The sequence below is a fragment of the Streptomyces sp. NPDC005533 genome, from assembly GCF_042871845.1.
Taxonomy (GTDB): Bacteria; Actinomycetota; Actinomycetes; order Streptomycetales; family Streptomycetaceae; genus Streptomyces.
Window position 1 is genome coordinate 55,784 of record NZ_JBIAJH010000005.1, and the last position, 111,692, is coordinate 167,475.

A 111,692-nucleotide genomic window follows, 5' to 3' on the forward strand; every position below is an offset into this window, starting at 1 on the left:
AGTCCGACGGCAGGAACGAGGCCCACAGCCCGCACCTGGAGGACCCGGCACGCCCCGCCGACCACGCCGCCTACGCGGAGGCCCGGCAGAACGGCATCCGGGCCGCCTACGCCCAGATGGCCACCGGCGACCGCACCAGCGCCTGGCAGCGCACCTCGATACCCACCACCGGCGGCGGGAGCGCCGAGGTGGACGTGCTCGTCGCCCGGCCCGAGGTCAACCTCATATGGATGCAGCTCCGTGAGGCCCGCAGCATCTCCGGCGACAACCCGGACAGCCTGCGCGGCCTGTGGGACGGCAAGGTGCCCGCCCTGGGCTCCCAGCTGACCTCCGGGACGCCGGTCAAGAGCGGGTTCTCGTACACGAAGGACCAGGCCGTCGAGGCCATAGCGGACGTCTTCGCGCGGTTCCGGCCGACGACGATACGGACGCAGGACCCCACGCCCGGCCGGGCGCAGGGCGGCGGGGCCTTCCTCGACCACCAGGACCACATGTACGGCGCCCGCTTCGTGCAGGCCGCGGCCGAACGCTACGCGCGCTCCACGGACCGGCCGCACTTCTCGGTGCAGAACTACGTGAGCTATCCCAACAGCTCCCTGCCCCCGACGCTCGATCCGCAGGCGGCCGAGGAGAAGCTCGGCTACCTCAAGACCTACGCCTGGACCGACCACCAGGACTGGTGCGGCAGCGCCGCCGGCTGCGGCGACCGCAAGACCGCGACCCGGCCCACCGGCGCCGGCTGGAACCAGACCATCCGCTACAGCCGGGGCGACGGGACCTCCTGGATGACCGAAGGCGCGTCCGGACGGCTGTGGGCCTTCGCCGTCCTCGACGGCCGGATGGCGTACTGGTCGCGCAGCGGCCCCGAGGCCGCCTGGCGCGGCCCCGAGTTCCTCCCCGGCGCCGGGATTGACGCCGGCGCGGCCTCCGTCCGCCTCCCCGACGGCAGGATCGCGGTCTTCGGCACCCGCACCACCCTGGGCACCGCACCCCAGGAGTACGCACGCGACGTCGTGTACGCCGTCCAGAGCGCGCCGGGCGGCGCCTTCGGCCCGTGGCAGTCGCTCGGTACCCCCGACACGGACGACATATCCGGCACCTCGGCGATCAGCGCGCCGGCCGTGGCCGTGGACCGCGCGGGCCGGATGACCCTCTACGTACGCGACTCCGGGCGCACCCTGCGCGCCCGCGCGCAGGACGCCCCGGACGGCGCCTTCGGCGCGTGGCGGTCCCTCGGCGGCGCCGCGCTGCAGGGCGACCCGGTCACCGCGACCGACGCGGCGGGACGGCGCCACGTCTACGCCGCCACGGCCCAGTCCGTACTGGCCTGGGTCCAGCCGACGCCGGACGCCCCGTCCGGCGGCCCCCTCCCGACCGGTCTGCCGGCGACCACCGGTCCGCTCTCGGCGAGCCCGCAGGGCGACGTGGTCCGCCTCTGGTTCCGCCACCCCGGCACCGGCACGGTCGGTACGAGCCTGGCCCGCGCGGGCGGGCCCGCGCCGACGTTCTCCCCGGTCACCGAGGCGGGCGGCGAGGGCGGCTACGGCGCCGTCGGCGTGACGGGCGGGCTGCTGGCCGGCCGCGCCGGCACGGGCACGATCGGCGTGTCGGGCCCGGGCGACGCGCCGTCCTGGTACGAGTCCCAGATGCTCTACACGGGCGCACCGGCGGCCGTGGCGGAGCCGGACGGCACGGTCCTCGCCGCGGCCCTCGGCCTGGACGCCGCTCTCCACGTCACGACGGCTCCCCCGGCCGGATCCGAGGCCCCCGGCAGCCGCCCGCCCTCCACCCCGTGGCACCACGCCGTCCAGCCCTCGACGGTGGTACAGGCCGGGCGCTGAACCTCTCGCTCCCGCGGCTCCGGGTGGCAGCGCCGACCGGGGCGGGCGACGATGGCGGGCACCACGTCGGGACGCGGCCGCGGCCGGCTCCCGACGGGCTGACCGGCTGACCGGCCCAGCGCCGGTGATCGGAGCTCCCATGACCGCTTGCTCCACCGCGCGCGGGAGCGCGGGACCGGGAAGGGTCCGCGCCGTGGCCTGCGCCGCCGTGTTGCTGGCCCTCGCCACCGGGTGCCGGAACGACGCGGCGCCGACGTGGGGGTATCCGGAGCTCGGCGCGACCGTCGGATCGCTGTCCCGGGCCCTCGACGAAAGCTGCGCCGGGCAGACCCCCGCGAGCTGCTCCGACGGCCTCGACCGGCTCGACGCCCTGGCGGAGCGCGCCTTCGCCGAGGTCCTCGACCACCGGCTCCTCGACGACGCGTACCTCGCGGCCCGGAACGAGGTGGACCGGGCGAGGCGGCTCCGGCTCGCGGCCGCGGCGCGGGCCCGCTCGCTGCGTGATCCGCACCACCCGCCGCTCGGCCGGGCGGTGGCGGCCGAACGGCACGCCTACCGGCACCTGCTGGCCGCACTGGAGCGGCTGCGCACCACACCGCCGCCGGGCGACGGCACGGACCCGGTCTGAGCCTGCCTCAAGACGGCGGGGGCGGGGCGGGGAGCGCCGTGCCGTCGAGGGCCACGAGGGCCAGGACGGCGATCGAGCCCGTCCACGCGAGCGGAGCCACCGAGGCGGGCCTGCCCTCCTTGTCCACCTTCTCCGGCAGTTCACCGAGCGCGTTCCGCTTGGCCAGCAACCAGTCGAGCACCGGTGCGGCCTTCGCGGGCCGCCCCGTGGCGGCCCAGGCGAGCGCGAAGAGCGCCGTACTGGGCGTCCAGGCGTTCCCGCCCCAGGGCGCCGTGGCGTCGTTGCCGGGGGTCAGGCCCCCGTTGGGCAGGAGCAGCGCCCGGTACGTGGCGTCCAGCGCCCCGGGCAGACCGGCGGGCGCCGTGTTGAAGGGGGGCGCCATGAACGTCACCGCGCTGTCGCGGCCGTGCCGTCCGTCGACGGTGCGCTGGTACCCCAGCGGAGCGAACCGCGCGGAGATCCCGGCCGACAACCGCCGCGCGGCCCGGGCCCAGCGCGCCGCGTCGTCCGGCCGGTTCACCTCCCGGGCGAGGTCGGCGGAGGCGTTGAGGCCGGCGAGCAGCGGTGCGGCCGTACCGATGTTCGTGGTGGCCGTCGTCAGCTCCCAGTAGTCGGGGGAGGCCGGCGGCAGGCCGTCCGCCCGCAGGGAGGCCGCCGCGCGGTCGGCCGCTTTGCGGATCATCGGATAAAGGGCGGCCAGCCGAAGGCGGCGGGTGTCCGAGGGGGCCGTCCGGTACCACTGCCAGGTGGCCCACGGAACCCAGCCGTTGGCGTCGAGCTGCCACCACCTGCCGTCGGGCGGCCCGGAGGCGTCGAGCCTCGTCCGCGCCTCCCACGTGCCGTCCGCGCGCTGGGTCGCGGCGCTGTAGCGCAGGATCCGGTAGGCCTCCGCGTCATGGCCGGTGTGCGCGAACGCGGCGGAGGCGAAGCTGGAGTCGCGCGGCCAGGAGTACTGCCAGCCCGGGCTCCACCCCGCGGCCACGGCGCCGTTGGGCCGCAGCAGGGCGCGCATCGCGAGGAGGGCCCGCTCGGCCGCCGCGCGCTGGGCCGCGGACCTGCCGGGCACCCGGCCGGAGGCCAGCCAGGCGCGGCTCTGTGCGATCTGCCCCACGGCCGGCGGATGGCCGTCGGGGACCACGAGCGACGTCTTCCGGCCGGCGGGCAGGTACTTCCACCGGCCCGACGCCAGCAGCAGGACGTTGCTCCCGTCGACGTACCGCGCACCCTCGGCGACGGCCGGCGGAACCCCTTCGGCGGCGGTCGTGTTGGAGAGCAGGCCGACGGTGGGCGCGACGAGGGCCGACAGGGGCGCGTGACTGCCCACGGGACACAGGGGGACGGCGAAGCTCGCGAAGGCCGCCGTGGCGACCGCCCAGCAGCCGAGGACACCGGGCATCGCCACTCCCTCCGCCGGCCCCGGGTCCGTGCGGACCCGGCTTCCCCATCCTGGGAGAACCGGGCGGCGGCTGCCACGGAACGCCCGCCGCCCGGGTGACCGAGGGCGGCGCGTCCTCCCGTCCCGTCGGGTGCCGGGCCGCTCCGTACTCGCCCGTCCAGGCCCACCCGGGATGCAGGGGGCGGCGGGCCGTGCACACGATGGGGGTTCCCGGGTCCCCGCCGCGGGGTCCCCACCGCGAAGAGGTGGTGAATGAGCACGGCTGCGATGGAGGACGAGGACGTCCGGGCCCCCGGTCCCGCGGAGGGCGGGGGAACGGGTCCCCGCCCCGCCCTGCGCAGGGTCTTCCGGGCGGCCGGGGCGACGCTCGTCGCGGCGGCCGGGACCCTGGTCGCCGTCGGTTGCTTCCTCGGTCTCTACGTGCGGCCCACGTCCGACGACTGGTGCGCCGCGTGGAAGACCCGCGACCTGGGGGTCCTCGGCATCACGTCCGACTTCTACCGGACCCAGAACGGCAGGATCGCCAACGCCTTCCTGAGCGGCGTCGTCTACGGCGACGGACCGGCCGGCACCAAGGTCCTGCCGACGGTCATCGTCGTCTTCTTCACCGTCGGTCTGGTCCTGTTGGGGCGTGAGCTCGTCCGGTTGCTCGGCGGCAGACCCCGGCTGCTGGTCCTGACCGCCTGCGCCCTGGTCGTCCAGGCGCTCATCTACTTCGCGGGCACCCACAGCTACCAGGTGCTGCTGTGGGCCCCGGCGACGATCTCGCACACCCTGCCGAGCGTCATCGGCGTGTGGGCGGTCCTGCTGGCCCTGTGGACCGTGCGCCGCCCCCGCGGCGCCGCCCGCGTGACCGGCTTCGTCTCGGCGTTCCTCATCGCCTTCGCGCTCGGCACCCTGAGCGAGCCGTTCACCCTCGTCAGCGCCCTGCTCGCCGGCCTGGTCGGGCTGGTCTGCGTGCCCCGGTTCGGTCTGGCGCGGAACTGGCTCCCGGCCGGCTGGTGCCTGGTGTGGTGCTGCGGCCTCGTCCTCGGCATGGCCGTGCTGTACACCTCCCCGGGCGCCCGCTGGCGGCGGGCCCAGCGGCTGGACCAGGAGTCCATGCTCTCCGCGGGGGAACTCCGGGGTGCCTTCGCGGACTGGCTGCGCGTGTGGGACGTCGTCACCGGACAGTGGGCGTACCTCGGAGCCGCGGCCGTCGGCGTCCTGTTGGGCCTGGCGTGCTGCGTGCGCGGGCAGGCGGCCGGAAAGCGGGAGCCGCGCCGGCCCGTCCCGCGCCGGGCGTTGACCGCCGTGCTGCTGCTGCCCGTCCCGGTGGTGGTGCTGGGGTCGTTCGCGGTGGTCGTGGGGCTGCACAGCGGCTACGGCCCGAACGGGTGGACCTTCGGCCGCGCCTGGACGAACTTCATCGTGCCGATGGAGCTCGCGCTCTGCGGCTACGGCGCACTGCTCGGCGCCCGGGGCGGGCGGTGGCTCGCCGACCGCCGCTCCGCCGACGCGTCCCTCGCGACCGCCGGCGTGGCGGCGGCCTGCCTGGCGCTGGCCTCGGTGACCGCGCTCGTCCCGAGCGTCCGGGGCCTCACCACCACGACGGTCGCCCGCTCGGTGGCCTGGGACGCCCAGAACTCGCGCATCCTCGCCGAGACCGCGCAGGGCGCCACGGACGTGGGCTACCGGCCCCTGTACATCGGGGTCCTGTCCGAGCCCTTCTTCACCGAGGACTACGAGCGGGACTGGGTCGCCGCCTGCGTCTCGAACTGGTACGGCGTCGAACGCATCCACCGCGTCTGAGGCGGCCGGCGGGAAGCGGGCGAGCGGCCTAGCGGGCGAGCGTGCGCAGGTGGGTGCGGATGACGCGGACGGCGTCCTCCGCGTCGTCGACGGTCACCGTGAAGAGCTTGCCGTCGCCCAGGCGCAGTTCCAGGCCCTCGCCCCGGCGGACGATCACCGCGGTCCCCTTCTCGGGGCGCCAGCGGTAGCCCCAGCCGCCCCACTGCTGCGGGGTGATCCGCGGAAGGAACTCGGCGGAGGTCACCTCGGTGAGCCGGATGGTGCGGCGCGGCAGCCCCACGTGGCCGCAGCGCACGATCAGGGCTTCGGAGTCGATGGTGACGGCGACGTGCACGAAGGCGAGCGTGCCGAAGAGGATGAGCAGCCCGGCGGCGAGGCAGCCGGCCACCGCCATGAGGAGCGGGACGAAGCCGGAGGACCAGGCGTTGTCGACGGCGAGCTCGATGCCGAGCGCCAGACAGGCCGCGCCGGCCGCTGCGAGCAGCCACTGCACGCGGTTGGAGGCCCGGCCCGTCCAGAACGGACCCGGTGGGTGCGCCGTCATGTGTAGCAGCGTACTCACGTTGCGCTGGTGCGCCACTGCCCCTCGCCCGGTCGGATCAGCGCGCCCGCCACCGGCCCTCAGCCGGGGAGCAGTCCGACGAGCGCGTCGGTGAGCGCGTGCCCGTACGCGATCCGTACGCCGCCGAGCCGTCGAGTTCGGCGAGCAGTGCGTCGAACAAGTAGGGGCGGGAAAAGAGCAGTTCCGGCTGCCCGCCTTGCGTTCGATCCGTTCGAGCGGGCTGCCGTCGGGGCGCCGGATTCGCCCGCGCCCGCGGCCCGCGCGCCGACTACCACACCCGTAGTACTACATCTGTGGTACCGCGTGTAGCTAGGCTGGCAAGGTGAATCAGGACCGGAGGGACCGGCTGCGGGACGCGGCCATCGCCGTACTGGCGGAGGCGGGCGGGCGCGGGCTGACGCACCGGGCCGTCGACGCGGCCGCCGACGTGCCCACGGGCACGGCCAAGAACTACTTCCCGACCCGGGACGCCCTGCTGCGGGCCGTCGCCGAGCGCTGCGTCGAGCAGTACCGGGCAGTGCCCGCGTCCCTGGTCGGTGCGGGGCCGGGGCCCGCCGACGCGCGGCAGCTCGCGGCACTGCTGGCCGGGCTGCTGCGGGACGTCGCCGGGCCCGGCCGGCCGCGCGTCCTCGCGTACCTGGAGCTCCTGACCGAGGGGACGCGGCGGCCGTGGCTGGCCGCGCTGTTGGATCCGATCGCCGCGGGGGACTTCGCCGCGCACGAGCAGCTGCTGCACGCCGCCGGGCTGCCGGCCGGGCCGGAGCGGGCCCGCGCCCTCACCCTCGCGTTGCACGGCGCCGTCCCCCACCTGCTGTCCGGCGCCCCCGCCACCCTGACGGCGGCCGGCCTGGACGACCTCGACCGCTTCGCCCGCGCCCTGCTCGCCTCTGTCTGCCCCGAGGAGACTCCGTGACCACCCGCCTCGACCGTGCCGTGGGCGCCGTCCTGGGCTCGGCGGCGGGCGACGCGCTCGGCGCGCCGTACGAGTTCGGCCCGGCCGGACAACTGACCGCGCGCGGCGAGGAGATGCGCGGGGGCGGCGGTTGGGATCCGGGCGAGGCGACCGACGACACGCAGATGGCCGTGCTGGTCGGCGAGTCGCTGCTGGAGCGGGGTGGCCTCGAACTCCCGGACATCTTCGCCCGGTTCCGACGGTGGGCGGCGGGGCAGCCCAAGGACATCGGCCTCCAGACCGAGGACGTGCTGACGAACGGCGAGCCGTGGGTCCTCGCGGCGGCCCTGCACTTCCAGGTCAACACCCGGGCGGCGGGGTTCGCGGACGCCGTACGGGCCGCCGTGGACCTCGGCGGGGACACCGACACGGTGGCCGCCGTGACGGGCGCCCTGGCCGGGGCCCGGTACGGCGAGGGGGCGGTGCCGGAGTCCTGGACGGCCGTGCTCCACGTGCCGCTGCCCGGGTTCGGGGAGCGGGTCCTGGCGGCGGACGACCTGCGGGCGCCGGCTCAGCGGCTCGCGGCGGCCGGCCGGATGGCGGCCGCCGGGTCCCGCTGAAGCTCCAGGCGGCGGCCGCGGAAGGCCGCGCGCAGCCGCCTGTCGTGCGTGACCAGGACCAGGGTGCCGCCGAAGTGGGCCAGGGCCGCCTCCAGTTCCTCCACCACGGCCGGGGCCAGGTGGTTCGTCGGCTCGTCGAGGAGCAGCAGGTCGAGCGGGCGGGCCACCAGCCGGGCCAGCTCCAGCTTGCGGCGCTGACCGGCCGAGAGGGTGCGTACCGGCCGGACGAGGTCGTCCGGGGCGAGCAGACCGTGCCGGGCCGTCTGCTCGGCGCATTCCTCGCCGAACATCTCCACGGCCGAACGGGGTTCACGGGCCCACCGGTCGTCCTGCCGGAGCAGCCCCGCGCGTGGGAGTGTCCGTACGAGGCCGCGTACGGGCTCCAGTTCACCGGCCAGCAGGTGCAACAGGGTCGACTTTCCCGTGCCGTTGGGTCCGGTCACGAGGAGCCGCTCCCCCGGCGCGAGCGTGAGGGAGAGGGGTTCGAGCCGTCCCGGCACGGCCGCCCCGGTCAACTCCACCACGCCTGCGGCGCCTTCGGTGAAGCGGCCGGTGAAGACGAGCGGCCGCGGGGGCGGCGGAACGGGGTTCTCGGTCAGCCGGTGCAGCCGTTCGCGGGCCGTACGGATCCGGGCGGCGGCGCCGTGCGTCCGGGAGCGGGCCCGGAAGGCGCCGGCTCCGCTGAACCCGCGGGGCAGCTTGCGCGGGATGGCGGCGAACCGTCCGATGTTGGTGTCGGCCAGCCGCTCGGCACTGCGCACCTGCTCGCGCCACTCCTCGTACTCCCTTTCCCGGCGGGCCCGTTCGGCGGCGCGGGCGGTCAGGAACCCGGCGTAGCCGTTGCCGTAGCGGCGGACCGTCCGGTGACCCCCGTCCACTTCCAGGACGGCGGTCGTGACGCGGTCGAGGAAGAGCCGGTCGTGGGTGACGGCGACGACGGTTCCCCGGTGGGCGCGCAGGCGCTCCTCCAGCCAGCCGACCGCCTCGTCGTCGAGGTCGTTGGTCGGCTCGTCGAGCAGGAGCAGCTCCGGCTCGGCGGCGAGGGTCGCCGCGAGCGCGAGCCGGGAGCGCCGGCCGCCGGAGAGGGTGGCGAGCCGCCGGTCCGGGTCGAGCGCGCGGCGTTCGCCGAGGTGGCGCAGGGTGGTCGCGACGCGGCGTTCGGCATCGCGGCCGCCGCGGGCCTCGTAGGCGGTGAGGAGGTCCCCGTACGCGGTCAGCTCCTCGGGACCGGCCCGGTGCAGCCGGGATTCGGCGGCGCGGATCCGGCGTTCGAGAGCGCGCAGGTCGGCGAGGGCGAGGTCGACCGCGTCGCCGACGCGGGCGGTCGGCGGGAGGTCCAGGGTCTGCGCGAGGTGCCCGACGCCGCCGGGGGCGGTGACGGTGACCTCGCCGTGGTCGGGGCGCTCGCGCCCCGCGAGGAGCCGGAGCAGGGTGGACTTGCCGGAGCCGTTGTCGCCGACGACGCCGACCCGCTCGCCGGGCCGGACCGTACAGCTCACGCGGTCCAGGACGACACGGGTGTCGTAGCTCTTGGTGACCTCGGACAGGACGATCTGGGTGGAGGCGAGCGGAGCACGCAAGGGCGATCCCTTCTACATGAGACGAGTCGTTTCGTCTCCTTGCAGGCACAACCCTGAACGCCGTTCGAGCGATGAGCAAGACGGTCCGTCTCGTTTCTTCTGATCAGTCGGCGCCGGTCAGCCGACGGGCGCGCCCTGACCCGCGAGCAGTCGGCCCTCGGCGTAGGTGAGCGCGGCGGCGGGCAGCGAACCCTCGCGCCCGCTGCGCAGCACGGTCAGTCCGCCCGTGCGGGGCAGGGCGGGCTCCGGCCGGGCGCCGACGCGGCGCAGCGCCTGGACTGCGACAGGCTCGGCGGACCCGTGGAAGACGAGCTCGGCTCCCCCCGTCCGCGCGGCGAGGGCGGCCCGGATGACGGTCTCGACCAGCTCGTAGTGCGTACAGCCGAGCACCACGTCGGTCACGTCGGCCGGGGTCAGTGCGGCGGCCGCGGCCACGCTGGCCGCCACGGCGGCGTCGTCGGCGGCCTCCACGGCGTCGGCCAGCCCGGGGCAGGGCACCTCGGTGACGCGGGCCCCGTCGGTGAAGTCGCGGATCAGCCCGCGCTGGTAGGCGCTGCCCGTGGTGGCGGGGGTGGCCCAGATGGCGACACGTCCGCCGGCGGCTGCGGCCGGCTTGATCGCCGGTACCGTCCCGATGACCGGGATGGCGGGCTCCAGCGCGGCTCGCAGGGCGTCCAGGGCGTGCACGGTGGCGGTGTTGCAGGCCACGATCAGCGCGTCCGGGCGCCGCTCGGCGGCGGCCCGCGCGACCGCGAGCGCCCGCTCGGTGATGCCGGCGGGGGTCCGCGGCCCCCAGGGCATCCCGTCGGGGTCCGAGGACAGGACCAGGTCCGCGTCCGGCCGCAGCCGGCGCACCGCCGCGGCCGCCGCAAGGAGGCCGATTCCGGAGTCCATGAGCGCGATCTTCACCGGGCCACCTTAGTCGACCCCCACTCCACCCGAGCCCTCCATCGCCAACCACGCGACTCCGGGAACCACCGGGACGGCGCCCCAGCCACCCCTGCGAAGGGCCGAAGCCGCCGACCGCTCCGCCCTCGAAAACCCGAACGGACCCGAACATTCGCCCCCGGGACCCACCGGGGACGGCAGTCCAGCGGCCGGGGCTGCCCAAGCAACCCGGCCGTTCCGTCCTCGAAACCACAGCGGACTCGGCCATGAGCTCCCGGGACCCACCCGGGACGACAGCCGAACCACCCCCGGGATGGCCAGGCCGCCGGCCGCGGCTGCCCCGAGCAACCCGGCCGCTCCGGCCTCGAAAACCATAGCCGACCCGGACATTCGCCCCCCGGGACCCAGCCGACCAGGGTCGCCAGCCAAGGCCGCCCCAAGCAACTCAGCGGCTCCGGCCTCGACAACCACAGCGGACCCGGACATTCGCCCCCCGGGACCCAGCCGACCAGGGTCGCCAGCCAAGGCCGCCCCAAGCCACCCAGCGGCTCCGGCCTCGACAACCACAGCGGACCCGGACATTCGCCCCGGGACCTACCCGAGTGGGCAGCCGAACCACCCCCGGGGACGGCCAGCGTCGCCAGCCAGGGCCGCCCCAAGCAGCCCGGCCGCTCCGGCCTCGAAAATCAGAACGGGCCCGGACTTTCGGCCCCGGGACCCACCCGAGTGGGCAGCCGAACCACCCCCGGGACGGCCAGCGTCGCCAGCCGCGGGCCGCAAGCAGCGCGGCTGCCTGCACCGCCCCTCCGGGCTCGGCGATCAGGCCAGCGGCCGGGGCGTGCGACTCCAGGGACCGGCCGGGGCGACCACGCCGATCACCCACCCCCGGCCCGGGACCGTCGGCCGCCGCGCGCGCCCCGCTGGGGACCGGCGGCCCGGCCGCAGGCGCACCCCGTTCGCCCGCCCGGCGAGGTCGTTCCTTTTTTCGGATCTCGCCGGCGGCAGCCCGCATCGTTCCGCCGGCCACCGCCGGGAGGCACCCGCAGACCCGCCCCGCCCGGCACCGCACGGCACCGCACGGCGCCCGGCGCACCTCCCGGCGGCGGCCCAGGGAGCCGGATCCGTCCGAGACGGTCAGGGCCGCCGCTCCCGGTGCCGCCGATGCGCGACACGTCCGCCCGGGCCCGGCACACTGCCGACATGGGCCTCTTCACCGCCGCCTGCGCGGCCTACGCCTCCCTCGCCGCCTGGCTCTGGCTCACCCTCGCCCAGGGCATGTTCTGGCGGACCGACGTCCGCCTCCCCCCGCGCACCGCCCCCACCCACTGGCCGTCCGTCGCGATCGTCGTCCCCGCCCGGGACGAGGCCGAGGTGCTGCCCCGCAGCCTGCCCTCGCTCCTCGCCCAGGACTATCCCGGCGAGGCCGAGGTCATCCTCGTCGACGACGGCAGTACCGACGGCACCGGCGCCCTCGCGCTCCGGCTCGCCGCCGGGCAGCCCGGGCTGCCGCTCACGGTCTCCTCCCCCGGCGACCCCGCCCCCGGCTGGACCGGCAAGCTGTGGGCGCTGCGCCACGGCATCTCGCTCGCCCGCACCGCGCACCCCACCGAGCCCGACTTCCTGCTCCTCACCGACGCCGACATCGCGCACGAGCCGGACAGCCTGCGCGAACTCGTCGCCGCCGCGACCTCCGCCGACCTCGACCTCGTCTCCCAGATGGCCCGCCTGCGCGTCGTCGGCCTCTGGGAACGGCTCGTCGTCCCGGCGTTCGTGTACTTCTTCGCCCAGCTCTACCCCTTCCGCCGGATCAACCGGCCCTCCGCCCGGACCGCGGCGGCCGCCGGCGGCTGCGTCCTGCTGCGCACCGGGACGGCCGTGCGCGCCGGGATTCCCGACGGCATCCGCCAGGCCGTCATCGACGACGTCTCCCTCGCCCGCGCGGTCCAGCGCTCCGGCGGCCGGATCTGGCTCGGACTGGCGGAGCGGGTGGACAGCGTGCGCCCGTACCCGGCGCTCGCCGACCTGTGGCGGATGGTCTCGCGCAGCGCCTACGCCCAACTGCGCCACCAGCCCCTCCTGCTGGCCGGGACGGTCGCCGGGCTGGTGCTGGTCTACCTCGTGCCCCCGGCGGCCCTCCTGACGGGGCTCGCGGCCGGACGGCCGGCGACCGCCTGGGCCGGGGGCCTCGCCTGGCTCCTGATGGCGGGCACGTACCTGCCGATGCTGCGCTACTACCGGCAGCCCGCCGCGCTCGCGCCGCTGCTTCCGTTCACGGCCCTGCTGTACCTCCTGATGACCGTCGACTCGGCCGTTCAGCACTACCGGGGCCGCGGGGCGTCCTGGAAGGGCCGTACCTATGCCCGTCCCAGCGACGCGTGAAACGACGAACTGCTGCCCGACACAGCGTCATACGAGGTCACCGCGTTGTGACGCTGCGTCAGCACGAAGTCGGTGCAACACCCAACCGGTGAGTACGAGTAGGAACAAGGTGGGGTGGAAGTGGCGAATCGTGCACGTGAACGTCAAGTGAAAGGTGAGGCCCTGACCTGCGAAGATGCAGGTCAGGGCGGTGTTGACGGAACCTCGCTATGGACCCCGTGAAGTCGTGGGCTTAACTTAGGTCCCATGACCTCCCCCCGCTCCACTTATGGCGGCGGTTACTACTCCGCGCCCTCCTTCCCGGACACCCCCATCTACGACTCCCTCGTCGCCGAACGCGGCACTCCGCAGATCGCCCCGATCCGCGTTCCGGCTGCCTACGAGTCCCCCAGTGCCGGCTATTCGAGCGGCGGGTACCTGCCGGCCCTGGCGTCGGCGCTGCCCGCGCTGCCGCCGGCTCCCCAGCAACAGAACGCCCCCGGGTACGGGTACCCGTACCAGCAGCAGGCCGCTCCGCAGCCGATGCCGCTCCAGCACGCGCCCGCCCCGTACATCCCTCAGCAGCAGCCGGTTCCCGCGCGGACCGGATACGTGCCGCAGCCCCAGCCGCAGCAGCCCCGCCCGGCCGCCATGGCCACCGGCTACGAGGCCATGCGTCCGGCCGCGCCGCGGCCGATGCAGGTGCCCGCGCCGGTGCCGGCGGCCTCGTACGAGGACCCGTACGGCCGTCAGTACCAGGGGCGTGGTTACTGACCGGGCCACCGGGAGGCGCCGGGTAGTGGTGGGGGCTGGCAGTATTCCCCCATGTCGAACTTGCACGTCCGGGCGCTCCACATCCATCCCGTCAAATCGGTAGCGGGGATCGCTCCCGACGAGGTGGCCGTGGAGCCCTGGGGTCTGTCCGGGGACCGGCGCTGGGCGCTGGTCGACACCGAGGGCACCGTCATCACCCAACGCCGACATCCGCGGCTGGCCTTGGCGGCGGCCCGCCCGGTGCCCGGCGGCCGGATCGCGGTGACCGCTCCGGGCATGACGGAGCTGGTCGTGGAGGAGCCCGAGCCGGGCCCGCTGGAGCCGGTCGTCCTGTTCGGGAAGAAGGTCGAGACCGTGGTCGCGGCGAGCGCCGCGGCCGACTGGTTCAGCGCGTACCTCGAAGAGCCGGTGCGTCTGGTGCATCTGGACGACCCGGCCCTACGCCGTCCCGTGGATCCGGACTACGCACTGCCCGGCGAGACGGTGAGCCTCGCCGACGGCTATCCGCTGCTGATCACCACCCTCGCCTCGCTGGACGCGCTCAACTCGCTGATCGCACAGGGGGACCACCCCGAGGAGGGCCCCCTGCCGATGAACCGTTTCCGCCCCAATGTGGTGGTATCGGGGACCGAGGCGTGGGCGGAGGACGGCTGGCGGCGCATCGCGATCGGCGACGCCGTCTTCCGCGGCGCGCGGGAATGCGGCCGGTGCGTCGTCACCACCACCGACCAGGAGACGGCGCAGCGGGGCAAGGAACCCCTGAAGACCCTGGGGAAGCACCGGCGGATCGGCCGGTCGTTGGCGTTCGGGCGGCTCCTGGTGCCGGTGCGGCTGGGCACGGTGCGCGTCGGCGACGAGGTCCGCGTCCTGGAATGAGACACATGGTGCGAAGAGGGTGAACGACGCGCCGGCACTGACCAGCCGGCTCGGAATGACACCTTCGGGGGGCTCCGTATCCGAGCTGGAACCAACAGGCACGACCAGGCCGTTGGATCAGTCGGGAACACATGGGCAGAGGGAGACTGGCACAAGTTGGGGGAGCCGGACCGTGCGGACAGCAATGGGTGTGTGGCGTTGGCGGCGCAATCCGCTGCGCCGGCCGACCGATCTCTTCGAGGCGTGGGTGGCGTTCGCCGCGCTGGTGTGTGTGCTGGTGGTGGCTCCGGCCATCGGATGCGTCGCGGGCGTGAGGGTGGACGGCACCCTCCGGCAGGCCGCGCAGGAGCAGCGGCAGGAGCGGCATCTCGTGCCGGCGGTGGTGGTCCGGCCCGCGCCGGGGCCGGTGTCGGCGGCGGAGGCGCAGGCGCAGGTGTCCGCCGACCCGTCGGCGCAGCGGACCGCCCCGCGGCGTACGCAGATCGTGGCCTCGTGGACGGGGCCGGACGGCAGCAGCCACGAGGGGACCGTGCCGGCCGCGGAGGAACCGCCGCGTGCCGGCGACCGGTTCCGGATATGGACCGATGCGCACGGCCGGCTGGTCGGGCGGCCGCTCGACCCGTCCACGGCCGCCTTCCACGCGGGGACGGTCGGCCTGGCCGCCGCGATCGGGGTGGCCGCGCTGGGCGAGACGGTCCGCCGCCTGGTCGTACGACGGCTCGTGCATCGGCGGTACATACGTCTGGACCGGGCCTGGGCGGCCGCCGGACCGGACTTCGGTCGAGCGGGCGCGGGCAGTTGACCTGGCACCTCTTCGGCTCCGCGCGCGCTACGGTGGAGCCGCCGGATCGGTCGCACCGGCGGTTTCGGTGGCCCCGGCCGTTTCGACGGATCTGAACCACACGGAACGGCCGCGGCGGATCCGGTGACTCCAGTGGTTCCGGGTGGCTTCAGACTTCAGTGGCTTCGGTCGCATCGGCAGCGCGAGTACGAGGGTGGGGGCACGACAGCACCATGGTTCAGGGCACGGTCCAGGTGACGCACGGCGGGACTTCGCGGTGGCGGCGCCGCTCCGGTGAGTATCCGACGCTGGCCGCCGCGCTCGCCGCCGCGGGCGACGGGGACGTGCTGACCGTCGCCCCCGGCACCTACCGCGAGAACCTGGTGCTGCACCACGCCGTCACCCTGCGCGGGCCCGAGGGCGGGCTGGGGTCGGTGCGGATCGCCCCGCTCGACGGGGTCGCGCTGACCGTGCGCGCCTCGGCCGTGGTCCAGGACCTGTACCTGGAGGGCCAGGACCGGGCGGCGCCCGCGCTGCTGGTGGAGGACGGCTGCCCCGAGCTCACCGACCTGCGGGTCAGCACCCACTCGGCGGCCGGCATCGAGGTGCGCGGAGCAGGGGCCCGGCCCCTGGTCCGGCGGTGCACGGTGGAGAACCCGGCCGGCGTCGGGATCGCCGTACTGGACGGTGGCGGCGGGGTGTTCGAGGAGTGCGAGGTCGTCGCCGCCGGGCAGACCGGCGTCTCGGTGCGCGGCGGGGGCCGGCCCCGGCTGGAGCGCTGCCGCATCCACCACGCGACGGGCGCCGGCATCGGGGTCACGGGCGAGGGTTCGGGCCTGGAGGCGCTGGGCTGCGAGGTGTACGAGGTGAAGGGCGCGGGCGTGCAGATCGCCGCGCGCGCCACGGCCCGGCTCACCGACTGCGCGGTGCACCGCACCTCGGCCGACGGGGTCACCCTGGACACCGACGCGGTCCTCACCCTGGCCGGCTGCGACATCCACGACATTCCGGAGAACGCCGTCGACCTGCGGTCCCGTTCGGTGCTCACCCTCAGCCGCACCACGGTCCGCCGATTCGGCCGCAACGGTCTGTCCGTGTGGGACCCGGGCACCCGGGTGGACGCCGAGTCCTGCGAGATCCACGACAGCACGGGCGACTATCCGGCGGTGTGGATCAGCGACGGCGCCACCGTCGCCCTCGATTCCTGCCGGGTGCACGACGTACCCGACGCGCTGTTCGTGCTGGACCGTGGCTCGCGCGTCGACGTGGTCGACAGCGACCTGTCCCAGGTCCGCAACACCGCCGTCTCGGTGAGCGACGGCGCCACCGCGCAGCTCGACGACTGCCGGATCCGCGAGGCGGCCACCGGCGCCTGGTTCCGCGACCACGGCAGCGGCGGCACCCTCGCCAACTGCACCATCGACGCCGTGCAGACCGGTGTGATCGTCACCAAGGGCGCCGACCCGACGCTGGAGCGGTGCACGGTCACCTCCCCGGCCGAGGCCGGGTACTACGTGTCGGCGGGCGGCCGCGGCACCTTCACCGCCTGCCGGGTGACGGGCAGTTCCGGCTTCGGCTTCCACGTCATCGACGGCTGCCGCACCACGCTGACCCGCTGCCACACCGAGCGCTGCGCCCGCGGGGGATACGAGTTCGCGGAGGACGGGCCGCTCGCCGAGGAGTGCACGAGCGACGAGTCCGGCCCGCGCCTGGCGGCCCAGTCGGCCTCGGGCGGCGGGTTCGCGGGGGCGCAGGCGGGGATCCGTACGGTCACGGCGGCGCAGAGCTCCGTACCGCGGCCCGCCCAGGCGTCCGCGCCCGTACCGCGGCCCGCGGACCGGCCCGAGGACGGCGCGGCGGCGGCCGCACGGGGTTCCGGCGAGGTGCTGGGCCAGCTCGACGCGCTGGTGGGCCTGGACAGCGTCAAACGCGAGGTGCGCGCGCTCACCGACATGATCGAGGTGGGCCGGCGTCGGCAGCAGGCGGGCCTGAAGGCCGCCTCGGTGCGCCGGCACCTGGTCTTCACCGGCTCCCCCGGTACGGGAAAGACCACGGTCGCCCGGCTGTACGGCGAGATCCTCGCCTCCCTGGGGGTGCTGGAGCGCGGTCACCTGGTCGAGGTGTCCCGCGTGGACCTGGTCGGCGAGCACATCGGCTCCACGGCCATCCGCACGCAGGAGGCCTTCGAGCGGGCCCGCGGCGGGGTGCTGTTCATCGACGAGGCCTACGCGCTGGCCCCGGAGGACTCGGGCCGGGACTTCGGGCGCGAGGCGATCGACACCCTGGTGAAGCTGATGGAGGACCACCGGGACGCGGTGGTGGTGATCGTCGCCGGGTACACGGCGGAGATGGACCGCTTCCTGACCGTCAACCCCGGTGTGGCCTCGCGGTTCTCCCGGACCATCACCTTCGGCGACTACGGGCCCGGGGAACTGCTGCGGATCGTCGAGCAGCAGGCGGAGGAGCACGAGTACCGGCTCGGTGAGGGCACCTCCGAGGCCCTGCTGGCGTACTTCACCGAGCTGCCGAAGGGTCCGGCCTTCGGCAACGGCCGCACCGCGCGCCAGACCTTCGAGTCGATGGTGGAGCGGCACGCGGGCCGGGTGGCCCAACTGTCCGAGCCCAGTACGGACGAGCTCACCCTGCTGTACCCGGCGGATCTCCCTCCCCTGCCGGCGCTGCCCGCTCCCTGCTGACAGGGGCCTGCTGAGCGGGTACGCCCCCGGCTGCCGCCGGGCGGGACCCCCGGTCCCGCGCGCCGGCGTCCAGTCGGGCCAGCAGGGACGCGCGTTCAGCGGCGAAGGCCGGATCGGCCTGGTAGTCGGAGTGGCCCAGGATCGGCGCGGGCAGCGGGTGGCGGACGCTGCGTCCGTAGGCGATCGGGTCGGCGAGCGGGCCGCGGTCCACGTCCTGCCCCGCGCCGGGGAGCGCCGGGCCGCCGATGGGGTCGGTGGCGCGCCACAGGTTGCGCCAGCAGTCGACCTCGTCGTGCAGGGCGGCGAGCGGGCCGGGGCCGAAGTAGGCGGGGAACCAGCGGCCGTAGAGCCGGCCGAGCGGGGAGCCGTACGTGAGCAGCGCGACCCGGCGGCGGGCGGGCGGCGGGAGTTGCCAGACGGCCGCCGCGGCGAGGACGCTGCCCTGGGAGTGGCCGGAGATCACCAGGCGGCCGCCGGTGCGGCCGGTCCAGCCGGCCATCCGCCACGTCAGGTCGGGGACGGCGCGCTCGGCGTAGCAGGGCGGCGCGAAGGGGTGTGCGGCGCGCGGCCAGAACGTGCCGACGTCCCACAGGGTGCCGATGGTCCGGCGGGCGGAGGGGTCCCGGTAGGCGCGGCGGCCCCAGGTGACGAAGACGGCGATGCCGAGGCCGATGAGCCAGGACCCGGAGTCCTGGGCGACGCGTGCGGCGCCTTCCCACAGCGGCCCGGTGCCACGGGCCGCCTCCCCCGGGACCTGTCCGGTGAGCCATGCCCCGGCGAGGGCGCCCGCGCCGAGCACCAGGGTGATGCCCGAGACGGCCGCGACGAACCAGGGCGCGGAGTCGGTGAGCGCGGCCGCGGTCCGTGCCCCGGCGATCCGGCGGCTGCGGGCCCCGTCCGGCGCCTCCCCCGGATATTCGGCGGCCACGGCCGCGGCGAGCCGGTTCCGGGCACGGGCTCCGCGCACCGCCCACCAGACGCCGAGCAGGGCCAGTACGAGGAGCATCGGCGGTAACACGGCGGCCTGCCACGACAGCAGCACGGGCGGCCCGGGCAGCGGGGCGCCGCGCATCCCGGGGGTGGCCCCGCCGTCCAGCCAGTCGGCGACGCGCTGGGCGACCCCGCCGGACATCACCCCGCCGAGCGCGCAGCCGAGCATGGCGACGGCGGGTCCGCCGAGGCCGTGCAGGGCGGCCGCCGGATCGGGGGCCCGCCGGTGCAGGGACCGGGCGACGGCGGCGAGGGCGAGCACGCAGCAGCCCTGCCCCAGCATGAGCACCCCGAAGGCGAGGTCCCCGGGGAGCCGCCCGGTGGAGACCCAGCCGGGGCGCGACCAGCAGGCGTGGAGGACGACGGCGGCGAGCAGGGCGAGGGCCGCGCCGGGCAGCAGCGTGACGGCGGCCCGGTCGAGCCGGTGGTCGGCACGGGCCTCGGAGCGGCCGCGCCGGCAGACGACCCAGACCACGGTCACGACGCCGGCGGCGAGCAGCGCCAGGATGACCCGGCCGAACGCTTCGAGTACGGGGGCGGTCGCCCCTCTGTCGTAGCGGGCGGTGGGGACCGCGACGGCCACCGCCACGGTGAGCAGCCCGGCGGCGGTGTGTGCGGCGCGCAGCCGGGCCACGATCCGGCGGCCGTACCAGAATCCCGGGCGGCCCAGCGCGGGCGCCGTCCCGGAGGCGGCGTCCGGGTCGGCGGAGCCGGCGGGCGGCGGCTGGGACTCGTAGGCGCTCCAGGTGCGGTTCGACAAGTACCACAGCAGCCCGGTCAGCGCGGCGGGGGCCAGTGCGCCCAGGGCGAGGCGGCGCCCCGGCTGCGCCCACCAGCTGCCTCCAGGGGCGAGGAAGCCGAGCCGGGTTCGGGAGCGGGTGCAGGTGTCGGTGCCCTCGCACTGCCAGGCGAAGAGGTCGAGCGCCACCTCGCAGGCGGCCGCGATCAGCAGCACGGTCAGGCTGAGGGCGAGGATCCGTACGAGCACCCCGTACAAGCGCACGGCGCGCGGCGCGGGGTCGGCGGCGGGCGTGGCCGGCCGGGCCCAGTGGGCGAGGTTGGCCACCATGAACGGCAGGAGCAGCAGCCACAGGGCGCGGGCGCCGTTGCCGGAGGTGAGCCGGGACCAGCAGTAGGCCTCGGGGACCGGCCGTCCGGCGTACCGCTCGGGGTGCGCTTCGGCGTCGGCGTCCTCGGTGCGGCGGAAGACGGCGGCGGTGGAGTCGCCGGACACGCGGACGGTGCGCGGGTCGCCGAGCAGCTCGCCGGGGGCGGCGCCGGCGACTCCGTGGACGAGGAGTTCGAGGGCGAGGGGAGGGTCTGGGGTGGGACGGTCGGGCACGGAGGCCTCCGCTCGCGGGGCGGGATCGGCGCGGATCCAGCATCCCGCGGGCCGCCTCCCGTGCCCAGGCCCCGCGCGGGGGAATCACCCGCGCGGGGTGCGCGCGCCGGGACCGGAACGGGTCCGCGGACCGGGCCGGGAATCCGTGCGCGATCGCAGCGGACATATCGGGGGCGCCCGGCTATGGTGACGCCCACGCAGATCCCGAACCTCGTCCCAGGGGGTACCGCCATGGCTCGCCGACTCCGTCCGGTGGGGCTGGACTTCATCGACGACGCGCCGATCCGGCTGGTCTTCGCCACCGGGACGGGGGCGCCGCCCGAGGCCGTGTACGAGGCGCTCGCCGAGGAAGTGGCGGGCTGGCCGGGCTGGTTCAAGGCGGTGACGCTGGCCCGGCCCACGCACGGCGGCGCGGGCCGCGAGGTCAGGCTGATGGGCGGGGTGCGGTTCCAGGAGACGATCATGGCCGCGGATCCCGGGCAGCGCTACGCGTACCGGGTCGACACGACCAACGCCCCCGGGGTCCAGGCCTTGGTGGAGGAGTGGCGGCTGACACCGGCCGGCTCGGGCACGCACGTCCGCTGGACCTTCGCCGCGGACGGCTCGGGCCCGTTCCGTCTCGGCCTGACCGCCGCCCGCCCGGGGCTGGGCCATTCCTTCCGCACGGCGGTCCGCACGCTGGACGCGCGGCTCACCGCCCGGCGCGCGGCGGATCAGTAGCCGCCGGGCCCGCCAACGGCGGCGCCGGCGCGGTGCACTTCGGCCAGGTCCCCGTAGCCCCCCGCGCCCCAGACGGCGGTGCGGAACTCCGGGAGGGTCATCGCCGGACCCGTACCGAGACGGACCACCGCACACCGCGCGCAGCACCAGCCGCGGGACCAGACCTCCTCGGCGGCGTCCCGGCCGGCCTCGATCCGGGCCCGGAACGCCCGTCGGGTCCGCACGGCCGAGGCGATCAGCAGGGCCGCCCCGAGCAGTGCGCACGCCGAGATCCAGGCCAGGAAGAGGAGTTCGGCCTCGGGTTCGGGCGCGGTGGCCCAGGTGGCGCCGCCCCACAGCGTCGTCGATCCGTGGTCCGCTTCGGCCGCGGGCGCGTCGGCGAACCAGTGACCGCCCAGCGCGCCGCCGATGAACGTACCGATCGACACCAGGACCAGCGCCACGCCGAGCGCCGTCCGCCCCGCGGTCACGGGCGGCGGCGGGACGGCGGCCAGCGCCTCGGCCAGCCGTGGGACGACCGCGAGGGTGCTGACGCCCCGGTGGCCGCCGGCTTCCTCCCGGTACCTGCTGTGGCCGCTCACGCAGATGGCGGGGACGGCCCGCACCTCGTCCGAGCGGCCACAGCTCGGGCAGTCGAGCCGCGTCGCCCGCGCCTCGACCGCGCCGGTCCGGTTCGCCCCCGCCTCGACCGCGCCGTTCCGGTTCGTCCGCGCCTCGACCGCGCCGGCCCGGGCCCGGTCACGCGCGTCCCGTTCCGGTCTGTGGTACTCGATGCCCGTCATGACTCCCCCGCCGCTGCGCCCCACCCGAAAGTCCGCACAGCGTAACCAGCCGACTCGGCTGCGACCAGGGCGTTTTCGTCCCCGGACGGTCACGGGCGCGCCACAGGCGGGACCGGCGGTTCAGGCCGCCGCCGGCTCGCGCCAGACCCCGGTCGTCAGCAGGGTGTCGATGGTCTTCGCGTACGGGGCGATGTCGAGCCCCTGGGCGGCCAGCCACTCGTCGGAGTAGTACTTGTCCAGGTAGCGGTCGCCCGGGTCGCACAGCAGGGTGACGACGCTGCCGGTACGGCCCTCCGCCACCATCTCCGAGATGATCTTCAGGGCGCTCCACACGCCGGTGCCGGTCGAGCCGCCCGCCTTGCGCCCTATGGCCGTCTCCAGCGCCCGGCAGGCGGCGACGCTCGCCGCGTCCGGGACCTTCATCATGCGGTCGATGGCGCCGGGCACGAAGCTCGGTTCCATCCGCGGCCGGCCGATCCCCTCGATGCGGGACCCGCAATCGCTGCTCGCGTGCGGGTCGTTGTCGGTCCAGCCGTCGAAGAAGCAGGAGTTCTCCGGGTCCGGGACGCAGACGCGGGTGTCGTGCTGCATGTAGTGCACGTAGCGCGCGATGGTGGCCGAGGTGCCGCCGGTGCCGGCGGTCGCCACGATCCAGGCGGGTTCGGGGAAGCGTTCCAGCTTGAGCTGCTGGTACATCGACTCCGCGATGTTGTTGTTGCCGCGCCAGTCGGTGGCCCGCTCGGCGTACGTGAACTGGTCCATGTAGTGCCCGCCCGTGCGGGCGGCGAGCCGCGCCGACTCCTCGTACATCTTCATCGAGTCGTCCACGAAGTGGCATTCGCCGCCGTGGAATTCGATGAGCCGGCACTTCTCCGGGCTGGTCGTGCGCGGCATGACGGCGATGAACGGGACACCGATCAGCTTGGCGAAGTACGCCTCGGAGACGGCGGTGGAGCCGGAGGAGGCCTCGATCACCGGGCGTCCGGGGCGGATCCAGCCGTTGCAGAGCGCGTAGAGGAACAGCGAGCGCGCGAGGCGGTGCTTGAGGGAGCCCGTCGGGTGCGTGGACTCGTCCTTGAGATAGAGGTCGATGCCCCACTCCTCGGGGAGCGGGAAGCGCAGGAGGTGGGTGTCCGCGGAGCGGTTCGCGTCGGCCTGGACCTTGCGGACGGCTTCCTTCAGCCAGGCGCGGTAGTCCGCGTCGCTGCGGTCGACGTCGATGGTGGTGGCCGTCGTACCGGTGCTGTTGGTGGTGCCGGTGGTGCTCATGCGCCGCGCTCCTTCATGGGTGTAATTCGCCCCTCCTTTTGCAATGTACCTCCCCCACCTGCACAAACGTTCGCTTTGGGGTTCCATGCACATGGCTTTCGATCGCGTTCGGTTGCACTGTGCGGCACCGTGGGTGACCCTGGTGGAGCATTACCGAGGGTGCAGCACCCGTAACACTCATGTCGGGGAGTCGCAGCCGTGATCAGTCATTCCCGCAGGCACTGCGTCGTCGAACTGCAGGCCTTGCCGTCGCGGATCGGCCAAATCCGCAGAATCGTTTCTGCACAGCTGCGCCACTGGCAGCTCGATCCGCTCATAGACCGGGCTGCGCTCGGCGTGACGGAACTGCTCTCGAACGTCCACCGCCACGCGCAGCCGGACAAGACCTGCGTCGTCGAGATCGAACTGCGCCTCGGGCGTCTGACCGTCTCCGTGATCGACAGCGATCCGCGGCTCCCGGTGCTCCACGAGACGCAGGCGGGCGCGCTGGAGACCTGCGGACGCGGCCTCGCCCTGGTGGCGGCGCTCAGCGAGTCCTGGGGCGCGCGGCATCGACCCGACGGTCCGGGCAAGGTGGTGTGGTTCTCGCTCGCGGCGGCCCCCGCCCCGGCGGCGCCCCCGCAGCCGGTACGGATCGAGACCAGGCCCGTACGGGAACCCGCGCGGACGGTGGTCGTCTCCGTCGACCCGGGAGTCCTCGACCCGAGCCCCGTCGGCACGGGCGTGCCGGTGGCATCGCCGGTGGGCGCCGGGCCGGCCTAGCCCGGCCCCCGACGCCCCGCCCCACGCCCGGCAGCGCTCGCCGCTCGCCGCTCGGCGGCCTAGGCGAGGGCCCCCAGCGGGTCGTCGAGCACCGGCTGCCAGGCCAGCTCCGCCGCGCCGACCAGGCTGTTGTGGTCCAGGGTGCACGGCAGGATCGGTACGCCGCCGCTGCGCCCCCACAGGCTGCGGTCGGCGACCACGGCGCGCAGCCGCTCCGGATCGGCGTGCAGCAGCTCTCGGTGCAGGCCGCCCAGGATGATCCGGTCCGGGTTCAGGATGTTCACCAGGCCGGCGAGGCCGAGCCCGAGCCGGTCGATCAGTTCCTCCGTGGCGGCCCGTACCGCCGGCTCGGCGGGTTCGTCGCGCAGCAGGTCGCGGGCCTGCTGGAGCAGCGACACCTCGGGGCCGGGGCTGCGGCCCGCCGCGGTGAGGAAGGCCAGGGGGTCCGCTTCGACGTCGAGGCAGCCGCGGCCGCCGCAGTGGCAGGCCCGTCCCTCGGGGTTCACGGTGAGGTGGCCGACCTCCAGGGCCAGGCCCGAACTGCCGCTGTGCAGGCGGCCGTCCAGCACCAGCGCCCCGCCGACGCCGCGGTGCCCGGTGGCCACGCACAGCAGGTGCTGCGCGCTGCGCCCCGCGCCGTGCCGGTGCTCGGCCAGGGCCGCGAGGTTGACGTCGTTCCCGGTCAGGGCGGGGCCGTCGATGCCGGCCGCCTTCACGCACTCCGCGAAGATGGCCCGTACGGGAGAACCGGCCGGCCAGGCCAGGTGCAGCGGGTTCAGCGCGGTGCCCTCGGGCTCCGCTACGGCCGAGGGGACCGCGAGCCCCGCGCCGACGCAGCGGCGGCCGCTGTCCGCCAGCAGTTCGGCGCCGGCCTCCACGACCGCGCCGAGCACCTGGGCCGGGTCGGCGGAGACGGTGACCTTGCCGGGCGCGGTGGCCACGATCCGGCCGCCGAGGCCGACCAGGGCCGCCCGGAAGCCGTCCGAGTGCACCTGGGCCGCGAGCGCCACCGGGCCGTCCTCGGCCACGGAGAGGCGATGCGAGGGGCGGCCCTGGGCGCCGCCGGCCCCGCCGGGGCGGGAGTCCACGCGGATCAGCCCGAGGGCCTCCAGCTCGGCGGCGACGGCTCCGGCGGTGGCGCGGGTGACCCCGAGCTCGGCGGTCAGGACCGCGCGGGTCGGGGCGCGGCCGGTGTGCACGAGCTCCAGCGCCGGCCCGAGCGCGCCGCGACCGCGTTCCAGTCTGCTCCGCGTGGCGGTCGTGGACGCGGATGGCGTGGTCACATCCCCCACCCGCGGCGGGGCCCCGTTGCCGTTCATGGCATCGATCCTCGCATGATCGGAGGGTGCCGGACGCCGCCGCTCAGCCCAGCCCGCCGACGCGCAGTGTGATGTTCAGCCGCCCGGTCAGCCCGAGGTCCCGGGGGCCGGTGCCCGGCAGGACCTTCGGCACTCCGTGGTAGGCCAGCCGGCTCGCGCCGCCGAAGACGAAGAGGTCCCCGCTGCGCAGCTCCACGTCCTGGTAGGGGCGGCCGCGCGAGGCGGTGTTCCCGAAGCGGAAGACGCAGGTGTCGCCGAGGCTGAGCGAGACCACCGGAGCCGCGGACTTCTCCTCGGCGTCGCGGTGCATGCCCATGCGGGAGTCGCCGTCATAGAAGTTGATCAGCGCGATGTCGTAGGTCTCGGCGGGGCCGGGCGGCTCCTGGGCGTCCCCGTAGGCGGCGGCCACCGCCTCCCGCCCCAGGTCGGCGAGCCACGTCGGCATCGGCTTGACCGGCGCCCCGTCCCCGTCGACGACGGTGCGGGCGTACCCGTACGGGTACCAGTGCAGCCCGAGGCACACCTGCCTGGCGGTCATCACTCCGCCGCCCGGGGTCCGTACGGTGCGCAGACCGGCCGGCGGACGGGCCCACGCGCGGCAGGCCGCCAGCAACTCGCCCTGCCGCTCGGCCCCGAGCCAGTCGGGCACGTGCACGGCCCCGGGAGCGATCAGGGTCCGCTCGCGCGGGAAGAGTTCCCCATTCATGTACCCCATTGTCGCGGGCGGGCTGATAAGACACCCGGTATGGAGATCACCGAACTTGTGAAGACCCTCGCACGAGAGGGCGAGCTGCTCGCCGACGTGGCCGAACAGGCCGGTACGGACGCCCCGGTCCCCACCTGTCCGGGCTGGCGCGTCACCGATCTGCTGCGCCACACCGGGTCGGTGCACCGCTGGGCGGCCGGGTACGTGGCGGAGCGGCGGCTGGAGCCGGTGGGCTTCCCGGACGCGCCGGAACTGGCCGACGGCGAGCTGCTGGCGTGGTTCCGGCAGGGCCACGCGGACCTGGTGCGCACCCTGACCGAGGCCCCGGCCGACGTGCAGTGCTGGACCTTCCTCCCGACGGCGCCGCCGTCGCCGCTGGCGTTCTGGGCGCGGCGCCAGGCCCACGAGACGACCGTGCACCGGATGGACGCGGAAGCCGCGCGGGGCGTGGCGTTCTCCGCGGTGGAGCCGGAGTTCGCGGAGAACGGGGTGGACGAGCTGCTGACCGGCTTCCACGCCCGGCCGCGCAGCCGGGTGCGCACCCCGGAGCCCCGGGTGGTACGGGTCCGGGCCGCCGACACGGGCGCGGTGTGGACCGTGCACCTGTCGCCGGAGCCGGCCCGGACGGTGCCGGGCCACACCGGCGAGGCGGCCGACTGCGAACTGACCGGGGAGGCGGCCTGGCTCTACGCGGCCCTGTGGAACCGGCTGCCGCTGGCGGGGCCTGGGGTGACGGGCGACGTGGCGCTGGCCCGGCTGTGGAGCGAGACGGCCGGAATCTGAGCCGGGCGGCGGAGCTGGGCCGCGCGGGCCTCGCCGTTGCGCGGGCCTCGCCGTGGGGGGGCTTCCTTGTGGCGCACCGTGCGCGCTGTGACACTGCACGCATGGGGCGACGTACACAGGCGGACCGGGACGCGATCACGATCGAGATCGGCTACGCCTTCGTCAGCGCCGGCTTCGCGGCCGCTGTCGTCTTCGGCGCGGTGTACGGGCCCGCGCCGGCCTTCTCCCTCTCCGCCGCGACCGGTCACGCCCTGGCGGTGGCCGGAGGAATCGCGGCGGGCGCGGTCTTCCTCCTCCGGATCACCCACGTCCTGGGGCGCTTCGCCCGCCGCTCGGAGAACGACGGCCGCTGAACCGTCAGGCCCCGGCCGGGCCCACCGCGGCCCACCAGGCGACCAGCCGGTCCGCCATCGCGTCGGTCCCGTGGATGACCGGGTCCAGACCGAAGTGGTCCTCCAGCTCGTACCAGAGGAACTCACCGAGCTCCGCCCGGGTGGTGCCGCGGTGGAGACGCCGGAACAAGGGGACGAGCATGCAGTCGTACTCGTCCCGCGACAGATCGGCGACGCCGATCGGATCCCACTCGTTGAGCAGGTACCGCAGGTTGTCGAACAGCGTCGGCGACGGGGTCCAGGCAGGCATCGGGCCAGCCTGCCACCCGACGACGAACGCCGCCCCCCGATATCCCGGGCCCGCGGACTAACCGAGAGTGGCGGCGTAGGTGGTCTGCGCGCGGTACTTCCATGTCGGGCCGGTGTTCCAGGGGTTGGGCATGACCGTGTTCGTGGCGTAGGCGTAGCCCGCGCCGCGGTCGAAGGCGGTGCGCAGGGTGGCACGCATCGCCTCGGCGTCGGGGACGTCGTGGACCAGGTGCCAGAACGCCGTTCCGCTCGGGTCGAGTTCGGCCCCGGACCGGTAGCCGGCGAGCGGGTCGAAGACGTTGCCGCCGAGCCAGCCGGCGCCGGTGTACGCGGCGTACGTGTCCTCGAACGTGACGAAGACGTCCGCGGTGCGGCGGCCCGGCTCCAGGTAGCAGTCGGCTATGGCGGTGCCGGGGTTGTTGACGACGAGGTCGGGGGCGGCCGGGTCGACGGCGCTCATGGTGTCCTGGACGTACCGGCGCAGTTCCGCGTAGTGGTCGCGGGTGGCGTTGGCGGGGCCGCAGTCGCGGCTGACCACGTCGAAGAAGATGCCGTCGACGTGGAGGCGGCCGTCGGAGGTCCTGAGGTAGTTGTCGACGGAGGCCTTGACGGCGGCGACGTCGCGCTTGCCGTGGTCGGTGTGGACGTAGCCGAGCACCTTGGTCCTGTCGCCGGTGGAGGTGGTGCGGTTGCGCAGGGCGTCGGCGCGGGCTCGCCAGGGCGCGTCGAACGGGGCGTCGCCGTTGCCCGGGTTCAGCACGACCACCGAGGCGGCCGGACCGGTGGCGGTGAGGTCGGTCAGCATGCGGTCGTTCGCCGGGACGTAAGCGGGAACGCCGATCTCCAGGCCCCGCACGCCGGGCATCCGGGGCATGGGAGGCGGGGTGGGCGCCGGGGCCTCGGCCGCGATCACGGGCGCGTTGCGCGCCGACGCGGTGACGGCCGGCGCCGGCGCGGCCAGTAAGAGGGTGGCCAGGACGGCATACAAGGCCTTCACGGCGCGAGGCATGAACGTTCCTCCGGCGGCAGGGGGCGACCTCAGGAACACTAGACGGGCGGCCCATCGGTCAAGGCTGATCCGCCCGCATTGGTGTGAGGAACAGAAGAGCGACTCATCGCCTCATCATGTGAATCTCCGGAAGCGGCCGTGACCTGATCCCCACGCTCCCCGCGCCCCCCGTGCCCCCACCTTCCTCGACCTCCCCTCCGCCCCCTCCCGTCACACGGCGGGCAGGCCGACCCCGTGCGCCAGTTGATCGGCGGCATGCGCGAAGAAGGCGGCGCGGTCCTCGACGACGCGGTTGAACTGGCCGAACAGCTCGAAGGAGACGAGGCCGACCAGCTGCGCCCACGCGGCGACCAGGGCGGCCGTGACCTGCGGGGGCAGGCCCTCGGCGAAGTCGGCGGTCATCCGGTCCGCCTCGGGGCGCAGGGCGGACGGCAGTGGCGGGAGGGCGAGGCCGCGCCCCTCGTGGGCGGCTCGGAGGATGCCGATGAAGGCGTTGCCGACTCGGGAGGCGGGGCCGACGGTGTCCATGGGGGCGGTGTAGCCGGGCACGGGGGAGCCGTAGATCAGGGCGTACTCGTGCGGGTGCTCCAGCGCCCAGGCGCGGACCGCCCCGCAGACGGCGGTCCAGCGGGCGCGGGGCGGTGCGCCGGCGGCGAGGGCGCGGGCATCGGCCTCCTCGGCGGCGGCACCGATGCTGTCGTACGCGTCGATGATCAGCGCGGTGAGCAGCTCGTCGCGGCTGGGGAAGTAGCGGTAGAGGGCGGAGGAGACCATGCCCAGCTCGCGGGCCACGGCGCGCAGGGAGAGCTTGGCGGCGCCCTCGGCCGCGAGCATGCGGCGCGCCTCGTCCTTGATGGCGGCGGTGACCTCGATGCGGGCCCGTTCCCTGGCCCCTCGCACGGTGTTCATGCGGGCCAGTGTGCCACGCATGCGGAGCACTGCACAGAAAACGGGCCACCGCTCTATTTGGAGAGCAGTGCTCTTGATTTGGTGCACCGATCCGTGCAGACTGGATTCAGGGAGAGCGGTGCTCTCTCAATGGCGGAAACGACCCCGGAGGTCACCATGAACGCGCCCACCCCGTACTACGTCCAGGCCGGCCCGCTCGCCACCCGCTTCAACTCCGTCTTCGGGAAGCTGGCCCGCATCGGCATCAGCCTGGCCGGCAGCGCCGAGATGTCGGTGCGCGGGCGCACGTCGGGCAAGATGCAGCGGATCCCGGTCAACCCGCACACGTACGAGGGCGCCCAGTACCTGGTCTCGGCGCGCGGCCACTCCCAGTGGGTCCGCAACATGCGGGTCGCGGGCGGGGGCGAGCTGCGCGTGGGGCGCAAGGCGCGTACGTTCACCGCCACCGAGCTGACCGACCCGGTCCAGCAGGCCGCCGTCCTGCGTACCTACCTGGAGAAGTGGGGCTGGGAGGTCGACCGGTTCTTCCAGGGCATCTCCGCGAAGTCCTCCGACGCGGAACTCCAGGCGGCCGCCGCCGACCACCCGGTCTTCCGGATCACGGTGGCGAACTGACCCCGCGGAGTCCGCAGCTGCGGATGCGCGACGCACACGACCGCCACGCCCCCGCCCCCGCCCCTGCCCCCGGCGCCCGGCTGTGGCCACCCCTACGCGGCGACGGCCCGCGCCCGCTCAGCCGAGCGGCCGTTCGCAGCCGCTCGACCAGCCGTTCCCGCGGGTGGTGCCGCCACCCACACCAACCCGCCGCTCACCGCGTCCGAAGGCCGCGCGGACCTGTGCCGACCGCTCGGCCTCGTCCAGGTCCACGCCGCCCCACCAGTCGGGCCCGGGCGGCCCCGGCCCCGGCGCTAGTCCTTGTCCCGGCTCCGGCCGCCGTCGCCGGCCGCCGCGACCGCCGCCGCCTGCCTGGCGTCCAGCATGTGCAGCGCCTTGCGGGCCAGCGGGTACGTACGCACCAGGTCGGCCAGGGTCGTCGACCCCCGGGTGATGCGGGCGAAGGCCCGCCACGCCGGACGGAAGCCGGTGATCGCCGCGTGCAGCATCCGTGGCCGGGATTCGAAGACGGTCAGCATCCGCTTGCCGACGCCCATCTCCACGCCCAGCCCGGCCTTCACCGCGAAGGCGTAGTTGAGGGCCTGCCGACGCGCGTCCACCGCGTCCTGCGCCTCGGAGATCTTCACCGCCCACTCCCCCGCCAGCCGCCCCGAGCGCAGCGCGAAGGAGATGCCCTCCCGGGTCCACGGCTCCAGCAGCCCCGCCGCGTCGCCCGCCACCAGGACCCGGCCGCGCGAGAGCGGCGAGTCGGGCTTGCGGCAGCGGGTCAGGTGCCCGGAGGAGACGGCCGGTTCGAAGCCGGCGAGCCCGAGCCGGGCGATGAAGTCGTCCAGGTAGCGCTTGGTGGCGGCGCCCTCGCCCTTGGCCGAGATGACGCCGACGGTGAGGGTGTCGCCCTTGGGGAAGACCCAGCCGTAACTGCCGGGCAGCGGGCCCCAGTCGATCAGCACCCGTCCCTTCCAGTCCTCCGCGACCGTCTCGGGGACGGGGATCTCCGCCTCCAGACCGAGGTCCACCTGGTCCATCTCGACGCCGACGTGCGCTCCGATCCGGCTCGCGCTGCCGTCCGCACCGACCACCGCGCGGGCCAGGACGGTCTCCCCGTCGGCGAGGACGACGGCGACCGTGCGCCGGTCGGGCACCGCGGTGCCGTGCTGCTCGACACGGGCCACGGCGGTGCCCGTACGGACGGTGGCGCCGGCCTTCTCGGCGGCGGCGACCAGCCCGGCGTCGAACTCGGGCCGGTTGATCAGCCCGAACAGCATCTGCTTCGAGCGCCGTGTGCGGGTCAGCTTCCCGTCCATCGAAAAGGTGACGGCGTGGATGCGGTCCTTGAGGGGCAGGACGAAGCCCGGGGGCAGGGCGTCGCGCGAGGGGCCGATGATGCCGCCGCCACAGGTCTTGTAGCGGGGCAGTTCGGCCTTCTCCAGCAGCAGGACGCGCCGCCCGGCCGTCGCCGCCGCGTACGCCGCCGAGGAACCGGCCGGTCCGGCCCCGACCACGACCACGTCCCACACCTCGCCGGTCCCGCCGCTCTCCCCCGCCGCCTCGCCGACCGCCTCGCCGACGGCGCCGTCGGCCGCCTCGTCGCCCGCCTTGTCGACCGCCTCGTCGCCCGCCTCGTCGACCGCCTTCTGGTCGGCCTGTCCCGCGTCCACGCCTGCGTCTGCGCCCTCGCCCCGGCCCGCGCCCTCGCCTGCGCCGGACCCTGCGTCGCGTACGTCGTCGTCGCTGCTCACGATGTGTTGCCGCTCCTGATCACCCGGTTGCTCCGATGCCGGGGAAATCCTACGGCGAGACGACGCGCCGCCCCGCTGTGCGAGGATCGGAACTGTCTTTTTCGCCGTACCCGGCATACGCACACCCCGCGGATGCGGGCGGCGTACACGGAGAACAACGTCGCACCCAAAAGGAGCGTGCCCATGTCCCAGAATCCGATCGCCGAGACCATCGCCTCGCTGATGCCCCGCGCCAAGCAGGAGCTGACCGAGCTGGTGGCCTTCCAGTCGGTCGCGGACTGGGCACAGTTCCCCAAGAGCGAGAGCGAGGCCGCCGCGAACTGGGTGGCCGACGCCCTGCGCGTCGAGGGCTTCCAGGACGTGGCGCTGCTCGACACCCCGGACGGCACCCAGTCCGTCTACGGCTACCTGCCCGGCCCCGAGGGCGCGCCGACCGTGCTGCTGTACGCGCACTACGACGTCCAGCCCCCGCTGGACGACGCGGCCTGGATCTCCCCCGCGTTCGAGCTGACCGAGCGCGACGGCCGCTGGTACGGGCGCGGTGCGGCCGACTGCAAGGGCGGCTTCATCATGCACCTGCTGGCGCTGCGCGCGCTGAAGGCCAACGGCGGTGTCCCGGTGGCCGTGAAGGTGATCGTCGAGGGTTCCGAGGAGCAGGGCACCGGCGGCCTCCAGCAGTACGCCGAGGCGCACCCGGAGCTGCTGACCGCCGACACCATCGTCATCGGCGACGCGGGCAACTTCCGGCTCGGCCTGCCGACGGTGACGGCCACGCTGCGCGGCATGTGCCTGCTCAAGGTGAAGATCGACACGCTGGGCGGCAACCTGCACTCCGGCATGTTCGGCGGCGCCGCCCCGGACGCGCTGGCCGCGCTGATCCGCGTACTGGACTCGCTGCGCGCCGCGGACGGTTCGACGACCGTGGACGGGCTCGCCTCGGACGCGGTGTGGGACGGTCTGCAGTACCCGGAGGCGGACTTCCGTGCCGACGCCAAGGTCCTCGACGGGGTCGAACTGATCGGCGAGGGCTCGGTCGCGGACCGGCTGTGGGCCCGCCCGGCCGTGACGGTGCTCGGCATCGACTGCCCGCCCGTGGTCGGGGCGACGCCTTCGGTGCACGCGAGCGCCGGCGCGCTGATCAGCCTGCGCGTGCCGCCGGGCGTGGACACCGCGGAGGCCATCAAGCTGCTGCAGGCCCACCTGGAGGCGCACACGCCGTGGAAGGCGCGCCTCGAACTCGAGGTGGTCGGCCAGGGCCAGCCGTTCCAGGCGGACACCGACAGCCCGGCGTACGCGTCGATGCGGTCGGCGCTGGAGGCCGCGTACCCCGGGCAGGAGATGCAGATCAGCGGCATGGGCGGGTCGATCCCGCTGTGCAACACGCTGACGTCCCTGTACCCGCGGGCGGAGATGCTGCTGATCGGGCTGAGCGAGCCGGAGGCGCAGATCCACGCGGTCAACGAGAGCGTGTCGCCGGGGGAGCTGGAGCGCCTGTCGGTGGCGGAGGCCCTCTTCCTCGTCAACTACGCGGAGTCCAAGCGCGTCTGACCCCTCGTACGCGTGCGTGTACGCCCAGGGCCGACTGAGCCCTGGGCGTACTTCGCTCCCGATGAAGTCGCGTGTCGCAGCGGGGCGGCCGTGCGTACGTCGGGGGGCGGTACGTTCCCTCGGACGGCGAGGCGCTGGGCTTCGGGGACGGGGCGTACGTCGTCCACGCCCCGGGGCACACGGACGGCAGCGTCGGGATCCACCTCCCGCGCCACGGCGTGCTGTTCACCGGCGACTGCGTCGCCGCCGTCGGCCCGCTGATGCCGGGCGTGTTCAACGTGGACCGGGCCCGGGCGATCGACTCCTTCCACCGTCTGGCGGGGCTCTCCCCGTCGATCGCCTGTTTCGGCCACGGGGATCCGCTGACGGTGGACACGGCGGCCGCACTGGTCAAGGCGGCTGCCGCAACTCCCTCCTGACGGCGCCACTCGGGCGCCCCGGCTACCTCTCCCGCCCGCCCGGCGCCGGGGTTTTTCAGCCGACCGGGGTGCCCGCCTCCAGGTAGAGGGGGCGTCCCCGTTCCCGGGCGCGCAGGGCCCAGCTCAGGCGGGCGTGGCGGTGCTCCGGGAGGAGGTCGGCGGCCTCGGCCTCCGTGACGAAGCGCCAGGCCCGCAGTTCGGGGCCCGGCAGCCGGAGCCGGGCCGTCGCCTCGGGCGAGAGGCGGCCGCCGTCGAACAGCAGGCGCAGCCCCCCGTACCCGGGCGGTTGCGGGGCCTCCCAGTCGACCACGAGCAGGCCGGGCGCCGGGTCCAGTACGAGGCCCAGTTCCTCCGCGACCTCCCGTACGCCGGCGCGGGCGGGGGCCTCGCCCGCTTCGACGACGCCGCCCGGGAACTCCCAGCCGGCCTTGTACGTCGGATCCACCAGCAGGACCCGGTCCTGCTCGTCGAAGAGCAGCACCCCGGCCGCCACGGTCTCCCGCGTGGGCTCCGGGGTCTGCACGATGTCGCAGACCGGGGCCGTCTCCGAGCGGACGGCCTCGGCGATCCGCTGCGCCGTCTCGCGCGGGGTCAGGCTGCTGTTGTCGATGACGTGCGCGTCACCGGTGAGCCAGCCGAGGGCCTGCTGGTAGACGGGGATGTGGTCGTAGGCCCACTGGCGGACGCGGAGGTCGACCTGGTCGGGATCCCCCGGCTCCTCCCGGGTCGCGATCCGCTCGCGCAGGATCGTTTCCGCAGGGGCGAGCAGCACGTGCCGCACCGGTATCCGGCGCGCCGCCAGCCCGCCGAAGATCTCGTCCCGGTACTCCTGGCGCAGCAGCGTCATCGGTACGACGAGCACCCCGCCCAGCTCGGCGAGCATCGCCGCCGCCGTGTCCACCACCAGCCGCCGCCAGCTCGGCAGGTCCTGGTAGTCGGTGACCTCCGCCAGCCGCTTGGCCGGCAGCAGCACGCGCAGCGCGTCACCGATGAACTCCGGGTCGAACAGGGTGCTGTCCGGCAGGATTGCGGCCAGTTCGCGGGCCGTGCTGGTCTTTCCCGCGCTGAAGGTGCCGTTGATCCAGACAATCACGTCTACCCCTCTCCCCATGGCTCGTCCGGAGCCCCCAGTGGCTTGCCCGCACCACCCTGCCACGGAAACCTCACTCTCGGCCGAGTGCTTATCCTCAAGGTCACAGCGCCGCCTGAGACTCCGGAGGATTCACGACCGTGCCCCACAACCGTCGCCCGTTCGATCCCCGCTACGGCAACCGGCCGACCATGAAGGACGTGGCGGCCCAGGCGGGCGTCGGCCTGAAGACGGTGTCGCGGGTGGTCAACGGCGAGCCGGGGGTCACCCCCGAGACCGAGAAGCGGGTCCAAGAGGCCATCGACGCCCTGGGGTTCCGCCGCAACGACAGCGCGCGCGTCCTGCGCAAGGGGCGTACGGCCACCGTGGGGCTGATCCTGGAGGACCTCGCCGATCCCTTCTACGGGCCGCTGAACCGTGCCGTCGAGGAGGTGGCCCGCGCGCACGGCGCACTGCTCATCAACGGCTCCAGCGCCGAGGACCCGGACCGGGAGCGGGAGTTGGCGCTCGCCCTGTGCGCCCGCCGGGTGGACGGCCTGATCGTGATCCCGGCCGGCGACGACCACCGCTACCTGGAGCCGGAGATGCGGGCCGGTGTGGCCACTGTGTTCGTGGACCGCCCGGCCGGGCGGATCGACGCGGACGTCGTCCTCTCGGACAGCTTCGGCGGCGCCCGTGACGGCGTCGCCCACCTGATCGCGGGCGGCCACCGCAGGATCGGCTTCATCGGCGACCACCCCCGCATCCACACGGCGACGGAACGCCTGCGCGGCTATCGCGCCGCCATGGCCGACGCCGGCCTGCCGGTGGCCGATTCCTGGGTCTCCCTCGGCTCCACGGAGCCGGACCGGGTGGCGACGGCGACGAGGTCGATGCTCGCGGGCCGGGATCCGGTGACCGCCGTGTTCGCGGGCAACAACCGCGTGACGGTCACGGTGGTGCGCGTCCTCGCGGCCCGGGAACACCCGGTGGCCCTGGTCGGCTTCGACGACTTCGAACTGGCCGACCTGCTCCGCCCCGGCATCACGGTGGTGGCCCAGGACCCGGCCACCCTCGGCCGCGTGGCCACGGACCGCCTCTTCCAGCGCCTGTCCGGAGCCACCCTCCCCACGACCCGCACCGAACTCCCGACCCACCTGATCCCCCGCGGCTCGGGCGAACTCCCGCCGTACGGCGGATGAGGGTCCGCAGGACGGGAACGGCCCCACCGGCGGCCCGGAACCCCCGGAGCACGGTCGGCGCGGTCGGTCCCCCGCCGAGGTGACGCAACCCCGAACGCAGCGCGGGGCCCGACCGGGGATGTTCCGGCCGGGCCCCGCACCTGCGTCAGGGTCAGGGTCAGGGTCAGGCGGTGGCCTTCAGGGTGGCGGAGCGGCGGGGGATCGCGAAGGCGTCCAGTTCCGCGCGGGTGAGGCCGGTGAGGGCGGTGACCTCCTCGGCGCCGACCGCGCCGCAGTCGAGGCCGCGGACCAGGTAGCCGGCGAGGGCCTTCGCCGTGGCGGGCTCGTCCATCACGTCGCCCTCGATCTTGGCGACGTACGCCTTCAGGCGCGCGGCGGCGGCCTCCAGACCCTCGCGGTAGAAGGTGAAGACGGCCGCGTAGCGGGTCGGCAGGTGCGCCGGGTGCATGTCCCAGCCCTGGTAGTAGGCGCGGGCCAGGGCGCGCCGGGTCAGGCCGTAGTGCAGCTTCCAGCCCTCGTGGACCTTCTCCGTGGTGCCGATGGGCAGCACGTTCGTCGAGCCGTCGGAGACGCGCACGCCGGTGCCGGCCGCGGCGACCTGCATGATCGCCTTCGCGTGGTCCGCGGCGGGGTGGTCGCTGGCCTGGTACGCGGCGGAGACTCCGACGCAGGCGCTGTAGTCGAAGGTGCCGTAGTGCAGGCCGGTGGCGCGGCCCTTGGAGGCCTCGATCATGCGGGCGACGGTGGCGGTGCCGTCGGAGGCCAGGATGGACTGGCTGGTCTCGATCTGGATCTCGAAGCCGATCCGGCCCGGGCGCAGGCCGCGGGCGGTCTCGAAGGCCTCCAGCAGCTTGACGAAGGCGGTGACCTGCTCGGCGTACGTGACCTTGGGCAGGGTCAGGACCAGGTTGTCCGGGAGGCCGCCGTGGGCGAGCAGGCCGGACAGGAAGACGTCGGTGGTGCGGATGCCGCGGTCGCGGACGTTGGACTCCATGCACTTCATGCGGATGCCCATGTAGGGGGCGTTGGTGCCGTTGGAGTACGCCTCGGAGATCAGGCGGGCGGCGCGGGCGGCGGCCTGGTCCTCCTCCTCGTCGGAGCGGACGCCGAAGCCGTCCTCGAAGTCGACGCGGAGGTCCTCGATGGGCTCACTGGCCAGCTTGGCGCGGACGCGGTCGTAGACCGGTACGGCCAGTTCGTCGGAGATGCCGAGTACCTTGGCGAAGGTGGCGGCGTCCGGGGCGTGCTCGTCGAGCGCGGCGAGGGCCTGGTCGCCCCAGGAGCGGATGGTGTCCGCGGCGAAGACGTCACCGGGGACGTAGACCGTGTGGATGGGCTGACGGGTGCCGGGGTCGCCCGGGTAGTGGCGCGCGAGTTCCGCGTCCACCGGCGCGAGGGAGGCGCTGATGCCCTCGCTGACCGCGCCTGCGAGGCTCGTCGCCACCTTCTCCTGCTGACCCATCGTGCACTCTCCTCTTTTCCGCTTCACGGAAGCTTAGATCCGCATAGCAGAATTTAGTCACGTGGTTCCGCTCCGTCAATGGTCCCTCCGACGCGTGGGACGAACGACTCGGGGCCGTGCGGTGAGAAACACCACACGGCCCCGAAGAAGCGAAGCTACGAAGAGAAGCCCAGGTCAGCCCTTGCGCGCCTGGATCTCGCCGGTCAGCTGCGGGACGACCGCGAAGAGGTCGCCGACCACGCCGTAGTCGACGAGGTCGAAGATCGGGGCCTCGGCGTCCTTGTTGATGGCGACGATGGTCTTCGAGGTCTGCATGCCGGCCCGGTGCTGGATCGCGCCCGAGATGCCGGAGGCGATGTACAGCTGCGGGGAGACCGACTTGCCGGTCTGGCCGACCTGGTTGGAGTGCGGGTACCAACCGGCGTCGACGGCGGCGCGCGAGGCGCCGACGGCCGCGCCGAGGGAGTCCGCGAGCTCCTCGATGATGTGGAAGTTCTCGGCGCCGTTGACACCGCGGCCGCCGGAGACGACGATCGCGGCCTCGGTCAGCTCGGGGCGGCCGGTCGACTCGCGCGGCGTGCGGGAGGTGACCTTGGTGCCGGTGGCCAGGGCGCCGAAGGTGACGGCGAGCGCCTCGACGGCGCCGGCGGCCGGGGCGGCCTCGACCGGGGCCGAGTTCGGCTTCACGGTGATGACCGGGGTGCCCTTGGAGACGCGGGACTTGGTGGTGAACGACGCGGCGAAGGCGGACTGCGTCGCGACCGGGCCCTCGTCACCCGCCTCCAGGTCGATGGCGTCGGTGATGATGCCGGAGCCGATGCGGACGGCGAGGCGCGCGGCGATCTCCTTGCCCTCGGCGGAGGACGGGACGAGCACGGCGGCCGGGGAGACGGCCTCGTAGGCGGCCTGGAGCGCGTCCACCTTCGGTACGACGAGGTACTCGGTGAACTCGGGGGCGTCGGCGGTGAGGACCTTGACCGCGCCGTGCTCGGCGAGCACCGCGGCGGTGGCCTCGGCACCGGCGCCGAGGGCGACGGCGACGGGCTCGCCGATGCGGCGGGCCAGCGTCAGCAGCTCGAGGGTGGGCTTGCGGACGGCGCCGTCCACGTGGTCGACGTAGACGAGAACTTCAGCCATGGGACTGCTCTCCTGCGATTGCGAAGTGTCTGGGGGCTATGGAGGGGTTGGCCGAAGCTCTTAGATGAACTTCTGGCCGGCCAGGAACTCGGCCAGCTGCTTGCCGCCCTCGCCCTCGTCCTTGACGATCGTGCCGGCGGTGCGGGCCGGGCGCTGCGCCGCGGCGTCGACCACGGTCCAGGAGCCTTCCAGACCGACCTCGTCGGCCTCGATCTCCAGCTCCTCCAGGTCCCAGGACTCCACCGGCTTCTTCTTGGCGGCCATGATGCCCTTGAAGGACGGGTAGCGGGCCTCGCCCGACTGGTCGGTCACCGAGACGAGCGCGGGGAGGGAGGCCTCCAGCTGCTCGCTCGCGGTGTCGCCGTCACGGCGGCCGGTGACGGTGCCGTCCTCGACCTTGACCTCGGAGAGCAGGGTGACCTGCGGGACGCCCAGGCGCTCGGCCAGGATCGCCGGGAGCACGCCCATGGTGCCGTCGGTCGACGCCATGCCCGTGATGACCAGGTCGTAGCCGGCCTTCTCGATGGCCTTGGCGAGCACCAGCGAGGTGCCCATGACATCGGAGCCGTGCAGGTCGTCGTCCTCGACGTGGATGGCCTTGTCGGCGCCCATCGACAGCGCCTTGCGCAGCGCGTCCTTGGCGTCCTCGGGGCCCACCGTCAGGACGGTGATCTCGGCGTCGTCGGCCTCTTCGGCGATCTGCAGCGCCTGCTCGACGGCGTACTCGTCGAGCTCCGACAGCAGACCGTCGACGTCGTCGCGGTCGACCGTCAGGTCATCGGCGAAGTGCCGGTCGCCGGTGGCGTCGGGCACGTACTTCACACAGACAACGATCCTCAGGCTCACGCCGGCTCTCCTACCGCATCGTCTTTTTTCTGATACCGCCTTGTGCAGGCAGCATAGGCGCCTTGTCAGGCGGATCCCGGTCGGGGCGGCCCGCGCTCCGAAGGGAATGTTACTCGTCAGTACACAGGGGGCGCTGCCAAGTCGCAAGGCTGCTGAACTGTGATCTGGCCAACGCCACCCAACCCCTGCCAAGCAGGGACGATTCAGTCCCGCAACGCGTTGAAGCGCCCCTGGTGGTACAGCAGCGGGCGGCCTTCACCCGCGGGATCCCCCGCGACCGCCTCAGCGATGATCACACGATGTTCGCCGGCGGGCACCCGTGCCACCACCCGGCAGGCCAGCCAGGCCAGTACGCCGTCGAGCACCGGGACCCCGTGCGGCCCCGGCCGCCAGCCGGTGGCCCCGCCGAAACGGTCGGCTCCGCTCCGGGCGAACAGCCCGGCCAGCTCCCTTTGGTGCTCGCCGAGTATGTGGACGCCGAGGTACTCGCTGTCGCGCACCCCGGGCCAGCTGGAGGCCCCCGTGCCGATGGTGAAGGACAGCAGCGGCGGGTCGGCGGAGACCGAGTTGAGCGAGGTCGCGGTGAAGCCCACCGGCCGCGCACCGTCCCGGGCGGTGATCACGGCGACTCCGGCGGCGTGCTGCCGGAAGACGGAGCGCAGGAGGTCGGGCGAGCCGGGACGGGTGTCGCCGGAGCCAGGGGAACCGGCGGCACGGGGAGAGCGGAGGGACGGAGCGGTCTGGACCGTCGGGACCGTCGGAGCAGTCATCAGGGTTCTGCCTTCTGCCGCGGGACGCGCGGGCGCTGTCGGAGATCGGGGGCCGGGGACGTTCAGCTGTTCCGACAGCGCGCGCTCGCGTGGCGGACGAGGTCCACATGGACCCGCCCGTAGAGCAGGAGTTCATACCGCATGCCGCCAGCCTGGCGATCTCCCGTGGACACAGTCAAGCGGGATCGGGCAGATGTCAGGCGCGTCACGCTGCGTGCGGGCGCGCGCACCGGCGCGCCCGCTGCCGCGGCGCCGGATCCGGCCGCGGGGCCGGTGCGCGCGCCGCCCGTCATACGGCGGCCCCCAGTGCGGCGATCACGTCCACCTTGCGCGGCATCCCGGCCGCCCGCCGGACGATCCGGCCCGCCGCGTCCAGGACGAGCACCGTGGGGGTCTTCTCGATCCCGAGGGCCCGCACGAGGTCCAGCCGTTCCTCGGCGTCGATCTCGACGTGCGCCACCCCGTCGACCATCGCCGCGACTTCGGCGAGGATCCGCCGCGTGGCCCGGCAGGGCTGGCAGAACGCGCTGGAGAACTGCACCAGGGTGGCCCGCTCCCCCGGCTCCGCGCCCAGCTCCGCGGCCCCCAGCCGGGCCCGCGCGCCGCCCGGCCCGAGGTCCGGTCCGTCTTCCCGCCCGCACACCCGCGCTCCCCTCGCCGTCTTCGTCCGCGTACGCCATGCTCGTACGCTCGTCCGTGGATCGGAGCATCCTGGAGACGTACGGCATTCCCGGCGTGATGAGAATCTCTCCGGGCACGGGCCTCTGGGCTGGCCAGCAGCCCTCGTATGGGGCACGATCCCCATGGTCGCGTACCTACGCTTCCGTAACTTCCGGCCGGGAGCACCTCCCCAGGCAGAAAGCGGGGTCTCCCCAGCATGGCTGAGCTCGTCTACCCGCCCGTGATCGGCGCCGCGCACGGACTCTTCCGTGCCCTCGACATCCGGATCGACATGGAGGGCACCGAGAACATCCCCCGCAAGGGCGGCGCGGTCCTGGTGTCGAACCACATCGGATACCTCGACTTCATCTTCGCCGGCCTGACGGCGCGGCCGCAGAAGCGCCTGGTGCGCTTCATGGCGAAGGAGTCGGTGTTCCGGCACAAGGTGTCCGGCCCGCTGATGAGGGCGATGAAGCACATCCCCGTCGACCGCAAGCAGGGTGAGACCGCCTACGAGCACGCCCTGGACTCGCTGCGGTCCGGCGAGATCATCGGGGTGTTCCCGGAGGCCACGATCTCCCAGTCGTTCACGCTCAAGAGCTTCAAGTCGGGCGCGGCCCGGATGGCGCAGGAAGCCGGCGTCCCGCTGATCCCGGTGGCGCTCTGGGGCACCCAGCGCCTGTGGACCAAGGGCCGCCCGAAGAACCTCAAGCGCAGCCACATCCCGGTGACGATGCGCGTGGGCGAGCCGATGGACGCCCCCGCCGACCAGTACGCCGGAGCCATCACGCGCCGGCTGCGCGAGCGCGTGCAGGAGCTGCTGGACGCCGCCCAGCGGGCCTACCCGGCCAAGCCCGCCGGCCCCGAGGACTCCTGGTGGCTGCCGGCCCACCTGGGCGGCACCGCCCCGACGCCGGCCCAGGTCCGCGAAGCGGGCTGACCCCCGGGGGCACTTCCCGTACGGTGACGGCCTCCGGGACCCCGGCCGGGTCCCGGAGGCCGTCACCGCGCCCGCTCAGTGGGGGTTTTCGGCGTGGGTCAGGGTCTCCCAGGCCTCGAAGTGGTTCTCGGTGCCCGCGGGGCGCCGCCCCTCGGTGAGCCTGCGGGTGTTCTCCATGGTGACGCCGAGCCGGGTGTGCAGGGCGTTGTAGCCGACTTCGGTGGCCGGGCCGATGCCCTTGGCCAGGCTGCCGCCGCAGAGCCAGGAGGGCACCGCCGCACCGAGTTCGTACGTGGCGTGGAAGCCCAGGGCGTGCCGGAAGCGGTCCTTGAACTGCGGGTAGAGGTCGCGGCCCTGGATCCGTGAGGTCTCGGCGACGTGCATGGCCGCGGCGATCCCCATGCCGGTGTGGCCGAAGTCCCGGCAGGTCTCCTGCGCGAGGCCGTCCACGAAGGTGCTCTGGCCGTGCCAGTAGTCGATCAGCTCGGCGCGGGTGTCGATGGACGAGCGCGGCGGGTACGCGGGCTGCGCGCCGTCGGAGGCCAGGTAGAAGTAGGCGGGGACGCGGCCGAGGTAGGTGCCCATCGCCCTGTCGTAGCTCGCGCGGTCGTCGAGGTGGACGGCGATCCCGACGGCCGCGTCCATCATGATCAGTTCCCAGTTGCCGTTGCTGTTCGGCCGCCCGTTGATCACCTCGGGCAGGTAGACGTCCCGCAGCATGGTCGCGAAGCGTCCCTGGTTCGGCCAGCCGCCCGTGTACGTGTGCTTGATGATCTCGGCGGCGCGCGGCCAGGTCGAGCCGGCCCAACCGCTCTGCAACGGGGCGTTGCTGTTGGTGTGGTCCTTGATCTTCGCCGACCACGCGTCCATCAACTCGATAGACTTGCGGGCGTACTTGGCGTCCCGTGTCACGTACCAGGCGAGGGCGTGACTGTAGGCGGCGATGGCGTCCTCGCGCTCGTCGGAGCAGCCGATGTCCGGGTTCGAGTACGAGCCGCACTCGACGACCTCGCGCGGCTTCGGCGTGCGCGAGAGGGAGCCGTACTTGCTCGCCAGCATCTGGTCGTAGGCGGCCTTCCACGGCTGTCGGCCGGCCTGCACCTGCGTGCGGACGAAGTCCAGTTGGGCGTGGCTGTTGAGGACGCCGGGGTGGGCGAACTGCGCGGGTGCGGCCGCGGTTCGGGGCGTTCCGGCGACTGCGGCGGGGGCGGGGGCGAGGGTTGCGGCCAGGCCGAGGGCAAGGGCGGCCAGCCCGGCGGGAACTCCGTAACGCATGAAGCGCCTTCCGGTCGGAGGTGGGGGATTCCGGGATTCCGGGGGTCTCCGTGGGGGATTCCGCAGCCGAATCTACTCATGCCCATGCCAATCTGACAACGATGTCAGACAGGAAACCTTCCTATCGACCGAACGTCAGAGGGCCGTCGGCAGCTTCGTCCACAACTCCGGCCGGTCGGCGGCCCCCTGAAGGGCGCCCAGCGCGGCCGGATGCGGGGCGGCGTACAGCTCGGGGTGGTCGATCTCGCCGAGCTCCGGCCGGACGGGGAAGGCCAGCCGCTCGGTCTCCAGGCTGAACTGCGCGTCCACGCCGGGTTTGTTGCCGCGCGGATCCAGCCGGGACCACCGGGTGCCGCCCGGCAGGCGGACGGCCACCAGGCCGTGGACGAGCGGGTTCGATCCGTCGTCGTCGGTCAGCCGCTGGTAGCACAGGGCCGCCGGGATGCCTTGCGCGCGCAGCAGGGCGGCGAGGGCATGGGACTTGGCGTAGCAGATGCCGTTGCGCGTGGCGAGGACGTCGGAGGCGCGCCAGGAGACCCGCACGTCCCCGGAGTCGGCCGAGTGGGGAATCTCGTCACGGACGAACTCGAAGGCGGCCTTGGCGTATGAATATGCGTCACCGGTGGTGGACCAGAGGGCCTCGGCGGTTTCCTGCACGAGGGGATGCCAATGGTCGACGGCTTCGTCGGACGCCAAGTAGGCGTGAATGTCAGGGTTCTGCTGGATCAGCTGCATGCCCCGGAGCATAGGCAGACCCCCGACCGCAGATCAATAGACTTACGGTCGAAGGAATATTCATGCAGTCGGCTGGAGGTGTTCCTCCTACCAGGGGCTACGCACCTTCACACCCAGCGCCCGTACGTGGACCTGGTTCCGGTCCGTCAGCTTCAGCAGCAGGTCCTCGCCGACGACGCCGTCGTGCTGCCATATGGCACAGAGGCTCGCCAGTGCCGCTTCGGCGACTTCCGGTTCCTCGTCCTCCGCAGCGGCCACCAGGGCTTCGACGACCGGCCTGGTCCGGAGTTCGGCGACCGCGCGTGCGATCCTGGCCCGCTGGTGCGCCGGCACGGCCGGGTCGGCGAGCGAGCGCAGGACGTCCGCGGTGTCGAGGGCGTCATCGCACGGCAGGATCCAGATCACGTAGGCGAACTGGGCGCCCAGCACGATCAGGTAGTGCAGCGGCATGAGGAGCGCCGCCGGGAGGAGTACCAGCAGCGGCAGGACGACCATCCAGCCGCCCCGGATCCGCAGGGGGCCACCCGTCGGCGGTTCGAAGCGCCGACCCGAAAGCAGTACGAGAACGAACGTGGTCGCGATCGTCAGGAGGGGGACGCCGACGAGTCCGACGCTCATCTCGAGCGCGAACTCCCCCAGGAAGGGGTCGCCACCCAGGGCGGGCGTCACCGAAGCAGCGATGGTCCAGGCGATGATGGCGGTCAGGACGTAGCGCCGAACCGAGATCCACAGCCATCTGCCGGTCGTCATGACGGCGTCCTCACTTCAGCGGCTCTCCCCGCCGCGGGCCCACGGCATGACGGCCTCGACCTGAGCCGGCGGATCACGCCGGGGCCCGTCCGTACGGTACCGCCCGGCGACGGCCTCAGGGGAGCGACGGTGGTCACCCACCGTCGCCCACGGACCGGATGGGCGCCATCAGCGGCTCGATCCGGTCCCGCCCGGAGACACGTGCTAGACGGCCTGGCGCGCCATCTCTTCCTTGAGGGCCTGCAGGAAGCCGTCCACGTCCTCTTCCTGGGTGTCGAAACCGCACATCCAGCGGACGTCGCCCGCGGCCTCGTCCCAGAAGTAGAAGCGGTAACGCTTCTGCAGTCGCCGCGACACCTCGTGCGGCAGCCGTGCGAACACCGCGTTCGCCTGCACCGGGTAGAGGATCTCCACCCCGTCCGTCTCGCGCACGCCGGCGGCCAGCCGCTGCGCCATCGCATTGGCGTGCCGGGCGTTGCGCAGCCACAGGTCCTTGGCGAGCAGCGCCTCCAGCTGCACCGACACGAACCGCATCTTGGACGCGAGCTGCATCGACATCTTGCGGATGTGCTTCATCTGCCGGACCGCGTCCGGGTTGAGCACGACCACGGCCTCGCCGAACATCATGCCGTTCTTGGTGCCGCCGTACGACAGCACGTCCACGCCGACGGTGTTCGTGAACGTGCGCATCGGCACGTCCAGCGAGGCCGCGGCGTTGGCTATCCGGGCACCGTCGAGGTGCACCTTCATGCCCAGGCCGTGCGCGTGCTCGCAGATGGCACGGATCTCGTCCGGCGTGTAGACCGTGCCGAGCTCGGTGTTCTGCGTGATGGAGACGACCTGCGGCATCGCCCGGTGCTCGTCCTCGAAGCCCCAGGCCTCCTGGTCGATCAGCTCGGGGGTGAGCTTGCCGTCCGGAGTGGGGACGGCGAGCAGCTTGATGCCCGCCATCCGCTCCGGCGCGCCGCCCTCGTCCACGTTGATGTGGGCGCTCTTGGCGCAGATCACGGCGCCCCACCGGTCCGTCATGGCCTGCAGGGCGACGACGTTGGCGCCCGTGCCGTTGAAGACCGGGAAGGTCTCCGCGTACGGACCGAAGTGGCTGCGGAAGATCTTCTGCAGGTGTTCGGTGTACTCGTCCTCGCCGTACGAGACCTGGTGGCCGCCGTTCGCCAGGGCGACGGCGGCGAGCACCTCGGGGTGCACGCCCGCGTAGTTGTCGCTCGCGAAACCGCGCACCGCCGGATCGTGGTGGCGCCGGGCATCGGTCTTGCCGGCATCGGTTCTCACGGTTGCGGAGTGAGCCACAGACGCTGTCCGTTCACATCGGTGGCGGGCCGCTCCCAGACGCCGGCGATGGCCTCGGCCAGCTCCTTCACGTCGGTGAAGCCCGCGAACTTCGCATTGGGACGCTCGGCGCGCATCGCGTCGTGCACCAGTGCCTTGATGACCAGGATCGCAGCTGCCGCACCGGGGCCCTCGTCACCCCCCACCTTGCGGAAGGAGTCCGCCATGGCCAGGGTCCAGGCCTCGGCCGCCGCCTTGCCCGCGTTGTACGCGGCGTTGTTGGCGACCGGCTTGTGCGCGCCGGACTGGCTGACCAGGACGTAGCGGCCGCGGTCGCTGCGCAGCAGTCCGTCGTGGAAGGCCAGCGAGGTGTGCTGGACGGTGCGGATGAGGAGCTTCTCCAGGAAGTCCCAGTCCGCGAGGTCCACGTCGGTGAAGGTCTTGCTGCCGCGCCAGCCGCCGACGAGGTGGACGAGCCCGTCGATCCGGCCGAACTCCTTCTCGGTCTGCTCGGCCCAGGCCTGGGTGGCGGCCAGGTCGAGCAGGTCCACGGTGTCACCGGTGATGGTGGAGCCGCCGTGGGCGTAGCGTGCCGCGTCCACGGCCTCCGCGAGCCGCGCCGGGTTGGCGTCGGACGCGACGACCACGGCACCCGCCTCGGCGAGGCGGAGCAGGGTGGCGCGGCCGGCGGGCCCGCCGGCCCCGGCCACCGCCACCACCGCTCCGTGCAGCTTTCCGTTGCCGTTCCCGGAGCCGTTCATCTGTGCAGCCTCCTGTGGACGAGTGCTCACGCGTTGACCCGCTCGGCGTTCTCCGAGTTCAGAGCGGTGATGCCCTTGGTCGAGGCGATGGTGCTCTTGAGCTTCTTGGCGAGCGCCTCAAAGAACATGCTGAGCGGAAACTCGTCCGGAAGCACGTCGTCGACGAGCTTGCGCGGCGGCTGCGTCATGTCGAGGGCGTCGGGGCCCTTGGCCCACTTGGAGCCCGGGTGCGGGGCGAGGTACGTCGAGACCAGCTCGTAGGCCTTGAACCAGTGCACCAGCTTCGGGCGGTCGATGCCGGCCCGGTAGAGGTCCTCGATCTCGGCGCACAGCTGGTTGGTGACCTGCGGGGCGCGCATCCAGTCGATCTTCAGCTTGTTGTCCGTCCAGCGCACGACGTCGTGCTTGTGGAGGTACGCGAAGAGCAGCTGGCCGCCGAGACCGTCGTAGTTGCGGTTGCGGTCGCCGGAGACCGGGAAGCGGAACATCCGGTCGAAGAGGACGGCGTACTGCACGTCACGGCCGTGTTCGTTGCCCTCGGACTCCAGCTTCACGGCCTCCTTGAAGGCGGTGAGGTCGCAGCGCAGCTCCTCCAGGCCGTACATCCAGAACGGCTGGCGCTGCTTGATCATGAAGGGGTCGAACGGCAGGTCGCCGTGGCTGTGGGTGCGGTCGTGGACCATGTCCCACAGGACGAAGGCCTTCTCGCAGCGCTCCTGGTCGGTGACCATGGCGGCGATGTCGGCGGGCAGCTCGACGCCGAGGATGTCGACGGCGGCCGAGGTGACCTTGCGGAAGCGCGCGGCCTCGCGGTCACAGAAGATGCCGCCCCAGGTGAAGCGCTCGGGGGCCTCGCGCACGGCGATGGTCTCCGGGAAGAGCACGGCGGAGTGCGTGTCGTAGCCCGCGGTGAAGTCCTCGAAGGTGATGCCGAGGAAGAGCGGGTTGTCGTACCGGGTGCGCTCCAGCTCGGCGAGCCACTCGGGCCACACCATCTTCAGCGCGACGGCCTCCAGATTGCGGTCCGGGTTGCCGTTCTGCGTGTACATCGGGAAGACGACGAGGTGCTGGAGCCCGTCGGCGCGCTCGGCGGCCGGGTGGAAGGCCAGCAGCGAGTCGAGGAAGTCCGGCACCCGGAAGTCGTCGGCGGCCCACTTGCGCAGGTCGGCGACGAGGGCCTCGTGGTACGCGGTGGCGTGCGGGAGGAGCGGGGAGAGCGTCTCGACGGCGCGGATCACGCGACCGACCGCGGCCTCGGCGGTGTGCCGGGCGGGGGCGCCCTCGGCCTCGAAGTCGATGGACCCGTCCTTGGCCTGCCACGGGCGGATCTCCTCCACGGCGGCCTTGAGCTCGGGCCACGCCGGGTGGTCGACCACCCGCGTCCCGGCGGTTATCACGGCCCCGCCGGTACCCGGCACAAGAGTTTCCGTCATGTCACTTCCTCCACAGGAGAACCTCACGTCAAGGCAGCGTATGCGTGCGAGGCTCTTCCGTTCAAGAGGCGGTTCGGGAAATTATCCTGCGACACCCCCTACTTCACCGAAAGTCTTCCCGTTCGTCAGGGTGGAATGGACCACTCCGCCCAGGCGCGCCAAGGCCTCGCGGCCCGTTTTCGCCCTCCGCCCGGCCGGCGGCCGGCGGAGCCGGAGCGCCCTACAGAGGGGGACGTCACACGCCCCGGAAGTGCGGAATGACCCTTTCCCCCCATTGCCGCAGGGTCTCCAGGCAGGCCTGCTGCCCCACCGTGCCCATCTGGATCAGGCACATGATCTCGTCGGCGCCGGCCTCCCTGAGCCGTTCCACGTACGCGATGGCGTCATCGGCACTGCCGTAGGCGTGGTCGGCGTTGAAGGTCGCCGTCGAGGTCGGCCGGACGGGGATCTCCAGCTCGTGCAGCCGGGCCACGACCTGCTCGGCGGCCCTGCGCATCTCCGCCGTCTCGTCGGCGCCCGCGACCACGGCCTCGTCCGGGACGCCCGCCCCGCCGTACCAGTGGCCGATGGCCTGGGCGAAGAACCGCTGGCCGCGGACGCCGATCCGGCGCGCCTCCTCCCGGTCGTCGAGCACGATGGTCGGGCAGAGCACGGAGAAGTGGTCGTTGACCACGGTGGACACGAACCGGCTGCCGTCCCGGCCGGCGATCGCGGCGTCGTAGACGGAGCGCATCCCGGCGATGGACTCCGGTCCGGCGAAGCCCATCACCAGCGCCCCGATCCCCAGCTCGGCGGCCTGGACCAGCGTCTCGGCCCGGCTGCACGCCAGGAACAGCGGCGGGTGCGGGGTCTGCGCCGGCCGCGGCAGGATCGGGTGCGGGTCGATGTCGATCAGCTCCCCGTGGTACTCCAGCTCCTCCTCCTGCCAGGCCCTGCCGATGATCCGCAGGGCCTCCTCCACCTCCGCCGCGGTGCGGTCCCGGTCCACCCCGCACAGCGAGGTTTCCTGCTCGGTGCCGCCGCGCCCGGCTCCGAGGTCGAGCCGTCCTCCGGAGAGCAGGTCGAGCATGGCGGCCCGCTCGGCGACCCGCACCGGGTGGTTGAAGTTGAAGGGCATGCACACGACGCCGTGGCCGATGCGTATGGTGTTCGTCCTGGCCGCGACCCAGGTCAAGAAGATCTCGGGAGCGCTCATATGTGCGTACCACTTCAGGGAGTGGTGCTCCACGGCCCAGATCCGGTCGAATCCCATGCGTTCGGCGAGCACGGCCTGCTCGACGCAGTCACGGATGACCTGGTGCTCCCGTTCCACCGTCGGGTCGGCAAGCTGTGCTTCGAAGATCACGGAGAATTCCACTGTGCCCCCAGGGTTGCGTCGCGTGCCCGGCCTCACTTCAATTAGTAATATGACTAGTAGTCAGGAAGCAAAGAAGCAAGGGCTTCCGCCGACCGCGTGGGCCGTGCTCGGTCTGCTCTCCTTCCCCGGGGAGCGGACCGGCTACGAGCTGAAGAAGTGGGCGGACTCCTCCCTGCGCTTCTTCTACTGGTCGCCGGCCATCAGCCAGATCTACGCGGAGCTGCGCCGTCTGGAGGAACTCGGGTACGCCGCCTCCGCCCGCTCCGGGCCCGAGGAGGCGCGGGCCAAGCGGCGCTACGCCATCACCGACGCGGGCCGCGCGGCGCTGGCGGACTGGGCCGCCGACACCGCCGAGGCCGGGCCGCCGGTGCTCAAGCACGGGCTGCTGCTGCGGGTGTGGCTCGGCCACCTGGCCGAGCCGGAGCGGCTGCGCGCGATGGTCGGCGAGCACGTGGAGCGCACCCGGGAGGAGCTCGCCGCCGTACGGGAGGCCATGGAGCAGGCGGGCGGCGTACCGGAATGGGCCTTCCCCGCCCTCGCGCTGCGCTGGAGCGAGCGGCAGCACCTCGCCGAACTGGAGCTGGCCGAGGCCCTGCTCGGCGACCTGGCGGGGCTCGCGCAGGCCCCTGCCGAAGGTCGTCGAGGTGACGCCGATGGCGCAGGTCGTCAAGGTGACGGGGACGCGCCCACGCCCGGGTGACGCGGTGGGCCCGGCGGCGGCCGCCGCGGGGCCCACAACCCTGGCGGGAAGCGGCCTGAACGCCCTTTCGGGCCCGTGCACGCCCGGTCCCTTCGCACCCTCGGCGCACTAGCATGCGACCTCATCACGCGCGGCCGGTAGGGACACCGCGACCGCGCGGGGGAGCCGCCGTCGACGGAAGCGAGAGAACCTTGACTTTCCTCACCATCGGTCACCGCGGGGTCATGGGTGTCGAACCGGAGAACACCGTACGGTCGTTCGTTCGAGCGGAACGTTCCGGCATGGACGTCATCGCCCTGGACCTCCGGCTGAGCAAGGACGGCGCCCTCGTCGCCGTGCACGACCCCGACGTCGACCGCACCACGGACGGCTCCGGGGCCGTCGCCGATCTGACCCTGGCCGAGCTGCGCGAGCTGGACGCCGGTCAGGGCGAGCGCGTACCGGTGCTCGAAGAGGTCCTGGACGCGGTCCGGGTGCCGCTCCAGGTGTCCGTACGGGACCGGGCCACGGCCGACGTGCTGGCGGAACTGATCCTGCGCCGCGACCTGACCGGCCGGGTGGAGGTGGCCGCCACCGACGAGGCGGTGCTGACCGAGGTGACCCGGCTGGTGCCCGGCGTTCGGACCACCCTGTACGCGGCCCCCGGCGGCGGCACCGGGGGTCTCGTGGACCGGGCGCTGGCCGCGGGTGCCTCGGCGATCGCCGCGGACATCCACGTCCTGTCCCTGGAGACGGTGGAGTCGGCGCACGCGGCCGGCCTGCGGGTGACCGCCCGGGCGGTCAACACCCTGGACCAGCTGCGGCTGGCGCGGGCGCTCGGGCTGGACGGCGCGGCCACGGACCTCCCGGAGATCCGCAGCACCGGCCGGTTCACCGCCTGACGTCCGGCCTCCCCGAGGAGGCGTCAGAGCGCCTTGACGAGCAGCTCGAAGGCGAGGTCGTCGCGGAGCGGGACGCCGAAGCGCTCGTCACCGTAGGGGAAGGGGCTCAGCTCGCCGGTGCGCAGGTAGCCGCGGCGCACGTAGTAGGCGATGAGCTCCTCCCGTACGTTCACCACCGTCATGCGCATCTCCTTGGCCCCCCACGTCTCGCGGGCGCGGCGCTCGGCCTCGGCGAGGATCTCCTTGCCGAGACCGGCGCCCTGGAGCCCGGGGCGGACGGCGAACATGCCGAAGTAGGCGTGGTCTCCGCGGTGTTCGAGCTGGCAGCAGGCGACGAGTTCGCCCGCGCGCTCGACGACGAGCAGGACGCTGTCGGGGCTTTCGATGACGGCGCGGACCCCGTCGGGGTCGGTGCGCTGGCCGTCGAGGTAGTCGGCCTCGGTGGTCCAGCCGGCCCGGCTGGCGTCCCCTCGGTACGCGGACTCGACGAGCACCACCAGTTCCGGTACGTCCGCCTCCACGGCGCTGCGAAAACTGAGGGCGGCGGACTGGGCGGTCGACATCGGGCGCTCCGTTCGATGCGGTGGCATATGACATGCCTGGTGCGGCAGGGAGAGCGTAACCCGGGGCGGCGTGAGCGCCGTGTGAGAGGGGCATCTCTCCCCGTGACGCCGACGAACCGGGAGGTTCCGCCGTGCACGGTTCCGCCACCTCCGTCCCCGACTCCGTGTCCGTTTCCGTGTCCGTGTCCGCCTGGCTGCTCGTCCTGTTGTGCGCGGTGAGCGGTGCGTACTGCCTCCGGCGGGCGCGCGCCGCGGGTGGCGCGGCCGCCGCGGAGGCGGTGAAGGGGTTCGGCATGGCGCTGATGGCGGTGCCCCTCGCGCACGGCGCCGGGTGGCGGGCTCCCCTCCTGGCGGTGGTGTTCTGCGGCGCGGCCCTGCACGCCCTGTGGCTGCTGCGGGGCGGGGCGCACCACACGCACCACCTGGTGGGCTCCCTGACGATGGTGTACATGGCCTTGACGGCGGGCTCCGGGGGCGGCCACGGGCACGGGCAGGGCGCCGGGCTGCCGCTGCTGACCGGGGCGCTCCTCCTCTACTACTCCGGGTACGTGCTGTTCGGTGGCACCCGGCTGCTCGCCGCGGGCGGAGCGGCCGGGCAGCAGGTCGCCGGGGGCCTGAGCGGACCGGCCGAGCTGATCCGCGCCTGTCGACTGGCCATGGGCATCGGCATGTTGGCGATGCTGCCGATGATGTGACGCGGCTCGCGGACGTGTCCTGCGTCACCAATGGCCCGAGGCCGTACCCGCGGATAGTGCCGCGCTCATAGGCTGGCGGACATGATGGTCCCCGCCGTTCTCCTGATGCTCGGCGCCCTGACCGCGGTGCTCGCCCCCCGTCTGCTGGCCCGGGCCCGCTGGCCCGAGCGAGAACCCGTCGTCGCGCTCTGGGCCTGGCAGTGCGTGGTCGGCGCGGTGCTGCTGTGCTTCGGACTGTCGATGCTGCTGAGCGCGGCGGCCGCCTGGCAGGCGGTCCGGGGCCGGCTGTTCGCCTCCGCCCCGCACGGGGTGGTCGACGCGTACGCCTTGGGCGCCTCCGGCGGGCCCTGGGCCGCGGTCACCGCGCTCGGGCTGGCCGGCGGTGCCCTGTGGACCGGGGCGATGCTGACGGGTGAGGTGCTGCGGGCGCGGGCCCGGCGGCGCGCGCAGGGCAGTGAACTGCTCGTGCGGGCTCCGCTGCTGCCCGGGGAGGACCCCTCGGGTGCGCGGCTCGTCGTCCTGGAGGGCACGCGGCCGGACGCCTGGTGGCTGCCGGGAGCGGCCCCGCAGCTGGTGGTGACCACGGCGGCGCTGGGCCGGCTGAAGGGGAGCCAGCTGGACGCCGTCATGGCGCACGAGCAGGGGCACGCGGCGGCCCGGCACGACTGGCTGCTGCACTGTTCGCGGGCGCTGGCCCGGGGCTTCCCGCAGGTGCCGGTCTTCGCGGCCTTCGAGGCGGAGATGCACCGGCTGGTGGAGATGGCCGCCGACGACGTGGCCTCGCGGCGGTTCGGCCGGCTGACGATCGCGCTGGCACTGGTCGGACTCAACGAGGACCGGGGGGTGTTCGGGGCCTCCACCCCGCAGGCGCACGTCCCGGAGCGGGTGCGGCGGCTGCTCGCGGCCACGCCCCGGCTGTCGGCGGGCCGCCGGCTGCGCCTGACGGCGCTGGCCACGCTGGTCCCGGTGATCCCGGTGCTGGTGGCCTTCGTGCCGGGGCTGAGCGCGCTGGCGTAGCGCGCCCGCGTGGCGCGCCCGCGCCGCGGCCCGGCGATCCGGGCGTCGGTGCGAGGATCCACTCATGCGGAACAACCCCCTTCGGTGGGCGGGCGTCCTCGCCGCGCTGCTCGCGTCGGTCCTGACGGCGCTGGTGGTGGCACGGTGGCGGCCGCTGCTCGCCTTCGACGGCCGGGTCGCCGCGGACCTGCACGCCCACGCCGTCGCCCATCCCGGGGTCACGCAGGTCATGCGGGTGCTCACCGACTGGGTGTGGGATCCCTGGACCATGCGGGCGCTGGCCGCCGTCGCGTGCGTCCTGCTGTGGTGGCGCGGCGACCGCGAGCGGGCCCTTCGGGTGGCGCTGGCCGCCGTGCTGGCCGCGGCGGTGCAGCAGGGGCTGAAGGCGCTGGTGGGCCGGGAGCGGCCGGTGTGGCCGGATCCGGTGGACTCGGCGCACTACGCCGCCTACCCGTCGGGGCACGCCATGACGGCGACGGTGGTGTGCGGCATGCTCCTGTGGCTGCTCCCCCGGCCGGGCTCCCGCCCGTTCCCCCCGCTCCTCCCCCGTCCGCTCCCGGCGTGGGCGCCGGCCACCGCCTGGGCGGTGGCCGCGGTCTCGGTGCTGGGCGTCGGCTTCACCCGCGTCTACCTCGGCGTCCACTGGCCGTCCGACGTCCTGGCGGGGTGGCTGCTGGGCGTGGTCGTGGTGGCCCTCGCGACGACCGGATCCGGCCGCCGGCGCGGCTCCGACGCGGTGGACCGGTGAGGGGTGCGGGTGCGGGGTACCTGCCCTGGGCGATCCCCCGTTTCACCCAGAGCAGGCGACCCCGTGCGCTGAGTATATTGGCTCTGAGCCAGTCAACGCAGGAGTAAGCATGGTCCCGCGCAGCGCATCGGTCAATGAAGAATTGCGCAGACGTTCCCGGGAGCGGCTGCTCCAGTCCACGGTCGAACTCGTCGCCGAGCGCGGCTACGAGGCGACGACCCTCGGCGCCATCGCCGACCGGGCGGGCGCCGCCCGCGGCCTGGTCTCGTACTACTTCCCGGGCAAACGGCAGTTGCTGCAGTCCGCGGTGCACCGGCTGATGCACCGCACCCTGCACGCGGCGCTGGAGCGGGAGCCGCGGAGCGACGACGGGCGGGAGCGGCTCGCGCGCGCCATCGACGCGATCCTCGGGCTGGCCCGTGACGAGCCGCTGCTGATGCGGACCCACATGGCGGGCATCCTCGCCGCCGAGGGGTTCGTGCGGTGTCCGGAGCAGCAGCGGCTGGCGGAACTGCTGCGGGACACCGTCGCCCGTTACGGCTCGACGGACGTGGACGCGGACTATCCGCTGCTGCGGGCCCTGCTGATGGGGGCGGTCGTGGCGGTCCTGCTGCCGGGCGCGCCGATGCCGCAGGCCCGGCTGCGGGCCGAGCTGTTCCAGCGCTACGGGCTGGACTGGGAGCTCGGTGTTCCGCCGGACGGCGGGCCGCCCGGCGGAACGTTTCCTTCACACCCCTAGCGACACGGGCGTCAGTGGTACGCGGGCTGGCTCTGCACGTTGAGCCGGTCCATCCACACCCACTTGGCGCTGTCGGTGCGCCAGTCGTCGATCCGCAGCACGTCGAGGCCCTTGGCGATGTCGTTCGAGTAGACGTGCCCGTTGTAGTAGTACGCCGACCAGGACCCGCCCACTCCGAGCCGATCCGTCGTCAGCGGGCCGCGCTCGAAGTACGCGATCTCCCGGGGCCGGGTGGAGTCGGTGAACTCCCATACGGACACGCCGCCCTGGTACCAGGCCTGCACCATGATGTCGCGGCCGTCGCCGACCGGGACCAGCGAGCCGTTGTGGGCCACGCAGTTCTCGGTGTCGGCCTGGTGCCGCGGGATCTTGAAGTAGCTGCGGAAGACGAGCTTGCGCTGGTCGCCGCGGCCGGTGATGTCGTAGACGCCGTCGGCCCCGCGGTTCGGTCCGGTGGCCTCGTTGCAGGTGGCCCCGCCGCCTCCGCCCAGCTCGTCGGTGAACACCACCTTGTCGGCCTTCTCGTTGAAGGTCGCCGAGTGCCAGAACGCGAAGTTCACGTTGTCCTGCACCCGGTCGATGACCCGCGGCTGCTCGGGACGGCTGATGTCGAAGAGGATGCCGTCGCCCATGCAGGCACCGGCGGCGAGCTTCTTCGAGGGCAGCACGGTGATGTCGTGGCAGCCGGTGGTCTTGGAGACGCCGGGGTTGGTGGGCCCGCCCGGGTTGCCGCCGTCGGGGAAGAGGACCGGGAAGGCAACGACCGCGGCCTTCGTCGGCTCCTTCTTCGGGACCTTCACCACGGAGATGCCGTCGTGCGGCGGCTGGCAGTCGGGGAAGGCCTCGTTCGGGGAGTACGAGGCGACGTAGAGGTAGATGTCCTTGTCACCCGGCACCAGGGTGTGGGTGTGGGAACCGCAGGCGGTCTCGACGGACTTGATGTACTTGGGGTTCTTCTTGTCCTTGATGTCGAAGATCTTGATGCCCTCCCACGAGGACTTCTCCGTCGCGGGCTGCGAGACGCTGGTGCAGGAGTCGTCGCTGCGCGAGGAGTCGGTGGAGAGGAAGAGCAGGTCCCCGAGGACGGAGACGTCGTTCTGGCCGCCCGGGCAGAGCACCTGGGAGACGGTCTTCGGTGCGTTCGGACGGGCGATGTCGTAGATCGTGAAGCCGCTGTAGCTGCCCGCGTAGGCGTACCTGCCCTGGAAGGCCAGGTCGGAGTTGATGTTCGTGGGATCGGTGCTGGGGATGTTGGCCAGGTGCTTGATGTTGCGGCTGTGCACGATCTCGTCCTGGCCCGGGATGTCGCCCGGAGCCGGTTCGCCGCCTAAGACGGAGTTCGCGCTCTGTTGGCCGCCGCTGCCGGGTGTCAGGTCACCCGGGTCGGGGGTGGCCGACGCCGGGCCGGCCGCCAGGAGAGTGGTGAGGAGCCCTGCCGCCGCGACGGCCACCCCCACCCTCCTGTTCCGCACTCTCCTGGTGTGCAGTGAGGTCACTGTGCCCTCCCATGGGAGTCCGATCGGTTCCGCCCACGGGGGACGGAACCAGGACCCCGGCAGTATCTTCCCTTCATGGACATGGCAAAAGCCCTCCGGGGCCGCGAAGCGCCTACCGCGCTGATCCGCCGCTGCGCCGCGGCGGTGGCGACCGCCGGCCTCCTGCTGACGCTCGCCGGCTGCCAGGGCGAGGACGACGGAGCGGACCGGGCCGCGGACGCAGGGGCCGTGGTCCTGGCCCCCGGCCGCCCGGGCGAGAAGGCGCGCACGCTCACGCCCGAGCAGGCCGCGAAGGCCAAGCCCGACGACAGCCCCAACGCCGCCGACCGCGCCTACGTGCAGCGGATGATCGAACACCACCGGCAGGCGCTGACGATGAGCGCGCTGGCCCCGGAGCGGGCCGCGGCGGACGGGGTCAAGGGGCTGGCAGAACGGATCTCGGCCGCCCAGCGGCCCGAAATCGGGGCGATGGAGAAGTGGCTGGCCGTCCACCCTGCCCCGTCCGGGGGCTCCGGCGGGCACGACCACACCGCCATGCCGGGCATGGCGACGGAGCAGCAACTGAAGGAGCTGACCGGGGCGAGGGGCGCCGATTTCGACCGGCTCTTCCTGACCCTGATGACCGCCCATCACGAGGGCGCCCTGAAGATGGCCGGCGAGGTGCTGGCCGCCGGCAACAACGTGGCGGTCGAGGAGATGGCCACCGAGGTGGTGGCCACGCAGAGCGCCGAAATCCACCGGATGCGCGCGATGGGCTGACGGCGCAGGGGGCCGGTGTCATGCTGGGACCACCTGCGGGAGGAGCTCCGCCGTGCTTCGTGTCGCCGTCGTCGGATCGGGTCCCAGCGGGGTCTACGCGGCCCAGACGCTGGTCCAGCAGCGCGAGGTGCCCGGCGTGCGGGTCGACGTACTGGACCGGCTGCCCGCCCCGTACGGGCTCGTACGGTACGGGGTCGCCCCTGATCACGAGAAGATCAAGTCGCTGCAGGGCAGCCTGCGCACCGTCCTGGAGGACGAGCGGATCCGCTTCCTCGGGAACGTCGAGGTCGGCGGGGCGGAGCTGTCCACGGAGCGGCTCCTGGAGCTGTACCACGCGGTCGTGTACTGCGTGGGCGCGGCGCGGGACCGGCTGCTGGGGATCCCCGGCGAGGAACTGGCCGGGGTGCACTCCGCGACGGACTTCGTGTCCTGGTACAGCGGCCACCCCGATGCCGTCGACGAGGTCTTCGACCTGCCCGGCGTGGACGCGGCGGTGGTCGTCGGGGCGGGCAACGTCGCGGTGGACGTGACCCGGATCCTGGCCCGCGGCACGGCGGAACTGGCGCCGACCGACATGCCGCAACCGGCGCTCGGCGCGCTCGCGGACAGCGGGGTGCGCAGGGTGACGATGGTGGCCCGGCGCGGCCCCTCGCAGGGCAGGTTCACCACCAAGGAGCTGCGCGAGCTGGGCACCCTGCCGGGGGTGGAGGCCCGGGCGGACCCCGCAGAGCTGGCACTCGACCCCACGTACACCGATCCGGGCGCGGCCGCGGCGCTGCCCGCGGTGGCGCGGCGGAACCTGGAGGTGCTGCGCGGCTGGGCGCAGGCGGCTCCGGGCGGGGAGCCGCGCCGCATCGCGCTGCGGTTCTACCTGCGTCCGGTGGAGATCCTCGGCGGGCCCGACGGGCGGGTCACCGGGATGCGCTTCGAGCGGACCGCCCCCGACGGGCTCGGCGGGGTCGTCGGGACGGGCGTCCACGAGGACGTCGAGGCGCAGTTGGTGCTGCGTTCGGTGGGGTACAAGGGCGTCCCGTTGGCCGGGCTGCCGTTCGACCCCGCCAAGGGAACGGTGCCGCACGCGGCGGGCCGGGTGCTCCGCGCGGGTCGGGCCTCGGTCGGCGAGTACGTGGCGGGCTGGATCAAGCGCGGCCCGACCGGGGTGATCGGCACGAACCGGCCGTGCGCGAAGGAGACCGTGTCCTCGCTGCTCCAGGACGCGGCGGTACTGGCCCGGCGCGAGCTGCCCGGGGACCCGCTGGACGCCCTGCGGGCAGCCGGCCTGCACCCGGTGGAGTGGCCCGGCTGGCAGGCCATCGAGACGGCCGAATCCGATCTCGGCCGCGCCCTGGGCCGCCGCTCCGTCAAGATCCCCGACTGGCCTGGGCTGTTGGGCGCCGCGGGGCTCGCGTAGGGGGCGTCGCGCATAGAGTGCTGCCGTGATGCGCGGAAGAGCTCTCGTGGTTGCGGTGGTCCTGGCGGCCTGCGCCGTCCTGTCGGGGTGCACGGACGGGGCCCATCGGGCGGGCCCGCCCGCACCGGGCCCCACCGTGACGAGTACGGCCGCTCCCGCGGACGCCGCGGCCCTCGCCGAGCGCTACCGGCGGGCGGGCGGCGACGGCGACGTGTACGGCATCGAGCGGGTGCCCGGGCCGGACGGGTCGTCGCCCCTGCTCGTCGTCCACACCCGCAACCCGGACACGAACCACGCCCGGTTCGAGCGGCAGGCGGCGTCCATCACCGCGTACCTGACGCTCAGCGAGGGCGTCACGCTGCCGCACGGTTACCGCATGGACGTCTTCGGCCCGGACGGCGGCCTGCTCCACCGCTGGGACGCCTCGTTCTAGGCCGTGTGCGGGGAGAGCCGCGCCGACTCGGCCTCGGCCGCCGTCAGGACGCTGTCCAGGAGGCCGGGGAAGAGGGCCTCCAGGTCGTCGCGGCGCAGGGCGTTGAGCTTGGTGGTGCCGCGGTAGGTCTGGCGCACGACTCCGCTCTCCCGTAGGACGCGGAAGTGGTGGGTGGTCGTGGACTTGGTGACCGGCAGGTCGAAGTACGAGCAGGCCAGGTCGGTGGCCGAGGCGGCCAGGTCCAGGACGATGGAGAGCCGGACCGGGTCGGAGAGCGCGTGCAGCACGCCCTCCAGCCGGATCTGAGCCGCCTCGGGGTGGGCGAGGATGCGGCCGGCGTCCCGTTCCGTCATGTCCCTGCTCCACTCACTCGGCTTGCTGCGGGCCCCCATCGTACGAGAGCCGTCGAAGGAGTCGGGGCACTCGCGGAAATCTTCGGGAACGGGGGGTGCGGCTCCGCCGTGGGCCGGCCGCCGGAGCCGCACCGCCGTCACCAGGACCGGTGGTACGGCTCGGGCGTACGGGTCTCCGCGCCCAGCTCGGCGGCCGCGCGGCGGGCCCAGTACGGGTCGCGCAGCAGCTCCCGGCCCAGCAGGACCGCGTCGGCCTCGCCGTTGGCCAGGATCTTCTCCGCCTGCTCCGGTTCGGTGATCAGGCCGACGGCGGCGACCGGGAGGGTCGTCTCCTCCTTGACCCGGGTGGCGAAGGGCACCTGGTAGCCCGGGCCTACGGGGATCGACACCCCGGGGGCGAGTCCGCCGGTGGAGACGTCGAGGAGGTCCACGCCGTGCTCCTGGAGCAGCCGGGCCAGCCGTACCGTCTCGTCGGCGGTCCAGCCGTCCGCCTCCAGCCAGTCGGTGGCGGAGATCCGGAAGAGCAGCGGGAGCTCCTCGGGCCACACGGCCCGTACGGCGTCCACGACTTCGAGGGCGAAGCGGGTCCGGTTCTCGAAGGAGCCGCCGTAGGCGTCGGTGCGCTTGTTGCTGTGCGGGGAGAGGAACTCGCCGATGAGGTAGCCGTGGGCGCCGTGGATCTCGACGACCTGGTAGCCCGCCGCGAGCGCGCGCTCGGTGGCGGCCGCGAAGTGGGCGGTGATCCCGGCGATCTCGTCGACCGTCAGCTCGTGCGGCACGTGGCCGCCCTCGGCGAAGGGAACGGCGCTCGGGGCGACGGGCTGCCAGCCGTGGGCCTCGGGTCCGACCGCGCCGCCGCCCTTCCAGGTGCGGTCGGTGGACCCCTTTCGGCCGGCATGTGCGATCTGGACGCCGGGGACGGCGCCCTGGGCCTTGAGGAAGGAGGTGATCCGGCACAGCGCCTCGACCTGGGTGTCGTTCCAGATGCCGAGGTCGTAGGGGGTGATCCGGCCTTCCGGGGAGACCGCTGTGGCCTCCTGGATGATCAGGCCGGTGCCGCCGACGGCGCGGGCGGCGTAGTGCGCGAAGTGCCAGTCGTTCGCCACGCCCGCGTTCGGGCCGAACGGCTCGGCGCTGTACTGGCACATGGCCGCCATCCACACGCGGTTCGGGACGGTGACCGAGCGAAGGTCGTACGGGGTGAACAGGGCGGCGAAGGCGGCAGGGGCGGCGGGGGCAGCACTCATCAGGGCTCCAGAGGTCACCGGGCGCGCCGTGGATCGGCGGCTGAGTTCGAGACTCACCGTACTACGAATTCTTTCGTACTACGAGACTTCTCGTACAAGCGCGTCGAGTTCCGCGCGCAGCGCCCCCGCCAGGGCGTGCAGGTCGGGGACGGCCGCCGCGTCGGCGACCAGCCCGTAGTGGACGGTCCCCTTGTACGTCGACACCGCGACGGCCAGCGACTGCCCGCGGGCCAGCGGGGCGAGCGGGTAGACCTCGCGGACCCGGCTGCCGCCGAGGCTGAAGGTGAAGCCCGGCAGCGGGACGCTGGTGACCAGGATGTCGAAGAGCAGCCGGGCGGCCTGCGCCACCAGCGGGCCGCCGAGCCGGTGGCCCAGCGGGTGGACGTGGTCGGCGAGCAGGGCGACGGCCCCGGCGCCGCGCGCGGGCCCGGCGTCCTTGTTGCGGTCCATCGCCGCACGGACCCGGTCCAGGCGCAGCAGCGGATCGCGCTCGGCCAGCGGCAGCCGCAGCAGGTAGCCGGAGAGCCGGTTCCCGCCGCCGGCACCGGGCCGGCCCCGGCGGGACACGGGAATCAGGGCGCGCGGGCCGGGTCCGGTCGGCGCGGGATCGCCGCGCTCCTCCAGCCAGCGCCGCAGCGCCCCGGCGACCACGGAGATCAGCACGTCGTTGACGGTGCCGCCGGCGGCCTTGCGGACCAGATTGACCTCGTCCAGGTCGAGGGCGAGGCCCGCGACGGCCCGGGTCCCCGGCCCGGCCGGATCCGCGGTGAGGGCCGGGGGGACGCCGAGCGGCAGCCCGGCGCGGGCCACGGCGGCCCCGATCTCCAGGGCCTGGCCGACGTCCTGAACGCGGGCGGCCAGGGTCCCGGGGAGCCGGCGCAGGGCCGAGCCGGCCCGCTGCTCGGGGACCGGGCGTGCGGGGGGCCGGGGGGCCGGCCCCTCGTCGAAGAGCGCGGCCGCCAGGGCCAGCGCGCCCAGGCCGTCGGCGAGTGCGTGGTGGAACTTGAAGAGCACCGCGAAGGAGTCCGGGTCCGGCCCGGCCAGCACGTGGGCCTCCCAGGGCGGCAGTTCCCGGTCCAGCGGACGGGCCATCAGCGGGCCGGCCGCGGCGTGCGGGTCCGCCTCGTCGGTGCGGACGAGGAAGACGTGCCGCGCCGGGTCGAAGGCCGCGTCCGGCGACCAGGCGGCCGCGCCGACCGGCAGCAGCACGTCGCGGATCCGGCGGCGCAGGCCCGGCACGGTGGCGCAGCGGGCGGCGAGCAGTGCGGCGGCGCGCTCGGCGGCTCCCGCGCCGCCGTCTTCTCCGCCTGCGCCGCCGGGCCCGGCGGCGCAGGCGGAGAAGACGGCGAGGGCGCCGAGGTGCATGGGGTGGACGGCGGATTCGATCCGCCAGAAGGCGAGGTCGAGCGGTGACAGGTGCTCGGTGGCCACGTGGGTCCTCTCGCGTACGGCGACAGCAACAGTGCACTGGCCTGAAGTCAACCCATTCAGAACGCCCACGTTCAAGTAGCAACGATTTCCGGAGAGTAAATGATCGGTATCGATCAGCTATGGAGAGGGTCGGTGCCGTCCGCCGGGCCGCTGTCAGAGGGTGGGTGCAGACTGGCCGGAAAGACGCTTCATGACGGAACGCCCCGCAGGGACGACGAGGTCCGGAGGTACCGGCCATGCCTGATGTGCTGCTGCTCGTGGGAACCCGGAAGGGACTCTTCGTCGGTCGCCGACGAGGGGAGGGGCCGTGGGAGTTCGACGGGCCGCATTTCAACGCCCAGGCCGTCTACGCGGTCGCCGTCGACCGGCGGGGGCCGGCGCCCCGGCTGCTGGTCGGCGGGGACAGCACGCACTGGGGGCCGTCCGTCTTCAGCTCCGACGACCTCGGGGCCACCTGGCACGAACCGGCTACGGCCGCCGTGAAGTTCCCCCAGGACACGGGCGCCTCGCTGGAGCGGGTCTGGCAGCTCCAGCCGGCCGGGCCCGAGGCCCCGGACGTCGTGTACGCGGGGACGGAGCCGGCCGCGCTGTTCCGCTCGACGGACCGGGGCGATTCCTTCGAGCTCGTCCGCCCGCTGTGGGAGCACCCGAGCCGTGGCGACTGGGTACCGGGCGGCGGCGGTGAGGGCCTGCACACCGTGATCACCCATCCCCGCGACCCGGACGCGGTGACGGTGGCCGTCTCCACGGCCGGCGTGTTCCGCACGACGGACGGCGGGGCCAGCTGGACCCCCTCCAACGACGGGGTCTCCGCGGTGTTCCTGCCGGATCCGCACCCCGAGTACGGCCAGTGCGTGCACAAGATCGCCCGGGACGCCGGGGACACGGACCGGCTCTACCTGCAGAACCACTGGGGGGTCTACCGCAGCGACGACGCCGGTGGCCGGTGGACGGACATCGGCGGCGGCCTCCCCTCCGACTTCGGCTTCGCGGTGGCCGCCCATCCGCACCGGCCGAACACCGCCTACGTCTTCCCGCTCAACGCCGACTCCGACCGCGTCCCCGCCGAGCACCGGTGCCGGGTCTTCCGTACCCGGGACGCGGGCGAGAGCTGGGAGCCGCTCTCGAAGGGGCTGCCCTCCGGGGACCACTACGGCACGGTCCTGCGGGACGCCCTGTGCACGGACGACGCGGACCCCGCGGGCATCTACTTCGGCAACCGCAACGGCGAGCTGTACGCCAGTCACGACGACGGCGAGAGCTGGCAGCTGCTGGCCGAGCACCTGCCGGACGTGCTGTGCGTGCGGGCGGCGACCATCGGCGGGTGACGGCGCACGCGCATCGTTCGTGCGTCGTACGGTGGGGTCATGTCCGAGACGACGCTTGGCCTCACCACGGGCGCGGTGGCACGCCACCTGGGCGTGTCCCCGACCACGCTGCGGTCCTGGGACCAGCGCTACGGCATCGGCCCCGCGGCGCGCGAGGACGGGCGGCACCGGCGCTGGACCCCCGGGGACATCGCGATGCTGGAGGAGATGTGCCGGCTGACCGCCTCCGGCGTGCCCCCCGCCGAGGCGGCGCGGGCCGTCGGGGCGGCCCGGGGCGGGCGCTCCGGCGGGGTCGCGGACCGCAGGCCCGGGGCGCGTCCGGTCAGCCGGCCCGAGCCTCCCCGCCGGGGACCGGCCGACGGCCTCGTGCCCTCCGGCGCCGTACCGGACGGGCCGGCGGAGCGGGACGCGGTGCGGGAGAGCCGGGGGCTGGCCCGCGCCGCCGTGCGCCTCGACGGACCGGCCCTGGACTCGCTGCTGGGCGGCCTCATGGCGGACCACGGGCTCGTCACCGTCTGGGAGGAGGTGATGGTGCCGACCCTGCACGCCGTGGGGCGCAAGTGGCAGTCCTCCGGCGACCGTTACATCGAGGTGGAGCACCTGCTGTCCTGGCACGTCTCCACCGCCCTGCGGCGCGTGGCGCCCGCCCCGGTACGGCGGACCGAGGCTCCCCCGGTGCTGCTGGCCTGCGTTCCGGCCGACCAGCACACCCTGCCGCTGGAGGCGCTGGCCGCGGGGCTCGGCGAACGCGGCCTGCCGGCCCGGATGTTCGGCGCGGCCGTCCCCGCCGAGGCACTGGACGCCGCCGTGCGGCGCACGGGACCGGCCGCCGTCGTGCTCTGGTCCCAGGCCCGTTCCACCGCCGACCACGCGCTGGCCCGGCACGTCGCCGCGAGCGCCTTCGGGGTCAAGGGCGCGCGCACGCACCCCGTGATGCTGCTCGCCGGCCCGGGCTGGGCGGGCCGCGCCCCCGGACCCGGCATGCTGCGCCCCGGTGGTCTGCGGGAGGCGCTCGACCACGTCTCCCGGCTCTACGACGCCTTCTAGGGCCCCGCGCAGCCGCTGGAGCCCGCGCCGCGCGTGGCTCTTGACCGTCCCCAGGGGCAGACCCGTGCGGTCGGCGATCTGGACGTGGGTCAGGTCGGCGTAGAAGGCGAGGGCCAGGACCTCGCGCTGGGCGCGCGGCAGCCGCGCGAGTTCACGGGTGACGAGGAGGCGGTCGAGCGCCCCCTCGCACCGGTCGGGGGCCGGGGCCGCCGGTGGCACGGCGGCTCGGGCAGCGGCGGCCAGGTCGAGCCGCCGCGTCCGGGCGGTGAGCGCGTCGGCGATCTTGCGGCGCGCGATGCCGACGAGCCAGGCGGGGACGGGCCCCCGCTCGGGGCGGTAGCCGGCGCGGCCGGACCACGCCGCGAGGAAGACCTGCTGGGTGACGTCCTCCGCCTCCCGGACGTCGCCGAGGGTGCGGGCGGCCAGGTGGTGGACGAGGCGGCCCCAGCGTCGGTGGGCCAGGGCGAAGCAGTCCGCGTCGCCCCGCCCGATCCCCCGGCCGACCTCCTCGTCCGAGAGCGGGTCCCGGAGCGCGCCCGAGGCCCCACCCGGGACCGGGCCCGGGAGCACCTCAGTCGTGCCGGCTGCTGCGCTCATGACGACTCCGCCTCCTCGCCGCTGCCGGGAGCTCGGCCGCTCCCGCTCCCTCAGGCTCCGGCGCGGGGAGGAGGCGCTTCAACTCGCATCGTTCGTGCGTCGTCCTGGGCTCCGGCGCGGGCCGCGGCCCGCGGGCCGCGCCGGGTCAGTCGCGGCCCCGGGCGTGGCGGAAGCGGGCCAGTCCGTCGGCGAGGGACACGATCGGGTCGGGGTAGTCGCAGGCTTCCCGTTCCAGGCCGACGAGCTTCCACGGCTCGTGGATCGTTCCGGCGGGCAGGCCCGCGAGCTCGGGGACCCAGCGGCGGACGTAGGCCCCCTGCGGGTCGTACTTCCGGCCCTGGAGGACGGGGTTGAGGACCCGGTTGGGCCGTGTGTCGGTCCCCGTCCCGGCCACCCACTGCCAGTTGAGCTGGTTGTTCGCCACGTCGCCGTCCACGAGGAGGTCCAGGAAGTGGCGGGCGCCCTCGCGCCAGTCGACGTACAGCGTCTTGGTGAGGAAGGAGGCGGCGATCAGGCGCCCCCGGTTGTGCATCCAGCCCTCGTGGGCGAGCTGGCGCATGGCGGCGTCGACCACCGGGTAGCCGGTCCGTCCCTCCTGCCAGGCCCGCAGGTCCGCCTCCGCCTCCGGGCCGCGCCGCCAGTGGTCCTGTCGGGTCCGGTAGTCCGCGGTGGCGGTCTCGGGCCGGGCGGCGAGCACCTGGTGGTGGAAGTCCCGCCAGCACAGCTGCCGTACGAAGGCGCCGGCGCCCGTGCCGCCGCGGGCGTTCGCCCGGTGCACGGCCTCGGTGGCCGATACGGCCCCGAAGTGCAGGTACGCCGACAGGTGGGAGGTGGCGTCGCCCGCGAGGTCGTCATGGCGTTCCTCGTAGGAGTCGGCGAGCCGGGACAGCCAGCTGCCGAGCCTGCGGCGGCCCTCCCGCTCCCCACCGGTGGGCAGGCCCTCGGACACGTCCGCCACGGAGGCCCGTGACGGCAACGCCTCGGAGCGCACCCCGCTCACCACGCGAACGGCCCGGGGGGCGGCGAGGGGCGTCCGCAGCGGCTCGGCGGCCCAGCGCCTGAAGTAGGGGGTGAAGACGGCGAAGTGGTCGGATCCCTGCGGGGTGACGGCGCCGGGCGGCACGGCCGTGGTCACCCCGTCGTGCACGTAGAGGCGGCGTCCGTCGGACTCCAGGGCGTGCCTCAGCCGTGCCTCGCGGTCGCGGGCGAAGCGGGAGCACCCCGCCGCCATGTGCACCTCGTCCGCGTCGGCCTGCCGCGCCACGGCGTGCAGTTCGGCGACCGTGTCCCCGGTGCGTACGACGAGCCGGCCGCCGCGGTCGCGCAGGCCGGAGTCGAGGTCGGCCAGGCAGTCGGCGAGGAAGGCGAGCCGGTTGGGCGCCGCGAACCCCGAGCGGTCCACGGCGGGGTCCCGGACGAACAGCGGCACCACGTCGTGCGCGGCGGCCAGGCCGGCGCTCAGGGCCGGATGGTCGTGCAGGCGGAGGTCGGAGGTGAAAAGGACGACGGAGCTCATGGCGCCACTCCCGGCGATCGGCCACCCGGCGGGCGCGCGGGGCGGCGGCGGGTGGGCTGCGTGCGGACTTGCCGCCCTCACTTCCGCCCGACGTCGCCTCCCGGATGCACCACGGGCCCCGCCGTGCTCACGGTGCTCTCCGGCGCGGGCTCTTCCGCCGTCTTCTCGGCGGTGCGCGCGATGTTGCGGGCCATGCCGCCGAAGACGACGGCGTGGAACGGCGCCACGCTCCACCAGTACAGCTGTCCGGCCAGGCCGCGCGGGTGGAAGAGGGCCCGCTGGCGGTAGAGAGTGCCGCCCGTGGCATCGCGGTCGACGCGCATCTCCAGCCAGGCGAGTCCGGGGAGCCGCATCTCCGCGCGCAGCCGCAGGAGGTGTCCCCGTTCGATCTCCTCGACCCGCCAGAAGTCGAGCGTGTCGCCGACCCGGAGCCGGTCGGCGTCGCGCCGGCCGCGGCGCAGGCCCACCCCGCCGACGAGCCGGTCGAGCTGGCCGCGTACCGCCCAGGCCAGGGGGAAGGAGTACCAGCCGTTCGTCCCGCCCACTCCCTCGATGACCCGCCACAGCTGGTGCGGGGTCGCCGGGACGGACTGCTCGCGCTCGTCGGTGTAGAGGCTGCCGCCCGCCCAGTCGGGGTCGGTGGGCAGCGGGTCGCTCGGGGCGCCGGGCAGCGAGGCGTTGGACCAGCGGGTGGTGACGCGTGCCTCCTTGACCCGTTCCAGGGCGAGCGTGAGGGCGCGATCGAAGGGGACGGGCGTGCCCGGCCCGTCGGGCACGTACTGCCGGATGTCGTGTTCCGCGCACACGACTTCCACCTTCAGCGATTCGGCGAGCGGCCGGGCGAGGGCGGCCGGCACGGGCGTGACCAGGCCGATCCAGTGGCTGGACAGGCGCGGGGTGAGCATGGGGACGGGCAGGATGAACCGTCGGCGCAGTCCGGCGACGACCGCGTAGCGCGTCATCATGTCGCGGTAGGTGAGGAGGTCGGGGCCACCGATGTCGAAGACCCGGCTGACGTCCTTCGGCATCCGGGCGCTGCCCACGAGGTAGCGCAGCACGTCCCGTACGGCGATGGGCTGGACTCGGGTGCCCACCCAGCTCGGCGTCACCATCACGGGGAGCCGTTCGGTGAGGTAGCGGAGCATCTCGAACGAGGCCGATCCGGAGCCGATGACGACGGCCGCGCGCAGGACGGTCGTGGGCACGCCCGAGTCGAGCAGGATCCGGCCCACCTCGGCGCGGGAGCGCAGGTGCGGGGAGAGTTCCGCTTCGGGCACGCCGGGCGGGGTGAGGCCGCCGAGGTAGACGATGCGGCCGACCCCGGCGGCGCGGGCCTCGGTGGCGAAGGTGGTGGCCGCGCGCCGGTCGGTCTCCTCGAAGTCGCGCCCGGCTCCCAGGGAGTGCACCAGGTAGTAGGCGACGTCCACGTCGCGCAGGGCGGGGCGCAGGCTCTCCGCGTCGGTGACGTCACCGCGGACCACTTCGGCCCGGCCGGCCCACGGGTGGTCCCTGAGGTGGGCCGGGGTGCGGGCCAGGCAGCGCACGTGGTGTCCGGCGGCGAGCAGCTCGGGGACGAGCCGGCCGCCGATGTAGCCGCCCGCGCCGGTGACCAGGCAGCGCAGGCCGGTGGCCGGGTCCGGGTCCGGGGTGGTGGTCGGGTTCCGGGGGTGCGTGCTCACGGGCTGTGCTCCGATCGTTCCGTCCCGGGACCGCGGCCGGCGGGCGCCGGACGGTCCCCTTCGTCCATCCTTCCCCGTTCACACCCGGAACGGATGCGGACAGGGCCGGACAGGGACGGACAGAGTCGAAACGGACCGGGCGTGGCCCTTCCGGGCAGCCGCCAGTCGACTTAGGTCGTCTCTTTCGGATCTTGCCGGGCGGCGCGGGCGAGGCAAGATCCGGAAGAGACGACCTAGGGCAGCCGCCAGTCGACCGGCTGCGTGCCCTGGCGCGCCAGCAGGTCGTTCGCCCGGCTGAACGGGCGCGAGCCGAAGAAGCCGCGGTCCGCCGACATGGGCGAGGGGTGCGCCGACTCGACGGCCGGCAGGTCCCCGAGCAGCGGCCGCAGGTTGCGCGCGTCGCGGCCCCAGAGGATCGACACCAGGGGCGTGCCCCGGGCGACGAGGGCGCGGATCGCCTGGTCGGTCACTTCCTCCCAGCCCTTGCCGCGGTGCGCGGCCGGCTTCCCGGGGGCCGTCGTCAGGGCGCGGTTGAGCAGCAGCACGCCCTGGCGGGTCCACGGGGTGAGGTCCCCGTTGGACGGCCGGGGAAGTCCCAGGTCGGAGTTCATCTCCTGGAAGATGTTCTCCAGGCTGCCCGGCAGCCTGCGCACCTCCGGCGCGACGGCGAAGCTCAGGCCGATGGCCATCCCCGGTGTGGGGTAGGGGTCCTGTCCGACGATCAGGACGCGCACGTCGTCGAACGGCTGCTGGAAGGCGCGCAGTACGTTCGCGCCGGCCGGCAGGTAGGTCCGGCCCGCGGCGATCTCGCCGCGGAGGAAGTCCCCCATGGCCGCGATGCGTCCGGACACGGGCTCCAGGGCCTTCGCCCAGCCTGCTTCAACGAGTTCATTCAAAGGTCGTGGTGCCACGCTGTGTCACTCTACTGGTCCAACCGGGTGGCCGGGCGCCTACCGTCAGTCAGTTGAAGGTATCTGCCCTTCATCGGATAAATACGGACAGATGCCTCCCGAGAAGGCCCTGCCCGAACACCTTGTTCCGATAAGCCAGTAGCATGCGGCGCCATGAGCTCCCCCACTGGGCCCGCAAATGGCCTGCCCGTACGAATGCCGCGACCCCGCCAGACCGGACGGCACCGCCGGCCCGAGCCCGCGGCGGCGCCCGAGGGCGCGCCCGCGCTGGTGCTCGCCGTGCCCGGTGCCCCCTCGGCCGCCTCGCGGCAGCTGGCGGAAGAGATCATCAGCATCGGCCGCTCCGAGCTGCCGGGCCTCGACGCCCGGATCGGCTTCCTCGACGGTGACGACGCCTCCGAGTTCCCGTCCCTGTCCGGCGCGCTGACCGCCGTCGCGACCGAGCGTGCCGCGCGCGCGGAGTTCGCCCGCGCCGCCGGCCACGAGGTGCCCGCGCCGACCGGCCCGGACGCCGTGGTCGTCCCGCTGCTCGCCGGTCCGGACGGAGGCCTGCTCCGCCGGATCCGTCAGGCGCTGATGGACTCCTCGGCCGCCGCCGAGCTGGCCGACGTGCTCGGCCCGCACCCGCTGCTCGCCGAGGGCCTGCACGTGCGGCTGTCCGAGGCCGGCCTGGCCCGCGCCGACCGCGCCCGCCTCTTCACCGTGACCACCGCCGCCGACGGCATCGTCCTGGCCACCACCGGTGGCGAGGAGGCCGTGCAGGCCGCCGGGATCACGGGCATGCTGCTCGCCGCCCGGCTCGCCGTTCCCGTGAAGGCGGCCGCGCTGGACCAGGAGGGCTCGGTGGCCGCCGTCGCCGAGCAGCTGCGCGGCGAGGGCTCCACGCAGCTCGCGCTCGCCCCGTACCTGATCGGCCCGGAGGCGGCCGACGGACTGCTGGACACCGCCTGCAAGGAGGCCGACTGCGCCACCGCCGAGGTGCTCGGGGCCTACCCGGCGCTCGGCAAGCTGGCCGTCGCCCAGTACTCCGCGGCCCTCGGGATCGCCCAGGGCGCCGCTGCCCACTGACCCGCCCGTCCGTGACGGAGAAGGCCCCCGCCGCCCCTGGTCTCCAGGGTCGCCGGGGGCCTTTCCCGTGGCCCGTACGGAGGCCCGTGCGCGTGTCAGCCGAGGACGACGCACGTCGCCGCCGGTACGGCCACCGAGCCGGCCCGGTGCGGCAGGCCGGTCAGCGGGTCCACGTCGAACCACGTGACGTCGCCCGAGCGCTCGTTGGCCGCGTAGAGCCGGCGTCCCGAGGAGTCGACGGCGAGGTCGCGCGGCCAGGCGCCGCCGCAGTCCACGGTGCCGGTGGGCCGCGGCTCCTCGGGGCCGTCGGCCAGGGAGAAGGCGGCGATGACGTCGGCGCCACGGACGGCCACCCAGAGGAACCGCCCGTCCGGCGAGGCGACGACCGCCGAGGGGTAGGCCCGTACGGCCCCTGAGGAGCCCGTGGAGGCGACCGGAACCTCTCGGACCGGTTCCAGTTCCCCGGACGCCCCGTTCCAGCGGCAGACGGTCACCTGCGGCTCCAGCTCGTGCAGGACGTAGACCACGGTGCCCTCCGGATGGAAGACGAGGTGGCGGGGGCCGGTGCCGGCGCGCAGCGCGGTCTCGGCGTGCACCCGCAACGCGCCGGTGGCCGGGTCCGGCGCGCAGATGCGCACCGAGTCGGTGCCGAGGTCCACGCTGAGCACCCAGCGGCCGGTCGGGTCGGGCAGCACCTGGTGGGCGTGCGGCCGCTCCTGGCGGTCGGCGTCGGGGCCGGCCCCCTCGTGCGGAAGTACGCGGGCGGGCCCGGCCGGAGTGCCGTCGGCGGCGAGCGGGAGGCTGCTGACGCTGCCGGAGGTGTAGTTGGCGGTGTGCAACCGCCCTCCGCTGACGCTGAGATGGGTGGGACCGGAGCCGCCGACACGGAAGGCCGCACCGAGGGGGGCGAGGCCGTCGGCGGTCGTCCGGAAGGCGGTCACCGCACCCTCCTCGGTCTCGTTCACCGCGTAGAGCACGCCGGTGTCCCGGTCGAGTGCGAGGTACGAGGGGTCGTCGGTGGCGGCGACCGAGAGCGCGGTCAGCGCTCCGGTCACCGGATCCACGGCCGCGGTGGTGACACCGCGGCCGCCCCCCGAGGTGAACGAGCCGATGTAGGCCCGGTGTTCGCCGCGATGGTCCGTACTGTCTGCGCCGCTCACACGAGGCCCCTCTCACCGCTCTCGGATCCGTTCGGAGCCGACGGTAACAGAAGGTCTAGACCAAATCTCGTCCCTGGGCCCGTTCTCGCGCGCCGGGGTGGTGGACGTAGGCGGTGCTGCTCGGGCTGTCCTCGTAGGTGCGGTGGAAGACCGGCGTCGCGGAGCCCGAGATCGGCGGCACGATCCAGGACCACTCGGCGCCCACCTCACGCCCCTTGCGCTCCTCCCGCTCCATGTGGGACAGGAACCGCCGGGACTCGGAGTGGTGGTCGGCGATGGCGACGCCGGCGCGGTCGAAGGAGTGCAGGACCGCCCGGTTGAGCTCGACGAGCGCGCGGTCCTTCCAGAGGGAGCGGTCGCTGGAGGTGTCCAGCCCGAGGCGGCGGGCGACGGCCGGGAGGAGGTTGTACCGGTCGGTGTCGGCGAGGTTGCGCGCGCCGATCTCGGTTCCCATGTACCAGCCGTTGAAGGGCGCGGCCGGATAGTGGATGCCGCCTATCTCCAGGCACATGTTGGAGATGGCGGGTACGGCGTGCCAGCGCAGCCCCCAGTCCGCCCAGCCGTCTCCGTCGGGGTGGTCGATCGGCACCTCCAGGACGGCGTCCGCGGGGGTGTCGAACCAGCGGGGTTTGTCGTCGACGCCCTGGACCACCAGCGGAAGGAGGTCGAAGGGGCTGCCGGAGCCGCCGGCCCAGCCGAGCCGGAGCAGGGCCTCGGTGAGCGGGGCGTTGCGGGCGTCGCCGACGGTGAGGGAGGGGTGGTCGCCGTACCCGGCGTACCTGATGAGCTGCTCGCTCCAGATCAGCGGGCCGGGCCGGTCCGGGGCGTCGGGGGCGAAGACCGTGATGGTGGGTCTGATCCTGCCGCCGTTGGTCGCCTCGCGCAGGTGGTCGAAGCACTCGGCGGCGATGTCGTCGGAGTCGGTGAGCCCGCGGCGGTCGCGGACCCGCAGCGAGTTCCAGTAGAGCCTGCCTATGCAGCGGTTGCTGTTGCGCCAGGCCACGCGCGCCCCGTGGGTCAGTTCCTCGGGGGTGTGCACGTAGGTGCCCGTCGCGGCCAGTTCGGCCCTGACGGCGGCGAGCCGGGCGCGCGGATCGCCCGCGCCCTTGGTCTCCCGGTGGAAGAGTCGGATGAACTCCTCGGCCGCTTCCCACACCTGAGCGGTGCTGGAGCGCTGTTGAAGAATTTCCATTCCGGGCCGTTACCCCCTGTCCGACCAGATCCACCCTGTACGTGCCGGATGAATGTGCAGTAAACAATTACCCGTTGTACATGCCGCAGGTCAGCGGTGTGCGGTGGGAGCGGCCGGAACACTCCTCTGAGTGATCTTCGACGATCGGCCTGCGCCCGAGGGGAGTCGGGGCGTACGATCCGGCGCACGCGCGGGTTCAGCGGCAGGGACGGCTCATGTAGAGCGCCTGCTCGCCGGCGGCCGGGGTGCCCCCGTACAGTGCGGTGTCGAGGCCGCAGAAACCGAAACCCATCCGCCGGTAGGCGTGCACGGCAGGGGCGTTGACCGAACTGACCTCCAACCACATGTGCTCCGCGCCCCGTTCACGGGCGTACTCCGCCGCGCACTCCATCAGCGCGCGGCCGACGCCGCGGCCCCGCCGGCCCGGCGCGACCTCGATGTCCTCGATGGTGAGGCGACGGTTCCAGGCGGCGTAGCCGACGGCCGCGAAGCCGCACACCTCGCCGCCGTCGAGGGCCACGTAGGTGCGGGCATCCGCGTCCCGGCCCGCGGCGCCGCCGAAGCCCTGCTCGTCGTGCTCCTCGGGCGGGAACTCCTTGTGCACGGGCGGGTCCACCGGGACCTCGCGGAGCCGGAAGCCGAAGCCGTCCTCGGCGGCGGCCACCTCGAAGACCGTGGCGGTGGTGAACGAGCCGTCCAGGGCCTCGATGGCACCCGCGTCCTCGGGGCGGGCGAGGCGGTAGACGATTCCGTCGGCGGCGCCGTGTGCGGTGGTCATGGGATCCACCGTACGCAAAAAATCCCCCGGCCGAATTCGCTGCCGAGGGATGCAAGAGAGTATATTTGTTGGTTCGTGACTTCGCCACAATGAAGCCACAAAGAACTTCACGAGGACACTGTATTGCGGTGGGAGTGCAATTGTCAACCGAGGAATTCCGAAAAGAGCAGCAATTCGTCACCGATCTCTATCGGCGCCTCGACGACCTGCGCGACCAGGCCGAACGTGCGGTCGAACGAGCATTGCGCGACGTGGGGAGCGGGTTTCAGGCGCGCCTCGAGCGTGATGTCCTCGTCGCCGAGCAGTCCGGCCTGCTTTCCGCGCTGAATGCGGGCGAGAACGGCCTCTGTTTCGGCCGTCTGGAGTTCTCCGACGGCCGTGACCACCACATCGGCCGGATCGGAATCCGCGCGGACGACGCGGAACGCACCCCGCTGGTGCTGGACTGGCGCGCGGAGGTGGCCCGCCCCTTCTACCTCGCCACCGGTCACACCCCCATGGGGCTGCGCCGCCGCCGGCACATCAGCAGCCGCGGGCGCGAGGTCACCGCCCTGCACGACGAGATCCTCGACCTCACCGACGCGGAGCGCACCGGGCACGAGGGCGCCGACGCGGACGCCGTGCTGCTCGCCGCGCTCGACGCCGCCCGGACCGGCCGCATGCACGACATCGTGCGCACCATCCAGGCCGAGCAGGACCGGATCATCCGTTCCCCGCACCGGGGGGTGCTGGTCGTGGAGGGCGGTCCCGGCACCGGGAAGACCGCGGTCGCGCTGCACCGCGCCGCGTACCTGCTGTACGCCCACCGGGAACTGCTCGCCAAGCGCGGGGTGCTGATCGTCGGGCCGGGGCCGGCCTTCCTCGGCTACATCGGCGAGGTGCTCCCGGCCCTCGGTGAGACGGGGGTCCTGCTCGCCACGCCCGGAGAGCTCTTCCCGGGCGTGCACGCCACCGGCACCGACCGCCCCGGGGCCGCCGCGGTGAAGGGCCGGGCCGCGATGGCGGAGGTCCTCGCCCGGGTCGTGGCCGACCGGCAGGGCCTGCCGGAGACCGTGCCGGCGGGCACCGGGGAGGAGTACGACACGGTCCCCGAGCCCGCGCTGGAGATCGACCACGACGACTACGGCACCCTGCTGCTGGACCGCACCATGGCCTACGAGGCACGGGACCGGGCCCGGGCCACGGGGCTGCCGCACAACCAGGCGCGCCCCGCCTTCGCCTTCCGGATCATCGACGCGCTCACCGCGCAGCTCGCCGACCGGCTGGGCGCCGATCCGTACGGCGGGCCGAACCTGCTCGGCTCCGACGACGTGGCGCAGCTCGGCAAGGAGATCGCGATGAGCCCCGCCGTGCACGCGGCGATCGATTCGCTGTGGCCCTCCCTCACCCCCGAGCGGCTGGTCGCCGACTTCCTGGCGGACCCCACCCACCTGTCCGCGCACGAGGCCGCGCTGATCCGGCGCGCGCCCTCGGCGCGCCCGGACTGGACCCCGGCCGACGTGCCGCTGCTGGACGAGGCGGCCGAGCTGCTCGGGGAGGACGACAGCGCCCGGCGGGCCGCCGAGGAGCGGGAGCGGCAGCAGCGCATCGCGTACGCGCAGGGGGTGCTGGACCTGTCCGAGGGCTCGCAGTCGTACGAGTTCGAGGACCAGGAGAACGAGTACCTCGCGGCCCACGACATCATCGACGCCGAGCGGATGGCCGAACGCCAGGAGGAGGCCGACCACCGCAGCGCCGCCGAGCGGGCGGCGGCCGACCGCACGTGGGCCTTCGGGCACGTGATCGTCGACGAGGCGCAGGAGCTGTCGGAGATGGCGTGGCGGCTGCTGATGCGGCGCTGCCCCACCCGGTCGATGACGCTGGTCGGCGATCCCGCGCAGACCGCCGACGAGGCGGGCTGCGGCTCGTGGGAGCGGATCCTCTCCCCGTACGTGGGCGAGCGCTGGGAGCTGGTCCGGCTGGGGGTGAACTACCGCACGCCGGCCGAGATCATGGAGGTGGCGGCGGCCGTGCTGCGGGAGCGCGATCCCGGCTTCGAACCGCCGCGTTCGGTGCGGGCGACGGGGGTGCGGCCGTGGGCGCGCGCGACCGGGGACCCGGCGCGGGCGGTCGCCGAGGCCGTGGAGCGGGAACGGCCGGCGGAGGGCCGGCTCGCGGTGATCGCGCCGCGGGCGCTGCACGCCGCGCTGGCCGCCGAACTGCCGGGGGTGCGGGAGGGCGCGGAGCCGGATCTGACGCGGGAGGTCGTCCTGCTGGATCCGCGCCAGGCCAAGGGGCTGGAGTTCGACACGGTGGTCGTGGTGGAGCCGGCCGACTTCCAGCCCAGCGACCTGTACGTGGCGCTGACCCGGGCCACCCAGACCCTCGGCGTGGTGCACTCCGCCGGCCGACTGCCGGCGGGCCTGGCGCTGTCGCCGCAGGGGCTGGTCAGGCGCTGACGACGAACGGCGCCCGCGGGTCGCTGCCCAGCGGGGCGGCGAGTTCGGTGAGCGCCCGTTCCAGGCCGTGCAGGTGGGCGAGCGCGGGCCCGGAGCCGGCGGTGTGCGGCACGCCCTCGCGGGCCGTGGCGGCCTCGCTCGCGGCCCGCTCTCCGGCGGTCAGCGCCTCCACGGCGGCCTCGACGCGCCAGCAGGCCGTCGCGAGGCGGGCGTCGTGGCTCGCGTCCGGGTCGGCGGCGACGGCCACCAGGCCGCGCACCTCGCGGGCGCAGTCGTCCAGCAGCGCGATGACCTGGCCGGCGCGGGCCTTGCGCGCGCGGAACGGGCTGAGCGGGTGGACCAGCGGCGCGAGCGCCATCCGGACCCGCGCCAGCAGGGTCTCCAGCTCGGCGGCGTGGGGCGCCGGGTCGGCCGTCGGAGAGCCGGCGAGGCGGGCGGCGGCCTGCGCCGTGGCCGCGTGCACGCAGTGCAGGGCGCGCTGGATCCAGGCGTCGTTCGTGGCGTGGGTGGTGACCGGCAGTACGAGGACCACGGCCAGCGCGGCGCACACCGCGCCGACGGCCGTCTCCTCCAGGCGCAGTACGAGCAGGCCCGGGTCCAGCACGCCCAGCAGGCCGTACAGCAGTCCCGCCATGAGGGTGACCGCGAAGATCATCCAGCTGTAGGAGACGGGGGCCGTGTAGAAGATCGCGAACACGCAGGCGGCGACCAGGAGGGCGGTGGGCGCGGGCGCGCCGTTCAGCGGGATGGCGATCAGTACGCCGGCGGCCACGCCCATGACGGTGCCGAGCACCCGGCGGAAGCCCCGGACGAGGGTCTCGCCGCGCGAGGCCGTGTTCACGAAGATCCACCAGGCGGTGCCGACGGCCCAGTACCAGCGGTCCTCCGAGAGCGCCTGCCCGATGGCGAGGGCGACGGCGCAGGCGGCGGTGGCCTGGAAGGCCTGGCGGGTGGTGGGCCGGGCCAGGCCCCGGCCGGGCAGCGGTGCGGGGGCGGCGGGGGGCGGGGTGCGCCGCTCGATGGGCCAGAGCAGGAACCGTACGGCGCCGGCGGCGACCAGGGCCAGGCCCACGGCGGCGAACAGCTCCGGGAGCTGGGCGGGCACGGCGTGCAGGAACTGCGTGATGAAGAAGTTCATGAACGCGAAGATCCCGAGCGCGTGTCCGCGCGGGCCCCAGCGGCGGGCGTAGACCCCGCAGAAGACGACGAGCACGAAGGCCGCGTCGCGGGCGGGGGTGAGCCCGTGCAGGGCGGTGGCGAGGGCGAGGACCGGGAACCCTGCGGCGGGCAGCAGGGCGGTGGTGACGGCCTGGCGGCGCACGGTCGCGTCGGTGACGGTGAACAGGGCGAGCAGGGCCGCCAGTCCCCCGGTGATGGAGGCGCTCAGGGAGAGACCGCACAGTTCGGCGAGGGCGACGGCGGCGGCGACGCCGATCACCGCGCGGGCCGCGTTTCTGAGCCTCAGACGCCCCGGATCCGGAGCCACGAACATCCTCTTCACGGCGGTGTGCCGCCCCCCTCGAGTGGTGCGCGCCGGCCCGGCACCGCCCGGGGGTGGTGGGCGGTGGACGGGCACGGCGAAGGCGCCGCGCTCCGGGACCGGCCTCGTTGCCGTCCGGCGCTGCGCGGCGCCGCAAGTACATGGATACGACACAGATAAGCATCCGCAGGGGCAATGGCTCAAGCGGACCCCTGGAGGCTGGACCATTGGCTCAGTCACCAGCGGGGAATCTCGGCCATCGGGATACCAACGGACCGGTTCCCCCGCACGGTGCGGAGCCGCCCGGGGTCACTGCCCCGGGCTCACTGCCCCGGGCCGCCTTCGGTCGGCACGCACAGGACGGGCACCGGTGACAGGTGCAGGAGCTTGTGCGGGGTGGAACCGAGCAGGGCGCCGCGGAGCGGGCTGTCGCCCCAGCTGCCCACGATGATGACGCGGGCGTGGTGGCGTTCGGCGGCGTCCAACAGGGCCTGGGCCGGCTTCTCGTCGACCACCTCGACCGTCGAGGGCACACCGGCGGCGTCGGCCTCCTCGACGGCGCGCGCGAGCGCGCTGCGGCCCACCTGGCGGACGGCTTCCCGGTGGGCGCGGTACTCCTCGCCGGTGGAGCCCGGGGCCGCCGCGCCGTAGACGAGGACGAGCGGCTCGCCGAAGGCGGTGGCCACCTCCAACGCCACGTGCAGGGCCCGTTCGGCGCCGGGCGACTCGTCGTAACCAAGGACCACGGACATCGGGACTCCTCAGCGCTTCCTGGTGTGGACGAGCGCCGGGTCGACCACGCCCCGCCGCTCCTGCCAGAACCTGCCGTCCCGTACCCGCCAGAAGCACATGACGAGCACGCCGGCGACGGCGATCGCGAGCCCGATGACCAGCGGCGGGCCGAGTCCGAACCAGGAGACGCCGCTCGCCGAGTTCTCCGGGTCGGACATGTCGCCGATCGACTCCACCAGCAGCCAGATCAGCAGGCCGGCGCCGACCACCGGGCCGACCCCGATGAGCAGGAGGTTGTGCGCGTTCTCCGTGAGGTGGCGGCGGTAGTAGATGGCGCAGGCCAGGCCCGTGAGCGCGTAGTAGAAGGCGATCAGCAGGGAGAGCGCGGTGAGGGAGTCCAGGAGCGCGTTCTCGCTGATCTGGTTGACGACGAGGTACCAGCCGATGGCGATGCCGGCCACCCACCAGGTACTCACGTCGGGGGTCCGGAACCGGTGGTGGATGTGGGCGAGCGGCGAGGGCAGCGCGTGCCGACGGGCCATGGACAGGGCGGTGCGGGAGGCCGGGATGATCGTGGTCTGCGTGGACGCGAGCGCGGAGGTGCAGACGGCGAGCAGCACCACCCAGTCCCAGCCGCCCATGACCTCGTGGGCGAGCACGGCGAAGATGGCCTCCTCCTCGCCCGCGTTCGCGGCGAGGAAGGTGGTGCCCGCGTAGCCGACGACCGCGAAGCAGACGGACAGGTAGGTGACCAGGAGGATGACCGTCGACCAGATTCCGGCCTTGCCGGGGGCGGTGGCGGAGTTCTCGACCTCCTCGGTGAGGTTGACCGCGGACTCCCAGCCCCAGTACATGAACACGCCGAGCAGCAGGCCGCCGGTGAGGGCGGCGCCGCCCGCGCCGAAGGGGTTGAGCCAGCCGAGGGACGGCTCGATCTCCTCCAGGGTGCTGGTGCCGGCGTAGACGCGGTAGAGGGCGACCACCGCGAAGGCCAGCAGGAAGAAGACCTGGGCGAGGATGAGGACGTCCTGGAGGTGGGCCGAGAGCTCGGTGCCGATGACGCAGATGGCGGTCATGGCCAGGATCACGGCGACGGTGAGGGACTGCCGGATCCAGGGGTTGGCGGCCCAGTCGTCGAGACCGAAGGCGAGCAGGCCGAAGTTGACGGCGACGTCCGCCAGCGAGCCGATGACCAGCACGCCCGTCATGGCGATCGCCCAGCCGCCGAGCCAGCCGGCCCAGGGGCCCATGGCCCGGGTGACCCACGAGAAGGTCGTCCCGCAGTCCTGGTCGACCTTGTTCAGGTAGTAGAAGGCGGCGGCGATGAGCAGCATCGGCACGAAGGAGGCCAGCATCACGCCCGGCGCGTAGATCCCGACCAGGGCCACGATCGGCCCGAGGACGGCGGCCAGGGAGTAGGCGGGCGAGGTGGAGTTCAGGCCGATGACGAGCGCGTCGAGGAAGCCGATCGCGTTGGCCTTGAGCCCCTCTTCCCCGTGGTCCGGCTCGTGTTCGACGTCCGTTCGGTCCTGACCCATGTACGAATGATCACGCACCCCCCGCGACCGCGCGAGGCGGGACGGGCCGGTCAGGGGCGGACGTTCCAGCCCGCGATCACGGGGAGGCCGTGCTCCGTGGAGAGCACGCTGACCGTGCCGGTGCGCAGCAGGAAGAGCCGGCCGTCCGCGGGCTCCAGGCCCAGGTAGCGGGCGGTGAGGACGCGCAGGAAGTGGCCGTGGGCGACGATCACGACGTCGCCGCCGTCCGCGCCGAGCACGGGGGCGACCCGGGCGAGGGCGCGGTCCGCGCGGGCGCCCACCTGGGCGGCGCTCTCGCCGGGGTGCGCCGGGTCGCCGGGCGGGACCCCGTGGGTCCACAGGGACCAGTCCGGGGTGGTCCGCTGGATCTCCCGGGTGGTGATGCCCTCGTAGCCGCCGTAGTCCCACTCGTACAGGTCGGGGTCGGTGACCGCGTCGGTGAGTCCGGCGAGTTCGGCGGTGGCGACGGCCCGGTGCAGCGGGCTGGTCAGCACCAGGGCCGGGTGCCGGTCCCGGAAGTAGGGGGCCAGCGTGATGGCCTCCTCGATCCCGCCCGCGTTCAGCGGGACGTCGGTGCGTCCGGTGTGCCGGCCGTCGGCGCTCCAGGATGTTTCTCCGTGCCTCACCAGCAACAGGTCGCTCATCCCTCGGACCCTATGCGTTCCGGCATGTCGGCGCCGACGGTTCCGGGCGGGCGTGTCACTGTCGGGCGTCATGGACGAGAAGCGGAAGGCCGCGCGGACGGCCGGTTCGCAGCTCCCGCCGCACATGCCGGCGCTGATGGTCGCCCTGACCGCGGTGACCGGGGTGGTCGAGGCGGTGAGTCTGCTCGCGCTCGGGCCCGCCTTCACGGCGATGCAGACCGGCAACGTGCTGTTCCTGGCCTTCGGCGCCGCGCACGCGGGCAGGCTGCCGACGCTGCCCGCCGGGATCTCGCTGGCCGCGTTCGTCCTCGGGGTGGTCTGCGGCTCCCACCTGGAGGCGGTGACGGAGACGCGCGGTCGGCGCTGGTTCGTCCTGGGCCTGATCGCCGAGGCCGGACTGGTCCTGGCCGCCGCTGCCGCCGGCTGGGGGCTGGTACCGCGCTACGGGTCGCCGACCCCGCGGCACCTGGTGGTGATGGCGGTCCTGGCGCTGGCGATGGGCCTGCGCAACACCACGATCATGCGGGCGAACGTGCCGGGGGTGCCGACGACGCTGGTCACCCGGTCCATGACCGCCTTCCTCGGCGGCTCCGCCATGGGGCGCGACGCCGTCTACGGATACGGGACGGCCGGCTGGAAACTGCGCGGCCTGTCCGTCCTCGCCATGTTCGTCGGCGGGGCCCTCGGGGCGCTGCTGATCCGGGCCGGCTGCACGGTCGGGTGGCTGCTGCTGCCGACCGCCGCCGCGGTGCTGGTGGGCCTGGTCTACCGGGGGCAGCCCTCGCTGCGCACCGGGCCCGCTGCCGGCCGGGAACGATCGCCGTGAACCGGGCCATGGGTACAGTCGGGGCATGGCGGTGGACGAGCTCGACACCCGAATCCTGCGTCTGCTGATCGAGCAGCCGCGCACCAGCGTCCGCGAGTACGCCCGGATCCTCGGCGTCGCGCGCGGGACCCTGCAGGCCCGGCTGGACCGGCTGGAGCGCACGGGCGTGATCACAGGGACCGGCCCGGTGCTCTCCCCCGCCGCACTGGGTCACCCGGTGCTGGCCTTCGTCCACATCGAGGTCACCCAGGGACATCTCGACGACGTGGGGGACGCTCTGGCGGCCGTACCGGAGATCATCGAGGCCTTCTCGATCACCGGTGGCGGGGACCTGCTGACCCGGGTGGCGGCCCGCGACAACGCGCACCTGGAGGACGTGATCCAGCGGCTGATCCGGCTGCCCGGTGTGGTCCGCACGCGGACCGAGGTGGCCCTGCGCGAGCGGGTCCCGCACCGGCTGCTGCCGCTGGTCGAATCCGTGGGAAGAAATGCCCGCAAGAACTGACAGGATTACCGAGACAGGACACAAGCGGCAGGACGGGCACAGCGGATGATTTCCGTCATATTCGATCTCGACGGCACCCTCGTGGACAGCGAACCGAACTACTACGAGTCCGGGCGCCGCACCTTGGAGCGGCACGGAGTCCCCGATTTCACGTGGGAACAGCACTCCCGTTTCATCGGCATCGGCACCCTGGAGACGCTGGAGATCCTCAAGGAGCGGTACGGGATCGGGGCACCGGTCGAGCAGCTGCTTGCCGAGCAGAACGCCGCCTATCTGGAGCTGGCCCGCACCCGGACCGAGGTCTTCCCGCAGATGCGGAAGTTCGTCGAGCGGCTGTACGCCGAAGGGGTGCCGATGGCGGTGGCCTCCGGTTCCTCGCGGGAGGCGATCGACGCCGTCCTGGCGGGCACCGGGCTGGACGCGCTGCTGACCACGGTCGTCTCCGCCGAGGAGGTCGCGCACGGCAAGCCCGCCCCGGACGTGTTCCTGGAGGCGGCCCGCCGGCTGGGTGCGCGGCCCGCCGACTGCGTGGTCGTCGAGGACGCGGCGCCGGGGGCGCTGGCCGCGCACGCCGCGGGCATGGGCTGCGTCGTGATCCCGTACGCGACGGACATCGCGGACGACCCGGCCTTCGCCTCGGCGGGACTCCTCTTCCCGGGCGGACGGACCCAGTTCACCGCGGACGCGGCGCACGACTGGCTGACGGCGCGCCGCACGGCCTGACGGCCCGGCGGGGGCTTGCCGAGGGGGCCGGCGAACGGCGCGGTCCCGCCTCTGGCGCCCTGTGGGGGCTGCTGTCACCATGCCTGCGTGACCGCGACCCTGCCCCCGGGCACCCGGAACGGCGGACCCCGCCGGTGGCCCCTGCTCGGGAACCTGCCCGCCTTCGCCCGCGATCCACTGGCCTTCTTCGAGTCCCTGCGCGACGACTACGGCGACTGGGTGCCCTGGGCCCTCGGCCCGCAGCGCAACGTGCTGGTCTCCCGGCCCGAGCACGCCGGTGAACTGCTCGGCGCCGTCGAGTCCACCTTCCGGCCGACGGAACTGGGTTGGGCCTTCCGGCAGTTGCTGGGCGACGGGGTGGTCGTGGCCACCGGGGACGACTGGCGGCGCAAGCGGGCACTGGTCCAGCCCGCGGTACGGCCGCGCCAGGTGCGCTCGTACGCCGCCACGATGGTGGAGTGCGCGGACGCGCTGGCCGGCGGCTGGCGCGAGGGCGAACGGATCGACGTGCACCGGGAGATGGCCGGGCTCACCCAGCGGATCGCGGTGCGCACGCTGTTCGGGAGCGACGCGGCCGGCCGGGAGGCGCCCATCAGCGCGGCGATGGCCACGGCGCAGCGGGAGCTGGGGGCGGAGTTCCGGGGCCTGACGCTGTTCCTGCCGCCGTGGGTGCGCACGCCCGGGCGGCGCCGGATGCGGGAGGCCGTGGCGGTCCTCGACCGGGAGATCGAGCACGTCATCGGGGAGCACGAGGCGGCGTCGGCCGCCGGCGCGGAGCGGGACGACCTGTTGAGCCGGCTGCTCGCGGCCCGCGACGAGGAGGGCGGCCCGCTCTCCCGCAAGGAGCTGCGGGACGAGTCGATCACCCTCTACATCGGCGGCCACGAGACCACGTCGACCACCTTGACCTGGGCCTGGCAGCTGTTGTCGGGCGCCCCCGACGCGCGGGCCCGGCTGACGGACGAGCTGGACCGGGTGCTCGGCGGGAGGCTGCCGACGTACGACGACTACGCGCGGATGCCCTGGACGCAGCAGGTGGTCAAGGAGGCGCTGCGGATCTATCCGCCGATCTGGCTGATCTCGGCGGTGGCCACCGAGGGCGCGACCCTCGGCGGCCGGGCGGTGCCGGCGGGGACGGCCGTGTGGACCAGCCCCTGGTCCGTGCACCGGGACGCACGGTGGTTCCCCGACCCGGAGGCCTTCCGCCCCGAGCGGTGGGACGCGGACGCCCCCCATCCGGTGCCCGAGCACGCGTGGTTCCCCTTCGGCGGGGGCCCGCGGGCCTGTCTGGGGGCGCGGTTCGCGCTGGTGGAGGCCGCGCTCGTACTGGCCGTGCTGGGGCAGCGGTTCCACCTGGACAGCGGGAGCGGGCGGGCCGGGGTGTTCCCCGGCCTCACCTTGCAGCCGGCCGGGCCGGTCCTGGCGACGCTGCGCGCAACCGGCCCCGGGGCGGGCGGGAACTGACGGACCCGCACACCGGTGTCCCGATATCGGAGACGGCGAGTCCAGATGGCGAGACGCCATTGACCCCCGCCGGACCGGGTGGCTACGTTTCGCCGCATGTTGCGTTCAGCCATGCTCACCACGCGCGGTCACATCGACCTGCTGCGGGTGGCCTCCGCCGCGTGTCGTCGCGGTTGCTGACGCCCTTTTCCCCTCAGTGTCACGAGCGCTCCGCGCTCTTCTCCCGCATGCCGCGAACCCTCCGGAGCCGTTGATCCTCCCGGTTGCGTAGCCGGGCCCGTCCTGCCGTACCGGAAACCGGTGCGTGGGGATGCGGTGACGACCCCGCCGCGTGCGCCCCGCCGCCCCGCCTCCTTGCCTCCCCGCCCGTGGAGCCCCCATGACCCTCAGCATCAGCCATGCGCTGCCCGCGCCCGACATATCCCTTGAATCAGCATCTGCCCCACCATCCGTTCTGGTCGCCGTCGTCCCGACCTCGGCGTGGCGGCGGCCCGTGCCGCGCTGGATCCGCCGGACCGCCGGCCCCCTGCTGCTGCTGGTCCTGTGGCAAGTGGCCAGCAGCCTCGGCTGGCTTCCGGCCGACACCCTCGCACCGCCGTCGACCATCGCCTCCGCCGGAACGGACCTGATCGCGGACGGGACGCTGCCCGGCGCCATGGCCGTGTCCCTGCAGCGCGTCGCGATCGGGCTGCTGATCGGAGGTACGGCGGGAACGGTCCTCGCGCTGCTGTCCGGGCTCTCGCGGCTCGGCGAGGACCTGATCGACGCGAGCGTGCAAATGCTGCGCACGGTTCCGTGGGTCGGCCTCATCCCGCTGTTCATCATCTGGATGGGCATCGGGGAGGCCCCCAAGGTCGCGCTGATCGCCCTCGGCACGGCCTTCCACCTCTACCTGAACGTGTACGCGGGGATCCGCGGAGTCGACGAGCAACTCATCGAGGCGGGCGGCGCCTTGGGGCTCGGCCGATGGGGACTGGTACGGCACGTGGTGCTGCCGGGGGCACTGCCCGGCTTCATGACCGGGCTGCGCTACTCGCTCGCCACCGCCTGGCTGGCCCTGGTCTTCGGCGAGTCCATCAACGCCGATGCCGGGATCGGCTTCCTGATGAACCAGGCGCGCGAGTTCTTCCGTACCGACGTGATCGTCGTCTGCCTCGTCGTCTACGCCTTCCTCGGTCTGACCGCCGACCTCGTCGTCCGCACTCTCGAAAGGCTGCTGCTGCAATGGCGACCGACGTTCACGGGGCAGTAGCCACCGAGCCCGGGACGGCCGTCCGGGTCGCCGGACTGACCCGTTCCTTCGACGGCCGGGCCGTCATCGACGGGCTCGATCTGACCTTGCGGGCCGGCGAGTTCACCGTGCTGCTGGGCCGCAGCGGCTGCGGCAAGTCCACGCTCCTGCGCGTACTGGCGGGCCTGGACCGGGAGATCGAGGGCGAGGTGCTGGTGCCGGAGCGGCGGGCCGTGGCCTTCCAGGCGCCCCGCCTGATGCCCTGGAAGCGGGTCTGGCGCAACGTCCTGCTCGGCCTGCCCGGGCGGCCGGACCGCGAGCGCGCCGAACGGGCCCTGGCCGAGGTCGGGCTGGAACACCGTACGGACGCCTGGCCCAAGACCCTGTCGGGCGGCGAGGCGCAGCGGGCCTCGCTCGCCCGGGCGCTGGTGCGCGAACCCGACCTGCTGCTGCTGGACGAGCCGTTCGGCGCCCTCGACGCCCTGACCCGGATCAAGGCCCAGCAGCTGGTGGCCCGGCTGTGGCAGCGGCGCGGCTGCGCGGTGCTGCTGGTCACGCACGACGTGGACGAAGCCGTGCTGCTGGCCGATCGGATCCTCGTGATGAGCGAGGGCCGGATCTCCCACGACACCCGTGTCCCGCTGGAGCGGCCGCGCGAGGTCGGAGATCCGAGGTTCGCGGCGCTCCGCACCCGCCTGCTCGCCGAACTCGGCGTCGGCTGAACACCTTTCCTCCCCTTCAAGAGAACGTAGAGATCCCCATGAGACGCCCTACCCTGCCCCTGCTCGCCGCCCTCGTCCCGCTGTCCCTCGTCCTCTCCGCCTGCGGCGGGAACTCCGCGGCCGACACGGGCGCGGCCGGCCAGGGGGGGAAGGACGGCAAGGGCACCGCGGTCACGCTCAACGTCGGCGACCAGAAGGGCGGCAACGAGTCGCTGCTGCGGGCCGCCGGCGAGCTGGACAAGCTCGACTACACCATCAAGTGGTCGACCTTCACCTCCGGGCCGCCGCTGCTGGAGGCCGTCAACGCCAAGGCCGTGGACATCGGCGGCGTGGGCAACACCCCGCCGGTCTTCGCGGCGGCCGCCAAGTCGAAGATCACCGTGGTGGCGGCCACGCACGGCTCCTCCGCGGGCGAGGCGATCCTCGTCCCGACGGGCTCGGCCCTCCAGAATCCCGCCGAGCTGCGGGGGAAGAAGATCGCGGTGGCGCAGGGCAGTTCGGCGCACTTCCAACTGATCGCGGCCCTCGAACAGGCGGGCCTGAAGCCCTCCGACGTCACCGTCAACTTCCTCCAGCCCGCCGACGCACTGGCCGCCTTCAACAGCGGCGCGGTCGACGCGTGGGCCGTCTGGGACCCGTACACGTCCCAGGTGCTGCGCACCGGTGCCCGCGTCCTGGTCTCGGGCGAGGGCACGGTCAACGGCCTCGGTTTCCAGGTGGCGGCGCCCGCCGCCCTGGAGGACCCGGCGAAGAGCAAGGCCATAGGCGACTACCTGTCCCGGCTCCAGCGGGCCCAGACCTGGGTGTACGAGCACCCGGAGGAGTGGGCGAAGGTCTGGGCGAAGGAGACCGGCCTGCCGTACGACGTGGCCTTCGACGCGGTCAAGCGCAGCAACGGGACCCGGGTTCTGGTGGCCGTGGACGACGCGGCCGTGGTCTCCGAGCAGAAGATCGCCGACGCCTTCACCGAGCTGAAGCTGATCCCCGGCAAGGTCGTCTTCAAGGACTTCGTCGACACCCGTTTCAACGGCACCCTGCCGCCCTCCACCACCGCCCCGCGTACGTACGGGAAGGCCTCCTGATGACGGTCCGTCTGCACTGGTTCCTGCCGACCGGGGGCGACGGCCGCACCCTGGTCGACCGGCACGCCTACGCCCACAACACGGCCGCGCCCGGGGTGCGCGAGCCGGACATCGAATACCTCGCGCAGATCGCCAAGGCGGCGGAACGGCTCGGCTTCGAGGCGGTGCTGACCCCTACCGGAACCTGGTGCGAGGACGCCTGGCTGACCACCGTGGCGCTCTCGCAGCACACCGAGCGGCTGAAGTTCCTGGTGGCCTTCCGGCCCGGCGTGATCTCGCCGACGCTCGCCGCGCAGATGGCCGCGACCTACCAGCGGATCACCCGGGGCCGGCTCCTGCTCAACGTGGTGACGGGCGGCGACTCGGCGGAGCAGCGGCGTTTCGGGGACCACCTCGACCACGACCGCCGGTACGAGCGGACCGCCGAGTTCCTGTCCGTCGTACGGGGGGCCTGGCGCGGGGAGCCGTACGACTTCCACGGCGAGCACTACCGGATCGACGGCGGGCTGACGGCGCTGCCGCCCGACCCGCTGCCGGAGATCTTCTTCGGCGGTTCCTCTGCGGCGGCGGGGCCCGTCGCCGCAGAGCACGCCGACGTGTACCTGACCTGGGGGGAGCCTCCGCAGCAGGTGAAGGAGAAGATCGACTGGATCCGCTCGCTGGCAGAGGAGCGGGGACGGACGGTCCGCTTCGGCATCCGGCTGCACACGATTTCGCGGGATTCCGCGAAGGAGGCCTGGGGCGCGGCGGACCGGCTGCTGGCCGATCTGGACGATGCGGACATCTCCAGGGCGCAGTCGCTGCTGGGCGCGAGCGAGTCGGTGGGCCAGCAGCGGATGCTCGCCCTGCACGGCGGTTCGCGGGACGGGCTGGAGATCTCGCCGAACCTCTGGGCGGGGGTCGGGCTGGTCCGCGGCGGGGCCGGCACGGCGCTGGTCGGCAGCCACGGCGACGTCGCGGACCGGATCGAGGAGTACCACGCGCTCGGGATCGAGAACTTCGTCCTGTCGGGCTATCCGCACCTGGAGGAGGCCTACTGGTTCGGCGAGGGGGTGACCCCGGAACTGGCCGCGCGCGGACTGCTGGCGCCGTAGGGCGTGGCGGCGGCGGTCGGCGACGGCCTGCGGGGAAGATCCCGCAGCCCCCACCGGTTGGTAGAACCGTGAACAATACGACGCGGGACGCTGACACGGTCGACACGGTGAACGTGGCGGACGTGGCGGACGTGGTGGTCGTCGGCGCCGGGCAGGCGGGCCTGTCCAGCGCCTACCACCTGGCGCGGGCGGGGCTCGACCACGTGGTCCTGGACCACGCACCGCGCCCGGGCGGGGCCTGGCAGTTCCGCTGGCCCTCGCTCACCTACGGCAGGGTCCACGGGATGCACGCCCTGCCCGGCATGGAGCTGGTCGGCGCCGACCCGCTGCGGCCGTCGTCCGAGGTGATCGGGGAGTACTTCGCCGCCTACGAGGACCGCTTCGACCTGCGCGTACGGCGTCCGGTGGACGTGTCGTCCGTACGCGAGGGGGCCGACGGCCGGCTGCGCGTCGAGACCTCCGCCGGCGTCTGGTCGGCCCGGGCCCTGATCAACGCCACGGGGACCTGGGACCGGCCGTTCTGGCCGCGCTTCCCCGGCCAGGAGACCTTCCGGGGCCGGCAGCTGCACACGGCGAACTACCCGGGGCCGCAGGAGTTCGCGGGGGCGCGGGTGATCGTCGTGGGAGGCGGCACCTCGGCCGTGCAGCACCTGCTGGAGATCGCCGAGGTGGCGGCGGAGACCACCTGGGTGACCCGGCGGCCCCCGGTCTTCCGCGACGGCGGCTTCGGCGAGGCCGAGGGCCGGGCCGCGGTGGCCCTGGTGGACGAACGGGTGCGCCGGGGGCTGCCGCCGCAGAGCGTGGTCAGCGTGACCGGGCTGCCGCTGAACGAGGCCGTCCGGGCCGGCCTGGCCTCCGGTGTCCTGGACCGCCGGCCCGTCTTCGACCGGATCACCGCCACCGGCGCCGTGTGGGCGGACGGGAGCCGCGTGGAAGCGGACGTCATCCTGTGGGCCACCGGATTCCGCGCGGCCGTCGACCACCTGGCCCCGCTGCGGCTGCGCGAGCCGGGCGGCGGCATCCGGGTCGAGGGGACCAGGGCCGTCCGCGACGAGCGGATCCACCTGGTCGGCTACGGCCCGTCCGCGTCGACCATCGGCGCCAACCGCGCGGGCGGGGCCGCGGTCCGCGAGATCCGGCAACGCTAACCCGCACATCGTTACATTTCCGGCATCCTGCCTGTGCGCCGGTCATGCAGTCATACGGTCACACATTCACCGGGGCCAGCTGGAGACCCTCGGGCGGTTCGGGCGCCAGCGCGGCATCCCGGTCCCGGCGCACCAGGGCGGCGTATCGGCCGTCCGCCTTCAGCAGCTCCTCGTGGGTACCGCGCTCGGCTATGCGGCCCGCGTCCAGGACCACGATCTGGTCGGCGTCGCGGACGGTGGAGAGCCGGTGCGCGATGGTGATGGTGGTGCGGCCGGCCGAAAGGTGGTCGATGGCCTGCTGGACGGCGTGCTCGGTACGGGTGTCCAGGGCGCTGGTGGCCTCGTCGAGGATCAGCACGGGCGGGTCGCGCAGGATGGTGCGGGCGATGGCCAGCCGCTGCTTCTCGCCTCCGGAGAACCGGTATCCGCGCTCGCCGACCAGGGTGTCGTACCCGTCGGGGAGCGACGCGATGTGGTCGTGGATCTGCGCCGCGCGGGCCGCTTCGATGATCTCCTCGTCGGTGGCGTCCGGCTTGGCGAAGCGCAGGTTGTCCGCGACCGAGGCGTGGAAGAGGTAGGTCTCCTGGGAGACCACGCCGATGGAACGGGCCAGCGAGTCGAAGTCGAGGTCGCGCACGTCCACCCCGTCCAGGGTGACCCGTCCGCCGGTCACGTCGTAGAGCCGGGGGACGAGGTAGCTGAGCGTGCTCTTGCCGGATCCGGTCGGGCCGACCACGGCGAGGGAGCCGCCGGCCGGGACCGTGAGGTCGATCCCCGTGAGGGTCGGTCCGCTCTTGGCGTCGTACGCGAAGTGCACGTCCTCCAGCCTGACCTCGCCCTTGGCGCGGTCGAGGCGCACCGGGTCGACGCGCTCGGTGATGTCCACCGGCAGGTCGAGGTATTCGAAGATGCGGGCGAACAGCGCGAGCGAGGTCTGTATCTGCACGCCGGTCGACAGCAGGCTCACGGCGGGCCGGAAGAGGCCCTGCTGGAGGGTGACGAAGGCGACGAGGGTGCCGACGGAGAGCGAGGGCGCGCCCGTCTGGAGGGCCAGGCCGGCGGCCCAGTAGATGAGCGCGGGCATCGCGGCCATGACGATGCCGATGGTGGACATCCGCCAACGGCCGGCCATGCTGGACCGCACTTCCAGGCCGACGAGCTTCTCGGACTCCTCCGCGAAGGCCGAGGTGAGCGATTCGGACCGGCCCATGGTGCGGCCCAGCAGGATGCCGCTCACCGAGAGCGACTCGGTGACCGTCGCGGCCATGGCGGCCATCTGCTTCTGCCGCTTCGTGGTGATCCTCTTGCGCTCGCGGCCGACGCGCCGGCTGATCCACACGAAGACGGGGAGCAGGAGCAGCGAGACGAGGGTGAGCCGCCAGTCGAGCGCCAGCATGGCGACGACCGAGGCGATGACGGCCGTCAGGTTCGAGACGAGCGAGGTCGCGGTGGAGGTGACGGTGGCCTGCATGCCGCCGATGTCGTTGGCGATGCGGGACTGCACCTCACCGGTGCGGGTCCGGGTGAAGAAGGCCAGCGGCATCCGCTGCAGCTGCGCGTAGACGGCGGTGCGCAGGTCGTGCATGACGCGCTGGCCGACCGTGGTGGAGATCAGCGTCTGGAGCACGCCGAAGACGCTCGTGACGACGGCGGTGAGGATCATGCCGAGCGCGAGCAGGCTGAGCAGCCCGGTGCGCCCCTGCGGGATGGCGACGTCGAGGATCTCCCGCAGCAGGAACGGCGAGGCGACGCCGACCAGCGAGGAGGCGCCGACGAGCAGGCCGACGACGGCGAGCCGACCCCGGTAGGGCCGGAAGAGCGCCACGATGCGGCGCAGTTCCCGCGGCTGTTCCGCCGGGGCGGGGCGGGCCGGATCGAGGGGGTCTTTCGAAGGGATCCACTTCGGTTCGTCGTGCGGCATGGGCGCCCTCTCGGGGTCGGGAGTCAGGGGTCAGGTCGGCGGTCGAGGTCTCCGCGGAGTCGGCTCGGCGCCGGGTCCGGCAAAGTCGGCACCATGAGAGCATAGGTCATTGTTACCTATACTCACAATGAACGGGGTCCTGATATCGTTCCCGCATGAGCTCCGCCTCCGACACCGATCGCCTCCTCGCCGAACAGCTGCTGCGCCTGACGCGCAGGCTCCACCGGATCCAGAAGCGCCACATGGAGCCGCTCGGGATCACTCCCGCCCAGAGTCGGCTGCTGCGCCTCGTCTCGCACTACGAGGGCGAGCAGCCGCCCCGGATGGCGGACCTCGCCACGCGCCTGGAAGTCGTCCCGCGCGCCGTGACCACCCTCGTCGACGGCCTGGAGGCGGCCGAGTGCGTGCGCCGTGCGCCCGACCCCGCCAACCGGCGCGTCATCCGGATCGAGCTCACCGACACCGGCCGCGCCACGCTGCGCCGTCTGCGCAACGCGCGAACCGACGCGGCAGAGGAGATCCTGGCTCCGTTGACCGCCGATCAGCGCGAAGTGCTCGGCGGTCTGCTGAACGCCCTGTCGGACGCCCCGGCGGAGCGCACCTGCTGAATGGGCCACACGTGGCCCGACGAGGCGAGGGGTCACACCATGCCGCCGGCGGAACCGAAACAGGGGGCCCTGTGCCCGCGCGGCCTCAGCGGCCCCTCCCCCGACCGGGTCCCCGCGCACCGGGCCGGCGGCACCCCGGAGCCGCTGCGCGGCGAGCTGACCGCGCTGCTGGGCGCCGAGAAGGTGCTGTGGAAGGTCTCGGACCTGGTCCGCTACGCCTCCGACGCCTCCCCCTACCGGTTCGTGCCCCAGGTCGTGGTGGTCGCCGAGGACGTCGACGACGTCTCCGCGGTGCTCTCGTACGCCCACGGCCGCGGGCGCGAGGTCGTCTTCCGGGCCGCCGGGACCTCGCTCAACGGTCAGGCCCAGGGCGAGGACATCCTGGTCGACGTACGCCGCCACTGGGCCGGGATCGAGGTGTCGGAGGAGGGCCGGCGGGCCCGGATCCGGCCCGGCACCACCGTGGTGCGGGCCAACGCCGCCCTCGCCCGGCACGGCCGGATCCTCGGCCCCGACCCGGCCAGCGCCCTCGCCTGCACCCTGGGCGGGGTCGTCGCCAACAACGCCTCCGGCATGACCGCGGGCACCACGCGGAACTCCTACCGCACGCTCTCCTCCCTCACCGTCGTGCTGCCCGGCGGCACCGTCGTGGACACCGCCGATCCGCTGGCCGACGAGGAGCTGGCGCGCGCCGAATCGGCGCTGTGCCGCGGCCTGATGGAGATCAAGGGGGAGATCGAGGCCGACCCCGCGCTGGTCGCACGGATCCGCGCCAAGTACGAGATCAAGAACACCACCGGCTACCGCCTCGACGCCTACCTCGACGGCCACACCCCCGTCGAGATCCTGCGGGGGCTGATGGTCGGCTCGGAGGGCACCCTCGGCTTCATCTCCGAGGTCGTCTTCGACACGTTCCCCCTCGACCGCGAGGTGTGCTCGGCCCTGCTGTTCTTCCCCTCGCTGCCCGCCGCCGCCGCGGCCGTGCCCGTCTTCAACGAGGCGGGCGCCGTCGCCGTGGAACTGATGGACGGCAACACCCTGCGCGCCTCGGTCCGCGTCGCGGGCGTGCCCGCTGACTGGGCGGACCTGCCCCGGGAGACGACCGCCCTGCTCGTGGAGTTCCGGGCCCCCGACGAGGCCGGCCGGGCGGCCTGCCAACGCCGGGCCACCCGCGCCCTCGCCGGACTCGACCTGATCGCCCCGGTGGCCTCGGTCACCAACGCCTTCACCAGCGACCCGAAGACCGTGGGCGGCTACTGGAAGGCCCGCAAGGCCTTCGTCACGGCCGTCGGCGGAGCCCGCGCCCCCGGCACCACCCTGATCACCGAGGACTTCGCGGTTCCGCCCTCCCGGCTGGCCGAAGCCTGCGAGGCCCTCCTCGCCCTCCAGGGGGAGCACGGCTTCGACGCCGCCGTCGCCGGCCACGCCGCCCACGGGAACCTGCACTTCCTGCTCGCCTTCGACGCCGCCGACCCGGCCGACGTCGAGCGGTACGGGGCCTTCATGGAGGCCTTCTGCCGGCTCACCGTCGAGCGCTTCGACGGGTCCCTGAAGGCGGAGCACTCCACCGGGCGCAACATGGCCCCCTTCCTGGAACTGGAATGGGGCCCCCGGGCGGCCGGACTGATGTGGCGCACCAAACGGGTCGTCGACCCCGACGGGGTGCTCGCCCCGCGCGTCCTCCTCGACCGCGATCCGCGAGCCCATCTGCGCGGACTGAAGACCATTCCGCAGGTGGAGGCGGTGGCCGACCCCTGCATCGAGTGCGGCTTCTGCGAACCGACCTGCCCCAGCGGGGACCTGACGACCACTCCGCGCGAGCGGATCGTGCTGCGTCGCGAGATGGTGCGCCAGCAGCCCGGCTCCCCCGTGCTGGACGGACTCCTCGGCTCCTACGGCCACGACGCGGTGGACACCTGCGCGGGCGACTCCACCTGCAAACTGGCCTGCCCGGTCGGCATCGACACCGGGGCGCTGATGAAGGACTTCCGCCACCGCCGGCACGGCGCCCGCGAGGAGGCCGTCGCCGCGCTGGCCGCCCGGCGGTTCCGGACCGTGGAGGCCGCCGCCCGGCTGACGGCGGCCGCCGCCGACCGCCTCTCCCGTCGGATCGGCGACCGGGCGCTGGAGGCGGTCACGGGGGCCGCGCGGAAGGCCGTACGACCGGACCTGCTACCGCAGTGGCTGCCGCAGCTCCCCGGCGCCGCCCCGCGGAACCTGCCCGTCACCCGCCGGGTGGGCGCCGCGGCGGTGTACTACCCGGCCTGCGTCAACCGGATCCTCGGCGGCCCCCGGGGGCGTCCCGGCCCCTGCCTGCCGGAGGCTGTGGTGGCCGTGTCGGAGCGCGCCGGCAAGCCCGTCTGGATCCCCGGCGACGTGAAGGGCACCTGCTGCGCGACCATCTGGCACTCCAAGGGCTACGACGCCGGGAACCGGGAGATGGCCAACCGGATCGTCGAGGCCGCCTGGGGCTGGACGGCCGGCGGGCGGCTGCCGCTGGTCGTCGACGCCTCCTCCTGCGCGCTGGGCATCGCGCAGGAGGTGGTCCCGTACCTGACGGACGACAACCGGGCACTCCACGCGGAGCTGCGGATCCTCGACTCGGTCGTGTGGGCCGCGGAGGAACTGCTGCCGCACCTGGAGGTCCGGCGGACGGTCGCCTCGGCCGTCGTCCATCCCACCTGCTCGATGCGGCACTTGGGCGACGAGGCGCACCTGCGGGCGGTGGCCGGGGCCTGCGCCGAGGAGGTGGTGGTCCCGGACGACGCGGGCTGCTGCGCCTTCGCGGGCGACCGGGGGCTGCTGCACCCGGAACTGACGGCCTCGGCCACGGCGCGCGAGGCGGCGGAGGTGACGGCGCGGTCCTTCGACGCGCACCTGTCGGCGAACCGGATGTGCGAGGTGGGCATGGAGAGGGCGACCGGGCGCGGTTACCGTTCGGCGCTGATCGAACTGGAGCACGCCACCCGTCCGTGAACGCCGGCGCGCGCGACCCCTCCGTACAGGCACGACGCCGTCCGCGGGTCCGCAGACCTCGCCGCGGGAGGCCTCCGCCGACGGAAAATCGATTGCCCCGTACCGGTACGGAAGGCGAACCTTGCACGGTTTGGACCACTCGACCAGTCATGGGGCGTCATGCAGATCAGCGATCTTCCGTATCCGGATCCAGGGGTACCCGACGCTCGCTCAGGCCCCCGTTTCCTCCTGTGGCTGGGGCGCGGTCAGCTCGGCGGACAGCTCAAGAGCCTGTGCTGGGGAATCCTGCACTTCTCCGGCATCGCGGGACTGCCGTACGCCGTCGGACTGGGGGTCGACGCCGTCGTCGAGCGCGACGCGCACCGGCTGCTGCTCGTCGGCGCGCTGCTCCTGCTGATCGGCGTGGCCATCTCGGTCGGCGACGCCATGCTGCACCGCACCGCCGTCACCAACTGGATCACCGCCGCCGCACGCGTGCAGCAGCTGCTCGCGCGCAAGACGGCCGAACTGGGCTCGGCCCTCACCCGCCGGGTCGCGGCGGGCGAGGTGGTCGCGGTGTCCACGGGCGACGTCGAGAAGATCGGCTGGTTCGTCGAGGCGGTCTCCCGCTTCCTCGCGGCCGCCTTCGCCGTCGTCCTCGTCTGCGTCGGCCTGCTGTTCTACGCACCCGAGCTGGGCGTGGTCGTGGCCATCGGCGTGCCGGTGATCGCCCTGGCGTCGCTGCCGCTGCTGCCGCGCGCCACCAAGCGCGCCGACATCCAGCGGGAGAAGGCGGGCAAGGCCACCGAGCTGGCCTCCGACACCGTGGCGGGGCTGCGCGTACTGCGCGGCATCGGCGGTGAGGAGCTGTTCCTCGGCCGGTACCGCGAGGCCTCTCAGGAAGTCCGCAAGGCCGCCGTGCGCAGTGCCCGGATGTGGGCGCTGATCTCCGCGATCCAGGTGCTGCTCCCGGGCGCGCTGCTGATCACGGTGGTCTGGTACGGCGCCACGCTCGTCGTGGACGGGCGCATCGCGGTGGGTGAACTCGTCGCGGCGTTCAGCGCGGTGGCGACGCTCCTCTACCCCTTGCGGCACTTCGAGGAGATCGCCATGTCCTACTCCTTCTCGCGCCCCTCCGCCCAGCGGGCCGCCCGGGTGCTGTCGCTGACCCGTACGGACGCCGCCGAGGGCGGAGCCCGGGCCGGGGCGGTGGAGGCACCGGCCGCCGGCGGGGACCTGTACGACCCGCGGACCGGGCTGCTGGCCCCCGCGGGCCGGTTCACCGCCGTCGTGTGCGGGGACCCGGACCTGGCGGGCCGGCTCGCCGAACGCCTCGGCGGCCACCCCATGGACGACGAGGGGAACGACGACACGGAAGGCGACGGCCCGTCGGTGCTCCTCGGCGGCGTCGCGCTGGACGAGCTCGCGCTGGACACCGCGCGCACGCTGGTCCTCGTACAGGACAAGGATCCGGTGCTGCTGTCCGGGACCCTGCGGGAGCTGTTCGACGTACCGGCCTCCGGCGCGGTCGACTCCGGCGCGGCCCTGGCGGCCGCCCAGTGCGGGGACGTGCTGGACGCGCTGCTGCAGTCGGCACCGGACGGCGTCGACGATCCGATGGACGCGCGGATCACCGAGCGCGGCCGTTCGCTGTCCGGCGGGCAGCGTCAGCGTCTCGCGCTGGCGCGGTCCCTGGTCACCGACCCGGAGGTGCTGGTGCTGGACGAGCCGACCTCCGCGGTCGACTCGCACACCGAGGCGCGGATCGCGGACGGGGTCGCGACCCTGCGCGCCGGCCGCACCACGGTGGTGCTGGCGTCCTCGCCGCTGCTGCTGGACCGCGCGGACCGGGTCGTGCTCATCGACGGGGGCACGGTGGCGGCGGTCGGCACGCACCGCGAACTGCTGCACCTCGAGCCGCTGTACCGGGCCGTGGTCACCCGCGAGACGGACGAGGAGCAGCAGCAGCCCCTCGCCGGGCTGGAACTGACCGAGCTGGAAGAAGCACTCACAGAGATCGAGGAATCCGCATGATCGGCTTGGCGCCGCCGGAGTACGATCCGGCGGCCCCCCAGTCGGCCGCGACCCTGCCCGTGGGCGGTTCGGCGACCGTACGGGGCTATGTGCGCGGCCTGTTCCGGCGCCACCGGCGGGCCTTCGTGCTGCTGGTGACGGTCAACGCGGTCGCGGTGATCGCCTCCATGGTCGGCCCGTACCTGCTGGGCCGGGTCGTGGACGATCTCGCACAGGGGGCGCGCGAGCTCCATCTGGGGCGCGTGGCGCTGCTGTTCGCGCTGGCGCTCGCCGTGCAGACGTTCTTCGTCCGGCTGGTCCGGCTGCGCGGGGCGATGCTGGGCGAGGAGATGCTGGCCGACCTGCGCGAGGACTTCCTCGTACGGTCGGTGGGGCTGCCGCCCGGCGTGCTGGAGCGGGCCGGTACCGGTGACCTGCTGTCGCGGATCACCACCGACATCGACCGGCTGGCGAACGCGATGCGCGAGGCCGTCCCGCAGCTTGCCATCGGCGTGGTGTGGGCCGGACTGCTGTTCGGCGCGCTCGCGGTGACCGCGCCGCCGCTGGCGCTGGCCGCGCTGGTGGCGCTGCCGGTGCTGGTGATCGGCTGCCGCTGGTACTTCCGGCGCGCGCCGTCGGCGTACCGCTCGGAATCGGCCGGTTACGCGGCCGTCGCGGCCGTGCTCACCGAGACGGTGGACGCGGGCCGCACGGTCGAGGCGCACCGGCTCGGACCGGACCGGATCGCGCTGTCGGAGCGGCGGATCTCGCAGTGGGTCGCGTGGGAGCGGTACACGCTCTTCCTGCGGACGGTGCTCTTCCCCGTCATCAACGTCACCTTCGTGACGATCCTCGGCTCGGTGCTGATGATCGGCGGCTACTGCGTGCTGCAGGGCTGGATGTCGGTGGGGCAGCTCACCACGGGCGCGCTGCTGGCGCAGATGCTCGTCGATCCGATCGGCCTGATCCTGCGCTGGTACGACGAACTGCAGGTCGCGCAGGTCTCCCTGGGCCGACTGGTCGGCGTACGGGAGATCGAGCCGGACGCCGGGGACGCGACGGTGACTCCCGAGGGCCGGGACGTCCGGGCCGAGGAGGTCCATTTCGGCTACCGGGAGGGCGTGGACGTCCTGCACCAGGTGTCGATGTCCGTACCGCCGGGCACCCGGATGGCGCTCGTCGGGCCCTCGGGCGCCGGCAAGTCCACCCTGGGACGGCTGCTGGCGGGCATCTACGCGCCCCGGACCGGCGAGGTCACCCTCGGCGGGGCGCGGCTGTCGGAAATGCCCGCGGAGCGGGTGCGCGAGCACGTGGCGCTGGTCAACCAGGAGCACCACGTGTTCGTGGGCTCGCTGCGGGACAACCTCCGCCTCGCGCGGGCGGGCGCCGGGGACGCCGAACTGTGGGCGGCGCTGGGCGCGGTCGACGCGGACGGCTGGGCCCGGGCCATGGAGGCCGGCCTGGACACCGAGGTGGGCTCCGGCGGTACGACGCTGACCCCGGCGCAGGCGCAGCAGATCGCGCTCGCCCGGCTGGTGCTGGCGGACCCGCACACGCTGGTGCTGGACGAGGCCACCTCGCTGCTGGACCCGCGTGCGGCGCGGCACCTGGAGCGTTCGCTCGCCCGGGTGCTGGACGGGCGCACGGTCATCGCGATCGCCCACCGGCTGCACACCGCGCACGACGCGGACGTGATCGCGGTGGTCGAGGCCGGGCGGATCAGCGAACTCGGCTCGCACGACGAGCTGGTCGCCGCCGACGGGGCGTACGCGGCGCTGTGGCGGTCCTGGCACGGGTGACCGGGGCGGGCGGCCGGGCGTCCGTCCGGCCCGTCACGGGCCGGACGGCTCGTGGTGACCGGACGGCTCGTCGGGGCCGGACGGCTCTTGGGGGCCGGTCCGCCACCGGACGTCCTGGAGGCGGCCGGTCACCACGAGGTTGCCGTCCGGGGTGCGCCGCGCGACGTCACCGGTGCGCAAGTAGCCGTCTGCGGTGAAGGAGCGCGCGTTGCGGCCGTGCGCGCGGTAGTAGCCCCGCGGGGTGGAGGGGCCCCGGGCGAGGAGTTCGCCGGGCTCGCCGTCGGGCACGTCCTTGCCGTCGGCGTCGACGAGGCGGATCTCGTCGTCGGGCGAGAGCGGGCGGCCCTGCGTGGCGAGCACGGTCTCGTCCGGATCGTCGGGCCGGGTGAGGACGAGCGGCCCCTCGGCCTTGCCGAAGACCTGCTGGAGGCGACAGCCCAGTGCGGGGCCCAGCCGTTCGGCGGTGGCCCGGTCCAAGGGGCCGTCGACGATCTGCACGAGGCGCAGACTGCTCACGTCGGCCGCGGCCGTGGGCAGCGCGTCGAGCCAGAGCCGGGCGACGGCGGGCGCCAGCGAGGTGAGGGTGACCCGCTCCCGCCCGATGAGCGGAAGGCTTTCCGCCGGTCCCTGGTCCTCGGCCAGCACGACGGTGCCGCCGACGGAGAGGGTGCCGACGATGCCGGGGCTGCCGAAGGCGAAGTGGGACGCGGCGGGCAGCGCGGCGAGGTACACGTCGTCCTCGGTGAGCGACACCAGTTCGGCGGCGGCCCGCACCTGGTACGCGTAGTCGTTGTGGGTGCGCGCGATGATCTCCGGCTCCTCGGCGGTACCGCCGGAGAGCAGGAACAGCGCCACCTGGTCGGCGCTCTGCGCGAGCGGCCGGTCGGGCGGGGAGTCCACGGAGGCCAGCGGGAAGTAGTGGCAGCCCGACGGGTCGGTGGTGAAGCCGCCGTACGGGGACGAGTCGCCCGGCGCCTCCAGGGGGAACACCCGCCGCAGGAAGGGCCCCCCGGCCGCGATGTCCGCGGCCATCGCCGTGTGGTCGAAGCCCTGGTAGGTCGAGGGGCCGACGTATCCGACGGCCTGGGTGACCCACGCGACGGAGCGCATTTCGGACGCGCGGCGCTCGACGGGGCACAGGACGGGGAACAGACCGGCGCGCATCAGCGCGAAGACGGAGACGACGAACTCGGGAACGTTCGGCAGCTGGACGAGGACCCGCTGTCCCGGGCGCAGACCGCGCAGCCGGAATCCGGCGGCCATGCGGTCCACGCGCCGGTTCAGGTGCGCGTAGGTGACGCGGGTGGCTCCGTGCACGAGGGCGGTCCGCGGCCCGTACTGCAGGGCCCAGTCGCGCAGCAGGTTGTCGAGCGTGTTGCCACGCCAGTGCCCGGCCGCCCAGTAGCGGTCGACGAACTCCTCGGGCCAGGGTGTGCAGCCGTCGAGCATCCGTGTCATGCGCTTCCTTCCCCCACCGACCTGACCCGGGCAACCCAATCCGTCAACGCGCCTGCGCACAATGCGCTTTCCTGACCATGGGCGCCGAATTCGATCAGCTGAAAGACCAAGGCGCAGCGCTGACCAGCAGGAACGGTCACGGGCTGGCGGGCCGGCGGGGTGGGGGGGGCCGGCGGGCTAGGAGCCGAGCAGCGGCAGGGCGGCGAAAGTGTGGTCCTGCCAGATCCGGCGGGAGGCCTCCTCCGGGTAGGCGGCGAGGTCCGGCCCGGTCCCGAAGAGCCGCACGGGGCGCTGTCCGGTGTCGTACGCGGGCCAGCCGGGGTCGCCGTCGGCGGCGAACGCCGTCCAGGCGGCCCGCATGCGCGCGGACAGTTCCTCCGCCTCCGGGAACGGGCTCTCGCCGATCAGTACCGCCGGCTGGCCGCGGTCCAGGTTGCCGAAGACCAGCGGCACGTCGAGGCCGTGGCAGGCACCGAGGGCGCCGCCCATGCCGGGGGCCGACCAGGTCAGCTCGTAGACGTGGGCCCGGCCGCCGGCGGCGGTCTGGGCCTGGGCGAGGTGGAGGGACGGCATGCGGAACAGCCAGTCGGAGCCGACGAGCTCGTACAGCGCGTCCGGGCCCGCGGCCGGGAAGGCCTCGCGGTAGCGGCGTGCGGCGTCCCGGCCCGGGCCGAAGACGTGCAGGGCGGTCTCCGCCTGCTCCGCGGTGACCTGGCCGAGCAGTCCGTCGAGGGCGGTGAGCAGCCGTGTCTCGTCGCGGGTGTGGCCGACGAGGAGCTCGATGCCCCGGCCGGCCCCGTCGGCCAGGGCCTGCCACGGCGTGACCGGCAGGGTTTTGTCTCCGACGACCGGCGAGAAGGGGACCGCCCGGTGTGCGACCGGGCCCCAGCGGTCGGCCCACTGGGCCATCTTGGCGCCCACCGCGTCGCCGGCGGCGGACAGCCGGGCGGGGTCCACCGCGGACAGGTCGGTGAGCGTGGGGCGCAGTCCCAGTTCGGCGGCGCAGGCGGCGGCGATGTCGGCGGCGAGCTCCGGCGAGAAGAAGGTGCCCTGCACGCTCTGTGCGACGGCACGGCGGAACAGGCCGGCCGCACGCGGCACGGCCAACAGGGCGGCGACCGATCCGGCGCCCGCCGACTGGCCGAAGACCGTGACGCGGCCCGGGTCACCGCCGAAGGCGCGGATGTTGTCGCGGACCCATTCCAGGGCGGCGACCTGGTCCAGCAGGCCCCGGTTGGCGGGCGCCCCCTCGATCTGCCCGAACCCCTCCAGGCCGACACGGTAGTTGAACGTCACCACGACGACACCGCCGTCACGCGCCAGGCGGCCCCCGTCGTACTCGGGAAGGCCCGACATGCCGATCGAGTACGCGCCGCCCTGGATCCACACCATCACGGGCAGACCCGCGCCCGGGCCCGGATCGGGCGACCACACGTTGACCGTGAGCCAGTCGTCGCCCGCCGCGTCCCGCGCCAGCGCGTCCATGCCGAAGTGGCCGCCCTGCGGGGGCGGGGGGCCGTACGACACGGCCGGCCGCACACCGTCCCATCCCCGTACGGGCTCCGGCGCGGCGAAGCGGAGCGGGCCGACCGGCGGCTCGGCGAAGGGGATGCCGCGGAAGACCGCCGCGCCCTCCTCGTGCGTGCCCCGCAGCGCGCCGCCCGCCACGCGGGCCTGCGGCCCGGACCGGGCGGCCTCGGACGCGACAACGGTCATCACAGCTCCCTCGATGGGCGACGCGGACGCTAGGGATCATCCCGTCGCCGCCCGGGGCGCGCCAGTGATTTAGGGGGCTGCCGACGCCGGCCGGAAGGCGGGTCCGGGTCGGGTGTGCACCACCGGCCGCGGAACCTGTTCGGGTGTACAGCGGGTGCCGGGCGTACTGGTCCGTGGTGAGGTGGATCAAGATCGCGGGACCTCCGGCACGGGTGGCCGGCTCACGTGGGAAGGAATCCGATGCCAGGTCTCATATCCGGCGGGCGATGGCGAGGGCGCGGTCGTTCGGCGCGAGGCGCCGCCGCGCTGGCCGCGTGCGTGTGCTTCGTGACCGCTGCAGCCGTGCCGCAGGCCGTTCGTGGCGGGGGGAGCGGCGAAAGCGGTGGAGCGGGGTTGAGGTGGGGGCCGTGCGAGGAGCCTGCCGAGCGGGGATACGAATGCGCGACGCTGCCGGTCCCGCTCGACTACGACCATCCGTCCGGGAAGACCGTCGATCTTGCGGTGATTCGGCGCAGAGCCACCAGCCCGTCCGAGAGAATCGGTTCGCTGTTCTTCAATCCCGGCGGACCCGGAGGACCCGGCACCGACGCCCTGCCGGCCTGGTACGACCGCTTCTTCCCTGCCGAGCTGCGCAAACGCTTCGACATCGTGAGCTGGGACCCGCGCGGCGTGGGCCGCAGCACGGCGGTGCGGTGTTTCGGCGACGCCGAGGAGGCGACGGCCTTCTGGGCGCGGCAGCCCGAGGGGTTCCCGGTGGGCGAGAAGGAGCGGAAGGCCTGGTTCGCCGGAAGGGCGGAGCTGGCCGAAGGCTGCAAGAAGCGTGCGGCGAACCTGCTGCCGTACGTCTCCACGTACTACAGCGCCCGCGACCTGGACCAGTTGCGCCGGGCCGTGGGCGACGAACAGCTGCACTACTGGGGCGTCTCCTACGGCACGTTCCTCGGCGCGGTCTACGCCAACACCTTCCCGGACAAGGTGGGGGGCCTCGTCCTGGACGGGAACGTCGACCCCCGCAACTACGTCGACGGCGCGATCAACGGGGACCCGCGACAGACCACGTCGTTGCGCATGGGGTCGGACCTGGGCTCGGCCGACACCTTGGGTCAGTTCCTCACGCTGTGCGGGAAGGCACCCGCATCCCGCTGCGCGTTCTCGGCGGGCACCCCCCAGGCGACCCGCGCGAAATACACGGACCTGATGCGGCGGCTGCGGGGCCGCTCAGTGGGCCGGTGGAGCTACGCACGGGCCGTCACGGAACTGCGGCAGGACCTGTACATCGTCCACCCTGGCTGGACGGACGCCGCGGAGATGCTGCAGGCACTGTGGCAGGAGCGCGAGCCCGAGGCAGCCGCGCCCCCTCCGGCAGGAAGGTACCCCGGAACCGAGCAGGAGGCCGCCGTGGTCTGCTCGGACAGTCCCAACCCGCGCGTGCTCGGCCGCTACCCCGAGCTGGAGGCGTTCAGCGCCGAACGCGCGGGCGACCTCGGCCGCCGCTGGGTCTGGGACTACGAGTGGTGCGCGCAGTGGCCGGCCACGGGTGCCAAGCGCTACACGGGACCGTTCGACCGGCCCACCGCCCACCCGATCCTCGTCGTCAACCCCCTCTACGACACGGCCACTTCGTATCAGGCGTCCCGGTCCATGACGAGCCGGCTGGCCGATGCCCGGCTGCTGACCCTGCGGGGCTACGGACACACGGCCCTGCTCAATCCCAGCACCTGCGTGAACGACTACGCCGTGCGCTACCTCACCACAGGTACCCTGCCGCCCGCCAAGGCCACCTGCCGACAGGACACCCCGCCCTTCGCCTCGGCCGGGGGCCACGTCACCGCCCGCCCCGCCGAGGGGTCCGGCCCGTAGGAAACGGCCTAGATGAATCCCAGGGCCGAGGCTCCGCCGAAGCCGCCCAGGAGGACGAAGACCGGCATGAGGACCTTGAGCTCCACCCAGCTGCCGGCGCGGAAGCGCATCATCTTCGGCGGGCCGATCGGGTACCAGCGCTTGCCGGCGATCGGGAGGGGCCACAGGACCGGGCAGCCGGAGACGGTCAGCGCGTCGCCGATGTCGTGGACCAGGGCGCCGAGCACGATCGGCAGTCCGAGCCACAGGTATTCCTGGCCCGGGCCGGTGAACAGCCAGTTCGCGCCGTTGCCGGGCTGGTCGAGGACCCCGGCCAGGATCCACGCGCTGGTCGCGCCGAGCAGCCAGACCAGGACGTCGCTGGACATCCGGGCCGCCCGCCAGAGCAGGCCTTCGACCGCCAGCACCAAGTGCACGAAGAGCAGCGCGAGCACGCCCCAGCGGTCGGCGGTGACGGCGAGCGCGGAGGCGCCGCCGCCGATCAGGACGGCCCAGAGCCACGTGTGCGTCAGCGTGCGGTGGCCGCCGGTGCGGCGGGCGTCCTTCTTGGAGCGGGTGGACTTGTAGACGGCGTAGGAGATCTTGTCGACCACCTCGCACAGCCCCTTGGAGAGGGGACCGAAGGCGCGCGAGATCGTCGCCGACTTGTGGTCGAGGTCGGGGGCCAGGGCCGCGCCGGCGCAGATGAGCGCGCCGACGACGAGGACCGGCCACGGCATGGGGTGTCCGGCTGCCGCGGTCGCCGCGCCCACCCCCAGCCAGGCTGCTGCCCCGGACAGTGAGTGCGCCGGACCCATCATGGTCGTTTCCCGCCCCGCTGGTGTTCTGGTCGGGCCCCCTCGACTGTTTCGTTCGGGCCTCATCGACGGCACAGCGTACCGTCGATGATCTTCCTCCCGTCCGCCGGTTCCCTGATCCGGGGGGAAGCCAGGCAAGATGGGGGGTGTGACCCTCATTGATCAGCTCCCGCCGAACGCCGACCCCGACGCCCTCTTCGAGGCTTTCTCCTCGTGGGCGGAGGATCAGGGCATCGCCCTGTACCCGGCTCAGGAGGAGGCGCTGATCGAGGTCGTCTCCGGGGCGAACGTGATCCTGTCCACCCCGACCGGCTCCGGCAAGAGCCTCGTCGCGGCCGGCGCGCACTTCACGGCCCTGGCCCAGGACAAGGTCACCTTCTACACCGCCCCGATCAAGGCCCTGGTGTCGGAGAAGTTCTTCGACCTGTGCAAGCTCTTCGGCACCGAGAACGTCGGCATGCTGACCGGCGACGCCTCCGTCAACGCGGACGCGCCGGTGATCTGCTGCACCGCCGAGGTGCTGGCCTCCATCGCCCTGCGGGACGGCAAGCACGCCGACATCGGCCAGGTCGTGATGGACGAGTTCCACTTCTATGCCGAGCCGGACCGCGGCTGGGCCTGGCAGATCCCGCTGCTGGAACTGCCGCAGGCCCAGTTCGTCCTGATGTCGGCGACCCTCGGCGACATGAAGCGGTTCGAGGAGGACCTGACCCGGCGCACCGGCCGGCCCACCTCCGTGGTCCGCTCCGCGACCCGGCCCGTCCCGCTGTCCTACGAGTACGTCACGACGCCGATCACCGACACGATCACCGAGCTGCTGGAGACCCGGCAGGCTCCCGTCTACATCGTGCACTTCACCCAGGCCCAGGCGGTCGAGCGGGCGCAGTCGCTCATGAGCATCAACATGTGCACCCGCGAGGAGAAGGACAAGATCCAGGACCTGATCGGCAACTTCCGCTTCACCACCAAGTTCGGCCAGAACCTCTCCCGCTACGTCCGGCACGGGATCGGCGTGCACCACGCCGGCATGCTGCCCAAGTACCGCCGCCTTGTGGAGAAGCTCGCCCAGGCCGGTCTGCTGAAGGTCATCTGCGGTACGGACACCCTCGGGGTCGGCGTCAACGTCCCGATCCGTACGGTGCTGTTCACCGCGCTCACCAAGTACGACGGCAACCGGGTGCGGACGCTGCGCGCCCGTGAGTTCCACCAGATCGCCGGTCGCGCCGGCCGGGCCGGCTTCGACACGGCGGGCTACGTGGTCGCGCAGGCGCCCGAGCACGTCATCGAGAACGAGAAGGCCCTCGCGAAGGCGGGCGACGACCCGAAGAAGCGCCGCAAGGTGGTGCGCAAGAAGGCACCGGAGGGCTTCGTCGCCTGGTCGGACACCACCTTCGAGAAGCTCATCGCCGCCGCCCCGGAGCCGCTGACCTCGCGCTTCAAGGTCACCAATATCATGCTGCTGTCGGTCATCGCCCGGCCGGGCGACGCCTTCAAGGCGATGCGGCACCTCCTCGAGGACAACCACGAACCCCGCAAGGCCCAGATCCGGCACATCCGCCGGGCCATCGCGATCTACCGCTCGCTCCTGGACGGCGGTGTCGTCGAGAAGCTCGACACCCCGGACGCCGAGGGCCGCACCATCCGGCTCACCGTCGATCTCCAGCAGGACTTCGCGCTCAACCAGCCGCTGTCCACCTTCGCGCTGGCCTCCTTCGACCTGCTGGACCCGGAGTCCCCCTCCTACGCACTGGACATGGTGTCCGTGGTGGAGTCCACGCTGGACGACCCGCGCCAGATCCTGGCCGCGCAGCAGAACAAGGAACGCGGCATCCAGGTCGGCCAGATGAAGGCCGACGGCATCGAGTACGAGGAGCGGATGGAGCGGCTCCAGGACGTCACCTATCCCAAGCCGCTCGAAGAGCTGCTCCTCCACGCCTACGACGTGTACGCCAAGAGCCACCCGTGGGTGCGCGACCACCCCGTCTCCCCGAAGTCGATCATCCGCGACATGTACGAACGCGCGATGACCTTCACCGAGTTCACCTCCTTCTACGAGCTGGCCCGTACCGAGGGCATCGTGCTGCGCTACCTGGCGAGCGCGTTCAAGGCGCTCGACCACACCATCCCCGACGACCTCAAGTCCGAGGACCTCCAGGACCTCATCGAATGGCTCGGCGAACTGGTCCGCCAGGTCGACTCCAGCCTGCTCGACGAGTGGGAGCAGCTGGCGAACCCGGAGGTGGAGACGGCGGAGCAGGCCCAGGAGAAGGCCGACCAGGTCAAGCCGGTCACCGCGAACGCACGCGCCTTCCGCGTCCTGGTCCGCAACGCGATGTTCCGCCGGGTGGAGCTGGCCGCCCTCGACCACGTCAACGTGCTGGGCGAGCTGGACGCCGAATCCGGCTGGGACGCCGACGCCTGGGGCGAGGCCATGGACGGGTACTGGGACGAGTACGACGACCTGGGCACGGGCCCCGACGCGCGCGGCCCCAAGCTGCTGCAGATCGAGGAGGACGCGGCGCACGGCCTGTGGCGCGTCCGCCAGACCTTCGCCGACCCCAACGGCGACCATGGCTGGGGCATCAGCGCCGAGGTCGACCTCGCGGCTTCCGACGAGGAGGGCCGGGCCGTCATCCGGGTCACCTCGGTCGGCGAGCTCGGCGCCCTCTGACCCGCTCCCGCATTTCGCCGGCCCGTCCGGACCCCCGCCCGGAACCGACAGTGGAGATCCTCTGATGACGAACCCCGCCGAGAGACTGGTCGATCTGCTCGATCTGGAGCAGATCGAGGTCAACATCTTCCGCGGCGCCAGCCCCCAGGAGTCCCTCCAGCGCGTCTTCGGCGGCCAGGTCGCCGGCCAGGCGCTGGTGGCGGCGGGCCGCACCGTCGAGAGCGACCGCCCGGTCCACTCGCTGCACGCGTACTTCCTGCGCCCCGGCATCCCCGGGGTGCCGATCGTGTACCAGGTGGAACGGGTGCGCGACGGGCGGTCCTTCACCACGCGCCGGGTCACCGCGGTCCAGCAGGGCAAGACGATCTTCAATCTCACCGCCTCCTTCCATCATCCGGAGGAGGGCGGCATCGAGCACCAGCTGCCTCCTCACCACTACCCCCACCCGGACACGCTCCCGAAGGTCGCGGACGAGATCCGCGAGCACCTCGGGGCGCTGCCGGAGGCACTGGAGCGGATGGCCCGCCGCCAGCCCTTCGACATCCGGTACGTGAACCGGCTCCGCTGGACTCCGGAGGAGCTCAAGGGCGCCGACCCCCGCAGCGCGGTGTGGATGCGCGCGGTCGGCCCGCTGGGCGACGGCCCGCTCGTGCACACCTGCGCCCTCACCTACGCCAGTGACATGACCCTCCTCGATGCCGTGCGCATCCCCGTGGAACCCCTGTGGGGGATGCGCGGTTTCGACATGGCCTCGCTCGACCACGCCATGTGGTTCCACCGGCCGTTCCGGGCGGACGAGTGGTTCCTGTACGACCAGGAGTCGCCCATCGCGCACGGCGGCCGCGGTCTCGCCCGGGGCCGCATCTACGACGTGGAGGGCAGGCTGCTGGTCTCCGTGGTCCAGGAGGGCCTCTTCCGTCCGTACCCCGCCAAGCCGGCCGATCAGGCCCGGCCGTCCGAGCCCGCCCCGAAGAACTGAGCACGCCCATGCCCACCCCCGCCGTCCCCTGCCCCTGCGGGCTGCCCGCCGCGTACCCGGAGTGCTGCGGCCGCTTCCACTCGGGTGCCCGGCAGGCACCCACGGCCGAGCGGCTGATGCGCTCGCGGTTCAGCGCCTTCGCCGTCGGCGACACCGCCTACCTGCTGCGCTCCTGGCACCCCTCGACCCGTCCCGCCCATCTCGACCTGGACCCCGGGCAGCGCTGGGAGCGGCTGGAGATCCTCGCCACCGAGCGCGGCGGGATGTTCGAGACGGAGGGCTCGGTGGAGTTCCGCGCCCACTACCGCGAGGGCCGGCACACCGGCTCGCTGCACGAGCACAGCAGCTTCTCGCGCGAGGCCGGGGCCTGGGTCTACGTCGGCCCGCTCTCCCCCGTCGACTTCGACTGACCCCGCGCCCCCGTCAGCGCGAAGTCCAGGCTGGTGCGGTACCAGTGGACCTCCTCCGGCGGCCCGGCCTTCAGCAGCGGCAGGGCCACCGCCGCGGACGCCGGCACCTGCGGATGTCCGTAGGGCGGGGGCGGTGCGAGCGCGGCCAGGACGATCCGCTCCCCCGGGTCGGGCACGGCAGCCCGCAGCTCCTCCTCCGGAAGTACGGAGGCCAGTACGGCGGCGCGCTCCCAGGGGTCGGCGGTGCGTCTCAGCAGCAGCCCGACGTGCCGCCCGCGCCACCTGCGCGGACGCAGGTCCGCCTTGGCCGCCATCAGCTCCCGGTCGGCCTCGGGCGCGGTCCCGCGGAGCATCCCGGGCTCACGCGCCGCGAACGTCCTCAGCTCTGCGGCCAGATAGAGCCACACCACGGCCCGGTACCGGTTGATCCGGTAGCCGACGGGGGTGAGGTGCCCGCAGCGCGCGAGGCGGGTGAACCGGCTCGGGCCGATCCCCAGCACCCCGGCCCCTGCCTCCGCGCCCGCCACGGCCTCCACCCGCTCGCGCAGTGCGTCCGCGCCGCCCGCGGCCGACCTGGCCCGCTCCAGCTCCGCCCGTGCGTAGCGCGCGGCCCCGCCCGCGGTCGGCCGCGCCGACCACACCATCCCCAGCTGGACGGCCCGGGCGAACTCGCCTCGGGTCAGACCCAATTCCCCCGCGGCCCGCAGGCCGCCCATCAGCGCTTCGGCGTCACCGCCGCCGCCTTCGGCAGCCGCGTCCCGCCCCGCGCGCTCGGTCACTTCGACGTCCCGCAGCGCGGTCCCCATCTGCATCATCACGGTCCTCCCCCACGAGCAGCGATTACTCTGTGTGAAGACCGTAACCCAGCGCGACGACACCCGCACCGCCTGTGGACAACTCCCCGGACCGCCCCCACGCCCCGCGTCAGCCGGAGCGGAGCGTCAGCCGCCGGTGATGCGCCGTTCCGCTACGCCCAGGTGCTCGCCCACCCGGTTGACCAGCAGCGTCATCTCGTACGCGACCTGGCCGATGTCCGCCTCCGCCGCGCTCAGCACGCACAGGCAGCTGCCCGCGCCCGCCGCCATGACGAAGAGGACCCCCTCGTCGTACTCGATCATCGTCTGGCGGACCTCGCCGGCCCTGAAGTGCCGCCCGGACCCCTTCGCGAGGCTCTGCAGACCGGCCGCGACCGCGGCCAGGTGCTCGGCGTCCTCCCGCGCCAGTCCCGCGCTCGCCCCCGTCACCAGGCCGTCATTGGACAGCACCACCGCATGCCGCACCTGCTGGACCCTGCGCGTCAGGTCGTCCAGCAGCCAGTCCAGTTGCTTGTCCAGTGCCATTCCCAGCCCCTCCCCGTCGACGTGGCCGACCCGACCGCGCCCCACCCCTCGTACTCGTGCCGCAAGCCTTCCCCACCAGTGCCTTTCGGGCAAGGAGGATGTCCCCATGGCGAAGAAGATGACTCAAGAGGAATGGCGGGCATTCGTCTCGCACTCCACCCGCACCGGAAAGCTGTCCACCGTCCGCGAGGACGGGAGCCCGCACATCGCTCCCATCTGGTTCGTACTCGACGGGGATTCCTTCGTGTTCAACACCGGCAAGGACACCGTCAAGGGCCGCAACCTGGCCCGTGACGGACGGGTCGCGCTCTGCGTGGACGACGACCAGCCGCCCTTCTCGTACGTCGTGCTCCAGGGCCGCGCCTCGATCAGCGGATACGCCGACGACGCCGACGCGTTGCTCACCTGGGCGACCCGCATCGGCGCCCGCTACATGGGCGCGGAGCGCGCCGAGTCCTTCGGCCGCCGCAACGCGGTCCCGGGCGAGCTCCTCGTCCGGGTGCCGATCGACAAGGTGATCGCGCTCGCCGACATCGCGGACTGACCGGGAGTGACCGGTCGGTGGAGCCGCGGGCCCGTTCACACGGAATCGGCCTGCGGCTCCACCGAGTCGAGCAGCCGGGCGGTGTGCACCCGCCCGGCGTACTCGACCAGCCGGATCAGCACTTCCTTCCCCGAGTCCTTGTCCCGCGCGTCACAGAGCACCACCGGCGTCCCCTGGTCCAGGTCCAGCGCCCGCGACACGTCGTGCGCCCCGTACCGCCGCGCGTCCGTGAAGCAGTTGACGGCCACCACGAAGGGGATGCGCCGGTGCTCGAAGTAGTCCACCGCCGGGAAGCAGTCCTCCAGCCGCCGCGTGTCGGCGAGCACCACCGCGCCGAGCGCACCCTGCGACAGCTCGTCCCACAGGAACCAGAACCGGTCCTGTCCCGGGGTGCCGAAGAGGTACAGCGACAGCCCGGACCGGATGGTGATCCGCCCGAAGTCCATGGCCACGGTCGTCGTCGTCTTCTGGGCCACGCCGCCCGTGTCGTCGACCAGTTCGCCGGCCTCGCTCAGCAGCTCCTCCGTCCGCAGCGGCCGGATCTCGCTCACCGCACCCACCAGCGTGGTCTTGCCGACGCCGAAGCCGCCCGCCACGAGGATCTTCAGCGCGAGCGAGGCCAGTTCGGGGTCCTCCCCGGGGTCGGGATCCAGGTCCACGTCGACATCGATGTCGACATCGATGTCCGGGCCCGGTGCGGCAGGTCCGTTGTCATGCTGTCCCATCAAAGCGCTCGCAATCCCTCGATGACTTCACGCAGAATCCGCTCGTCCGGCAGCTGCGCGGGCGGCACCGGCCGGCTCACCTTGACGTGCCCGCCCTCCAGCAGGTCCCCGAGGAGGACCCGCACCACCCCCACGGGCAGGTCGGCGTCAGCGGCGAGCTCCGCCACCGACTGGGTCTCGGACCGGCAGAGTCCGAGCAACGCCCGGTGTTCGGGGCCGAGCAACGACTCGGCCGCCTCGTCCGTGCCCTCCGGGTCCACCACGACCAGGGCGATCAGGTCGAAGCGCACCCCGTGGGGTCCCGGTTTCGTACGCCCGCCCGTCATGGCGTACGGGCGGACGAGCGGGCCCGCGTCGGCGTCGTACCACTGGCCGTTCATGCCCCGGACCGCCGCCCTCAGCCGGCGGCCGGCGGCCGCGCCGCGAACCGGGGAGGCGTGTAGAGGTGCTCCCCGACCCGCTTCACCAGCCGGGCCATCTCGTAGGCGATGAGGCCGATGTCGGCACTGGCCGCGCTGAGCACGGCGAGGCAGGAGCCGTCTCCGGCGGCCGCGACGAAGAGGAAGCCCTCGTCCATCTCGACCATCGTCTGGCGCACGCCCCCGGCGTGGAAGTGCCGGCCCGCGCCCTTGGCCAGGCTGTGGAAGCCGGAGGCCACCGCGGCCAGGTGCTCGGCGTCCTCCCGGCTGAGCGCGCTGGAGGCGCCGACCGCCAGCCCGTCGTTGGAGAGGACCACGGCGTGCCGGACCTCTCGGACCCGACGCACCATCTCGTCCAGCAGCCAGTCCAGTTCACCGGACCTGCGTACGCCGTCGAGGTCGATCCGCTGGTGTTCGATCATCACCGTTCTCCTTCGCTGCCTGCGTGGGGGGAGTTGTCCTGGGCGCCGCGGACCCAGCCGGCCCGGTAGGCCGCCATCCGGTCCCGGGCCTGTTCCGGGCTGCGGCCCGGCGGGTCCTCGGGGAGGCGGACCCCGGCCGGGGCCTTCGGGGCGGGGGCTTCACGGAGTTGCGGGACGAGGCTGGCCTGGCGGACCCGCCGCGGCAGCTCCGTCACCGAGGCCGAAGGGGCCGACCGGGCGGACGGGCCCGCCGGGCCCGAGCGGGCCGCGGCCGCGCCGGCGGAAGCGGCGGAGGGGGGCGGCCCGGCGTGGGTACGTGCTGCCCCGCCGCCCGCAGCGCGCGGCCGCAGCGGTGCCACCGGAGCCGGGCGCGGCTCCTCGGGTGCGGGGGTCCGCTCCGGAGCCGGGATGCCGCGCGGGTCCTGCCGTACCGCCGAGCCGCGCGCGTCCTGCCGTACGACGGTCATGGCGGGCGGCGCCTCCGCATGCGCCGGCGCCTCCGCATGCGGCGCTGCCCCGGCCGACCGCTCGTGACCGGGGCGGGGAGCGGAGGCGGCGGGGGCGGGTACGGAGCCGGGGGCGCCGACCGTGAGGGCGCCCTGGAGCACCGAGTTCGGCAGCAGCACCACCGCGGTGGTGCCGCCGTAGGGCGACGTCCGCAGGTGCACCTTCACTCCGTGGCGGGCGGCGAGGCGGCTGACCACGAAGAGCCCGAGCCGGTCGCTGTCGAAGAGGTCGAGCGCCTCGGACTGCTCGATG

103 protein-coding genes and 2 pseudogenes (2 of these 105 running past the window's edge) are annotated in these 111,692 nt (G+C 73.6%); 51 read left to right on the forward strand and 54 right to left on the reverse strand.

Annotated elements, in window-relative coordinates:
- Together ACFYP3_RS06690 and ACFYP3_RS06695 are read left to right on the forward strand one after the other, a co-directional pair.
- Nucleotides 1–1,841 carry the 3' portion of a PIG-L family deacetylase gene (locus ACFYP3_RS06690; RefSeq protein WP_388827815.1) on the forward strand. It extends 265 nt beyond the left edge of the window, so 1,841 of the gene's 2,106 nt are visible here — the last part of the coding sequence; the start codon falls outside the window, past its left edge; its stop codon occupies nt 1,839–1,841.
- A gap of 139 nt (nt 1,842–1,980) precedes the next feature.
- Entirely contained in the window at nt 1,981–2,469 is a 489-nt protein-coding gene (locus ACFYP3_RS06695) for a hypothetical protein (protein WP_388827817.1), read from the forward strand.
- A 7-nt stretch (nt 2,470–2,476) separates the two neighbouring features.
- Here the strand turns inward: ACFYP3_RS06695 and ACFYP3_RS06700 are convergent, their stop codons facing one another.
- On the reverse strand, nt 2,477–3,865 hold the full coding sequence (locus ACFYP3_RS06700; RefSeq protein WP_388827820.1) for a hypothetical protein: 1,389 nt from the start codon (nt 3,863–3,865) through the stop codon (nt 2,477–2,479).
- 252 nt (nt 3,866–4,117) lie between these two features.
- Here ACFYP3_RS06700 and ACFYP3_RS06705 point away from each other — a divergent pair, with 252 nt between their 5' ends.
- Complete coding sequence (locus tag ACFYP3_RS06705; RefSeq protein WP_388827823.1) at nt 4,118–5,656, forward strand: hypothetical protein; 1,539 nt, start codon at nt 4,118–4,120, stop codon at nt 5,654–5,656.
- Nucleotides 5,657–5,684: 28 nt separating this feature from the next.
- Here the strand turns inward: ACFYP3_RS06705 and ACFYP3_RS06710 are convergent, their stop codons facing one another.
- Complete coding sequence (locus ACFYP3_RS06710; RefSeq protein ID WP_388827826.1) at nt 5,685–6,200, reverse strand: hypothetical protein; 516 nt, start codon at nt 6,198–6,200, stop codon at nt 5,685–5,687.
- Between the two features lie 340 nt (nt 6,201–6,540).
- On the opposite strand from ACFYP3_RS06710, the gene ACFYP3_RS06715 reads away from it, so the two are divergent.
- A complete protein-coding gene (locus ACFYP3_RS06715) occupies nt 6,541–7,131 on the forward strand; it encodes a TetR/AcrR family transcriptional regulator (protein ID WP_388827829.1) in 591 nt (196 codons plus the stop codon).
- Nucleotides 7,128–7,730, forward strand: coding sequence for an ADP-ribosylglycohydrolase family protein (locus tag ACFYP3_RS06720; protein ID WP_388827832.1), 603 nt, complete (start codon nt 7,128–7,130; stop codon nt 7,728–7,730). Before ACFYP3_RS06715 ends, ACFYP3_RS06720 begins: the two co-directional genes overlap by 4 nt.
- Here the strand turns inward: ACFYP3_RS06720 and ACFYP3_RS06725 are convergent.
- Entirely contained in the window at nt 7,682–9,310 is a 1,629-nt protein-coding gene (locus ACFYP3_RS06725) for an ATP-binding cassette domain-containing protein (RefSeq protein ID WP_388827835.1), read from the reverse strand. The genes ACFYP3_RS06720 and ACFYP3_RS06725 overlap by 49 nt on opposite strands.
- Nucleotides 9,311–9,427: 117 nt before the next feature.
- Nucleotides 9,428–10,219 carry an aspartate/glutamate racemase family protein gene (locus ACFYP3_RS06730; protein ID WP_365473486.1) on the reverse strand — a complete coding sequence of 264 codons (792 nt, stop codon included), beginning with the start codon at nt 10,217–10,219 and terminating at the stop codon, nt 9,428–9,430.
- 1,179 nt (nt 10,220–11,398) lie between these two features.
- Here ACFYP3_RS06730 and ACFYP3_RS06735 point away from each other — a divergent pair.
- The 5 genes from ACFYP3_RS06735 (at nt 11,399) to ACFYP3_RS06755 (ending at nt 17,683) form a co-directional block, all read left to right on the forward strand.
- A complete protein-coding gene (locus ACFYP3_RS06735; RefSeq protein WP_388828348.1) occupies nt 11,399–12,577 on the forward strand; it encodes a glycosyltransferase in 1,179 nt (392 codons plus the stop codon).
- A gap of 246 nt (nt 12,578–12,823) precedes the next feature.
- Nucleotides 12,824–13,330 (forward strand): DUF6643 family protein, encoded by a 507-nt coding sequence (locus tag ACFYP3_RS06740; protein WP_388827838.1) that lies wholly within the window; start codon nt 12,824–12,826, stop codon nt 13,328–13,330.
- Nucleotides 13,331–13,381: 51 nt separating this feature from the next.
- Nucleotides 13,382–14,206: an MOSC domain-containing protein gene (locus tag ACFYP3_RS06745; protein ID WP_388827841.1), complete on the forward strand. Its 825-nt coding sequence runs from the start codon at nt 13,382–13,384 to the stop codon at nt 14,204–14,206.
- A 172-nt stretch (nt 14,207–14,378) separates the two neighbouring features.
- Entirely contained in the window at nt 14,379–15,008 is a 630-nt protein-coding gene (locus ACFYP3_RS06750) for a hypothetical protein (protein WP_388827844.1), read from the forward strand.
- A gap of 212 nt (nt 15,009–15,220) precedes the next feature.
- Nucleotides 15,221–17,683, forward strand: a complete 2,463-nt coding sequence (locus ACFYP3_RS06755; RefSeq protein WP_388827846.1) for a right-handed parallel beta-helix repeat-containing protein — start codon at nt 15,221–15,223, stop codon at nt 17,681–17,683.
- Here the strand turns inward: ACFYP3_RS06755 and ACFYP3_RS06760 are convergent.
- On the reverse strand, nt 17,625–20,015 hold the full coding sequence (locus ACFYP3_RS06760) for a hypothetical protein (protein WP_388827849.1): 2,391 nt from the start codon (nt 20,013–20,015) through the stop codon (nt 17,625–17,627). The two genes, ACFYP3_RS06755 and ACFYP3_RS06760, sit on opposite strands and share 59 nt — an antisense overlap.
- 231 nt (nt 20,016–20,246) lie before the next feature.
- Between ACFYP3_RS06760 and ACFYP3_RS06765 the strand changes: the two genes are divergently transcribed.
- On the forward strand, nt 20,247–20,735 hold the full coding sequence (locus ACFYP3_RS06765) for an SRPBCC family protein (RefSeq protein ID WP_388827852.1): 489 nt from the start codon (nt 20,247–20,249) through the stop codon (nt 20,733–20,735).
- Here ACFYP3_RS06765 and ACFYP3_RS06770 read toward each other — a convergent pair.
- Entirely contained in the window at nt 20,729–21,517 is a 789-nt protein-coding gene (locus tag ACFYP3_RS06770) for a hypothetical protein (RefSeq protein ID WP_388827855.1), read from the reverse strand. The genes ACFYP3_RS06765 and ACFYP3_RS06770 overlap by 7 nt on opposite strands.
- Nucleotides 21,518–21,637: 120 nt before the next feature.
- Nucleotides 21,638–22,786 (reverse strand): PLP-dependent cysteine synthase family protein, encoded by a 1,149-nt coding sequence (locus ACFYP3_RS06775; RefSeq protein ID WP_388827858.1) that lies wholly within the window; start codon nt 22,784–22,786, stop codon nt 21,638–21,640.
- Nucleotides 22,787–22,984: 198 nt separating this feature from the next.
- On the opposite strand from ACFYP3_RS06775, the gene ACFYP3_RS06780 reads away from it, so the two are divergent.
- On the forward strand, nt 22,985–23,548 hold the full coding sequence (locus ACFYP3_RS06780) for an ATP-binding protein (protein WP_388827861.1): 564 nt from the start codon (nt 22,985–22,987) through the stop codon (nt 23,546–23,548).
- A 59-nt stretch (nt 23,549–23,607) separates the two neighbouring features.
- On the opposite strand, the gene ACFYP3_RS06785 is transcribed toward ACFYP3_RS06780, so the two are convergent.
- Both ACFYP3_RS06785 and ACFYP3_RS06790 read right to left on the reverse strand, forming a co-directional pair.
- Complete coding sequence (locus ACFYP3_RS06785; protein WP_388827864.1) at nt 23,608–24,867, reverse strand: ROK family protein; 1,260 nt, start codon at nt 24,865–24,867, stop codon at nt 23,608–23,610.
- A gap of 43 nt (nt 24,868–24,910) precedes the next feature.
- On the reverse strand, nt 24,911–25,573 hold the full coding sequence (locus ACFYP3_RS06790; RefSeq protein ID WP_388827867.1) for an alpha-ketoglutarate-dependent dioxygenase AlkB family protein: 663 nt from the start codon (nt 25,571–25,573) through the stop codon (nt 24,911–24,913).
- A 39-nt stretch (nt 25,574–25,612) separates the two neighbouring features.
- Here ACFYP3_RS06790 and ACFYP3_RS06795 point away from each other — a divergent pair, with 39 nt between their 5' ends.
- Together ACFYP3_RS06795 and ACFYP3_RS06800 are read left to right on the forward strand one after the other, a co-directional pair.
- Nucleotides 25,613–26,356 carry a maleylpyruvate isomerase family mycothiol-dependent enzyme gene (locus tag ACFYP3_RS06795; protein ID WP_388827870.1) on the forward strand — a complete coding sequence of 248 codons (744 nt, stop codon included), beginning with the start codon at nt 25,613–25,615 and terminating at the stop codon, nt 26,354–26,356.
- 101 nt (nt 26,357–26,457) lie between these two features.
- On the forward strand, nt 26,458–26,709 hold the full coding sequence (locus ACFYP3_RS06800) for a DUF6332 family protein (protein WP_388827873.1): 252 nt from the start codon (nt 26,458–26,460) through the stop codon (nt 26,707–26,709).
- A 4-nt stretch (nt 26,710–26,713) separates the two neighbouring features.
- Here the strand turns inward: ACFYP3_RS06800 and ACFYP3_RS06805 are convergent, their stop codons facing one another.
- The 3 genes from ACFYP3_RS06805 to ACFYP3_RS06815 all read right to left on the reverse strand — a co-directional run bounded on the left by ACFYP3_RS06805 (nt 26,714) and on the right by ACFYP3_RS06815 (nt 28,915).
- Nucleotides 26,714–26,998, reverse strand: a complete 285-nt coding sequence (locus ACFYP3_RS06805) for a hypothetical protein (protein ID WP_388827876.1) — start codon at nt 26,996–26,998, stop codon at nt 26,714–26,716.
- Between the two features lie 57 nt (nt 26,999–27,055).
- Nucleotides 27,056–28,006, reverse strand: a complete 951-nt coding sequence (locus ACFYP3_RS06810) for a spherulation-specific family 4 protein (RefSeq protein WP_388827879.1) — start codon at nt 28,004–28,006, stop codon at nt 27,056–27,058.
- 210 nt (nt 28,007–28,216) lie between these two features.
- Nucleotides 28,217–28,915, reverse strand: coding sequence for a TetR/AcrR family transcriptional regulator (locus ACFYP3_RS06815; protein ID WP_388827882.1), 699 nt, complete (start codon nt 28,913–28,915; stop codon nt 28,217–28,219).
- 129 nt (nt 28,916–29,044) lie between these two features.
- On the opposite strand from ACFYP3_RS06815, the gene ACFYP3_RS06820 reads away from it, so the two are divergent.
- Nucleotides 29,045–29,530: a nitroreductase/quinone reductase family protein gene (locus ACFYP3_RS06820; RefSeq protein WP_388827885.1), complete on the forward strand. Its 486-nt coding sequence runs from the start codon at nt 29,045–29,047 to the stop codon at nt 29,528–29,530.
- 117 nt (nt 29,531–29,647) lie between these two features.
- Here the strand turns inward: ACFYP3_RS06820 and ACFYP3_RS06825 are convergent, their stop codons facing one another.
- Both ACFYP3_RS06825 and ACFYP3_RS06830 read right to left on the reverse strand, forming a co-directional pair.
- Nucleotides 29,648–29,782: a hypothetical protein gene (locus tag ACFYP3_RS06825; RefSeq protein ID WP_388827888.1), complete on the reverse strand. Its 135-nt coding sequence runs from the start codon at nt 29,780–29,782 to the stop codon at nt 29,648–29,650.
- Between the two features lie 41 nt (nt 29,783–29,823).
- Nucleotides 29,824–31,047, reverse strand: a complete 1,224-nt coding sequence (locus tag ACFYP3_RS06830; RefSeq protein ID WP_388828351.1) for a geranylgeranyl reductase family protein — start codon at nt 31,045–31,047, stop codon at nt 29,824–29,826.
- Between the two features lie 405 nt (nt 31,048–31,452).
- On the opposite strand from ACFYP3_RS06830, the gene ACFYP3_RS06835 reads away from it, so the two are divergent.
- Complete coding sequence (locus ACFYP3_RS06835; protein WP_388827891.1) at nt 31,453–32,817, forward strand: dipeptidase; 1,365 nt, start codon at nt 31,453–31,455, stop codon at nt 32,815–32,817.
- Between the two features lie 119 nt (nt 32,818–32,936).
- Nucleotides 32,937–33,236, forward strand: a pseudogene (locus ACFYP3_RS06840) (MBL fold metallo-hydrolase); the annotation flags it as partial.
- A gap of 55 nt (nt 33,237–33,291) precedes the next feature.
- Here ACFYP3_RS06840 and ACFYP3_RS06845 read toward each other — a convergent pair.
- On the reverse strand, nt 33,292–34,347 hold the full coding sequence (locus ACFYP3_RS06845; RefSeq protein ID WP_388827894.1) for an NUDIX domain-containing protein: 1,056 nt from the start codon (nt 34,345–34,347) through the stop codon (nt 33,292–33,294).
- Nucleotides 34,348–34,517: 170 nt separating this feature from the next.
- Between ACFYP3_RS06845 and ACFYP3_RS06850 the strand changes: the two genes are divergently transcribed.
- Nucleotides 34,518–35,507: a LacI family DNA-binding transcriptional regulator gene (locus tag ACFYP3_RS06850; RefSeq protein WP_388828354.1), complete on the forward strand. Its 990-nt coding sequence runs from the start codon at nt 34,518–34,520 to the stop codon at nt 35,505–35,507.
- 163 nt (nt 35,508–35,670) lie between these two features.
- Here ACFYP3_RS06850 and ACFYP3_RS06855 read toward each other — a convergent pair whose 3' ends face one another.
- The 5 genes from ACFYP3_RS06855 to ACFYP3_RS06875 all read right to left on the reverse strand — a co-directional run bounded on the left by ACFYP3_RS06855 (nt 35,671) and on the right by ACFYP3_RS06875 (nt 40,365).
- Nucleotides 35,671–36,969: a DUF6986 family protein gene (locus ACFYP3_RS06855; protein WP_388827897.1), complete on the reverse strand. Its 1,299-nt coding sequence runs from the start codon at nt 36,967–36,969 to the stop codon at nt 35,671–35,673.
- Nucleotides 36,970–37,143: 174 nt separating this feature from the next.
- Complete coding sequence (locus ACFYP3_RS06860) at nt 37,144–38,106, reverse strand: electron transfer flavoprotein subunit alpha/FixB family protein (RefSeq protein ID WP_388827900.1); 963 nt, start codon at nt 38,104–38,106, stop codon at nt 37,144–37,146.
- A 60-nt stretch (nt 38,107–38,166) separates the two neighbouring features.
- Nucleotides 38,167–38,952 (reverse strand): electron transfer flavoprotein subunit beta/FixA family protein, encoded by a 786-nt coding sequence (locus tag ACFYP3_RS06865; protein WP_388827903.1) that lies wholly within the window; start codon nt 38,950–38,952, stop codon nt 38,167–38,169.
- A gap of 203 nt (nt 38,953–39,155) precedes the next feature.
- Nucleotides 39,156–39,722, reverse strand: coding sequence for a flavin reductase family protein (locus ACFYP3_RS06870; protein WP_388827906.1), 567 nt, complete (start codon nt 39,720–39,722; stop codon nt 39,156–39,158).
- 289 nt (nt 39,723–40,011) lie between these two features.
- Nucleotides 40,012–40,365: a TlpA family protein disulfide reductase gene (locus tag ACFYP3_RS06875; RefSeq protein WP_388827908.1), complete on the reverse strand. Its 354-nt coding sequence runs from the start codon at nt 40,363–40,365 to the stop codon at nt 40,012–40,014.
- 234 nt (nt 40,366–40,599) lie between these two features.
- On the opposite strand from ACFYP3_RS06875, the gene ACFYP3_RS06880 reads away from it, so the two are divergent.
- On the forward strand, nt 40,600–41,322 hold the full coding sequence (locus ACFYP3_RS06880) for a lysophospholipid acyltransferase family protein (protein WP_388827911.1): 723 nt from the start codon (nt 40,600–40,602) through the stop codon (nt 41,320–41,322).
- A 75-nt stretch (nt 41,323–41,397) separates the two neighbouring features.
- On the opposite strand, the gene ACFYP3_RS06885 is transcribed toward ACFYP3_RS06880, so the two are convergent.
- From ACFYP3_RS06885 to ACFYP3_RS06915, 7 genes are all read right to left on the reverse strand, one after another.
- Nucleotides 41,398–42,597: an alginate lyase family protein gene (locus ACFYP3_RS06885; RefSeq protein ID WP_388827914.1), complete on the reverse strand. Its 1,200-nt coding sequence runs from the start codon at nt 42,595–42,597 to the stop codon at nt 41,398–41,400.
- A 135-nt stretch (nt 42,598–42,732) separates the two neighbouring features.
- Entirely contained in the window at nt 42,733–43,332 is a 600-nt protein-coding gene (locus ACFYP3_RS06890) for a transglutaminase family protein (RefSeq protein WP_388827917.1), read from the reverse strand.
- Between the two features lie 87 nt (nt 43,333–43,419).
- Entirely contained in the window at nt 43,420–44,082 is a 663-nt protein-coding gene (locus ACFYP3_RS06895; RefSeq protein WP_388827920.1) for a HEAT repeat domain-containing protein, read from the reverse strand.
- Nucleotides 44,083–44,286: 204 nt separating this feature from the next.
- Entirely contained in the window at nt 44,287–45,390 is a 1,104-nt protein-coding gene (locus ACFYP3_RS06900) for a threonine aldolase family protein (protein WP_388827923.1), read from the reverse strand.
- Nucleotides 45,369–46,130, reverse strand: a complete 762-nt coding sequence (locus ACFYP3_RS06905; RefSeq protein WP_388827926.1) for an SDR family NAD(P)-dependent oxidoreductase — start codon at nt 46,128–46,130, stop codon at nt 45,369–45,371. Before ACFYP3_RS06905 ends, ACFYP3_RS06900 begins: the two co-directional genes overlap by 22 nt.
- A 26-nt stretch (nt 46,131–46,156) precedes the next feature.
- A complete protein-coding gene (locus ACFYP3_RS06910) occupies nt 46,157–47,563 on the reverse strand; it encodes a DUF6421 family protein (RefSeq protein WP_388827929.1) in 1,407 nt (468 codons plus the stop codon).
- 235 nt (nt 47,564–47,798) lie between these two features.
- A complete protein-coding gene (locus ACFYP3_RS06915; protein WP_388827932.1) occupies nt 47,799–48,920 on the reverse strand; it encodes an LLM class flavin-dependent oxidoreductase in 1,122 nt (373 codons plus the stop codon).
- 49 nt (nt 48,921–48,969) lie between these two features.
- On the opposite strand from ACFYP3_RS06915, the gene ACFYP3_RS06920 reads away from it, so the two are divergent.
- Entirely contained in the window at nt 48,970–49,620 is a 651-nt protein-coding gene (locus ACFYP3_RS06920) for a PadR family transcriptional regulator (RefSeq protein ID WP_388827935.1), read from the forward strand.
- 191 nt (nt 49,621–49,811) lie between these two features.
- Nucleotides 49,812–50,501, forward strand: a complete 690-nt coding sequence (locus tag ACFYP3_RS06925) for a glycerophosphodiester phosphodiesterase (protein WP_388827938.1) — start codon at nt 49,812–49,814, stop codon at nt 50,499–50,501.
- A 23-nt stretch (nt 50,502–50,524) separates the two neighbouring features.
- On the opposite strand, the gene ACFYP3_RS06930 is transcribed toward ACFYP3_RS06925, so the two are convergent.
- Nucleotides 50,525–51,064 (reverse strand): GNAT family N-acetyltransferase, encoded by a 540-nt coding sequence (locus ACFYP3_RS06930; RefSeq protein ID WP_388827941.1) that lies wholly within the window; start codon nt 51,062–51,064, stop codon nt 50,525–50,527.
- A gap of 131 nt (nt 51,065–51,195) precedes the next feature.
- On the opposite strand from ACFYP3_RS06930, the gene ACFYP3_RS06935 reads away from it, so the two are divergent.
- From ACFYP3_RS06935 to ACFYP3_RS06950, 4 genes are all read left to right on the forward strand, one after another.
- Entirely contained in the window at nt 51,196–51,759 is a 564-nt protein-coding gene (locus ACFYP3_RS06935) for a DUF5134 domain-containing protein (protein ID WP_388827944.1), read from the forward strand.
- 81 nt (nt 51,760–51,840) lie between these two features.
- Nucleotides 51,841–52,776 (forward strand): M56 family metallopeptidase, encoded by a 936-nt coding sequence (locus ACFYP3_RS06940; RefSeq protein WP_388827947.1) that lies wholly within the window; start codon nt 51,841–51,843, stop codon nt 52,774–52,776.
- 64 nt (nt 52,777–52,840) lie between these two features.
- A complete protein-coding gene (locus ACFYP3_RS06945) occupies nt 52,841–53,524 on the forward strand; it encodes a phosphatase PAP2 family protein (protein WP_388827950.1) in 684 nt (227 codons plus the stop codon).
- 109 nt (nt 53,525–53,633) lie between these two features.
- Nucleotides 53,634–54,263, forward strand: coding sequence for a TetR/AcrR family transcriptional regulator (locus ACFYP3_RS06950; protein WP_388827953.1), 630 nt, complete (start codon nt 53,634–53,636; stop codon nt 54,261–54,263).
- Between the two features lie 11 nt (nt 54,264–54,274).
- Here ACFYP3_RS06950 and ACFYP3_RS06955 read toward each other — a convergent pair whose 3' ends face one another.
- On the reverse strand, nt 54,275–55,759 hold the full coding sequence (locus ACFYP3_RS06955; protein WP_388827956.1) for an LVIVD repeat-containing protein: 1,485 nt from the start codon (nt 55,757–55,759) through the stop codon (nt 54,275–54,277).
- A 75-nt stretch (nt 55,760–55,834) separates the two neighbouring features.
- Here ACFYP3_RS06955 and ACFYP3_RS06960 point away from each other — a divergent pair, with 75 nt between their 5' ends.
- Genes ACFYP3_RS06960 through ACFYP3_RS06970 form a run of 3 tightly spaced genes read left to right on the forward strand, consistent with a single transcriptional unit; the run spans nt 55,835 to nt 58,362 of the window.
- Nucleotides 55,835–56,518 carry a DUF305 domain-containing protein gene (locus ACFYP3_RS06960; protein ID WP_388827959.1) on the forward strand — a complete coding sequence of 228 codons (684 nt, stop codon included), beginning with the start codon at nt 55,835–55,837 and terminating at the stop codon, nt 56,516–56,518.
- A gap of 52 nt (nt 56,519–56,570) precedes the next feature.
- Nucleotides 56,571–57,929, forward strand: coding sequence for an FAD-dependent oxidoreductase (locus ACFYP3_RS06965; RefSeq protein ID WP_388827962.1), 1,359 nt, complete (start codon nt 56,571–56,573; stop codon nt 57,927–57,929).
- 28 nt (nt 57,930–57,957) lie between these two features.
- Nucleotides 57,958–58,362, forward strand: a complete 405-nt coding sequence (locus ACFYP3_RS06970) for a hypothetical protein (protein WP_388827965.1) — start codon at nt 57,958–57,960, stop codon at nt 58,360–58,362.
- Here ACFYP3_RS06970 and ACFYP3_RS06975 read toward each other — a convergent pair.
- The 3 genes from ACFYP3_RS06975 to ACFYP3_RS06985 all read right to left on the reverse strand — a co-directional run bounded on the left by ACFYP3_RS06975 (nt 58,359) and on the right by ACFYP3_RS06985 (nt 61,393).
- A complete protein-coding gene (locus ACFYP3_RS06975) occupies nt 58,359–58,715 on the reverse strand; it encodes an ArsR/SmtB family transcription factor (protein WP_388827968.1) in 357 nt (118 codons plus the stop codon). The genes ACFYP3_RS06970 and ACFYP3_RS06975 overlap by 4 nt on opposite strands.
- Nucleotides 58,716–58,852: 137 nt before the next feature.
- Nucleotides 58,853–59,962: an NADH:flavin oxidoreductase/NADH oxidase gene (locus tag ACFYP3_RS06980; protein WP_388827971.1), complete on the reverse strand. Its 1,110-nt coding sequence runs from the start codon at nt 59,960–59,962 to the stop codon at nt 58,853–58,855.
- A gap of 78 nt (nt 59,963–60,040) precedes the next feature.
- Nucleotides 60,041–61,393, reverse strand: coding sequence for a wax ester/triacylglycerol synthase family O-acyltransferase (locus ACFYP3_RS06985; protein WP_388827974.1), 1,353 nt, complete (start codon nt 61,391–61,393; stop codon nt 60,041–60,043).
- 236 nt (nt 61,394–61,629) lie between these two features.
- Here ACFYP3_RS06985 and ACFYP3_RS06990 point away from each other — a divergent pair, with 236 nt between their 5' ends.
- Together ACFYP3_RS06990 and ACFYP3_RS06995 are read left to right on the forward strand one after the other, a co-directional pair.
- A complete protein-coding gene (locus ACFYP3_RS06990; protein ID WP_388827977.1) occupies nt 61,630–62,721 on the forward strand; it encodes a WD40/YVTN/BNR-like repeat-containing protein in 1,092 nt (363 codons plus the stop codon).
- A 39-nt stretch (nt 62,722–62,760) separates the two neighbouring features.
- Complete coding sequence (locus ACFYP3_RS06995) at nt 62,761–63,768, forward strand: MerR family transcriptional regulator (protein WP_388827980.1); 1,008 nt, start codon at nt 62,761–62,763, stop codon at nt 63,766–63,768.
- Here ACFYP3_RS06995 and ACFYP3_RS07000 read toward each other — a convergent pair.
- The 4 genes and pseudogenes from ACFYP3_RS07000 to ACFYP3_RS07015 form a co-directional block, all read right to left on the reverse strand.
- Nucleotides 63,763–64,365 (reverse strand): annotated as a pseudogene (locus tag ACFYP3_RS07000) (RNA polymerase sigma factor); the annotation flags it as partial. The gene ACFYP3_RS06995 and the pseudogene ACFYP3_RS07000 overlap by 6 nt on opposite strands.
- A 145-nt stretch (nt 64,366–64,510) precedes the next feature.
- Nucleotides 64,511–65,881, reverse strand: a complete 1,371-nt coding sequence (locus ACFYP3_RS07005) for a cryptochrome/photolyase family protein (protein WP_388827983.1) — start codon at nt 65,879–65,881, stop codon at nt 64,511–64,513.
- 77 nt (nt 65,882–65,958) lie between these two features.
- Complete coding sequence (locus tag ACFYP3_RS07010) at nt 65,959–67,560, reverse strand: SDR family oxidoreductase (protein WP_388827986.1); 1,602 nt, start codon at nt 67,558–67,560, stop codon at nt 65,959–65,961.
- 233 nt (nt 67,561–67,793) lie between these two features.
- Nucleotides 67,794–68,471 carry a uracil-DNA glycosylase gene (locus ACFYP3_RS07015; protein ID WP_388827989.1) on the reverse strand — a complete coding sequence of 226 codons (678 nt, stop codon included), beginning with the start codon at nt 68,469–68,471 and terminating at the stop codon, nt 67,794–67,796.
- Between the two features lie 153 nt (nt 68,472–68,624).
- On the opposite strand from ACFYP3_RS07015, the gene ACFYP3_RS07020 reads away from it, so the two are divergent.
- Nucleotides 68,625–69,539, forward strand: coding sequence for a sirohydrochlorin chelatase (locus ACFYP3_RS07020; RefSeq protein ID WP_388827992.1), 915 nt, complete (start codon nt 68,625–68,627; stop codon nt 69,537–69,539).
- A gap of 95 nt (nt 69,540–69,634) precedes the next feature.
- Here the strand turns inward: ACFYP3_RS07020 and ACFYP3_RS07025 are convergent, their stop codons facing one another.
- The 4 genes from ACFYP3_RS07025 to ACFYP3_RS07040 all read right to left on the reverse strand — a co-directional run bounded on the left by ACFYP3_RS07025 (nt 69,635) and on the right by ACFYP3_RS07040 (nt 73,058).
- Nucleotides 69,635–70,699, reverse strand: a complete 1,065-nt coding sequence (locus ACFYP3_RS07025; RefSeq protein WP_388827995.1) for a lactonase family protein — start codon at nt 70,697–70,699, stop codon at nt 69,635–69,637.
- 55 nt (nt 70,700–70,754) lie between these two features.
- The gene (locus ACFYP3_RS07030) at nt 70,755–71,891 is read right to left on the reverse strand and encodes a nitric oxide synthase oxygenase (protein ID WP_388827998.1); all 1,137 of its coding nucleotides are present in this window, start codon (nt 71,889–71,891) and stop codon (nt 70,755–70,757) included.
- Nucleotides 71,892–72,087: 196 nt separating this feature from the next.
- Entirely contained in the window at nt 72,088–72,669 is a 582-nt protein-coding gene (locus ACFYP3_RS07035; RefSeq protein WP_388828001.1) for a GNAT family N-acetyltransferase, read from the reverse strand.
- A gap of 143 nt (nt 72,670–72,812) precedes the next feature.
- Entirely contained in the window at nt 72,813–73,058 is a 246-nt protein-coding gene (locus ACFYP3_RS07040) for a hypothetical protein (protein WP_388828004.1), read from the reverse strand.
- Between the two features lie 48 nt (nt 73,059–73,106).
- Between ACFYP3_RS07040 and ACFYP3_RS07045 the strand changes: the two genes are divergently transcribed.
- Nucleotides 73,107–75,107 (forward strand): HelD family protein, encoded by a 2,001-nt coding sequence (locus ACFYP3_RS07045; protein WP_388828006.1) that lies wholly within the window; start codon nt 73,107–73,109, stop codon nt 75,105–75,107.
- Here the strand turns inward: ACFYP3_RS07045 and ACFYP3_RS07050 are convergent.
- From ACFYP3_RS07050 to ACFYP3_RS07065, 4 genes are all read right to left on the reverse strand, one after another.
- A complete protein-coding gene (locus tag ACFYP3_RS07050; protein WP_388828009.1) occupies nt 75,097–76,599 on the reverse strand; it encodes an FUSC family protein in 1,503 nt (500 codons plus the stop codon). The genes ACFYP3_RS07045 and ACFYP3_RS07050 overlap by 11 nt on opposite strands.
- A 311-nt stretch (nt 76,600–76,910) precedes the next feature.
- Nucleotides 76,911–77,339, reverse strand: coding sequence for a universal stress protein (locus ACFYP3_RS07055; RefSeq protein ID WP_388828012.1), 429 nt, complete (start codon nt 77,337–77,339; stop codon nt 76,911–76,913).
- Nucleotides 77,340–77,348: 9 nt separating this feature from the next.
- Entirely contained in the window at nt 77,349–78,857 is a 1,509-nt protein-coding gene (locus ACFYP3_RS07060) for an APC family permease (RefSeq protein WP_388828015.1), read from the reverse strand.
- Nucleotides 78,858–78,907: 50 nt separating this feature from the next.
- Nucleotides 78,908–79,501, reverse strand: a complete 594-nt coding sequence (locus ACFYP3_RS07065) for a histidine phosphatase family protein (protein ID WP_388828018.1) — start codon at nt 79,499–79,501, stop codon at nt 78,908–78,910.
- A gap of 70 nt (nt 79,502–79,571) precedes the next feature.
- Here ACFYP3_RS07065 and ACFYP3_RS07070 point away from each other — a divergent pair, with 70 nt between their 5' ends.
- From ACFYP3_RS07070 to ACFYP3_RS07115, 10 genes are all read left to right on the forward strand, one after another.
- Nucleotides 79,572–80,327: a YoaK family protein gene (locus ACFYP3_RS07070; RefSeq protein ID WP_388828021.1), complete on the forward strand. Its 756-nt coding sequence runs from the start codon at nt 79,572–79,574 to the stop codon at nt 80,325–80,327.
- A gap of 25 nt (nt 80,328–80,352) precedes the next feature.
- Nucleotides 80,353–80,832, forward strand: a complete 480-nt coding sequence (locus ACFYP3_RS07075; RefSeq protein ID WP_388828024.1) for an Lrp/AsnC family transcriptional regulator — start codon at nt 80,353–80,355, stop codon at nt 80,830–80,832.
- 45 nt (nt 80,833–80,877) lie between these two features.
- Nucleotides 80,878–81,555, forward strand: coding sequence for an HAD family hydrolase (locus ACFYP3_RS07080; RefSeq protein WP_388828027.1), 678 nt, complete (start codon nt 80,878–80,880; stop codon nt 81,553–81,555).
- Between the two features lie 87 nt (nt 81,556–81,642).
- Nucleotides 81,643–83,019, forward strand: coding sequence for a cytochrome P450 (locus ACFYP3_RS07085; protein WP_388828030.1), 1,377 nt, complete (start codon nt 81,643–81,645; stop codon nt 83,017–83,019).
- Nucleotides 83,020–83,130: 111 nt separating this feature from the next.
- On the forward strand, nt 83,131–83,199 hold the full coding sequence (locus tag ACFYP3_RS07090; protein ID WP_351286961.1) for a putative leader peptide: 69 nt from the start codon (nt 83,131–83,133) through the stop codon (nt 83,197–83,199).
- Between the two features lie 199 nt (nt 83,200–83,398).
- On the forward strand, nt 83,399–84,271 hold the full coding sequence (locus tag ACFYP3_RS07095; RefSeq protein ID WP_388828032.1) for an ABC transporter permease: 873 nt from the start codon (nt 83,399–83,401) through the stop codon (nt 84,269–84,271).
- Nucleotides 84,244–84,972, forward strand: a complete 729-nt coding sequence (locus ACFYP3_RS07100; RefSeq protein WP_388828035.1) for an ABC transporter ATP-binding protein — start codon at nt 84,244–84,246, stop codon at nt 84,970–84,972. The genes ACFYP3_RS07095 and ACFYP3_RS07100 overlap by 28 nt, the downstream gene beginning before the upstream one ends.
- A gap of 38 nt (nt 84,973–85,010) precedes the next feature.
- Nucleotides 85,011–86,054 (forward strand): ABC transporter substrate-binding protein, encoded by a 1,044-nt coding sequence (locus tag ACFYP3_RS07105; protein ID WP_388828038.1) that lies wholly within the window; start codon nt 85,011–85,013, stop codon nt 86,052–86,054.
- On the forward strand, nt 86,054–87,148 hold the full coding sequence (locus tag ACFYP3_RS07110; RefSeq protein WP_365473303.1) for an LLM class flavin-dependent oxidoreductase: 1,095 nt from the start codon (nt 86,054–86,056) through the stop codon (nt 87,146–87,148). The genes ACFYP3_RS07105 and ACFYP3_RS07110 overlap by 1 nt, the downstream gene beginning before the upstream one ends.
- Before the next feature lie 68 nt (nt 87,149–87,216).
- Nucleotides 87,217–88,296: an FAD-dependent oxidoreductase gene (locus ACFYP3_RS07115; protein ID WP_388828041.1), complete on the forward strand. Its 1,080-nt coding sequence runs from the start codon at nt 87,217–87,219 to the stop codon at nt 88,294–88,296.
- Between the two features lie 58 nt (nt 88,297–88,354).
- Here ACFYP3_RS07115 and ACFYP3_RS07120 read toward each other — a convergent pair whose 3' ends face one another.
- Nucleotides 88,355–90,217 carry an ABC transporter ATP-binding protein gene (locus ACFYP3_RS07120; protein WP_388828044.1) on the reverse strand — a complete coding sequence of 621 codons (1,863 nt, stop codon included), beginning with the start codon at nt 90,215–90,217 and terminating at the stop codon, nt 88,355–88,357.
- Between the two features lie 155 nt (nt 90,218–90,372).
- Between ACFYP3_RS07120 and ACFYP3_RS07125 the strand changes: the two genes are divergently transcribed.
- The 4 genes from ACFYP3_RS07125 to ACFYP3_RS07140 all read left to right on the forward strand — a co-directional run bounded on the left by ACFYP3_RS07125 (nt 90,373) and on the right by ACFYP3_RS07140 (nt 97,592).
- Nucleotides 90,373–90,825 carry a MarR family winged helix-turn-helix transcriptional regulator gene (locus ACFYP3_RS07125; protein ID WP_030709069.1) on the forward strand — a complete coding sequence of 151 codons (453 nt, stop codon included), beginning with the start codon at nt 90,373–90,375 and terminating at the stop codon, nt 90,823–90,825.
- Nucleotides 90,826–90,864: 39 nt separating this feature from the next.
- Nucleotides 90,865–93,801 (forward strand): FAD-binding and (Fe-S)-binding domain-containing protein, encoded by a 2,937-nt coding sequence (locus ACFYP3_RS07130; RefSeq protein WP_388828048.1) that lies wholly within the window; start codon nt 90,865–90,867, stop codon nt 93,799–93,801.
- Between the two features lie 159 nt (nt 93,802–93,960).
- Complete coding sequence (locus tag ACFYP3_RS07135; RefSeq protein ID WP_388828051.1) at nt 93,961–95,814, forward strand: ABC transporter ATP-binding protein; 1,854 nt, start codon at nt 93,961–93,963, stop codon at nt 95,812–95,814.
- Complete coding sequence (locus ACFYP3_RS07140) at nt 95,811–97,592, forward strand: ABC transporter ATP-binding protein (RefSeq protein WP_388828054.1); 1,782 nt, start codon at nt 95,811–95,813, stop codon at nt 97,590–97,592. The genes ACFYP3_RS07135 and ACFYP3_RS07140 overlap by 4 nt, the downstream gene beginning before the upstream one ends.
- 33 nt (nt 97,593–97,625) lie before the next feature.
- Here ACFYP3_RS07140 and ACFYP3_RS07145 read toward each other — a convergent pair whose 3' ends face one another.
- Nucleotides 97,626–99,050 (reverse strand): (2,3-dihydroxybenzoyl)adenylate synthase, encoded by a 1,425-nt coding sequence (locus tag ACFYP3_RS07145; protein WP_388828057.1) that lies wholly within the window; start codon nt 99,048–99,050, stop codon nt 97,626–97,628.
- A 177-nt stretch (nt 99,051–99,227) separates the two neighbouring features.
- The gene (locus tag ACFYP3_RS07150) at nt 99,228–100,766 is read right to left on the reverse strand and encodes a carboxylesterase/lipase family protein (RefSeq protein WP_388828059.1); all 1,539 of its coding nucleotides are present in this window, start codon (nt 100,764–100,766) and stop codon (nt 99,228–99,230) included.
- A gap of 501 nt (nt 100,767–101,267) precedes the next feature.
- Here ACFYP3_RS07150 and ACFYP3_RS07155 point away from each other — a divergent pair.
- The gene (locus ACFYP3_RS07155) at nt 101,268–102,626 is read left to right on the forward strand and encodes an alpha/beta hydrolase (protein ID WP_388828062.1); all 1,359 of its coding nucleotides are present in this window, start codon (nt 101,268–101,270) and stop codon (nt 102,624–102,626) included.
- Between the two features lie 8 nt (nt 102,627–102,634).
- Here the strand turns inward: ACFYP3_RS07155 and ACFYP3_RS07160 are convergent, their stop codons facing one another.
- The gene (locus tag ACFYP3_RS07160) at nt 102,635–103,426 is read right to left on the reverse strand and encodes a metal-dependent hydrolase (RefSeq protein ID WP_388828065.1); all 792 of its coding nucleotides are present in this window, start codon (nt 103,424–103,426) and stop codon (nt 102,635–102,637) included.
- Between the two features lie 145 nt (nt 103,427–103,571).
- On the opposite strand from ACFYP3_RS07160, the gene ACFYP3_RS07165 reads away from it, so the two are divergent.
- From ACFYP3_RS07165 to ACFYP3_RS07175, 3 genes are all read left to right on the forward strand, one after another.
- Nucleotides 103,572–106,094: a DEAD/DEAH box helicase gene (locus ACFYP3_RS07165; RefSeq protein WP_388828067.1), complete on the forward strand. Its 2,523-nt coding sequence runs from the start codon at nt 103,572–103,574 to the stop codon at nt 106,092–106,094.
- A gap of 64 nt (nt 106,095–106,158) precedes the next feature.
- Nucleotides 106,159–107,073, forward strand: coding sequence for an acyl-CoA thioesterase (locus ACFYP3_RS07170; RefSeq protein WP_388828069.1), 915 nt, complete (start codon nt 106,159–106,161; stop codon nt 107,071–107,073).
- Nucleotides 107,074–107,081: 8 nt separating this feature from the next.
- Complete coding sequence (locus tag ACFYP3_RS07175) at nt 107,082–107,483, forward strand: YchJ family protein (protein WP_388828072.1); 402 nt, start codon at nt 107,082–107,084, stop codon at nt 107,481–107,483.
- Here the strand turns inward: ACFYP3_RS07175 and ACFYP3_RS07180 are convergent.
- Together ACFYP3_RS07180 and ACFYP3_RS07185 are read right to left on the reverse strand one after the other, a co-directional pair.
- Nucleotides 107,447–108,298, reverse strand: a complete 852-nt coding sequence (locus ACFYP3_RS07180; RefSeq protein ID WP_388828075.1) for a DUF6397 family protein — start codon at nt 108,296–108,298, stop codon at nt 107,447–107,449. The two genes, ACFYP3_RS07175 and ACFYP3_RS07180, sit on opposite strands and share 37 nt — an antisense overlap.
- A 126-nt stretch (nt 108,299–108,424) precedes the next feature.
- Complete coding sequence (locus tag ACFYP3_RS07185) at nt 108,425–108,823, reverse strand: roadblock/LC7 domain-containing protein (RefSeq protein ID WP_030709095.1); 399 nt, start codon at nt 108,821–108,823, stop codon at nt 108,425–108,427.
- Nucleotides 108,824–108,929: 106 nt separating this feature from the next.
- Here ACFYP3_RS07185 and ACFYP3_RS07190 point away from each other — a divergent pair, with 106 nt between their 5' ends.
- A complete protein-coding gene (locus ACFYP3_RS07190; protein ID WP_388828078.1) occupies nt 108,930–109,367 on the forward strand; it encodes a PPOX class F420-dependent oxidoreductase in 438 nt (145 codons plus the stop codon).
- Between the two features lie 35 nt (nt 109,368–109,402).
- Here the strand turns inward: ACFYP3_RS07190 and ACFYP3_RS07195 are convergent, their stop codons facing one another.
- The 4 genes in view from ACFYP3_RS07195 to ACFYP3_RS07210 are tightly spaced (at most 17 nt apart) and all read right to left on the reverse strand, a layout consistent with a single transcriptional unit that may run on beyond the window.
- Nucleotides 109,403–110,092, reverse strand: coding sequence for an ATP/GTP-binding protein (locus ACFYP3_RS07195; protein ID WP_388828081.1), 690 nt, complete (start codon nt 110,090–110,092; stop codon nt 109,403–109,405).
- Nucleotides 110,092–110,472 carry a DUF742 domain-containing protein gene (locus ACFYP3_RS07200; protein ID WP_030709100.1) on the reverse strand — a complete coding sequence of 127 codons (381 nt, stop codon included), beginning with the start codon at nt 110,470–110,472 and terminating at the stop codon, nt 110,092–110,094. The genes ACFYP3_RS07195 and ACFYP3_RS07200 overlap by 1 nt, the downstream gene beginning before the upstream one ends.
- Nucleotides 110,473–110,489: 17 nt before the next feature.
- Nucleotides 110,490–110,933: a roadblock/LC7 domain-containing protein gene (locus ACFYP3_RS07205; protein WP_388828084.1), complete on the reverse strand. Its 444-nt coding sequence runs from the start codon at nt 110,931–110,933 to the stop codon at nt 110,490–110,492.
- Nucleotides 110,933–111,692, reverse strand: partial view of a nitrate- and nitrite sensing domain-containing protein gene (locus ACFYP3_RS07210; protein WP_388828087.1) — the 3' end only. The gene runs 1,880 nt beyond the window's last position; the window shows 760 of its 2,640 coding nt (coding positions 1,881–2,640); the start codon falls outside the window, past its right edge; its stop codon occupies nt 110,933–110,935. Before ACFYP3_RS07210 ends, ACFYP3_RS07205 begins: the two co-directional genes overlap by 1 nt.

Excerpts from the sequence above, each read along its gene's own strand:
- ACFYP3_RS07055 (WP_388828012.1), bottom strand. The coding sequence starts at position 77,339 with ATGTCCGTGGTCCTTGGTTACGACGAGTCGCCCGGCGCCGAACGGGCC.
- ACFYP3_RS06980 (WP_388827971.1), bottom strand. The coding sequence starts at position 59,962 with ATGAGTGCTGCCCCCGCCGCCCCTGCCGCCTTCGCCGCCCTGTTCACC.
- ACFYP3_RS07145 (WP_388828057.1), bottom strand. The coding sequence starts at position 99,050 with ATGACACGGATGCTCGACGGCTGCACACCCTGGCCCGAGGAGTTCGTC.
- ACFYP3_RS07095 (WP_388828032.1), top strand. The coding sequence starts at position 83,399 with ATGACCCTCAGCATCAGCCATGCGCTGCCCGCGCCCGACATATCCCTT.
- ACFYP3_RS06930 (WP_388827941.1), bottom strand. The coding sequence starts at position 51,064 with ATGTCGACCGCCCAGTCCGCCGCCCTCAGTTTTCGCAGCGCCGTGGAG.
- ACFYP3_RS06960 (WP_388827959.1), top strand. The coding sequence starts at position 55,835 with ATGGACATGGCAAAAGCCCTCCGGGGCCGCGAAGCGCCTACCGCGCTG.
- ACFYP3_RS07020 (WP_388827992.1), top strand. The coding sequence starts at position 68,625 with ATGAGCTCCCCCACTGGGCCCGCAAATGGCCTGCCCGTACGAATGCCG.
- ACFYP3_RS07060 (WP_388828015.1), bottom strand. The coding sequence starts at position 78,857 with ATGGGTCAGGACCGAACGGACGTCGAACACGAGCCGGACCACGGGGAA.
- ACFYP3_RS06905 (WP_388827926.1), bottom strand. The coding sequence starts at position 46,130 with ATGAACGGCTCCGGGAACGGCAACGGAAAGCTGCACGGAGCGGTGGTG.
- ACFYP3_RS06785 (WP_388827864.1), bottom strand. The coding sequence starts at position 24,867 with ATGAACGGCAACGGGGCCCCGCCGCGGGTGGGGGATGTGACCACGCCA.
- ACFYP3_RS06755 (WP_388827846.1), top strand. The coding sequence starts at position 15,221 with ATGGTTCAGGGCACGGTCCAGGTGACGCACGGCGGGACTTCGCGGTGG.
- ACFYP3_RS07125 (WP_030709069.1), top strand. The coding sequence starts at position 90,373 with ATGAGCTCCGCCTCCGACACCGATCGCCTCCTCGCCGAACAGCTGCTG.
- ACFYP3_RS07100 (WP_388828035.1), top strand. The coding sequence starts at position 84,244 with ATGGCGACCGACGTTCACGGGGCAGTAGCCACCGAGCCCGGGACGGCC.
- ACFYP3_RS06740 (WP_388827838.1), top strand. The coding sequence starts at position 12,824 with ATGACCTCCCCCCGCTCCACTTATGGCGGCGGTTACTACTCCGCGCCC.
- ACFYP3_RS07050 (WP_388828009.1), bottom strand. The coding sequence starts at position 76,599 with ATGTTCGTGGCTCCGGATCCGGGGCGTCTGAGGCTCAGAAACGCGGCC.
- ACFYP3_RS06975 (WP_388827968.1), bottom strand. The coding sequence starts at position 58,715 with ATGACGGAACGGGACGCCGGCCGCATCCTCGCCCACCCCGAGGCGGCT.
- ACFYP3_RS07150 (WP_388828059.1), bottom strand. The coding sequence starts at position 100,766 with ATGACCGTTGTCGCGTCCGAGGCCGCCCGGTCCGGGCCGCAGGCCCGC.
- ACFYP3_RS07035 (WP_388828001.1), bottom strand. The coding sequence starts at position 72,669 with ATGACCACCGCACACGGCGCCGCCGACGGAATCGTCTACCGCCTCGCC.
- ACFYP3_RS06880 (WP_388827911.1), top strand. The coding sequence starts at position 40,600 with ATGGCTGAGCTCGTCTACCCGCCCGTGATCGGCGCCGCGCACGGACTC.
- ACFYP3_RS06860 (WP_388827900.1), bottom strand. The coding sequence starts at position 38,106 with ATGGCTGAAGTTCTCGTCTACGTCGACCACGTGGACGGCGCCGTCCGC.
- ACFYP3_RS07120 (WP_388828044.1), bottom strand. The coding sequence starts at position 90,217 with ATGCCGCACGACGAACCGAAGTGGATCCCTTCGAAAGACCCCCTCGAT.
- ACFYP3_RS07190 (WP_388828078.1), top strand. The coding sequence starts at position 108,930 with ATGGCGAAGAAGATGACTCAAGAGGAATGGCGGGCATTCGTCTCGCAC.
- ACFYP3_RS06970 (WP_388827965.1), top strand. The coding sequence starts at position 57,958 with ATGCGCGGAAGAGCTCTCGTGGTTGCGGTGGTCCTGGCGGCCTGCGCC.
- ACFYP3_RS06870 (WP_388827906.1), bottom strand. The coding sequence starts at position 39,722 with ATGACTGCTCCGACGGTCCCGACGGTCCAGACCGCTCCGTCCCTCCGC.
- ACFYP3_RS06700 (WP_388827820.1), bottom strand. The coding sequence starts at position 3,865 with ATGCCCGGTGTCCTCGGCTGCTGGGCGGTCGCCACGGCGGCCTTCGCG.
- ACFYP3_RS06800 (WP_388827873.1), top strand. The coding sequence starts at position 26,458 with ATGGGGCGACGTACACAGGCGGACCGGGACGCGATCACGATCGAGATC.
- ACFYP3_RS06790 (WP_388827867.1), bottom strand. The coding sequence starts at position 25,573 with ATGAATGGGGAACTCTTCCCGCGCGAGCGGACCCTGATCGCTCCCGGG.
- ACFYP3_RS06710 (WP_388827826.1), bottom strand. The coding sequence starts at position 6,200 with ATGACGGCGCACCCACCGGGTCCGTTCTGGACGGGCCGGGCCTCCAAC.
- ACFYP3_RS07110 (WP_365473303.1), top strand. The coding sequence starts at position 86,054 with ATGACGGTCCGTCTGCACTGGTTCCTGCCGACCGGGGGCGACGGCCGC.
- ACFYP3_RS07135 (WP_388828051.1), top strand. The coding sequence starts at position 93,961 with ATGCAGATCAGCGATCTTCCGTATCCGGATCCAGGGGTACCCGACGCT.
- ACFYP3_RS07075 (WP_388828024.1), top strand. The coding sequence starts at position 80,353 with ATGGCGGTGGACGAGCTCGACACCCGAATCCTGCGTCTGCTGATCGAG.
- ACFYP3_RS06990 (WP_388827977.1), top strand. The coding sequence starts at position 61,630 with ATGCCTGATGTGCTGCTGCTCGTGGGAACCCGGAAGGGACTCTTCGTC.
- ACFYP3_RS06910 (WP_388827929.1), bottom strand. The coding sequence starts at position 47,563 with ATGACGGAAACTCTTGTGCCGGGTACCGGCGGGGCCGTGATAACCGCC.
- ACFYP3_RS06705 (WP_388827823.1), top strand. The coding sequence starts at position 4,118 with ATGAGCACGGCTGCGATGGAGGACGAGGACGTCCGGGCCCCCGGTCCC.
- ACFYP3_RS07105 (WP_388828038.1), top strand. The coding sequence starts at position 85,011 with ATGAGACGCCCTACCCTGCCCCTGCTCGCCGCCCTCGTCCCGCTGTCC.
- ACFYP3_RS06920 (WP_388827935.1), top strand. The coding sequence starts at position 48,970 with ATGACTAGTAGTCAGGAAGCAAAGAAGCAAGGGCTTCCGCCGACCGCG.
- ACFYP3_RS06895 (WP_388827920.1), bottom strand. The coding sequence starts at position 44,082 with ATGACGACCGGCAGATGGCTGTGGATCTCGGTTCGGCGCTACGTCCTG.
- ACFYP3_RS06695 (WP_388827817.1), top strand. The coding sequence starts at position 1,981 with ATGACCGCTTGCTCCACCGCGCGCGGGAGCGCGGGACCGGGAAGGGTC.
- ACFYP3_RS06805 (WP_388827876.1), bottom strand. The coding sequence starts at position 26,998 with ATGCCTGCCTGGACCCCGTCGCCGACGCTGTTCGACAACCTGCGGTAC.
- ACFYP3_RS07065 (WP_388828018.1), bottom strand. The coding sequence starts at position 79,501 with ATGAGCGACCTGTTGCTGGTGAGGCACGGAGAAACATCCTGGAGCGCC.
- ACFYP3_RS06945 (WP_388827950.1), top strand. The coding sequence starts at position 52,841 with ATGCGGAACAACCCCCTTCGGTGGGCGGGCGTCCTCGCCGCGCTGCTC.
- ACFYP3_RS06995 (WP_388827980.1), top strand. The coding sequence starts at position 62,761 with ATGTCCGAGACGACGCTTGGCCTCACCACGGGCGCGGTGGCACGCCAC.
- ACFYP3_RS06890 (WP_388827917.1), bottom strand. The coding sequence starts at position 43,332 with ATGCAGCTGATCCAGCAGAACCCTGACATTCACGCCTACTTGGCGTCC.
- ACFYP3_RS07180 (WP_388828075.1), bottom strand. The coding sequence starts at position 108,298 with ATGATGCAGATGGGGACCGCGCTGCGGGACGTCGAAGTGACCGAGCGC.
- ACFYP3_RS06845 (WP_388827894.1), bottom strand. The coding sequence starts at position 34,347 with ATGGGGAGAGGGGTAGACGTGATTGTCTGGATCAACGGCACCTTCAGC.
- ACFYP3_RS07070 (WP_388828021.1), top strand. The coding sequence starts at position 79,572 with ATGGACGAGAAGCGGAAGGCCGCGCGGACGGCCGGTTCGCAGCTCCCG.
- ACFYP3_RS06885 (WP_388827914.1), bottom strand. The coding sequence starts at position 42,597 with ATGCGTTACGGAGTTCCCGCCGGGCTGGCCGCCCTTGCCCTCGGCCTG.
- ACFYP3_RS06940 (WP_388827947.1), top strand. The coding sequence starts at position 51,841 with ATGATGGTCCCCGCCGTTCTCCTGATGCTCGGCGCCCTGACCGCGGTG.
- ACFYP3_RS06855 (WP_388827897.1), bottom strand. The coding sequence starts at position 36,969 with ATGGGTCAGCAGGAGAAGGTGGCGACGAGCCTCGCAGGCGCGGTCAGC.
- ACFYP3_RS07130 (WP_388828048.1), top strand. The coding sequence starts at position 90,865 with ATGCCGCCGGCGGAACCGAAACAGGGGGCCCTGTGCCCGCGCGGCCTC.
- ACFYP3_RS06770 (WP_388827855.1), bottom strand. The coding sequence starts at position 21,517 with ATGACGGGCATCGAGTACCACAGACCGGAACGGGACGCGCGTGACCGG.
- ACFYP3_RS07205 (WP_388828084.1), bottom strand. The coding sequence starts at position 110,933 with ATGATCGAACACCAGCGGATCGACCTCGACGGCGTACGCAGGTCCGGT.
- ACFYP3_RS06775 (WP_388827858.1), bottom strand. The coding sequence starts at position 22,786 with ATGAGCACCACCGGCACCACCAACAGCACCGGTACGACGGCCACCACC.
- ACFYP3_RS06765 (WP_388827852.1), top strand. The coding sequence starts at position 20,247 with ATGGCTCGCCGACTCCGTCCGGTGGGGCTGGACTTCATCGACGACGCG.
- ACFYP3_RS07140 (WP_388828054.1), top strand. The coding sequence starts at position 95,811 with ATGATCGGCTTGGCGCCGCCGGAGTACGATCCGGCGGCCCCCCAGTCG.
- ACFYP3_RS06835 (WP_388827891.1), top strand. The coding sequence starts at position 31,453 with ATGTCCCAGAATCCGATCGCCGAGACCATCGCCTCGCTGATGCCCCGC.
- ACFYP3_RS07200 (WP_030709100.1), bottom strand. The coding sequence starts at position 110,472 with ATGAACGGCCAGTGGTACGACGCCGACGCGGGCCCGCTCGTCCGCCCG.
- ACFYP3_RS06950 (WP_388827953.1), top strand. The coding sequence starts at position 53,634 with ATGGTCCCGCGCAGCGCATCGGTCAATGAAGAATTGCGCAGACGTTCC.
- ACFYP3_RS07175 (WP_388828072.1), top strand. The coding sequence starts at position 107,082 with ATGCCCACCCCCGCCGTCCCCTGCCCCTGCGGGCTGCCCGCCGCGTAC.
- ACFYP3_RS06795 (WP_388827870.1), top strand. The coding sequence starts at position 25,613 with ATGGAGATCACCGAACTTGTGAAGACCCTCGCACGAGAGGGCGAGCTG.
- ACFYP3_RS07170 (WP_388828069.1), top strand. The coding sequence starts at position 106,159 with ATGACGAACCCCGCCGAGAGACTGGTCGATCTGCTCGATCTGGAGCAG.
- ACFYP3_RS07195 (WP_388828081.1), bottom strand. The coding sequence starts at position 110,092 with ATGGGACAGCATGACAACGGACCTGCCGCACCGGGCCCGGACATCGAT.
- ACFYP3_RS07080 (WP_388828027.1), top strand. The coding sequence starts at position 80,878 with ATGATTTCCGTCATATTCGATCTCGACGGCACCCTCGTGGACAGCGAA.
- ACFYP3_RS07185 (WP_030709095.1), bottom strand. The coding sequence starts at position 108,823 with ATGGCACTGGACAAGCAACTGGACTGGCTGCTGGACGACCTGACGCGC.
- ACFYP3_RS06745 (WP_388827841.1), top strand. The coding sequence starts at position 13,382 with ATGTCGAACTTGCACGTCCGGGCGCTCCACATCCATCCCGTCAAATCG.
- ACFYP3_RS06820 (WP_388827885.1), top strand. The coding sequence starts at position 29,045 with ATGGCGGAAACGACCCCGGAGGTCACCATGAACGCGCCCACCCCGTAC.
- ACFYP3_RS07030 (WP_388827998.1), bottom strand. The coding sequence starts at position 71,891 with ATGGAAATTCTTCAACAGCGCTCCAGCACCGCTCAGGTGTGGGAAGCG.
- ACFYP3_RS07005 (WP_388827983.1), bottom strand. The coding sequence starts at position 65,881 with ATGAGCTCCGTCGTCCTTTTCACCTCCGACCTCCGCCTGCACGACCAT.
- ACFYP3_RS06735 (WP_388828348.1), top strand. The coding sequence starts at position 11,399 with ATGGGCCTCTTCACCGCCGCCTGCGCGGCCTACGCCTCCCTCGCCGCC.
- ACFYP3_RS06810 (WP_388827879.1), bottom strand. The coding sequence starts at position 28,006 with ATGCCTCGCGCCGTGAAGGCCTTGTATGCCGTCCTGGCCACCCTCTTA.
- ACFYP3_RS06815 (WP_388827882.1), bottom strand. The coding sequence starts at position 28,915 with ATGAACACCGTGCGAGGGGCCAGGGAACGGGCCCGCATCGAGGTCACC.
- ACFYP3_RS06850 (WP_388828354.1), top strand. The coding sequence starts at position 34,518 with ATGAAGGACGTGGCGGCCCAGGCGGGCGTCGGCCTGAAGACGGTGTCG.
- ACFYP3_RS07160 (WP_388828065.1), bottom strand. The coding sequence starts at position 103,426 with ATGATGGGTCCGGCGCACTCACTGTCCGGGGCAGCAGCCTGGCTGGGG.